The sequence below is a fragment of the Burkholderia sp. MSMB0856 genome, from assembly GCF_001524645.2.
In the GTDB taxonomy this organism is placed as follows: domain Bacteria; phylum Pseudomonadota; class Gammaproteobacteria; order Burkholderiales; family Burkholderiaceae; genus Burkholderia; species Burkholderia diffusa.
Genome location: NZ_CP013428.1, coordinates 1,376,125 through 1,491,467, shown reverse-complemented (window position 1 = coordinate 1,491,467; position 115,343 = coordinate 1,376,125). Strand labels below are relative to the sequence as shown.

Genomic DNA, 115,343 nt, shown 5'->3' with positions numbered 1-115,343 from the left:
ATCACCGACTCGTTCTCGGGCCAGGCGCTGATGCACGCGTTTACGTACATGTCGATCGCGTGGGGGCTTGCACCGATCATCGCGCCGGTGATCGGCGCGCACCTGCAGGAATGGTTCGGCTGGCGCGCGTGCCTCGTGTTCCTGCTGGTGTACTCGCTGGTGATGTGGGCGCTGCTCTGGCGCTATCGCGAAACCTTGCCGAAGCCGGTCCATCTCGAGCCGCGCACGCTGATGGCGAACGCGGGCAAGGTGCTCGCGAGCCCGGTGTTTCAGAGCTGCTTCCTCGCGCAGGGGCTGTGCTACAGCATCCTGCTGGTGTTCAACATCGTCGGGCCGTTCATGGTGCAGACCACGCTGCACAAGCCGCCGACCTACTTCGGCTATCTCGCGCTTGGGATCGGGCTGATGTATTTCCTCGGCGGGCTGTCGAACCGGATTCACGGGCGCGGGCTGCCGAGTGCCGAGCAGCGGTTGCGCATCGGCGCACGCGTGATGGCGGGCGCGGCGGTTGCGATGCTGATGCTGGCGCTGACCGTCGGCCTGCGCGTGTGGACGCTCGCGACGCCGGTGCTCGTGATGGGTTTCTGCGCGGGCGCGATGTATCCGACGCTGATGGCCAAGGGCAATTCGCTGTTTCCGCATATCGCGGGGCTGACGAGCGCGATCCTCGGGTGCGCGCTGCTGCTCGTGTCGTCCGCGATGATGGGCCTCGCCGGCTTCGTGTCGGTGCAGGTGCTGACGCCGCTCGCGGTATTCTTCGTCGCGCTGTCGTTCATCGTCGTGTGGATGGTGACGAAGCTGCTGCGCTACCTCACGCAGCAGCAGGCGGCGCGGGTTGCTTGCGGGAGCGGGGAAGCCGCGTAAGCCTTAGAGGTTGCGTAAGCGCGTGCCGCAACGGCACGCCGGCCGCTCACAGCGGGTGCCCCGCGCCCGCCTGCGCCAGCAGCGAAACCGCGGCCGGATCCGGCATTCCGTTCGAATCGATCGCGCCGGCCTTGGCCAGCGCGTCGAGATCGCTGTCGACGCCCGGTTGACCGACCACGAACGGCGTCGTCAGGAAGGCCGGCGTCGACAGCGTGACCGAATAGCGCTGCTGCAGATTCGTCACGACCGCCGATTGCGCGGCCTGCACCGTGTTCGGGCTGCCCATCGCCTGCTGGAAGTGCGCATTCCCCTGAAAATTACCGATCAGCCCGGCCGTGTTCGTACCGAGTTGCGCGGCGAGATAGACGAGCATCAGCTCGGTCTCGGGCGTCGTGTTGAAGGTGCCGCCCGCGTAGGCGAGCGAGTGCAGGCTCGTGCCGCTCGATGCGACGGTGATCACGCACGGCAGCACGGCGTTCACCGTCACGCGGTAGTTGCCGCCGCCGTCGGTCAGCGTCGTCGCCGAGCCTTGCGCGCAACTGACCGTGACCGACGCGCTCGCAAGCGCCGAGCCTGTGGCGGCCGTGCCGGACAGCGCGACGGTCTGCGTGTTGTTGCCGTTGAAGCAGACATCGACGCCGAAGCAGGCGTCGCCGTTACAACCGGCCAGTGCCGCGAGGGCGGCGACGCAGGCGGTGCCCAGCGCGGGGCGGAGAAAGCGCGGATGGCGAAGGTTCATGGTCGCGGGCATATGGGCAAGTGTGGCAACCGGTGGACGCCGGATAGGCGGTGTCGCTCATATTCTAGGTCTCGGATTCCGGCGGTGCATGCTCGCTTTCTCGACAAAGCGCGGGGAGCGCGTGCCGGCAGGTGAGTCTTGTCAAACCTGCTCGCGCGAGCAGCACGTTGCACCAGCGCGATCGGCAACCGCCCGGGTCCGGAACCTTTCGATTCCCTTCGCAATTGGTTATGCTGCGGGACGATCAAAAAACGACGAGAGAACGCGCCATTCCCGACGGAACCGGCGCGCCGTTTCCGACATGAACCTGAAACGACTGACGCGGCGGTCACGCGTCCCGGATTGCGAGGGCGATCCGGCATCGATGGCATGCACGACCCGCAACGCGGCGCGGCCCGCCCGCATCCGCGGCAAGGCGGTGGCGGCCGTGCTGCTGGCCGGGGCGATGTTTCTGTGCAGCGCGGCCTTCGCCGCGCCGGCGGCTGACGCCAGCGCGATTCCGTTGGCGGCCGGTGCGCCGTCGGCCTGCATGAACGTGGCTACCGCAGCCGCCTATCCCGTCGCCAACGACCCCGAAGCAGCGCCGCCGCTGACAGGCCGCGTGACCGACATGACGGGCGTACTCAGTGTCGCATGTGCGTCCGAGCTGACCGACCGTCTCGCCGATCTCGAGCGCCGGCTCGGCGTGCAGATGGCGATCTTGCTGGTCGGGTCGACCGGCCACGCGACCATCGAGCAGTTCGCGACGACGGTGTTCGAGAAATGGCGTCTCGGCGCGAGCAAGATCGACAACGGTCTGCTGCTGGTCGCCGCACTGAACGATCGCACCGTGCGGATCGAGGTCGGATACGGCCTGGAAGACGCGATTCCGGACATCGTCGCGGGGCGAATCATCCGTGAACGCATCGTGCCGGCGTTTCGCGAGAAGCGTATCGAAGCCGGCGTGAGCGATGCGGTCGATGCACTGGTGCGCGAGATGACGCCGCCTGAAATGGCGGCGTCGGATAGCGCACTGCCCGACGAGGACGCGCAGCGTGCGACGTCCGGCGATGCGAAGCGGTTGTCGAACGGCTTGCGGGAGAAACCCTCAGCCGACGTCGGGAGCTTCCTTTTCTGGTTACTGCTCGGGCTGACCGGTGTCGCGCTGGGTGTCGTCACCGAATGGCGCAAGCTGCGTTGGCAGGTGATGTTGCCGGCCAGCTTTCTCGTCGCGACGATCGTGCCGGTTGCGATGTTGCCGGTCGGCGCGATTTTCGAAGGCGATCTGTTCGCGATGCTGGGTGGGCTGGGGATCGTCGCGACGAGCATGGGTTACTGTGCGTGGCTCCTCGGCATCGCTCTCGTTCGCTCCGCACGCGTCCGGAAGAATACGGCGATCATCGGCGTGACGTTGCTGGCGTTGATCTGGATCGGGCATCTGATGGGATATTCGCCCGGTGAGGTTCTGCTGACGGTCTTCTGCGTGGTGATGGGGATCCTGTTGATCGTCGAAAAACTGACGGGCAGCGATTGGTCGTCATCCCGCTCCACGTCCTCGTCTTCGTCGTTCAATTGGCCATCGTCCGGCTCGGATTCGTCCAGCTCCAGTTCGTCCGATTCATTCACCGGCGGTGGCGGCTCGAGCGGCGGCGGCGGGGCATCGGGCCGCTGGTAGCCGCCGTGCGCGGCGCGAGGGCGAACGTTTCTTTTCAACTTACCGCTCCAGCCGGAGCGTTCAACCGGAAGTCACAAACAATGAAATGGTTTCGAATCCTGCTCGTGTGCTGCGTGCTCGCGCCGCTCGCCGGTTGCGGCTACAACGCGATCCAGTCGTCGGATGAAGACGTCAACGCGGCGTGGTCGGAGGTGCTGAACCAGTATCAGCGTCGTGCGGACCTCGTGCCGAACCTTGCTGCGTCGGTAAAGGGCTACGCGTCGCACGAGGAACGCGTGCTGACCGAGGTCGCGTCGGCGCGCGCGCGCGTGGGCAGCGTGCAGATGACGCCGGAGATGGCAAAGGATCCCGCCGCATTGGCGGCGTTCGATCAGCGGCAGGGCGAACTGTCGGGCGCGCTGAGCCGGCTGATGGTGGTGTCGGAGCGTTATCCGGAACTGAAGGCGAACGAGGCGTTTCGTGATCTGCAGACGCAGCTCGAAGGCACCGAAAACCGCATCGCGGTCGCGCGCGGCCGCTACATCAAGACGGTGCAGCAGTACAACGTGCAGATCCGCCAGTTCCCGGGCGTCGTGATCGCGCGGATCTTCGGCTACCAGCCGCGTCCGAACTTCAGCGTCGCGAACGAAGCCGCGATCTCGACCGCACCCGTCATCGACTTCTCCAATCAGCCGCCGAAGGCGAACGCAGCAGGCCAGTAAGCGGCCGGCACGGGCGCTCAGGGCTTGCGCCCAGCCGGCTTCGCGAACGCGCCGCGTACCTCGAAGCCGATCGCATCCGCCACGTTGCCGCGCGCGTCGACGAGTTCGAGACGGTGCCTTCCCGGCCACGGCATCCACGCGACGCGGTCGGCGTGCCCGATCACCTTGTCGTCGAGCCGCCACGCGAACCGCGCGGCATGCCCGGACGACCGCTCGAACCAGATCCGCTGGTTCTTCGGCGGAATGTCCGGATCGATCGCGAAGATCGTGCCGTCGGTCGGCGCGCCGATCGTCAGCGGTGTGCGCGCGCCGTCCTTGCCCGGCGTGACGGGCGCCGCGAGCCGGATCGTGTCGAGCGCCGTGCCCGCGACGAACCACTCGTCGCGCGACGGTTCGACGTCGCGCTCGAACGTGATGCGGCGCGTTTCGACACCGGCCGGCGGACGTGGCGCCCGGCTCGGCAGGTCGCGGTGCAGGTAGCCGACGACGGCCGACCACACCGGCGACGCGCCCGTCACCCCCGACACGTCCCACATTGGCGAGCCGTCCGCATTGCCGACCCACACGCCGACCGTATAGCGCGACGTGAAGCCGACCGTCCAGTTGTCGCGCATGTCCTTGCTCGTGCCGGTCTTCACCGCCGAGAAGAAGCGCGTCGCGAGCGGGTTGTCGAAGCCGAACGTGCGCACGCGCGCGTTGTTGTCGGAGAGGATGTCGGTGACGACGAAGCTGGCCGCTTCGCTGAAAACGCGCGTGCCGTTGTCCGCGCGCCCCGACGTCGATGCGCCGGAAGCGGGCGACGGCGCGGGCAGGTCGACGATCTGGCGTGCGACGCCGCCGTTCGCGAGCGCGCGATATGCGTTGGTCAGCGACAGCAGCGTGACGTCCGCGCTGCCGAGCGCAAGGCTGAAGCCGTAGTAGTCGCCTTCCTGCGCGAGCGGCAGGCCGAGCGCGGTCAGCGTGCGCGCGAAGCGGTGCGGCGTGACGAGCACGAGCGTGCGCACGGCCGGCACGTTCAGCGAGCCGCCGAGCGCGCTGCGCACGCTCACCCAGCCCTTGAAATCCTTGTCGTAGTTCTGCGGAATGTAGAGTCCGCCACCGGCCGCGAGGTTGATCGGTGCGTCGTCGAGCAGCGATGCGGCGGTCAGCCGTTTCTCGTCGATCGCCTGCGCATAGAGGAACGGCTTGAGCGTCGAGCCGGCCTGGCGCGGCGCGAGCACGGCGTCGACGTCGCGCGCGCCCGACAACGCCCCCGACGAACCGACCCACGCGCGAATCTCGCCGGTCGCGTTGTCGATCACGACGACCGCGCCGTCCTGCACGTTGCGCCGGTGCGCGGGCGCGTTGAGCTCGGTCAGCGCGCGCGTCAGCGTGTCGCGCGCGAAGCGCTGCAATGGCGCATCGAGCGTCGTGCGCACCTGCGCGCCGGCCGCCGGTCTGACCTCGGTCGCGATGCGGCGCGCGAAGTGCGGGGCGAGGGCGGCGCCGTCGTCGCGCACGGCGTTGGCCGGGCGGGCGATCACGAGCTGCACGTAGCCGTCGAGCGACGCGCACGCCTGTTCCGCGTGCATGTCGCGCAGGATCCGGCACGCGCGCTCGGCGACCTTCGCGCTTGCCGCGTTGGGCGCGCGCACCAGCGCGGCCGCGATCGCGGCTTCACGCGCGTCGAGACCAGACGGCGCCTTGCCGAACAACACCTGCGACAGCGCGGCGAGCCCGACCGTCTCGCCGCGGAACGGCACGAGATTCAGGTAGGCCTCGAGGATCTGGTCCTTGCGCCAGCCGCGCTCGAGCAGCAGCGCGTTCATCGCCTGCGTGGCCTTCTGCGGCAGCGAGCGCTGGCCCGAGCGGCGCGGCGAATCGCTGAGCAACCCGGCGAGCTGCATCGTCACGGTCGACGCGCCGCGCGTGCGCTCGTTCCACAAATTGCCCCACGCCGCGCCGGCGATCCCGCGCCAGTCGACGCCGCTGTGCGCGTAGAAGCGCTTGTCCTCGGACACGACGATCGCCTCGCGGAACGCGGGCGACACGTCGGCGAGCGAGACCCAGTCGCCGCGCCGTTCGGTGAGGTCGACGCGCGTGCGTTGCAGCGGCGTGCCGTCGCGCGCGAGCAGCACCCAGTCGGAACTGCGCCAGTTGCGGCGCACGTCGTCGTAGCCGGGCAGCGCGTGCGCGACCAGCGGCGCGGCCAGCACGACGGCGACGAATACGCGGCCGGCGAAACGCACCGGCCGCGGCGATACACGATCGATCATCACGTACTCGTTACTTGCCCGCGTCGGCCGGCTTCACGGTCATCGGCGGGTTCGGCCACAGACCATACACGGACGGCGCGTACAGCGCCTCGACGCGCGTCGGCGGCAGCCCGAAGGTGCCGACGTTGTTCAGCCGCACCGTGTATTCGACCGAGAGTTTGCCCTTCGGCAGATAGTCGTAATACTCGCGGTAGCCGTCGAAGTCGCGTTCGATGAACGCCGGCCATGCGCCGTCCGGCGATTTCTCGCCCTGCGTCGCGGCTTCGGAGTCGCGACCGAGGCCGGAGCCGAGGATCGTCGCGCCGGACGGGATCGGATCGTTGACGACGACCCACGTCATGTCGCTCTGCGCATCGATGTCGAGATGCACGCGCACGACGTCGCCGCGCGTCAGCACGCCCTTGACGGCGGGCGACACGGGCGTGACGGTCTTCGTGATCCGGTAGCCGGCCGCGAACGGCGCGCGCAGCGGCACGGCCGCGAGGCTTTCGACGGTCGCCCACGGGCGGCCCGTGCCGTCCTGGGTGACGGACAGCGTGGCCGGTGCCTGCGCCGCACGCGGCCACGGCATCAGCACGCTGCGCGCGGCGGCGGCGCGGGTCGCGGCGGTGGCCGATGCGGGTGCGTCGGCGGGTGCCGGCGCCTGCGACCACGAGATTGCGCGCTCGTTGCCGCCGAGCGCGACCTTCGTCGTGCCCGCCACCGGCGTGCTCTCGTAGGTGCGCGAGAAGCGCTCGATCGCGAGCTGGCCGAGCGCGTTCGACGTCGTCGTCTGCCACGCGCCTTGGCGTTGGAGTGCGAGCAGGCCGGTCGCGATGCGCGGCATCTCGTCCTTCCACGCGGGGTCACCCGCGAATTCCAGCGCGAGACGCGCGGCGTTGGTCTCGGTGCTCGTCATCAGCCACCACAGATCGTCGTCGCGCGCGGTCGAGAACACGAGCTGCGTGCCCTGATACGTGAGGCGCGCACGCAGGATCTGCTCGACCTGCGCGCGTTTCTCGTCACGCTGCGGGATGTCCTTCACGCGCGTGAGGATCGCGTGATAGTCGATCAACGCCGACGTCGGCCACTGGTTCGGCGCGATCTCGATCGAACCGAGCATGCGGCCCTGCGCGGCGCCGTAACGCGACAGCGCCTCGATCGCGGCGAGCTTGCGCAGATCGCGATCCTGGCGCGGCGCCCACGCGTTGCGCTCGATGCGGCCGTCGACGAAGCGCGCGAGCCCGGCCTCGAGCTGCGTGCGCAGGTCTTCCGGCAGCGCGAAGCGCGGGTCGAGGCGGCCGGCCTCGTCGGCGACCACGAGCAGGTACGACGACAGCGTCGGGCTGCCGTAGTGCGCATCGTCGGACGACGGCGGGAAGTAGCTCGCGAGGCCATCGCTGTCGAGGTACACGGGCATGCGCGCCACCAGCGCCTGCCATTGCGCGGCGTCGTGCAGGCCGATCGCACGCGACGTCTGCTGTTCGAGGCAGCGGTACGGATAGCGCTCGAACCAGCGCCGCACGCCGGGCAGGCCGTCGGCGAGCTTCGACTGCAGCGACACGGCGATGCCGCCGCGTGGCGCGCCCTGTGCGTTGTTGACGGCGCCGGCCGGAGCCGATACGGGCACCGTCAGCGTGCCGTCGACCTGCGTGAGCGTGGCTTGCTGCACGGTCACCGGCAGCGCGGGCACGACCTTCTGCGCGACGGCCAGCGCGTCGGACGCGCGCTTGCCGCCTTGCTCGGCCGCCTCGATGCGCCAGTTCAGCGCGCCGGCCGCGTCGAGCGCCTGCTCGGGCACCGTGATCGTCCATGCCACCTCCGTCGCCGCATTGGCCGCGAGCGACACGGTTTGCGGCGCGACGTCGAGGCCCGTCACGCGCGGTGTCACGACGACCTGCATCGCGCGATCGGTCGTGTTGCGCAGCGTGACCTGCGCGCGGAACGCATCGCCTTCGCGCACGAGCGGCGGCAGCCCGGAGATCAGCTGCAGATCCTGCGTGCTGCGAATCGACGTGCTGCCGGTGCCGAAGCGGTCGGGGCCGACCGCCGCGATCGCGACGATCCGGAAGCGCGTGAGCGCGTCGTTCAGCGGCACTTCGACGGTCGCGCTGCCGTTCGCGTCGAGCGTCACGCGTGGATTCCACAGCAGCAGCGTGTCGAACAGCTCGCGTGTCGGCGCGCTGCCGCCGCCGCCGCCGGCCGGCACGGCCTTGCGGCCGAAGTGGCGGCGACCGACGATTTCCATCTGCGCGGTGGCCGTCTCGACGCCGTACGCGCGTCGCTGCAGCATCGCGTCGAGCAGGTCCCAGCTGTCGTTCGGCATCAGCTCGAGCAGCGCCTCGTCGACGGCCGCGACCGCGATCTGCGTGCCGGCCGGTGCTGGCTGGCCGTTCGGCAGCGTGACCTTCACGTGCGCCTGCGCCTTGCCGCGCACCGTGTAACGCGTCGCGTCGGTCGTCACGGACACGCCGAGACGATGCACGCCCGTGCCGACCTTGATCTCGCCGAGGCCATAGCGGAACGCGGGCTTCGACAGATCGACGAACGCGGTCGGCGCTTCATAGTGACGGCCTTCGCGCCAGAACGCGCGAGCCCATTCGACCGGCGCCTTCCAGCCCCAGGTGAAGAACGAGTACCACGGCACTTCGCGAATCCGGCCGCGCAACGCGAGCACCGACACGTACACGTTCGGCCCCCACGACTCGCCGACCTTCAGGTCGACGGTCGGGTTCTTGCCGTTGAGTTCGACGACGTGCGTTTCCATCACACCGCCGCGTTCGACCGCGACGAGCGCGGTTGCGTAGCGGAACGGCATGCGAACCTGGAAGCGGGCCGTTTCGCCCGCCTCGTAAGACGTCTTCTCCGGGATCACGTCGATCCGGTCGGTGTTGTCGCCGCCGAACCAGAGTTCGTCCTCGCGCGTGACCCAGACGGACGTCGACGCGTTCGACGTGCGGCCGTCGCCGTCCTTCGCGACCGCGATCAACTGGATGTTGCCAGCCTGTTCGAGCGTCGCGTCGCAGGCCATGCGGCCCTTGTCGTCGGTCTTGCCCGAGCACAGCACGCCGAGGTCGCGCGTGTCGCTCTTGTTGTCGTATGCGTAAAAGCCGCCGACCATCCGCTTGCGCGACGTCGTCGTGATGTGCGCGACGCCCTTGATCTCGACCGGCACCGATGCGCGCGGCTTGCCCTGCAGGTCGACCGCGAGCGCCTGCACAGGCACGCGCTGGCCGACCGACACCCAGCGGCCGGCCTTGATGCCGGCCACTACCGCGGCCGGCCACAGGATCGTGTCGCCGCGGATCGTCTGCACTTCGCCGTTCGGGTCCGCGAACGTCGCCTCGAGCGCGATGCGCTTCGGCGCGTCGACGTCGGGCAGGCCCTTGAGCGTGACGGTGCCCGCGCCGTTGCGGTCGAGCGTCAGCGGCAGCTTGTCCGCGATCAGTCGGGTCGAGTCGGGATCGTTGTTCGCGGCCGATGCGCTGTCGCCGTCCTGCGCATCGTCGTCGGCATTGCCGTCGCTGCGCTCAGGACGATACGGCGTGAAGCTGAAGTCCTCGAAGCGATCCGCGAACGGCGGCGACGCCCATTTCATCAGCGCGGACACCTGCACGGGCAGGTTCGATGCGCCGCCGCCCGACACGTAGTCGATCTGCACCGCGAGCGGCGCTTCCTTGGCCGCGACGAGCGGGCTCTTCTGCGCGTCGCGCGCGCCGATCGTCCCCTTGAGCACCGGCAGGCGGAACGCCTCGACACGGAAGCTGCCGCTGTAGTAGCTGGCGGTCGGCGCATCGTCAGGGCCACCTTCGAGCGACACGCTGTACTCGCCGAGCTTCGCTGCGGGCGGCAGCGTGAACTGCGTGTCGGCGCTATGGTCGGCCGACCACGTGAGCGGCAGCTTGTAGGTCTGGTCGGAGCCGAGATGGCGGATCGTCACGCGCGTCGGGTATTGCGCCGGGAACGTGAGGCTCTGCAGCGTCTCGGTGCGCAGGAAGTGCTTCATCGACACGGTTTCGCCGGCACGCAGCAGCGTGCGGTCGAATACCGTATGCGCGCGCACGGTCGGCGCGCTGGCGGTGTCGGTCGGCACGTTGAAGCGCCACGATTCGATCCCGCGGTTCCAGTTCGAGCTGACGAACGCCATGTCCGGGCCCGTCTTGGGATCGTCGACGCGCGCCGACACGAAGTAGTCGTCGAAGCGTTCCGACTGGCTGCATTCATGCTTCGGCTCGAATGCGCCGTCGATCTTCAGCAGGCCTTGCGCGTCGGTCTTGCCGGACGCGATTTCGTCGCCGTTGCAATCCGACACGCGGATTCGCGCGTTCGGCACGGGCTTGCCCTTGTCGAGCGTCGTGACCCATACGAGGTTGTTCTCGCGGCCCTGTTTCAGATGCACGCCGAGGTTCGTGACGAGCACGGTGGTACGCACGTACATGCTCGACGGCTTCGCGAGCAGCGAGCGGCCGAGCGCGGGCGACGCGAGTTCGAGCACGTAGAAGCCGGGTTTTTCGATCGGCACGCCGACGACCTCGAACGGACGCAGCGCCTTCGGATCGGCCTTCGGCAGCGTCAGTGCCTGCGCATCCGGTTCGCCGGTGAGCAGCGACAGCGAGCGCACGTCGATGCGGCGGTTCTGCGGCGCGGGCATCTTCTCGCCGGCCTGGAGCGGCACGTAGACGGGGTGCTGGCCTTTGCGCCGGAGCAGGCCCGGGATGCGCTCGTCGATCGTGCCGGCCGTCATCGACCAGTTGTCGAAGCGCTCGACGGTGCGCATCCATTGACGGATCGCGGTGTCGTCGTCGACCTTCAGGTTCGAGAATTGCGCGCCGCTCGTGTTGAGGCCCGCGATATGCAGGTCGGCCTCGACGTTGCGCAGCGTGACCGGCACGAGCGCAGGCGTATCCGGTTCGGCGAATCGCTCGACGATCCCGAAGGTGCCCGACGAGAATTTCGCGAGCGGCGGCATCGGCGCGGTGCGCGTCGCGAGCGGGAACAGGTCGGCGTTCGCGAGCGAGCGGTCCGTCACGTCGCGCAGGCCGGACGGCAGCTCGATCGTCAGGTTCGCCTGCGCGGGCAGCGGCGGGTTGAACGTGACGGTGGTCACTTCGTCGCTGTGATCGTCGGCCGCGAAGGTCGGCGAAAGCGAGCCGTCAGGGCCGCGCAGCTTGATCGCCTCGGCGTTCTTGCGCGAGATCGGCGCATTGAACGACAACGTCAGCGGACGCAGCGGCGTGCAGGGCGCCTTCGCGTTTTCGCGCTCGCACGAGAAACTCGCGGCGAACGGTGCGCGCACGGTGAAGTCGAAGCGGCGCTCGGTGTCGTTCGCGATGCCGCTCGGGCTCGCGACGCCCTTGCCGTAGACGAGCTGCATCTTCGCGCTCGCGGGCAGCGCCTGCGCGCACGACAGCGTCAGCACGCGCGCGGCGTCCTTCTTCAGCCCGAAGTGATCGAGCAGCGCGTTGCGGGTATCGTCGTCGGCGGCCGTGACGGGGATGCGGTTGCCGATGCCGACCGCTTCGCACCAGATGTTCGCGAGCGCGGAGCGCGGCTCGGCCGGGCCGTTCAGCTTCAGCACGAAGACCTGGCGCTCCTCGATCTCGCGCGAGCCGGGGCGCACCGTCACAGGGAACGGGCCGCCGGTTTGAAACGTGAAGCGGCGCGGGCCGCTGACCGCGTTGCCGGCGACCGAACGCAGCGTATCGTTGAGCGCGACGGAGCAGCGCACGCCGGGCGGCAGGTCGTTCTCGAAATCGTAGACCCAGGTTTTGTCGTCGAGCCAGTGCCCCTGGCCGCGCGCGGCGGTGGAGTCGTTGCAGGTCATGCGCGCGGGACTCGGCGCGGACGCCGAACCGAACGCGACCATCGGTTCGTCGAACTTGACGACGCTTTGCCGGACTTCGGTGACGGTGCCCTGCGGCGACACGCTCACCGTGCGGGCGGCGCCCGCATGCAGCGACAGTGCCGCGGCAGCGCCGAGCGCAGTGACCGCGCCGATGCGCCAGAGCAGCCGTGTGGTGTGACGGGTTGAATTCGTGTTGTTGTGTTTGTTGTGCTGCTTCATCGCTCGATGCCCTCGGAGGGAAGCTTTCTGTTTGATTGCACGCGATTCTAACCGACGCGCATGTGAGCGGATGAAGGGAGGGGGTGGCGGCGTGTCGCCGGCTCGCGACACACTGGCATTCGGAAGCAGAATTGTCGCGTCGACGACACAAAAATGCAGCGAAATGTCGATTGTCTCGGATTGCGGAACATTTATTGGACTATAAAAGCATTGTTCAATTCGAATTGTGCGCGTACATTTCAGGGCCGCGCGAAAGTTTGAGAAATATCAAGCGTGGTTTTCCCGAATCCGGTGTTCGAGAGAAGGAAACATGCACAACGACAACACCCCCCACTCGCGTCGCGATCGCGACGCAGCCGCATCCGGCATCACGCGGCGTCAATGGCTGCAGGGCGCACTGGCGCTGACGGCGGCAGGCCTCACCGGCTCGCTGGCGTTGCGGGCCCTGGCCGATAATCCCGGCTCCGCGCCGCTCGATACATTCATGACGCTCTCCGAGGCACTGACAGGCAAGAAAGGGCTGAGCCGCGTGCTCGGCGACCGCTTCCTGCAGGCCTTGCAGAAGGGCTCGTTCAAGACCGCCGACGGCCTCTCGCAACTCGCGGGCGCGCTCGCGTCCGGTTCATTGAATCCCGATCAGCAGGCCTCTGCGCTGTCGATTCTCGAAGCGTGGTATCTCGGCATCGTCGACAACGTCGTGATTACTTACGAAGAAGCGTTAATGTTCAGCGTCGTGTCCGATACGCTCGTGATTCCTTCGTATTGCCCCAACAAACCCGGCTTCTGGGCCGAAAAACCGATCGAGAGGCAAGCCTGATGGCCGATACCGATACGCAAAAAGCCGACGTCGTGGTCGTCGGATCCGGTGTCGCAGGCGCGATCGTCGCGCATCAGCTCGCGATGGCCGGCAAGTCGGTGATCCTGCTCGAGGCAGGCCCGCGCATGCCGCGCTGGGAAATCGTCGAACGCTTCCGCAACCAGCCCGACAAGACGGACTTCATGGCGCCGTACCCGTCGAGCCCGTGGGCGCCGCATCCGGAATACGGCCCGCCGAACGACTACCTGGTCCTGAAGGGCGAGCACAAGTTCAACTCGCAGTACATCCGCGCGGTGGGCGGCACGACATGGCACTGGGCCGCGTCGGCATGGCGCTTCATCCCGAACGACTTCAAGATGAAGACCGTGTACGGCGTCGGCCGCGACTGGCCGATTCAGTACGACGACCTCGAGCATTATTACCAGCGCGCGGAGGAAGAGCTCGGCGTGTGGGGCCCCGGCCCCGAGGAAGACCTGTACTCGCCGCGCAAGCAGCCGTATCCGATGCCGCCGCTGCCGTTGTCGTTCAACGAGCAGACGATCAAGAGCGCGCTCAACGGCCATGACCCGAAGTTCCACGTGGTGACCGAGCCGGTCGCGCGCAACAGCCGTCCGTACGACGGCCGGCCAACCTGTTGCGGAAACAACAACTGCATGCCGATCTGCCCGATCGGCGCGATGTACAACGGCATCGTGCACGTCGAGAAGGCCGAGCAGGCCGGCGCGAAGCTGATCGACAGCGCCGTGGTCTACAAGCTCGAGACGGGGCCGGACAAGCGCATCGTCGCCGCGATCTACAAGGACAAGACGGGCGCCGACCATCGCGTCGAGGGCAAGTACTTCGTGGTCGCCGCGAACGGCATCGAGACGCCGAAGATCCTGCTGATGTCGGCGAACCGCGACTTCCCGAACGGCGTCGCGAACAGCTCCGACATGGTCGGGCGCAACCTGATGGATCACCCCGGCACGGGCGTGTCGTTCTACGCGAGCGAGAAGCTGTGGCCGGGCCGTGGCCCGCAGGAAATGACGTCGCTGATCGGTTTCCGCGACGGTCCGTTCCGCGCGACCGAAGCCGCGAAGAAGATCCACCTGTCGAACATGTCGCGCATCAACCAGGAAACGCAGAAGATCTTCAAGGCCGGCAAGCTGATGAAGTCCGACGAGCTCGACGCGCAGATCCGCGATCGTTCGGCCCGCTACGTGCAGTTCGACTGCTTCCACGAAATCCTGCCGCAGCCCGAGAACCGCATCGTGCCAAGCAAGACGGCCACCGACGCGATCGGCATTCCGCGCCCGGAAATTACCTATGCGATCGACGACTACGTGAAGCGCGGCGCCGTGCACACGCGCGAAGTCTATGCGACCGCGGCGCAGGTGCTGGGCGGCACGGACGTCGTGTTCAACGACGAGTTCGCGCCGAACAACCACATCACGGGCGCGACGATCATGGGCGCGGATGCGCGCGACTCGGTCGTCGACAAGGACTGCCGCACGTTCGACCATCCGAACCTGTTCATCTCGAGCAGCTCGACGATGCCGACCGTCGGTACGGTGAACGTGACGCTGACGATCGCGGCGCTGGCGCTGCGGATGTCGGACACGCTGAAGAAGGAAGTCTGACCGTGCGGAAATCTACTCTCACCTTCCTCCTCGCCGGCTGCCTCGCGCTGCCGGGCCTCGTGCGCGCGGCCGATTCGGCCGATCCCGCGCAGATCAAGCGCGGCGAATATCTGGCGGTCGCGGGCGACTGCATGGCCTGCCACACCGCGAAGGGCGGCAAGCCGTTTGCCGGCGGCCTCGGAATGCCGGTGCCGATGCTCGGCAAGATCTACACGAGCAACATCACGCCCGACCCGGACACCGGCATTGGCAACTGGACGTTCGACGACTTCGAACGCGCGGTGCGTCACGGCGTCTCGAAGAACGGCAGCAACCTGTATCCGGCGATGCCGTACGTGTCGTACGCGAAGATCAACGACGACGACGTGCAGGCGCTGTATACGTACTTCATGCACGGTGTCGAACCGGTTAAGCAGACGCCGCCGAAGAACGAGATCCCCGCATTGCTGAGCATGCGCTGGCCGCTGAAGATCTGGAACTGGCTGTTCCTGAAGGACGGCGCGTACCAGCCGAAGCCGGCGCAGAGCGCAGAGTGGAACCGCGGCGCGTACCTGGTGCAGGGCCTCGCGCACTGCAGCACGTGTCACACGCCGCGCGGCATCGCAATGCAGGAGAAGTCGCTCGACGAGACGGGCGGCAGCTTCCTGTCGGGTTCGGTGCTGGCGGGCTGGGACGGCTACAACATCACGTCCGACCCGAACGCGGGGATCGGCGGCTGGACGCAGCAGCAGCTCGTCCAGTACCTGCGTACCGGCAGCGTGCCGGGTGTCGCGCAGGCGGCCGGTCCGATGGCCGAGGCGGTCGAGCACAGCTTCTCGACGATGACCGACGCCGACATCGGCGCGATCGCGACGTATATCCGCACGGTGCCGGCCGTCGCCAGCGGCGACGCGAAGCAGTCGCGCTCGTCGTGGGGCAAGCCGGCGGAAGACGGCCTGAAGCTGCGCGGCGTGGCGCTCGCAGCGTCGGGCATCGATCCGGCGCGGCTGTATCTCGGCAACTGCGCGACGTGCCACCAGATGCAGGGCAAGGGCACGCCGGACGGCTATTACCCGTCGCTGTTCCACAACTCGACGGTCGGTGCGCCGAATCCGGCGAACCTGGTGCAGGTGATCCTGAACGGCGTGCAGCGCAAAGCCGGCAGCGAGGACGTCGGGATGCCCGCGTTCCGCAACGAGCTGTCGGATGCGCAGATCGCCGCGCTGACGAACTACCTGACCGGCCAGTTCGGCAATCCGGCCGCGAAGGTGACCGAGCAGGACGTCGCGAAGGCGCGTTGACGCCGGGCGCGACGCGGCACGAAGCAGGGCAACACTGACGAGAGGAGGAGCACAGCACATCGGGCGGGCCCCGATGCCGGTTGTTGCAGAGCGGGGCAGGCGGCTGGCGGTCGCCCGTCCCGGTTCACAGGCAATCCGGTGCGCGCGTTTCGCGCACCGCTTTCGTTGATCACACCATGACACCGAATCAACCGTTTCTCGCGTCCCAGCGCGATGTGCTGCTGCTGCTGTCCCGAATCCTGCTCGTGATCCTGTTCGTGATGTTCGGCTGGAAGAAGATCACCGACTTCTCCGGCACGATCGCGTTCATGGGAAGCGAGGGCGCGCCCGCGCCGATCGTTTCGGCGGCCATCTCCGTCGTGATGGAGCTGTTCGCCGGCATCGCGATCCTCGTCGGTTTCCAGACGCGGCCGCTCGCGTTGCTGCTTGCGCTGTATACGATCGGCACCGGCTTCATCGGCCATCACTACTGGACGATGTCGGGCGGCGAGCAGATCGACAACATGATTCATTTCTACAAGAACATCGCGATCTCGGGCGGCCTGCTCGCGCTTTGCGCGGCGGGCCCCGGGCGTTTTTCGATCGATCGCGGGTGAACGGACCGCCGGCGCGTGCATGGGGCGCGTGCCGGACGGTCGAGACTCCGAGGGGGCATCATTTTGCGACTCAAACATTTCGCATGGCTGATCGTGGCCGCCACGCCGGCGGCCGCGTTTGCACAAACGAGCGTGACGCTGTACGGCCGTATCGACGGCGGCGTCGAATACCTGAACCACATCGCGACGCCCAATGGCAGTTCGACGCGCTGGAGCGCGGAAGGCGGCGACTGGGGCACCAGCATGTTCGGCCTGAAGGGCGTCGAGGATCTCGGCGGCGGGATGTCGACGGTCTTCAACCTGGAAACCGCGTTCCAGGTGATGAACGGCACGACGGGCGGCGGACGCATGTGGTCGCGCCGCGCGTATGTGGGCCTGAAGAGCGACACGTGGGGCCAGCTGCAGGCCGGCCGCAACCTGTTCATCGACAGCGACGGCGTGTGGGAATTCGATCCGTTCGTGCAGCAGGCGTTTTCGTCCGCATCGCTCGTGCGCGGCCGCAACTGGCAGCAGAGCAGCAACAACATCGAATATCACAGCCCGGTGATCGGCGGCTTCGACGTGCAGGCGCAATATGCGTTCGGCAACCAGTCGCGCGGCTTCAACTACGGCGCGGCCGACGACTTCGGCCGCTCGGACGGGATCATGATCTCGTATCACTCTCCGGTGCTCGACGTGCGCGGCATCTACGACGAGCTGCGCGACAACAACGGCAAGTTCAGCAACATCTTCACCGCGTCGCGCGAGTATTTTGTCGGCGCGAACGTGAAGGTGTCGAAGTTCAAGATCCAGGGCGCCTATACGCACTACCAGGCGCCGGACAGCCCGGCGGGCGTCGCCGATCGCGCCGATCACTACTGGCTCGGCGCGACCTACACGGCCACGCCGCAGTGGGCCGTGACGGGCGGCGGGTACTACGTGAAGGTCGGTGATGGCGGCGGCGATGCGTCGCACGATCCGTCGGGGCACGCGATCATGTACGTGCTCGGTACGACGTACAACCTGTCGAAGCGCACGTTCCTGTACGGGACGGTCGCGTATGTGCGCAACGGCGGCAACTCGAACTTCTCGCTGCTCGCGTCACCGCGCGACGCGACGTCGGGCACGAGCCCGATGACGGGCGAGTCGCAGACGGGCGCGTATGTGGGGATGATGCATACGTTCTGAGCGGGGCGTAGCGCACGCAAGGCACGGGTGACGATGGCCCGTGCCTTGCTGCGTTTACGGGGCCGGCGTGCGGCGTGCCGTATGCGTTGCCGGTCAGAACCCGCATGCCTCGGTCGTCGTCAACGTCGCGAACGGGCCGTCGAGCGTCGCGTTGTGATGCGCGACGATTCGCTCGGCCGGCAGCGCCGGCGTGTCCATGCAGGTATGCGCATCGGCAACGAGCACCGCGCGAAAGCCGAGATCGGCGGCGGCGCGGCAGGCCGTGTCGATGCAGTACTGCGTCTTCATCCCCGCAATTACGATCTCGCCGATCCCGGCCGCGTGCAGCCATTCGGCGAGGCGCGTGCCCGCGAAACAACTCGGCCGGGTCTTGTCGAACACGATGTCGCGTGCCGTATCGATCGCGAGCGCCGGCAGCAATGCGGCGAGCGGCGCATCGGGCGCGATCGGCGAACCCGCCGGGCCGGTGTGGCGTACGGCGAACACGGGCGCGCCGGCTTCATGTGCGCGGCGAATCAGCCGGTTGACGTTGGCCAGCACGCGTTCGCCGTCATGCGGACGATCGGGGCCATGGAACAACCCGACTTGCATGTCGACGACGAGCAGCGCACGTTTCGGGGATGGGGCTTCGGACATCGCGTTTCTCCTGAAAGGCCGGTGCGGACGGAGAAACGACGAGACCCCGTCCGGAACCGGCGGGGCCTGTGGGAATCGGTGAAGGGCGCTACGACCTTGCGCGCATTCGCCGCACGGGCCCGCCGAAGGCGGTCGTGCGCGTGGTCGTCGAAAGGGTGAGCGTGGCGTCGTGCATAGAGCGATCATGCACGATACGCGTTCGCTGCGTCAATGACGTGTCGCACGTCCCGCGTCGCCACCGCTCAATCGAGCGCCTTCCCGGCCTTCTCGTCCATGCAACGAATGGCGAGCAGCGTCAACACGCCGCAGCCGATCGCATACCACGCAGGCGCATTCGGGTTGCCGGTCGCCGCGATCAGCCAGGTCACGAAGAACTGCGCGAAGCCGCCGAAGATCGCGACGCCCACGCTGTACACGAGCGCGCCGCCGGTCGCCCGCACCGCCCGCGGGAACAGCTCGCCGAGCATCGCACCGGTCGCGCCGATGTTGATCGCGTGCACGACCGACAGCGCGGCGATGATCGACAGCAGCGACGCGGCGCCCGGCCATCGGTTCAGCGCGATGAACGCGGGATAGATCGCGGCCATCAGCACGATGCGCGTCCACCAGACGATCCGGTTGCGCCCGTAGACATCGGACAGGTGGCCGCCGATCGGCGTCACGAGCATCAGGATCGCGCCCGCGACGCAGCCGGCCGTCATGGACAGCCAGGTCGGCAGGTGCAGCACCTGCACGCCGTAGATCGCCATGTAGAACACGATGATGTAGTGGATCGACGTGCCGCCGATCGTCACGCCGAGGCCCGAGAACACGGCCTTGCCGTGGTGGCGCAGCACGTCGGCGAGCGGCAGCGACGCGACGGGCTCGTCATGCGCGGCGGCGGGCGCGGCGGCCGGCACTTCCTCGACGGTGCGGCGCAGCCAGTAACCGAGCGGCACGAACAGCGTGCCGATGATGAACGGCACGCGCCAGCCCCAGCTTTCGAGCTGCGCGGCACTGAGCGTCGACGTGAGCGCGACGCCGGTGAGCGCCCCGGCGAGCGCGGCGAGCCCCTGGCTCGAGAACTGGAACGACGCGTAGAAGCCACGGCGGTGCTGCGGCGCCTGTTCGAGCAGCAGCGTCGTCGACGCGCCGACTTCGCCGCCCGATGCGAACCCTTGCAGCAGGCGTGCGAGCACGAGCAGCAGCGGCGCGGCGATGCCGACCTGCGCGAAGGTGGGCGCGACCGCGATCGTCGCGGTGCCGAGCGCCATCAGCAAGAGCGTCAGGATCATCGCCTTCTTGCGGCCGGCGCGGTCGGCGTACATGCCGATCACGAGCCCGCCGAGCGGACGCGTGACGAAGCCGACGCCGAAGCTCGCGACCGCGAGCATCAGCTGCCCGAACGACGAGTGGACCGGAAAGAACAGCTTGCCGATCAGGATTGCGAAGAAACTGTAGACCGTGAAGTCGTAGAACTCGAGCGCGTTGCCGACCGCGGCGGCCGCGATCAGGCGGCGTTTCTTCGCGGCGGCGCGGGCATCGGCCGGCGAGCCGGCGAACGGAAGGGCGGACGTTTCCATGGGGTTCCCCTGCAGAAGCGCGAAACTGCGTGATGAAGGGCCGTCAGGCCGCGAGCCAGCCTTCGGCGACGCGGACCCAGTAGCTCGCGCCGATCGCGAGGATGTCGTCGTTGAAGTCGTAGCCGGGGTTGTGCACCATGCAGCCGCCCTTGCTGCCGACTCCGTTGCCGATGAACGCATAGCAGCCGGGGCGCGCTTCGAGCATGAACGCGAAGTCCTCGCTGCCCATCAGCGGCGCGGCTTCGGTCTCGACGCGCTCGGCGCCAAGCATCTGGCGCGCGATGTCGGCCGCGAACGCGGTCGGTTCGGGATGGTTGACCAACACCGGGTAGCCGTAGTCGTAATCCACGTCCGCGGCGACGCCGAAGCTTTCCGCCTGGCCCTTCGCCAGCGCTTCGATGCGGCGCGCGAGCAGCGCGCGCACGTCGGCGTTCAGCGCGCGCACCGACAGCTTCATCACGACGGTTTCGGGAATGATGTTGAAGGTCTCGCCGGCCTGCACGCTGCCGACCGTGATCACGGCCGCGTGCTGCGCGTCGACTTCGCGCGCGACGATCGTCTGCAGCGCGACCATGATGCTGCCCGCGGCCGACATCGGATCGCGCGCGAAGTGCGGCATCGCGCCGTGACCGCCGACGCCGCGCAGCGTGATCGTCACGCGGTCGGCCGACGCCATCGCGGCGCCGGTGCGGAATGCCATGTCGCCGGCGGCGCGGCCCGGCATGTTGTGGATCGCGAAGATCGCATCGCACGGGAAGCGATCGAACAGGCCATCGTCCATCATCGCTTTCGCGCCGCCGAAGTTTTCCTCGGCCGGCTGGAAGATCAGGTTCAGCGTGCCGGAGAACTGGCGCGTCGCGGCCAGGTGACGCGCCGCGCACAGCAGCATCGCGGTGTGGCCGTCGTGACCGCACGCATGCATCTTGTTCGCATGGCGGCTCGCGTAGGGCAGGCCGGTGGCCTCCGCGAGCGGCAGCGCGTCCATGTCGGCGCGCAGGCCGACGCTGCGCGTGCCTTGTCCTTCGCGCAGCACGCCGACGACGCCCGTCTTGCCGATGCCGCGATGCACTTCGTAGCCCCATCCGGTGAGCAGTTCGGCGACGAGATCGCTCGTCAGCGTTTCCTCGAACGCGAGTTCCGGGTGCGCATGGATGCGGCGGCGCACTTCGATGAGGTCCGGGGCGATCGCGGCGATGCCGGGGATGACGGGGTTCACGGCTTGCAGCATGGTGTCTCCTGTGGGTCCGGTGGACGTTTGACGCGCATATGACGTGAAAGGATATAAATTTCTTTTGCGCACCAGAAGCTGCTAAATTGCTTTGGTGCACACCACCGGTTGCCGCTCGGGAATACCCTGAGCCTGCATGCGCCGCGCTGCACGGGGTTTCCACGAATCACGCATGCCGCCATGAAATACCATCAGCTGAAAGCGTTCGTCACCGTCGCGGACGAAGGGAGCATCCGCGCGGCCGCGCGGCGCCTGAACGTGTCGCCGGCGGCGTTGACGAAGGCGGTCAAGGAACTGGAGATCGCGCTCGGCGTGTCGCTCGTCGTGCGCACCGCGCGCGGCGTGCAGCTCACGGCGTTCGGCCAGCAACTGCAGGTGCGCGCGCGGCTGATCGTCGCCGAGATGCAGCGTGCGCGCGACGACATCGAGCAGGCGCAGGGCGCGATGACGGGCTCGGTCGCGGCGGCGATCACGCCGGCCGCCGCGGTGACGATCCTGCCCGATGCGTTTCGCGCGTTCCGGCGGCGCTTTCCGGTCGCGCGCGTCAGTCTGATCGAAGGGTTTCCGGGCGTCGCGCTGCCGCGCCTGCACGACGGCTCGCTCGATTTCGCGGTGGCCGTCGTCGTGCCCGAACTGCTGGCGGCCGAGTTCGATCACGCGGAACTCTACGCGAGCCGATCGTTGATCGTCGCGCGCAAGGGGCATCCGCTCGCGTCGGCCACGTCGCTCGCCGATCTCGTCGAGGCCGACTGGCTGATGAATCCGTCGCCGGAAAGCTCGACCCAGGTGCTGTTCAACTCGTTCATCGCATACGGGCTGCCGGTGCCGCAGCGGGTCGTCGAATGCCCGAGCTTCGGCCTGGCGCACAGCCTGATGACGGGCTGCGACCTGATCGCGTCGATGCCCGAACAGCTGCTGCAAGGGGAGTGGGCGCGCGACCAGCTCGCCGTGCTGCCGATCCGCGAGCGGCTGCCCGGCGTGTCCGTGCAGGTCGTCACGCGCCGCGACAGTCCGCTCACGCCGGCCGCGGCAATGCTGCTCGACTGCCTGCGCGATTCCGCACGCCGCAAGGGACTCAGATGAGCCGCTCGATGCGGGCCACGCAATGCATCGGGTAGTGATCCTGATTATCGGTCGCCCGCTTCGTGCCAGTCCTACTTGCAGCCCGCCCGCCGCGAGCCGGTATCATAGCGGCCGGCCTGCCGCCCCGGCCGGCTTCCGACAACACGCCATCCGGCATCCAGCAATCAGAGGCATCACATGACCAGTGCAACCCAATTCGACAACGTATCGGTCGTCAAGCGCGCGAACGTCTATTTCGACGGCAAGTGCGTGTCGCATACCGTGCTCTTCCCGGACGGCACGCGCAAGACGCTCGGCGTGATCCTGCCGTGCGCGCTCAACTTCGGCACGGACGCGCCCGAATTGATGGAAGTGCAGGCCGGCAAGTGCCGCGTGAAGCTCGACGGCAGCAGCGAGTGGCAAACCTACGGCGCCGGCGAATCGTTCTCGGTCCCGGGCAAGAGCCGCTTCGACATCGAGGTGCTGGAGACGCTCGACTACGTCTGCAGCTACCTGTAAGCGCGCAAGCAAGGTCGCGGCGCGTGCGCGCGGCCCATGCGCCTAAACAAAAAGCCCCGCCGAAGCGGGGCTTTTTGCATGCGGGCGGCGCAATGCCGTCCGGCAGCGATGCTTACAGACAGGCGTTGATGTCGCCGGCGGCGGCCGCGTCGCCGCGCACGGCGACCCACGTCTTCGCGCCCGGATTCGGCGACGGACGAACCATCGCGGCCGCGCCGTTCGGCGGTTGCTGGCCCGGTGCGTAGACATCGGTCGCGAGGCCGTTGGCGAGCACGTTCTGCGAGATCACTTGTTGCTGCGACTTGTCGGCCCAGGTCTTGGCGATGCACGCCGAGACTTCCGGGGCGGCCTTCTGGCTTTGTCCCACGTTCTGCGCGGCCGGATCGGCCGCGTGAGCAGAAATTGCCACGGTCAATGCGATGAGCGGTAAGTATTTCACGTTCACGTTTATCTCCCTCGAGTCGTGATTGATTGAGTGGGATGCGCAGCAGAACTGCGTGCTTGTGAGATTGCATCGGACAAATGCGGTTCCGGCGATTCCGAAACAAGTTGTTAACGCGCTTGCCAAACGGCAATCCGGATGCTGTGCGTTCTGTCGCGCGGCCGCATGCGTCGTGCGTGGTCCGTATGGAGACACGGCGGCGACGTCATGCGTCGTGAGGTCGGCTCGCTGCCCTGAGGTGTGGCGGATTGACGGTCGCGGCGTGCTGCATGTGTCTGCATGTCGCGCCGCGACGCTTCTTTATTGGATGACGATGTGGAACGGCTGAATGATGGCCCCGTCGCATGCAGACCATGATGACAAACTTTCGTCCGATCGATTGTCAACGAAGTTTAAACGCCGGACGCGGCGCCGCGCGCGGTACGTGTCAGCCGGCCTTGCGTATTCCTGCGTCGCGCAGGTTGACGGGTACGACGGGACGGAAGCGTTCGCGCTTCTGTTCGTCGTCGAAGTGCTGGAGCGCGGGTTTGATCAAGTCGCTGCGCGACACGATGCCGATGATGCGCAGCGATTGCGGATCGTCGACGACCGGCAGACGTTCAAGACCGAGCAGCGCGAGTCGCGATGCGACCACGCGGCACGTTTCGTGCGCCTGCGCGACGGCCGGCACGCGCTCGGCGAACGCGCTCGCGAGCACGGCGCCGGGGCCGGCTTGCGCGCGCTGCGCGTCGAGCGTCGCGCGATCGACGATGCCGAGGAGTCGCCCGTTCTGCACGACCGGGTATGCACGGTGCGTCTGCTTCACGCCGAAGTACTGCGACTCGACCGCATCGAGCGTCGTGGCGCCGTCGATCGCGACGAGCGCGTCGGCTGGCGTCATCACTTCGGCCACGTCGTGGCGTTCGAGCGGATCGACGCCATATTCGCGGTAGATGTGATACCCGCGGCGCGCGATCTTTTCCGTCATGATCGAACGCTTCATCACGACGGTCGCGAAGCCGTGCGCGACGAGCGTCGCGGCGAGCAGCGGCAGCAGCGCGTTCGCGTCGTGCGTGAGGCCGAACGCGAACACGATCGCGGTCAGCGGCGCGCCGAGCGTGGCGCCGAGCGTCGCGGCCATGCAGACGAGCGGCCACAGTGCCGGATCGCCGCCGGGCAGCACCGGCGACAGCACGGTGCCGAGGCCGGCGCCGAGCATCAGCAGCGGGGCCAGCACACCGCCCGACGTGCCGGAGCCGAGCGCGATCACCCACATCACGGCCTTCACGATCAGCAGCGCGAGCGCGATCTTCAGCGCGATATGCTGGTGCAGCAGGTCGCCGATCACGTCGTAGCCGACGCCGAGCGCGCGCGGCTCGAGCCAGCCGCCGACGCCGATCACGATCGCGCCGAGCGCCGGCCACCACATCCAGTGCACCGGAAGCTTCGCGAAGGTGTCCTCGACGCGGTACAGCGCGGCAGACAGGCCGCACGCGAGCATGCCCGACAGCAGGCCCGCGACGATGCACGACAGCAGCGCGACGGGCGTCGGCGATGCGGTGGCCAACGGAAACAGCGGGTCGACGCCGAAGAACACGGCGCGGGCGAAACCGGCCACCGCGCACGCGAGCGCGACCGGCAGGAAACTGCGCGGACGCCATTCGAACAGCAGCAGTTCGACCGCGAGCAGCACGGCGGCGACCGGCGTGCCGAACACGGCGGTCATGCCGGCGGCCGCGCCCGCGACGAGCAGCGTCTTGCGCTCGGCCGCGGTCACGTGCACGCATTGCGCGATCAGCGAGCCGAGCGCGCCGCCCGTCATGATGATCGGGCCTTCGGCACCGAACGGGCCGCCGCTGCCGATCACGACGCCGGACGACAGCGGCTTGAGGATCGCAACCTTCGGCGACATGCGGCTCTTGCCGAACAGGATCGCCTCGATCGCTTCGGGAATGCCGTGGCCGCGGATCTTCTCCGAACCGAAGCGCGCCATCAATCCGACGATCAGCCCGCCGATCACCGGCACGACGATCACCCACGCGCCGAGCGTGTTGTGGGCGGGCGAACGATCGGCGAACGAGAACTGCTGGAAGAAGAACAGGTTCGTGAACAGGTGGATCAGGCTCAACAGCACGAACGCCGCCAGCGTGCTGAGCACGCCGATCCCGGCAGCCAGCAACGCGATCCTGGGCAGGCGTTCGTTGGTCGAGAAATCGCGTTTGTGTGGTGCGTTCATCGGAGTAGGGGAAGGTCGGTAAAGCCTGGGTCAGAAATCGATCTGCGGAACCTGGAACGTGCCCTTGAGCGATTTCAGTTCCGTGCGGTGCATGGCCGCGAGACGGGCGAGCAGCGTCTCGCCGGCTTCTTCGAGATGGACCTCGACTTGCCGGCGGTCCGCTTCGCTCGTCTTGCGCTTCACGAGCCCGAGCGCCTCGCAGCGCGTCACCAGCGCGACGACGCCGTGATGCTGCGCCTGCAGGCGTTCGGCGAGTTCGCCGATGGTGGCCCATTCGCGATGCGGGTAGCCCTTGATGTGCAGCAGCAGCAGATATTGCAGCGGCGTCACGCCTTCGCTTTGCGCGGCGCGTTCGGAGAAGCGCTCGAAGCGGCGCATCTGGTAGCGGAACTCGGACAGTTGCTGGAAATCGCCTTTGGTCAGCGCGCGTCGGGTATCGGTCATTGCGGTCGGTCGGGCAGCAGTTTCGGTAACGCGAAATATATCACAACATGATATAAATGGACGATTTTCAGCGAAATGGAGCACATTTTTCCGTTCGTCGGCGTTACGCGGCTTCGAGCATCCGCGTCTGCTGGTACAGGCCCGTGACGAGATCCGTCTGCGTAATGATGCCGACGAGCCGTCGCGATGCGTCGACGACCGGGATGTGGTGGTGGCCCGAATGCGTAAACAGCGGCACCAGCGCCGTGATCGGCAGGGTCTGCGGCACGGACGCGACGTCGCGGGTCATCACGGTGGCGACGCTGGGCGGCCGACCGCCGAACGACTGCGGCAGGCGCGCGGCCAGCCGTTGCCACAGCGGGGCCGGGCGGCGCAACTGGCGCGTGAGGTCGGCGCGCGTGACGATGCCGATCAGGCGATCGTCGCCGTCCACGACGGGCAGCGCCTTTACGCGATGGCGGTCGAGCAGTGTCAGCGCGGCCGTGACCGATGTCGACGGCGCGACTTCGATCGCGTTCTTCGTCATCAGGTCGGCGCACGTGAGCTGGCCGAACGTGCGCGCATACGCCTGCATCTCGGTTTCGCGCAGCAGCATTTCGAGGTCGTCCGGATCGACGTCGAGCCATTCGCCGCGGCGCTTCAGCACGGCGTCGAGATCGGCGCGCGTGAAGCCGCCGCGTGCCGGCGCGGCGCTGCCGCCTTGCGGCTTCGCGTCGGGACGCACGCCGCCGTGCGGATAGCGGTGGCCCGTCAGCGCGTGGTACACGAGCGCGGCCGACAGCAGGATCGCCGATTGCAGCGCGATCGGCTCGACCACGAAGCCGAAGCCGAGTGAGTGGATCGCGGGGCCGCCGAGCACGGCCGTCAGCGCGACCGCGCCCGACGGCGGGTGCACGCAGCGCAGTACGAACATGCCGCCGATCGCGAGGGCGACCGCAACCGCCGCGGCCGTGATCGGATCGGCGATCGACTGCGCGCAGGCGACGCCGACGGTCGCCGCCACCAGATTGCCGCCGATGATCGACCACGGCTGCGCGAGCGGACTCGCGGGCACCGCGAACAGCAGCACCGCCGACGCCCCCATCGGCGCGACGAGCAGCGGCACGAGGCCCGGCACGCCGGGCAGCAGCCGCATCGTGACGCCGACCGTCGCGATGCCGACGAGCGCGCCCGCGCACGAGCGCATGCGCTCGCGCCAGCCGAGTGTCATCGGATGGGGAATGAAGCTGTGCAGCCATTGGCGGAATGTGCGACGCGACGGGGAAGTGCCTGACGACATGGACGATAAGCGGTAAAAAGGACGACGCGGATGACGCAGCGCAAGGAAGGCGCAAATTATATCGCGTTGTGATACAAATTGTCGCGCCGCATCAATACGTTGCGAGCATGCGACGTATTCGTCTTGCAAAAACCTTTCATCCGATGAAAGCCTGAAGGCGCGGCGATCGCGCAAATTTGCCTGCGGCGGCGTACAATTCGGGCCACCGAATCCCCCGATATGCCACAGCCACGCACGCGACGCCCGCTCTCCCGCCCGTTCCCCGGCATGGTGATCGCTTGCGTGTGGTTCGCGCGCACGCCCCGATTCCCGTCTGACGCGAGCGCCGCCGACGTTCCTCCACCGATACTCCCCAAGCCAATTCAATGGACATGCTCGAAAACATGCGCCTGTTCGTGCGCGTTGTCGAAGCCGGCAGTTTCACCGCGGTCGCCAAAGAAATCGATGCGACCACCGCGCAGGTGTCGCGCGCGGTGTCGAATCTCGAAGCTCACGTACAGACGCGGCTGCTGCATCGCACGACGCGCCATCTCGGCCTCACCGAAAGCGGCGAGCGCTACTTCGAGCGTGCGAAATCGATCCTCGCCGAATTCGACTACGCCAACGCCGAGGCGCGCAACGCGCTGCTGCGGCCGAGCGGCAAGATGCGCATCCATGCGATGACGGGGCTCGGGCAGAGTCATGTCGTCTCGTCGATCGTGCGCTACCAGGAAGACAACCCGGACGTGTCGATCGAGCTGACGCTCGCGCAGCGGATGCCGAACCTCGTCGAGGAAGGCTACGACGTGTCGATCGTGACCGCGTCACAGCTGCCCGATTCCGGCTACGTCGCGCAGACTTGCGGAACGAGTTGCAGCGTGCTGGTTGCATCGCGCGAATACCTGGCGCGACATGGCACGCCGACCACGCCCGATGATCTGCCGAACCACGTGTGCCTGCGCCTCGATACGCCCGCATCGCCGGCCAGCGAGTGGCGGCTCGAGCGCGGCGACGACGAGGAAACGGTGTACGAGCTGCAGCCGGCGCCGTTCCAGGTCAACGTGCCGGATGCGTTGTGCGTCGCTGTGCGGGCAGGGCGCGGCATCGCGTGCGTCGCGCTGTACACCGTGCTCGACGACATCCGCGAAGGGCGGCTGATTCGCGTGCTGCCCGAGTACCGGCTGCAGACGGTCAGCGTGTATGCCGTCTATGCGACGCGCCGCTATCTCGACGCGAAGATCCGCACCTTCCTCGACCATCTGCGCACGACGCTCACGCCCGCGCTGGAGAACGACCTGCGCGAACTCGACCGGCTCGCGGTCGCGCCGACGCCGGGCACGCGCCAGCGCGCGTGATGCCGCCGCCGGGCGTCATGCGTGCGGCGTGACCCGAATCCGGTCGAAGCGGCCGGCGAGCGATGGTCATGAAGGCCTCGGTCGGCGTGCGCGGCGCGGGCCGCGCATCGGCTGCAACCGAGTATGGGAATCATATCGATATCGGTCTACCATCAAGAGACTATCGATTGATTCAAGATTTGAATGATTGAGCTGAACCAGCTTCGCTGCTTCGTCGCCGTGGCCGAGGAACTGCATTTCGGCCGTGCGGCCAAGCGGCTCTTCATGACGCAGCCACCGCTCAGCCGGCAGATCCAGTTGCTCGAACATGCGCTTGGCATCGCGCTGCTCGAACGCAGCAGCCGTCAGGTCAGACTGACCGCGGCCGGCGAGCGCTTCCTGCGCGATGCGCGGCACATCCTCGAGTTTTCCGCACGCGCCGAGCAGGCCGCGCAGCGCGTCGCGCACGGCGAGGCGGGCCGCATCACGCTCGGCTTCACGGCCGTCAGCGCATACCGGATGATTCCGGAGCTGCTCGCGCATGCGGCGCACGCGCTGCCGGACGTCGATGTCGAGCTGCGCGAAATGGTGTCGACCGTGCAGATCGACGCGCTCGCGTCGCGCATGCTCGACGCGGGCTTCGTGCGCCAGCGCGCGGCGCGCCATCCGCTCGAATACCGGCTCGTGCAGCGCGAGCCGATGCTCGTCGCGGTCGCGCAGGGCGCGCCGCTGGCCGCGTACGAACAGATCGGCCCGGACGAGCTCGACCAGCAGCCGTTCATCGCGTATTCGCCGAACGAGGGCAAGTACTTCCACGACATGATCTCGGGGATGTTCGCCAGCGCGGGGCGCTTGCCGAATTACCTGCATTACGTCGGGCAGACGCATACGATCCTCGGCCTGGTGCGTGCCGGGCTGGGTGCCGCGCTGGTGCCGGCGTCGGCGCGCGAGCTGCATGTCGACGGCGTGGTGTTCCGGCCGCTCGCGGGCGTCGACGTGGCGGCCGAGCTGTATCTCGCGTGGCGCGCGGACAACGACAATCCGGCGCTGCCGGTGTTCAACGCGATGGTCGGGCAGTTTCTGACGGACGGGGCGGACGGCGTCGTCGTTTAGAAAAAGTCAGTTGTCTGACGATATCCGCCGGCACGCCTGACGTGCGCCACGGGCCGGAAAGACTGAAATGCGCCGACCCCGCGTGGCACTTCGGCCCGAAATTTCCACCCGCCCGTCACGGGAAAACCCTCATTTCTCACTCATCGGTCGTCGTATTACTGTATCGATACACTAAATCGATACAGTCGTGTTGAAAGACGCGATTGGAAAGGAGACGGCCATGACTACCTTCACCCGGCGGCGCTTTCTGCAAACGGCATCCGCCGCCACGCTCGCGGTCGCGGGCGGCTTGCCGGAAATCGGCCGCGCGGCGCAGACCGTGACGCTGCGCTGCTCGTCGTCGATGCCGGCCGATCAGAACGCCGCGCACTACGTGTGGTACGAGCGTCTCGCGGCGAACCTGAAGGCGAGCGTCGGCGACGCGATCCGGGTCGACTACTTTCCGAACAGCCAGCTCGGCAAGGAAAGCGACGTCGCGCAGCAGGTGAAGATCGGCGCGATCGACATGATGATCGCGGGCTCGTCGATCTGGGCCACGGTCGCGCCGGAACTCGGCATGCTCGATCTCGGCTACCTGTTCGACAGCTATGCGCACGTCGCGAAGGTGCTCGACGGCCAGGTCGGCACCAGCCTGAACGCGCTGCTGCAAAAGCGCGCGGGCTGTTCCGTGCTGACGTGGGGTTCGCACTTCGGCGGGCGCTGCGTGTTCACGAAGCAGCCGGTGACGGCGCTGCAGGGCGTGAAGGGCACGAAGCTGCGCGTGCTGCCGACGCCGGCCTTCATGGACACCTTCAAGGTGATGGGTGCGGTGCCGACGCCGATTCCGTTCGGCGAGCTCTACATGGCCGTGCAGACGGGCGTCGTCGACGGGCTCGAGCACGATCCGGCCACCGTGCTCGCGAGCCGCTTCGACGAGATCGTCAAGTCGTGCTGGCAATCGCACCACGTGTTCGCGGCGATGACCGTCGTGATGGGGCGGCGCGCGCTCGAGCGGATTCCGGCGAACCTGCGCCCGGCGTTCGACCGCGCGGTGGCCGACGCGACCGCGCAGCAGCGCGCGATCGCGGCGCAGAAGGCCGAGCAGGCGGAGGCGGCGCTGAAGCAGCACGGGATGACGTTTCATCCGATGGCGGATGCCGAGCGCGCGGCGCTGCGGCAGGCGATGCACGACCGCCTCTACATGGCATTCGCGAAGCAGTATCCGGCCACCGCGCCGCTGTTTCCGGCGATCGCCGCCGCGCGGGGTTGAGCGATGGATACCGGTTCCGTTTCGAGCGTCGTGCCGGCCGTCGCCCCAGGCCGTCCCGTGCGCGCCGCCGCCCGTGCGCTGGATGCCGCGATGCGCTGGATCGAATACGTGTCGGCCGCCGTGCTGGCCGTCGACGTGCTGGTCGTATTCGTGTCGGTCGTCTTCCGATATTTCCTGCACGATCCGGTCGACTGGGCCGAGGAGGTCGCGAGCGCGCTGATGATCGTGCTGGTGTTCTTCGGCGCGGCGACGGTGCTCGGCCGCAGCCAGCACGTCGGCATCGACCTGTTCCGCGGCTGGCTGCCGGCACGCTGGCAGGGCGCGCTCGTGCAGATCGGGCACTGGATCGTCGCGGCGGTGTCGCTGAACCTGCTGGCGTCGTCGTGGCAGTTGCTCGGCGACTCGTACGATCAGTTGACGACGGGCGGCCTGCCGGGCTGGATCAACGTGTATCCGATGATGTTCGGCGCGCTGTTCATGAGCGTGTTCGCGCTCGCGAACGCGCTGAACGCGCCGCGCCGCCGCGTGCTCGGCACGCTGGCCTGCTGCGCGGTGCTCGCGGGCGCCGTGTACGGCTGGAACGCGCTGCGCCCCGAACATGCGATCGCGCCGGGGGCGCTGCTGGTCGCCGGCTTCTTCGGCGGGCTCGTGCTGGGCGTGCCGATCGGCTTCGTGCTCGCGTTTTCGGCGTTGCTGTACTTCCTCGCCGATCCGACGCTGCCGTTGCTCGTCTACTCGCAGCAGGTGATGGCCGGCGCCGATCACTTCGTGCTGCTCGCCGTGCCGTTCTTCGTGCTGGCCGGCTTGCTGATGGAGTCGAACGGGATGTCCGCGCGGCTCGTCGAATTGTTGCTGCGGATCTTCGGGCGCGTGCGCGGCGGGCTCGGGCTGATCGTGATCTTCGCGACGGCGTGCTTTTCCGGCGTGTCGGGTTCGAAGCTGGCCGACATCGCGGCGGTGGGCGGCGTCGTGATGCCGGCCGTGCGCCGCGCGCGGCAGGATCCCGACGAAACCGCGGCGCTGCTCGCGTGCAGCGCGGTGATGGCCGAGACGATTCCGCCGTGCGTGAACATGATCATCATGGGCTTCGTCGCGAACATCTCGATCGCGGGGCTGTTCGTCGCGGGGATCGTGCCGGCGGCCGTGCTCGCCGCGTCGCTGGCGGTCGTGACCGTGATCTGCGGACGCCGGATCGACATCGACGCGGTATTCGTCGAACGCCGCGCGTGGCTGCCGCTCGCCGGCGGCGCGCTCGTCGCGCTGATCATGGTCGCGATGATCGGCAAGGGCGTGACGTCGGGCATCGCGACGTCGACGGAAGTGTCGGCGTTCGCGGTGGTCTATGCGCTGGTGGTCGGCTGGGCGGCGTTCCGCGAGCTGACCTGGCGCTCGGTCGGCCGCGTGTTCGTCCGTGCGGCGTCGATGGCGAGCGGTATCCTGTTCATCGTCGCGGCGGCGTCGAGCGTGTCGTTCGCGCTGTCGATCGAGCAGATTCCCGCGCTCGTCTCGGGCACAATGACGGCGTTTGCCCATCAGTACGGCTCGACGGCGTTCCTGTTGCTGGCGGCGCTGCTGATGATCGTGTTCGGCGCCGTGCTCGAAGGCGCGCCCGCGCTGATCATCTTCGGGCCGCTGCTCGCGCCGATCGCGCTGCAGCTCGGCATCAACCCGCTGCATTTCGGCACGGTCGTGGTGGTGGCGATGGGGCTCGGATTGTTCGCGCCGCCCGTCGGGCTCGGGCTGTTCACGACCTGCGCGATCACGGGGACCGAGGTCGCGCGCGTGGCGCGGCCGATGGTGAAATACCTGCTGGTGCTGTCGGTCGCCCTCGTGGCGCTGATCTTCGCACCGGCGTTTTCGTTGTGGCTGCCGGCCCGTTTCGGCCTGTAGCCCGTTCATTGCAAGACGACATGAGTACGATTCAGGACGTGGCCCGTCATGCGGCTGTTTCGGTCAGCACGGTTTCGAACGTGCTCAACGGCCGCACCGATCAGATGAAGCCGGAGACGCTCGAACGCGTGAAGGCGTCGATGGATGCGCTGCAGTACCGGCCGAGCACGCTAGCGCGCCAGCTCAAGACGGGGCAGACGCCGCTCGTCGGGCTGCTGGTGCCGTCGATGGCGAATCCGATGTACGGCTACATCGCGCGCGAGATCGAGGCTTGCGCGCAGGAGCAGTACGGCCATCGCGTGCTGATCGGCAACACGTACCGCGACGCGGGCAAGGAGGCGTCGTTCTTCGACGACCTGTTCGCGCACGGCGTGCGGCGCGTGATCGTGATCTCGTCGCTCGCCGATGAAAGCCACCTCGAACGCGCGGCCGAACGCGGGATGACGGTCGTCAGCTACGACCGCCGCGCGACGCCCGGCGAGCAATCGAAGGTCGATCACGTGACCGCCGACAACGAGGCGGCCGCGCGGCTCGCGACCGCCTGTCTCGTCGCCGCGGGCCATACGCGGCTCGCGTTCGCGACGGTGGCCGGCGTCACCGTGAGCCGCAGCGACAAGATTCGCGGCTTTCTCGCGGCTGCGCGCGACGCGGGCGCCGATGCGCAAGTGCTCGACGGCGGCCCGGCGAACGAATACGGCGACGCGGTGATCGTCGAGGTCGGGCGCGCGCTCGGCGCCGCGCTCGCGGCCGATCCGGCGCGGCCGACCGGCATCGTCGCGGTCAACGACCTGTTCGCGCTGGGCCTGATGGCCGGGCTGCGCGACGGCGGGTTGTGCGTGCCGGACGACGTATCGGTCGTCGGGATGGATGGTCACTTCCTGTCGGCGATCTCGTGGCCGGCGCTGACCACGGTGCAGTTGCCCGTCACGGACATGGCCGCGGAAATGGTGCGGCGCGTGATGCGGCACGACGGCGACCCGTCGGAGCCCGGGCAGTGCGTGTTCCCGGGCGTCACGCTCGTCGAGCGCGCGTCGGTCGCGCCGCCGCCACGTGCGGTCGAATCGGACGGAGCCCCCGCATGACGCGCGTCTACGTGACCCATCCGTCCGGGATGCTCGATTACTACTTCGGTGCAAAGGCGCTGCGTGCGCTGCAGGCGATCGCGGACGTCACGTGCAATCCGCTCGACCGCGAGCTCGGCACGGACGAGCTGATCGCCGCCGCCCAGGGATGCGACGCGATGATCGCGTACCGGCAGACGCCGGCACCGCGCGCGCTGTTCGCGGGGCTGCCCGCGCTCGCCGCGTTCCTGCGCTGCGCGGTCGACATTCGTACCGTCGACGTCGACGCGGCGAGCGAATTCGGCGTGCTGGTCACGCAGGCGAGCCCCGGTTTCGGGCCGGCCGTCGCGGAGTGGGTGATCGGCGCGATGATCGACCTCGCGCGCGGTATCGGCGCGTACGCCGATGCGTACCACCGCGGCACGCCGCCGCTGCCGCGGATGGGCCGCGAATTGCGCGGCGGCACGCTGGGCGTGGTCGGCTATGGACAGATCGCGCGCCATCTCGCGCCGATCGCGACGGCGTTCGGGATGCGCGTGCTCGTGTGCGATCCGTACGTGCGGGTCGACACGCCGTCGATCGAACAGGTCGACCGTGCGACCTTGCTGCGCGACGCGGATTACGTCGTGTGCCTCGCGCCGGCGACGCCCGCCACCGCGAACCTGTTCGATGCGAGCGCGTTCGCCGCGATGAAGCCGGGCGCGTGCTTCGTCAATGCGTCGCGCGGCGAGCTCGTCGACGAGCGGGCGCTGGCCGACGCGCTCGACAGCGGTCGGCTGGCCGGTTGCGCGCTCGATGTGGGCCGCGCGACGGACCAGATGCCGACGCCCGCACTCGCCGCGTATCCGCGCGTGATCGCCACGCCGCATATCGGCGGACTGACGCGGCCGGCAGTCGAGCATCAGGCACTGGAGACGGTCGAACAACTCGCCGCGCTGCTCGACGCACGCGTGCCGAACGGCGCGGTCAACGCCGCGCACGCGACGCGGCTCGCACGCTGGCGATCGGTCGACACATCCGCCGCGCCGGGCGCACGATGACGCACGACCGCACCGGCGCGCAGCCGTCGCCCGCCTGCGATTGCCATATTCATATTTACGACGATGCGTATCCGCTCGCACCGACGGCGACGTTCCGCCCGCCGCATGCACCGGTGGACGCATATCGCCGCGTGCAGCGGGCGCTCGGCCTCGCGCGCGTGGTCGTCGTGCAGCCGACCGGTTACGGGTTCGACAACCGCTGCACGCTCGATGCGCTGGCCGAGCTCGGCCCGCAGGCGCGTGGCGTCGCGACGTTGCCCGTCGACGTGCCGGACGCCGAACTCGAGCGGCTGCACGCAAGTGGCATCCGCGGTGTGCGGTTCATGACACTGTCGGGCGGCGTCGCGCGATGGGACGAGCTCGAGCGGATGGCCACGCGGATCGCGCCGCTCGGCTGGCACATCGACCTGCAGCTCGATGGCTGGACGCTGCCCGACGTCGAGTCGATGCTGACATCGTTGCCGGCGCATGTCGTCGTCGATCACACGGGCAAGTTCCTGACGCCGGTGACGCCGGATGCGCCGGCGTTCGTCGCATTGCGGCGCCTGCTGGATCGCGGCCACGTTTGGGTGAAGCTGTCCGCGCCTTACGAGACTTCGCGATCCGGTGCGCCCGGTTACGACGACGTCGCACGCCTTGCCACCGTGCTCGCGCGCGAGCATTCGGCGCGCTGCGTGTGGGGTAGCAACTGGCCGCATCCGAACGCGTCGCCGGTGCCCGACGATGCGCACCTGCTCGGCTGGTTGCACGCCTGCGCGGCGGACGAGGCGGTCGGCCGCGCGATGCTCGTCGACAATCCGGCCGTGCTGTACGGATTCGATGCGGACGCCGCGATCGGCGCCGAGACGTAACATCCCGGCGGCCGGCCGCAGGCCGCGCTTCGATCGGCATCAATTTCGACCGAGCGCGACGCGTCGCGGCACCGGCAACATCCTTACTGTTCGGAAAGCTGACGTGCCGCGCACGCTTTCGATCGCGAAAGGGCAACGCACCGCGCCGACCGCTTGACGCTGCATGCCGGTCGGCGCAGGATACGTGCGTGCATTTGGAGCGGGGCGCGCTGGCCGCGCGTTCCCGCATCAGCGACGCGCACAAGAACAACGATGAGCCTTCACGCACTCGTACCGGAATCCCGGCGCCGCAGCCACCGGCCTGCCGGAATCACGATTTTCCCGACGCCCGTCGCGTCACGTATCCGTCATCCCGTTTCGTACCGTGCATCGGTACACTTTCCCGTTCGCGCGCCTGCCGTGACGATGAGCGGTGCCGATCGGCGCCGCCGCGTCGCGCGTCAGCCTGTCGCGCCCGAATACCGTATCGCGCATGACGCTTACACCGGCGTCTCGTGACGCCGCCGCCACGCATTCACGCATCGTGCCGTCGACCGTCCCGCGCGCGCGGCGGCACCGGAGTCCGAAGCATTTCGATTGAGCAGACGCAGCTTACGCACGCAGTTCAGTTCGAGGTTCAAGGAGAAAAACTCATGTCGCAGCTTTCGAACGAAGCAAACGGCAGTTCGGGGAGTGGCAAGGCAAAGCTGATCAAATGGGCGATCATCATCGCCGGCGTCGCGATCGCGGCACCGGCCGCGCTGTTCATCCTGAAGGGGATGATCGCGCTGATCACGGCGGCCGTGATCGGCCTCGGGGCGATCTATTTCGCGCCGGTCGTCGCGATGAAGTTCGCGAACCAGAAGGTGAAGATGATCGTCGAGGAAGCGCAGTCGAATCCGATCGAGACGCTCATCAACCAGCTCGCGGAAAAGCGCCAGGCGGCGCAGAAATTCGCGGACAGCATCACCGCGTTCCGCACCGAAGTGAAGAACTTCGGGGACAAGACCGAGCTGTTCGAGAAGCAGTATCCGGACGACGCGCCACGCTTTCGCGCGCAGCTCGACACGATGAAGCAGCTGCTCGCGTTTCGCGAAAGCCGCTACAAGCAGGTGCAGACGGAACTGAAGAATTTCGCGTCCGCGATCGATCGCGCGAAGGCGATGTGGGACATGTCGCAGGCGGCGCAGCACATGAACAAGCTCGCGGGCCGGCAGTCGGCCGATACGTTCGAGCAGATCAAGACCGACGTGGCCGTCGATTCGGTGATGCGCTCGGTGAACAAGGCGTTCTCCGAAATGGAGACGTCGCTGCTGGACAATCCCGAGGTCAAGCAGGCGCAACAGCAGGCGGCGATGAACGGCACGCCCGTGCCCGGCCCCGATGCGGCACAGGCCGCTGCATTGCCGTCGAAACAACAATAACTTCCCGCAGGCACGCAACCATGAAAAAACTTCTCGGTGCAGTCGTGTTTCTGGTGGTGCTCGTCGGCGTATGGATCGTCCACCAGGGCGGCCTGTCGACACTGATTCCCGCGCACGATGCGGCGCCCGGCGCGACGTCCGCGCAGGCAGGCGGCGCAGGCCAGCCCGCGCAGCCGTCGACGTCGGGCAACGTGCTGCCGGCCGGCTTCACGCCGCAGGCGAGCACGCTGAAATCGATCGCCGAAAACGGTGTCGTGCGAGTCTCGGTGCAGAACCCGAGCGAGCCGTTCTTCGGCGAGGACAAGGGCGCGCCGCACGGCTTCAACGTCGAATTCGCGCGGCTGCTGTTCTCGGATCCGTCGTTCTCGCACGGCGGCAAGCCGGTCGTCGTCGATACGCGTCACGAAGTCGACACGTACCCGGGCGTGCCCAAGCAACTGCTCGACACCGACGCGAAGGGCAACCATGTCGTCGACGTCGCGATGGACGGGCTGACCTTCCCGGACAACACGCCGGCGGGCGTCGTCTACTCGGTGCCGTACGTCGACGATTTCGGCTATTCGCTGATCGTACGGCAAGGCTCCGCGATCCGCTCGACCGACGATCTGGCCGGCAAGACGGTCGGCATCCTGAAGGGCGACCCGGACGTGCGTGCATTCGTCACGCGCCAGTATCCGAACGTCCGGTTCGTCGAGGTCGACGATTCCGACCCGGCGTTCATCGCGAAGAGCCTCGACGGCCATGCGGTCGACGCGTTCATCTACGACTATCCGTTCGCGGTCAGCTCGATCAAGGGCACCGACCTGAAGTTCGCGGTGACCAAGCTCGACGGCTCGAACATCGCGTACAAGATCGGCGTGCGTGCCGACGACCAGGACCTGCTGATCTATCTGAACGCCGCGATCGCGAAGCTCAAGCAGTCGCCGCAGTATCTGGACCTGCTGCGCAAGTACTTCGTCAGCGACCAGACGATGACGACCGCGGCCGCGTCGGGCGAAAAGACGTACGTGGTGAAGGCGGGCGACACGCTGAACATGATCGCGGCGAGCAAGCTCGGCAGCGGCCAGCGCTATCGCGAGATCCAGCGCCGCAACAACCTCGCGAACCCGAACCTGATCCTGGCTGGCCAGCATCTCGTGATTCCGGCCCGATAGGCGCGGCGTGAAGCGAAGAAGGTGAAGCGGGGAAGATGAAGCACGGCGCGCGGCACGGCGAATCGTTTTCGCCATGCCGCGCGCCGTTTTGCATCAGTGCGTGATCGACAGGAACAGGTAAGCCGCGAACAGCGACAAATGCACGACACCGTGCAGCACCGTCGTGCGTCCCTGGCTGAGCGTCAGCGTGCTGACCAGCAGCGTCAGCGACAGCAGCACGGTTTCCATCGCGCCGATGCCGAGCGTGAGCGGTTGGCCGACCCAGATGAACACGGCCGCGACGGTCGGAATCGTGAGCCCGATGCTCGCGAGCGCCGAGCCGAGCGCAAGGTTCATGCTGGTCTGCAAACGATTCGCGCGTGCGGCGGTGACGGCCGCGAGCCCTTCGGGCAGCAGCACGAGCGCGGCGATCACGATGCCGACCGCCGCTTCCGGCGCGCCGAGTTTCATCACCGCATGCTCGACGGCCGGCGACAGCAGCTTCGCGAGCAGCACGACCGCGACGAGGCTCGCGAACAGCAGCACGAGGCTGATCAGCGCGGTACGGCTGCTCGGCGGCGCCGCGTGCACCGATTCGTTCGCGCTGTCATGCTCGGTGAGGAAGTAGTCGCGGTGGCGCACGGTCTGCACGAATACGAATGCGCCATACAGCACGAGCGACGCTACGCCGGCGAACGCAAGCTGCGATTTCGAAAAGAACGGGCCCGGCGCGGCGTTCAGGTAGTTCGGCATCACGAGCGACAGCACCGACAGCGACGCGAGCACCGCGAGCGCCTTGCTGGCGCCGCGTCCCTGGAAATCCTGTTCGCCGTGCTTCCACGCACCGACCAGCAGGCAGAGGCCGACGATGCCGTTGCAGATGATCATTACGGCGGCGAACACGGTGTCGCGCGCGAGGCCCGATTTCTCGGGGCCCGCGCCGAGCATCACCGACACGATCAGCGCGACTTCGATGACGGTCACGGCGACCGCGAGCACGAGCGTGCCGAACGGCTCGCCGACGCGATGCGCGACGACTTCGGCATGGTGGACGGCGGCGAACACGGCGCCGGCGAGCGCGGCGGCGAACACGGCGATGACGAGGCCTTCGGCCGGCACGACGCGCGACAGCGCGAGTACCAGCCATGCGGCAAGCGGGGCCCAGAGGGTCCAGCGCGGGAGCTGGTTGGACGAGAGCGGCATGGACGGTTTCCTATGCGAGTGGCGGCGCGCGACGCGCCGTCACGGGTTGACGAAGCCCGGCCAGATGATCCGCCGAACGAGGACGATGAAGCTGATGCACGGCAGCGCGGAACTGCGCTGCCTCGGGTTCGCCGCCGTGAGGCGACGAGGGGCGCGGGCGGGCCGAGGCCCGTCGCTGGATGAAACGGTTCGATGCGACCGAGTGCCGAAGGCGGGGCGCTTGCACGTGGCGACAGACGTGCCGGCGGGACTGAACCGACCCCGAAAGGGCGCGGACGATGGACGGCAACGGCGTGACACGCGGTTTCCCCCTGAAATCCGGCGAATTGTCGAATTTTATCAGGCGTTCGGGGGCCACTATCTCATATTTGAATGCTTTCATTGACCTTTCGGCTTGCAAAAAGTGCCCCGATCGTTCGATTTTTTTGAGTTTTACAGTTTCCGTAACGGTCTCTTGCACGACAAATTCGGGCTCGCCCTGACATAAATCTACCGACCGGTCGGTTTATAATCGCTCGCACTTCCACTTCATGACGGATCGCAAGCGATGGCTGTTTCTTCTGCACATTCGGTGAATTCGGGCGCGCTGGCGCAATCGTCGGTCGTCGGCGTGATCGGCGCGGGCGCGATGGGCGCGGGCATCGCGCAGGTTGCCGCGGCGGCCGGCCATGCGGTGCTGCTGTACGACCTGAACGAAGCCGCGTGCGACAAGGCGCTGACCGGCATCCGCGCGCAGTTCGCGCGGCTCGCGGAGAAGGGCCGTCTCGAGCCGGCGCAAGCGGAGGCGGCTGGCAACCGGATTCGCGCGGTGCGCGCGCTGGCCGAATTCGCCGGCGCGGCGCTGATCGTCGAGGCGGCGGCCGAGCGGCTCGACGTGAAGCGCGAGATCTTCGCGACGCTCGAGCGTCATGTCGACGATCGCTGCGTGCTGGCGACCAACACGTCGTCGATCTCGATCACGTCGATCGCGGCCGGGCTGCGCGCGCCGCAGCGCGTGGCCGGCCTGCATTTCTTCAATCCGGCGCCGCTGATGGCGCTCGTCGAGGTGGTCAGCGGGCTCGCGACCGCGCCGGAAGTCGCGCGGGCGCTGTACGACACGGCCGTCGCGTGGGGCAAGCGGCCGGTGCTGGCGAAGTCGACGCCGGGCTTCATCGTGAACCGCGTCGCGCGGCCGTATTACGCGGAGGCGCTGCGCGTGCTGAACGAGCAGGGCGGCACGCCGGCCTCGATCGATGCCGTGATGCGCGAAGCCGGCGGCTTCCGGATGGGGCCGTTCGAGCTGATGGACCTGATCGGCCACGACGTGAACTTCGCGGTGACCGAGTCGGTGTTTCGCGCTTACTTCAATGACCCGCGCTACACGCCGTCGCTGATCCAGCAGGAACTCGTGAACGCAGGCTTCCTCGGACGCAAGTCGGGCCGCGGCTTCTATTCCTATGCCGACGGCGCGACGCCGCCCACGCCCGAACTCGAAGCGCAGCGCGATGCGCCGGCCGACGTCGCGCTGTTCGCGCAGGACGGCCCCGCCGCCGCGCTGCATGCACGCTTCGCCGAACGCATCGCGGGCGCGCGGCCGAGCGGCGCGCATGCCGACGAACTGCTGGCCGTGGCCGGCCGCGCGTCGATCGCGCTGACCGACGGCCGCACCGCGACGGTGCGCGCCGCGCAAACGGGCGTGGCCGACCTCGTGCTCGTCGATCTCGCGCGCGATTACGCGCAGGCCGGGCTCGTCGCGCTGACGCGCGCGCTCCAGTGCAGCGACGCCGCCTATGCGGATGCGGTCGGCCTGTTTCAGCAAGCGGGCTTTCGCGTCGTCGGCATCGCGGACGTGCCGGGCATGGTCGCGATGCGCACCGTCGCGATGCTCGCGAACGAGGCGGCCGACACGGTGAACCAGGGCGTGTGCTCGCCAGCCGATCTCGATCTCGCGATGGAGAAGGGCGTGAACTACCCGTGCGGCCCGCTCGCGTGGGCCGATGCCATCGGCATCGGCCGCGTGCATCGCGTGCTGTCGAACCTCGCGGCGAGCTACGGCGAGGACCGCTATCGCGTGTCGCCGCGCATCGCCGCGCTGCACGCGGCCGGCCGCACGTTCCGCTAGCCGCCGGCAGCTGCACCCCGATCACGATAACGACATCACTCCATTGGAGGAGCACCCCGATGACTCACCCGACGCATCCCGCCGCCGCCCTCGAGCCGATCGAGACCGCCAGCCGCGACGAACTGCAGGCGCTGCAGCTCGAGCGTCTCAGGTGGTCGTTGCGCCACGCGTACGACAACGTCCCGCACTATCGCCGCACGTTCGATGCGGCCGGCGTGCATCCGGACGACCTGAAGACGCTCGCCGACCTCGCGAAATTTCCGTTCTCGACCAAGAACGACCTGCGCGACAACTATCCGTTCGGGCTGTTCGCGGTGCCGCGCGAGCAGGTTGTGCGCGTGCATGCGTCGAGCGGCACGACCGGCAAGCCGACGGTGGTCGGCTACACGGCGCGCGACATCGATACCTGGGCGAACGTGACCGCGCGCTCGATCCGCGCGGCTGGCGGCCGCCCGGGCGACACGCTGCACAACGCGTTCGGCTACGGGCTCTTCACGGGCGGCCTCGGGATTCACTACGGCGCGGAGCGGCTCGGCTGCATGGTCGTGCCGATGTCGGGCGGCCAGACCGAGAAGCAGGTGCAGCTGATTCGCGATTTCGAGCCGAAGATCATCCTCGTCACGCCGTCGTACATGCTGAACCTGATCGACGAGATGGTGCGGCAGGGCATGGACCCGGCCGAGTCGTCGCTGAAGATCGGCATCTTCGGCGCGGAGCCGTGGACGCAGGCGCTGCGCGAGGAGGTGGAGACGCGCGTGGGCATCGACGCGCTCGACATCTACGGGCTGTCGGAAGTGATGGGCCCGGGCGTCGCGTGTGAATGCGTGGAGACGAAGGACGGCCCGGTGATCTGGGAAGACCATTTCTATCCGGAGATCATCGATCCCGTGACCGGCGAAGTGCTGCCGGACGGCAGCGAGGGCGAGCTCGTGTTCACGTCGCTGACGAAGGAAGCGATGCCGGTGATCCGCTACCGCACGCGCGACCTCACCGCGCTGCTGCCGCCGACCGCGCGCGCGATGCGCCGGCTCGCGAAGATCACGGGCCGCTCCGACGACATGCTGATCGTGCGCGGGGTGAACGTGTTCCCGAGCCAGATCGAGGAAATCGTTGTCGCGCAGACGAAGCTGTCGGGCCAGTTCCAGATCACGATCTCGCGCGACGGCCACATGGACCGGCTCGATCTCGCGGTCGAGCTGCGCTCCGAGGCCGCCGCGTGCGTGACCGACGGCGACCGCGCGGCGATCGCGCGCGAGCTGCAGCACCGGATCAAGACGATGATCGGCGTGTCGGCGGGCGTGACGGTGCTCGGCGCGGGCGGCATTCCCGCAAGCGCGACCGGCAAGGCCCGGCGCGTGATCGACCGCCGGCAGGCCGCCTGAGTTTCGCCGTTCCCTGTTCTACCCCGAGGAAACCTGTTCGATGGATGGATTGAAGACCCTGGCCGTCGCCGTCGATGCGCGCGGCATCGCGACCGTCGCGCTGCAGCGCGGCGACGTGCTCAACGCGTTCGACGAGACGATGATCGCCGAGCTGACCGACGCGTTCACGACGCTCGGCGGGCGCGACGACGTGCGCGCGATCGTGTTGCGCGCGGACGGCCGCGCGTTCTGCGCGGGCGCCGACCTGCAGTGGATGCAGCGCGCGAGCGCGAACGACGCCGCCGCGAATTTGCGCGACGCCGAGCGGTTCGCCGCAATGATGCGGGCGATCCGGCAGTGCCCGAAGCCAACGGTCGCGCGCGTGCAGGGCCACGCGTTCGGCGGCGGCGTCGGCCTGTGCGCGGCGTGCGACATCGTGATCGCGAGCGATCACGCGCGCTTCTCGGTCAGCGAGGCCCGTTTCGGGATCCTGCCGTCGGTGATCGGCCCGTATCTGGTCGAGGCGGTCGGCCAGCGCCAGGCGCGCCGGCTCGCGCTGACCGCGACGCAGATCGCGGCCGGCGAGGCCGTCGCGATCGGGCTGATCCACCAGGCGGTGCCGCCCGACGCACTCGACGCGGCGCTCGACAAGACGCTCGCCGAACTGAGCCGCAATGGCCCGAACGCGCTGATGGAGATCAAGCGCTTTTTCGACGCGATCGGCGAGTATCCGCCGTCGGACGAACGCGCGGCGTTCACCGCACAGACGATCTCCCGCGTGCGGGCGACGCCGGAAGCGAAGGAGGGCTTCGCCGCGTTCTTCGCGAAGCGGCCGCCGGCGTGGGAGCCGGTCGCCGAATAAGGGCGTGGCGCGGCCCGTCGGGCCCGGGGCGCGATTTGCGTCGCGGGCGCGGGCGCTTGCTCTACAATGCGTGACCCCCGGCGCGCCGCCGGCCCAGCCCCGACCGTTTCCTCGCTTCCGATGATCGTCAATCGCCTTATCTCCGAGATCCTGTTCGGCTTCACCGGCCTGATCGGCATCATCAATCCGATCGGCATCGCGTTCCTGTTTCTCGAACGCACCGAGGCGCTGACCGAGCACGAGCGGAACCTGCTGGCGAAGAAGGTGGCGTTCAACGCGTTCATCGTGTTGCTGGTCGCGTTCTTCGCCGGCACGCCGGTGCTGCATTTCTTCGGGATTTCGATGGAAGCGCTGCGGATCGGGGGCGGCTTCGCGGTCGCCGTCGCGGGCTGGCAGATGCTGAACGAGCCTGACGGCCCGGCGGGCGGCGGCGATACGCCGATCAAGCCGATCAATGCGAACGCGATCATGACCCGCGCGTTCTTCCCGCTGACCGTGCCGCTGACGGTCGGCCCCGGCTCGATCGCCACCGCGATCGCGCTGAACGCGAACCGCACGCACAAGCTGTCGGAATTCATGCTGTCGAGCATCGTGTCGATCGCGGTTTCCGCGCTCGTCGCGGTCGTGATCTGGCTGACTTACAGCCGTGCCGCGCTGCTGTCGCGTTATCTCGGCACCGAAGGCACCAAGGTCGCGAAGCGCGTGTCGGCGTTCCTGCTGCTGTGCATCGGCGTGCAGATCATGCTGACCGGCTTCTCCGAATTCCTGCAGCCGCTCGCCGACCAGATCAAGTAACTCCGTTCGTCATTCGACGCGCAACCCGGACCGAGCGACGCATCCGGGCTGCGGGGCCGCGTTCGTCCGTCCGGCCTTGGCCGGTAGCGCGCGAGTGCACCGATACGCGTTTGCGCGCCGCGGGATACCATGCGACGTCCGGCGGATGCATGCCGCGGCGTTCGTGCCCGGCGCGGCGAACTGCGGCGCGCATCCGGCCGCCACCCACTTCAATGACGAGGCGAGCGATGGAATACGTGAAATTCGGGTCGACCGGGATGGACGTGTCGAAGCTGGTGCTGGGCTGCATGACGTTCGGCGAGCCGTCACGCGGCACGCATCCGTGGACGCTGCCGGAAGCGGAAAGCCGTCCGATTATCCAGCGCGCGATCGAGGCCGGCATCAACTTCTTCGATACCGCGAACATGTATTCCGACGGCACGTCGGAGGAGATCGTCGGCCGCGCGCTGCGCGACTTCGCGAAGCGCGACGACGTCGTGATCGCGACCAAGGTGTTCTACCGGATGCGGCCGGGGCCAAACGGCGCGGGGTTGTCGCGCAAGGCGATCATGACCGACATCGACCAGAGCCTGAAGCGGCTCGGCACCGACTACGTCGACCTGTACCAGATCCACCGCTGGGATGACGGCACGCCGATCGAGGAGACGCTCGAGGCGCTGCACGACGTTGTGAAGGCCGGCAAGGCGCGCTACATCGGCGCGTCGTCGATGTTCGCGTGGCAGTTCGCGAAGGCGCTGTATACGTCGAAGCAGAACGGCTGGACCCGCTTCGTCAGCATGCAGAACCACCTGAACCTGCTGTATCGCGAGGAGGAGCGGGAAATGCTGCCGCTGTGCGAGGCCGAAGGTGTCGCGGTGATCCCGTGGAGCCCGCTCGCGCGCGGCCGGCTGACGCGCAACTGGGACGAGTCGTCCGGCCGGCAGCAGAGCGACGACGTCGGCCAGCGGCTCTACGACGCGACGGCCGATGCCGATCGCGCGGTCGTCGAGGCCGTCGCGGCGATCGCCGCCGCGCGCAACGTGCCGCGTGCGCAGGTCGCGCTCGCGTGGGTCGCGCACAAGCGCGGCGTCACCGCGCCGATCGTCGGCATCTCGAAGCCGCATCATCTGGACGATGCGCTCGGCGCACTTCAACTGAAGCTGACGGACGACGAAATCGCGGCGCTCGAAGGCCCGTACGTGCCACACGCGGTGGCCGGCTTCAACTGATCAACCGCGCGAAACCGGCGGGCTACCGCCGCCGCACCGCCGTGCACGGCGTTCAGCGCGCGGCGGCGAGCATCGGGTAGGTGAACAGACCGAAGTGGATCGCGTTCAGCCCCGCGTGCGCGAGCGCGGACGCGAGCAGCCCGCCGCGCCGCCAGGCGAGGCCATAGCCGATGCCGGCCACCGTACCGAGCACGATCCAGGGCCAGCCGCCGGCCGCGTGCGCGGCGCCGAACAGCACCGCGCCGATCGCAAGCGCGGCCCATGGCCCCCAGCCGAACCGGCCGAGCACGCGCGTGAGCCCACCCTGCACGTAACCGCGGAACAGCGCTTCCTCCGCGAGCGTGACGAGCAGCACGTTGTTGACGAGCCACATCCAGCCCGACGCCGGCCATTTCGGCGCCCAGCCGACCATCCCGAAGGCGAGTGCGCCAGCCAGGCAGGCCGCCGCCGTCGCGACGGCCGCCACGGCGCCGGTGCGCAGCGCGCGTGCCGGCGGGACGTCCGGCGCGATCCACGGCAGCGCCCACAGCAGCCACAGACCGACGAGCGGCTTGTCGAAATTCAGGTACATCGTGAACGGCACGGCATCCGGCGTGAAACGCGTCGGTTCGATCACGCGCGGATTGTGGAAGCCGGGGATCAGGTGCAGGCTCAGCGCGATCGCGAGCGCGGCAAACACGACGTGCGCGCCGATCCGCACCGCGACCGGACGGCCCGGCGCGACGCCCCAGGCGGCGGCCACGAGCAGCGCGAGCGGCGCGAGCACGATCGGCTCCAGCTTGCCGAACGCCAGCGCAGCGGCATAGCCGAGCGCGGCAAGGGCGATGCTCAGGCCCTGCAGCGGGCGCTGCCACGCGAATGCGGCGGCCGCGAACAACGCGAGCCAGATCGTGGCACACGGGAGAAGCGAAAGAGACATGGGGCGATGCAGGGTCGGACGAAACGCCGCGCATCATACCCTAGCGGCCGTGACATGCCGCGGGGCGGGCGGTCAGCGGCCGGCGATTTCGGTGATGCCGTCGCGGCCAGGGATGTCGACGCGGTTGCGCTCGCGCATTCGCCGCCGGTACCAGAAGGTCCACAGCAGCAGCGTGCCGAACACCGTGTAGCCCATGATCGGCGACACGACGAGCACGCGCTCGACGGGCCAGGTGACGACCATCCACAGGCGCAGCAGCATCTCGAGCGTCATGCACGCGCCCCACACGAAGGTCATCAGCCGCAGCATCTGGCGCAGCCCCGGCTGCTCGGCCCAGACCGTCTCGAAACGCGCGGCGCCGCCGGCCATCTCGCGGGCCACCGTCGCGCGCGCGAGATAGAAAATCAGCGGACGATCGCGGAACAACGACAGCAGGAACACGACGCCGATCGTGCCGGACGCGAGCGATTCACGCATCAGCAGCGTGCGCGCGCTGCCGCCGAGCGCCATGCCGGCGATCGACAGCGCGATGCCGAGCAGCACGATCGCGGCCACCGCATCGATGCGGCGGGAGCGGATGAATTCGACGATGGACCAGACGATGGGCGGAATCGCCGACGCATACAGCGCGCCGGTTTCGCTGAAATACGGATGCGCCGCCCGGTATGCGACCCAGGGCAGCAGCAGATTGACGACGAGTTCGAGGATCAGGCCGGCTCGTGGTTTCACGGAAGCGGGCGCGCGGGCGGCGCGCGGGGCGGTGATGTCGCTTCGAGTATATCGAAGTCCGACCCCGCGCGCCCGCGCCCGGTGCCGTTGTGCGCGCACCGAAAACGGGCGGGAACATGTGCCGGTTGGCCGGTCCCCGGTTCGTCAGGCGGTCGCGGGCTGGACGATGATCTTCACGTTCCGGTCCTTGTGGTTGACCAGCTCCTCGAAGCCGTGCGTGACGATGTCGCCGAGGTTGATGCGTCCGGTGATCAGTGGCTGCACGTCGATGCGGCCGTCCGCGATGAAGCGGATCACGTCCGCGAATTCGCCGTTGTACGCGAGCGAGCCGATCACTTCCTTCTCGGTCGACACGATGTCGAAGAAGTTGAACGACGTCGGCTCCTCGAAGATGCCGACCATCACCGACTTGCCGGCCTTGCGGATCACGTCGATCGCGAGCTGCGCGGTGGCCGTGTGGCCGATGCATTCGAACGACACGTCGGCACCGTAGCCGCCCGTCAGCGCCTTGACTTCCGCGATCGCGTCGGACGCCTTCGGGTCGATCACGACCGTCGCGCCGACTTCCAGCGCCTTCTGCTTGCGCGCGGCCGACATTTCCAGCGCGATCACGCGTCCGGCGCCCGCGGCCTTCGCGCACATGATCGTGCACAGGCCGATCGTGCCGGCGCCGACCACGACGACGGTCTGGCCGACGATGTTGCCGGCCTTCTTCACCGCATGCAGCCCGACGGCGAGCGGCTCGATCAGCGCGCCGGCCTCGGTCGGGAAGTCGTCGGGCAGCTTGTACAGCAGTTCGGCCGGCACGTTGACGAATTCGGCGAACGCGCCGTTGTTCATCAGCCCGGTGAACGCGAGGTTCTCGCAGATGTTGTACAGCCCGTGCCGGCAATACCAGCAGGTGCCGCAATGCTGGCACGCGTCGGCCGTCACGCGCTCGCCGACCGCGAAGCCCGTCACGCCAGCGCCGAGCGCCGCGATTTCGCCGCTGAATTCGTGGCCGAGGATGCACTGGCCCTTTAGGCCGGTCAGCGGGTGCGGCGCGTCGACGGGGATGAACACGGGTCCGGCGACATACTCGTGCAGGTCGGAGCCGCAGATCCCGCACCAGTGCACGCGGATCTGGACCCAGCCGGCCGGCGGATGCGCCGGAACGGGAACCTCCTCGACGCGGATGTCGTTGCGGCCGTGCCAGACGGCGGCCTTCATGCTGGGAGCGGTGTTCGGTGCCGGTGTACTCACGTTGCTGTCTCCGTCAGGTTGTCGTCGGACGCGCGGCAAGGGGGCCGGCGCGTCCGTCGCGCGATTGCGCGAGCGACCGACATGCAGGAACGGGGCCAGCCCGACTCGGCGGTCGCGTGGCGACGGAGCGGGAGGGGTGGTGTGCGGTGCAGCATCCGGTCTTGCGTCGACATCAGGGCGTGCAGCGCGAATCGCGCGTGAAACTTGCTGCGCTTGCGACGGGCTGGGACGGGTGAGACGCCGGGACATTCGTCTCAGCCGGTTGAGACGAAACGCGAGACGCTGCCGCCATCGTCGGGCAACCCATTGCGCCGATCGGCGAAACGCACCGTTGCGTGCGCCACCTCTTTACTTGAAGTTAACTTCAATTTGTATCATCTGCGGCAATGTCCGATCGCGTGCGTGCGCGGCGCGGCTCGTTTCAATCTTCACGGAATGTCGTCCAGCATGCCAAACCTCATCGAAAGCCTGATCTGCGAGTACGTGTCGTACCACATGCTGGTAGCCGACGAGCGGGACGCGATGCCGTTGTCGCCAGAAGCCGGGATGGTCCGGCCGTCGGAGCGCGTCGATCGCGCGCTGATTCCGGAGCCTGTCGCGCCTGGCGTTTCACCGTTGCGGCCGCAACTGTTCGTGTCGATTCTGGAGGCTGGTGACGACGGCTTGCTGGTGCGCTGGAGCGAAAGCGGGCGCTGCCATTATGGCGAGCAACGCTGGCGCTTGCGCGTCGCGTTGCAGCCGGGCCGCTGCGCGATCTCGGGGCAGGCGATCGAGCCGGGCGAACCGGTGTACCGGCCGGTGCGGCGGCCGGTACCCGTCAACGGCGACGAGATGATCCACCCCGCGTCGGTGCCGCCTGCGGCCGGCGCCGCGTGTCACGTAGCACCAGCCTGCGGCGAGGCGACGGATCCGGTCGACGCCCTGGGCTGAGCGCGACCGGTCGCATCCGCGCGTTACTTGAGATCCTTCCGGTACTGAATGAACCCCGCGTTGGTCGCGAGCTGGTCGTACAGCGCGCGCGCGGTCGTGTTGGTTTCGTGCGTGAGCCAGTACACGCGGCTTGCGCCGGCTTCGCGGGCCCGTTCGTACACGGCTTCGATCAGCGCACCGCCCGCACCTTGTCCGCGGGCGTCGGCCGCCGTGAACAGGTCCTGCAGATAGCAGTACGGCCCTTCGGTCCAGCATGAGCGGTGATAGATCGCGTGCACGATGCCGACCAACGTGCCTGACGCGTCGAAGGCGCCGAGCACGAACATCGGCTCGGCGGGGTCCATCAGGCGCGCCCACGTCGTCGCGAACACGGCGTCGCTCAGCGCGGTCTCGTAGAACCTCTGGTAACCCTGCCACAGCGGGCGCCATGCGGCTTCGTCGGCGGCGACGAGCGGGCGGACCGTGACGCGCGTCGCGTCGTTCGCGCGGCCGGCTGCGTCGCGCGCACGAGCCCGCGCGTGGCGGATCGCAACGAGCGACTCGCGCTGCGCACCGTTGGCGTCGAAGTTCTCCGGCGCGAGCCAGGCTTCGAACGCGGCGCGCACGTCCGGCCATTCGCCGTCGACGATCGAGAACCACGCCGTGTCGCGATTGCGGCCCCTGTAGATGATCGCCTGCCGGAACGTGCCCTCGTAACGGAAGCCGAGCCGCGCGGCCGCCTTGCGCGATGGCTCGTTGAGATCGTCGCACTTCCATTCGTAGCGCCGGTAGCCGAGCGTGTCGAACGCGTATTTCATCAGCAGGTACTGCGCTTCCGTCGAAATCGGCGTGCGCTTGAGCAGCGGCGAGAACGTGACGGAGCCGACCTCGATCACGCCGTTGGCCGGGTCGATGCGCATCAGCGCGAGCGTGCCGACCGCTCGGTTCGTCGCGCGGTCGATCACCGTGTAGTGCAGCGGATCGGCGCTTGCCGCCGCGCCGCGCGCGTAGTCACGGTAGCTCGACTCGTCGGTGTACGGCCCGTGCGCGAGATAGGTCCAGTCGCCGCCGTCGGGCGCCTGCGCATACGCGGCGTACAGGTCGGCGGCATGGCGGTCGGCGTCGAGCGGTTCGAGGCGGCAGTAACGGCCCTCGAGCACGATGCGCTCCGGGCGCGGGCGCGCGGACCAGTCGGGAACGGGGTGGCCGATGGGCTGCTGGAAGTCGTTGGTGAGCGTGGACAAGGTCGATCTCGCTTCGGTTGGCGGCCGGCGACATGCCGGCATGCAGACGATCGTAGTCCCGGCGAGGTACCATGAGAAGCGCCAGACAATGGCAAATTTATGGTGCCACGAACGCGCGACGATGGCGCCATGCACCGAGACTTCCACGCCGCAATATTCCGATGACGACTGCCATTCCTTCCGGCGCCGCGCCGCTGCTGCCACTCGACGCGCCGCTCGCGCGCGCGGCCGGCGCGCCTTCCTTGCAGAAGCAGTTGCTGCGCCGTGTGCGCGACGCGATTCTCGGCGGCGCGATGCCGGCCGGCACGCGGCTGCCCGGCACGCGCGCGCTGGCCGAGACGCTCGGCGTGTCGCGCAACACGACCGCGGCCGTCTACGAGCAACTCGTCGCCGAAGGCTTCCTGCAATCCGATCGCCGTGGCACGCGCGTGGTCGGCCTGTCGCGGCCGGCCGCACCGCGTCGGCGGGCCGCGCCGCCGGCCGTCGCGCAGCGGCTCGGCCGGATCCGTCCGAGCCTGATCGGCACCGGCGAATCGGAGGGCTTCCGGCCGGGCGTGCCCGCGCTGTCGCATTTTCCGGTCGATGCGTGGCGGCACGCGATCGACCGCGCGTTGCGCCGCGCCGGCCGCGACCTGCTCGCGTACGGCGACCCGCTCGGCGAGCGCGCGCTGCGCGAGTCGATCGCGCGCCATCTGGCCGTGACGCGCGGCGTGCGCTGCGATCCCGAGCAGATCGTGATCACCGAGGGCGCGCAGGGGGCGATCGCGTTGTGCGCGCAACTGCTGACGAACCCGGGCGACACGGTCTGGGTCGAGGAGCCCGGCTATCGCGGCGCGCGCACCGCGATGCAGGCGGCCGATCTCGACGTCGTGCCGATGCCGGTGGACGCGGAGGGGCTGCGCGCGGAAGACGCGGACTGGCGCGAGCGGCCGCCGCGGCTCGTCTACACCACGCCGTCGAACCAGTTCCCGACCGGCGCGGTGCTGTCGATCTCGCGCCGGCTCGCGCTGATCGACGCCGCACGCCGGCATCGCGCGTGGATCATCGAGGACGATTACGACAGCGAGTTTCGTCACACCGGCGAGCCGATCGGCGCGTTGCACGGGCTCGCGGCCGATTCACCGGTCGTCTATCTCGGCTCGTTCAGCAAGACGATGTTTCCGGCGTTGCGGATCGGCTTTCTCGTGCTGCCCGACGCGCTGCTGGCCGCGGTGCGGCCGGCGTTGCCGGAGATGCTGCGCGGCGGGACGCGACACGTGCAGCTCGCGCTCGCCGATTTCATCGAGACGGGGGAGTACGGACGGCATCTCGGGCGGATGCGCCGGCTGTATCGCGACCGGCGGCGCTTGCTGCTCGCCGCGCTGGACGACGCGTTCGCCGTGCCGCACCAGGTCGAGGGCGGGCCGTGCGGGCTGCATCTGGCGCTGCGGCTGCCGGCACGCTATCGCGACCGCGCGATCGTCGAGGCGGCGCGCGCGCATGGGATCGGGCCGTTTCCGCTGTCGGGGTTTTCGATCCACGCGACGTCGGCGGCCAACGGGCTCGTGCTCGGGTTCGGCAATACGTCGGCCGATGCGTTCGCGCCGATGCTGCGGACGTTGTCGACGATCGCGCGTCGGGTCGCGGGAGAGTGAACCGCAGTCGCGTCGCTGCGAATCGGAACTTACCGCACGCGTTCCTCGCGCATGATCCGGCGGGCAGCCGCCAGGCCGAGCACGAGCAGCACCGCGACATACGCGGCGACCGCGCCCCACGCACCGTGCTGCCAGAACGTGCCGCCGACCGAGCCCAGCACGCTCGACCCGAGGTAATAGGCCAGCAGGTAGAGCGACGCAGCGTGCCCCTTTGCGGAACCGGCGAGATGCCCGACCCAGCCGCTCGCGACCGCATGCGCGACGAAGAAGCCGATCGTGATCAGCACGATCCCGACGATGATCGCGACGAGCGAATGCGATAACGTGAGCGCGAGGCCGGCCGCGAACACGAGAATGCCGCTGACGAGGACGGGCGCGCGCCCGAGGCGATCGGCGAGTGCACCGGCGCTCGACGACGACACCATCCCGAACAGATAGGCGCCGAAGATCAGCCCGCATGCGGTCGCGCTCAGGTTGAACGGCGCGGCCGTCAGCCGGAACCCGGCGTAGTTGTACACGGTCACGAACGCGCCCATCACGAGGAAACCGATCGCGAACACGAACGGCAGGCGCGCGTGATGCAACTGCGCGTTCCACAGCCGCAGGTGGTGACGCAGCGTCAGGTCGGTTCGCTTCACGAAGCGTCGCGACTGCGGCAGCAGCATCACGAACGCGATCGCCGCGACCAGGTCGACGACGCCGATCGTCAGCATCGCGGTGCGCCAGGAGAAATACTCCTCGAGCGCGCTCATCCCGATTCGCCCGATCATGCCGCCGAACGCGGTGCCGCCGACATAGAGCCCCATCGACAGGCCCAGCCCGTCGGCGGCGATTTCCTCGGCGAGATAGGCCATCGCCACTGCCGGGACGCCGCCGAGCGCGAAACCTTCGAGCGCGCGCCAGATCAGCAGCAGGTTCCAGTTCGGCGCGACCGCCGAGAGCACGTTGAACAGCGCCGCGAGCGTCATCGACGCGAACATCAGCCCGCGTCGGCCGAAGCGTTCGGACAGCGCGCCGGCGCACAGGATGGAGACCGCCAGCATCCCCGTCGACAGCGACAGGGATAGCGAGCTCGACGCCGCGCCCAGGTTGAACTCGCGCGCGAACGCGGGCAGCAACGGCTGCACGCAGTACAACAGCGAGAAGGTGGAAAAGCCGGCCAGGAAGAGCGCCAGCGCAATGCGCTTGTAGGCCGCCGAGCGTGGCGACACGCCGGCGGGCAGCGCATCAGGCGCGGCGCTCGGGGCGCGAGTCGCGGTGGACGAAATCGCGGGATTCGACATGCTATGTACCCGATGGGCTGGGGAATGCCCGAATTCTTGCGCACGATCATATATATGTCCAATATATGAAAGAAACCGTAGCGATATGTTTTGAGAATGGCTTGATCGCCATTTCCATCTACCCGAGATCACATGGAACTTCGACATCTCCGATACTTCCTGGCCGTGGCGGCCACGTCGAACTTCACGAAGGCCGCGGAAGCGCTCGGCATGGGGCAGCCGCCGCTGAGCCAGCAGATCAAGGCGCTCGAAAACGAACTCGGCGTGGAGCTGTTCAGGCGGACCGCACGCGGTGCCGAGCTGACCGTCGCGGGAGAGGTGTTCGCGGAGGAGGCACGGCGCGTGCTCGACGATGCGGAGCGCGCGGCGCGGGCGGCAAAGCGGGCCGCGCGTGGGGAAATCGGGCAGCTGCGGGTCGGTTTCACCGGGACGGCGGCCTTCAATTCGAAAGTGGCCGACCTGATTCGCCGCTTTCGCGAAGCGTTTCCGGATACGGACCTGACGTTGCAGGAGGCGACCTCCGGCGTGTTGCTCGAGGCGCTGGACGCCGGGCGGCTCGATGTCGCGATCGTGCGACCGGAGCGTCGCATCGCGGACACGTTGCTGGCCGCGGATTGGGACGAGGAGCCGATGTTCGTCGCGATGCCGGTCGCGCATCGGCTCGCGCAGCGGCGTCGGATCGACCTGGCGGAACTGGCCGACGAGGCGTTCGTGCAGGTGCCGCGCGAAGCGGGCAGTGCACTGTTCGACGACATCGTCGCGGCGTGCAATGCCGCCGGCTTCCAGCCGCGCATGGCGCAGCCCGCGCCGCAAATCGCGTCGGCGGTGACGCTCGTCGCGGCCGGGCTCGGCGTGTCGATCGTGCCGAAGGCGATCACGCAGGTGCAAGTCGCGGGTGTCGTGTATCGGCAGGTCGCGGGCAACGGGCTGCGCGCGCGGCTCGCGATTGCGTCGCGACGCGACGATCCGTCGGCGGTGGTGCGCAACTTTCTGCTGCTGGCCTGGTAGCGCGGGACGTGCTTCGTCGCACGCATCGCCGTGATGGCGGGTGAATGTTCCGATTGACGAACCGTGAACTTTGCCCGGAACGAACGCTGTCGCGGCTCCCACGCCGCGCGACGACCCGACATGCGGGTTTCGATTCGTATGTTCCGCATGCTGCGTGGACTATAAATGGAGGGGTGTACCGGTGCTTGTCGGCGCCCGCGCGGGGCGGAGCCGCGACTGCCGGGGGAGGTGCACCGTGGTTCGCCAGACGCTTGCTCGCGCCGTGCTTCGCACCGCGTTGATCGGGGGCGTATTCGCCTCGTTGCTGTCGCCGTCGGCAGCCGTTGCCGGAACCGTCGCACCGCCCGCCACACCGCCTGTCATGAAGAACCGGCTCGCCACATCGCCTCACGCGATGCCGGTCGACTTCCCGACGATCGTCGACCGATACGGCCCGGCGGTCGTGACCATCATGACCGCCGCGCCCGACCAGCAGGCCGGTGGGCCGTCCTTCGCGATTCTCGATTCCGACGATCCGCTCGCCGCGTTCTTCCGCCGCGGCGGGCCGCCGATGTCCGCACAGGTTCCACCGGCGCCGGCGCCCGATACCGCGCCGCGCACGCTGTCGGGCAGTGGCTCGGGTTTCATCGTCAGCGCCGACGGGCTGATCCTCACGTCCGCGCATGTCGTCGACGATGCGACCGACGTCACGGTGCGACTCGCCGATCACCGCGACCTGAAGGCGACGGTGCTGGTCGTCGATCCGCAAAGCGACGTCGCCGTGCTGCACGTCGACGCGACGAAGCTGCCGGTCGTGCGCATCGGCGATTCGTCGCGGGTGCGCGCCGGCGAACCGGTGATGACGATGGGCGCGCCGGACGGCTCGGGCAACACGGTCACGGCCGGCATCGTCAGCGCGACGTCGCATGCGCTGCCCGACGGCAGCGCGTTTCCGTTCTTCCAGACCGACATCGCGGTGAATCCCGACAACTCGGGCGGCCCCGTGTTCAACCGCGCGGGCGACGTGATCGGCATTGCGGTGCAGGTCTATACGGGCGCCGACCGCTACGCGAGCACGACGTTTGCGATTCCGATCGCGCTCGCCGTGAAGGTGCGTGCGCAAGTGCAGGCGCAGATGCGGGCCAGTGCGCAGACGCAGCGCGCGTCGTCCGGCAACGCGTTGGGCGTCGACGTGCAGGACGTCGGCGCCGGGCTGGCTGCGGCGTTCGGCCTGCCGCGTCCGGCGGGCGCGCTCGTCAACGGCGTCGATCCCGGCTCGCCCGCTGCCGCGGCCGGCGTGAGGCCCGGCGACGTGATCGTGAAGTTTGGCGGCAAGCCGATTGGCCGGTCGGCCGAACTGAACGACTTGGCCGCCGAATTGCCGTCAGGCGCGAAGGCGCCGCTACGGGTGATCCGCAACCGCGTGCCGATGATGCTGACGGTCACCGGCGTGGGGGCCGGCGATGCGATCGACAGCGCGGGAGTGACGGGGAGCGGGGGCAACGCGGGCGGCGCGGGCACGGTCGGCGCGGGCGGTGCCGCCGGCGTGGCGATGGCGGCCGCGCGGCCGGCTGACAGCGGCGATCGGCTCGGGCTGACGATGCATCCGCTGAGCGACGCCGAACGGCGTTCGACCGGGCTCGCGGTCGGGATGATGGTGGATGCGGTGCACGGGCCGGCCGCGAACGCGGGAATCCGGCCCGGGGACGTCGTGCTCGAACTCAACGACACGCTGCTCGAAACACCGGACGACGTGCAGTCGCTCGAAGCGAAAGGTGGTGTGATCGCGGTGCTGATCCAGCGGGAGAATGCGCGGAAGTTTGTGTCGGTGCGGGCGCGGTAGGGGGATGGGTGTGCGTGGGAAGCGGGCGGCGTGCTGGCAGGAAGAGACCCACGTCGAATCCCTCCAATAAGCATTCAGATGGCAGTTCCGCCCAACAGGTAGTCATTCCGTCGACGAAAGTTCGAGTCACATGCGCGCGGCTTAGAAGAGGTATGGAGGTAGGGGTGACGGTCCGTGGTCAGGTTCGGTTTTCTGTGTCGTCTGTCGGCGTTTCACCTGATGTACGCTCGGCCTCCGATTGAACGATAAAGCTGCACCTTTCGAACAGCTCATCAAAGGTCAGTATGTCGATGGAAGAAATGCTATTTCGGTAAAGTTCGAAGGACCGGAGTTTATCCCTGTTCACGCCGCGCTCCGTGACGAATTCATTGAGAGAACCGACAACGACGAAGGCTCGTGGTTTGAAGTTGAAAACCTCTTCGCCCGTGGGGACGCCGAGTGCGTCGGTCGGTTGGATGTATTCGCTCAGACTCCTCATCGCGGATGCGACGGTGGTTTGAACTTGCGCGACCGCACCTGAGAGCTCCTTCGACGGAGCCCAGCACCCCGAACGATACTGTGTGGAATCGAGTAGCTTTGTCGTGTGTGTCTTGATCTCTACGAAACAGAGCGAACTGACGATGCCTTTCGTTTTCATCAGGCCGTCGGCTCGCTTTCCACGGTTGATCAAATCGTGCCCTTCTACGACTTGCTCCAATTTTTTATTATCAAATCCGGTGACGAAGAAATAGCTAAGACCATAGCCGAATATCCATCGATTCCGTTCAAAAAAGGCCTGCCATAGTGCTTCATCCCCCTTCACGCCTTTAGCCGCCTTCACTTGGTCGAAGTAGGTCGGCTCGTTCAGTAACCTTGCAAAGGTGGCAACTTGCCTCTTGCGATAGCCAAGAGCAACCACATCTTCTTTTGTAATCGCCTGCCGAACGACCTCTGAGAAGATGGCTTGGTTATCCTGAACTAAGCTGGCAGCTTGCTCCCTCGATAAGACAAGGCGGCTCAGTTCAGTATCAGTGAGATTTATCTTGTCTTGCGACTCAAATTCGACGGATGCAATGTTCTCAAAGAAAGCAAGCAGTTTCGGAATCTCATCGCCAACAAATGAGAAATGAGTTTTATGTGGCGTACCTGTCTGGCCATTGAAAGCTTGAATTGTCAGAACGCGCAAGTCTCTTGTGGATTCCAGGAACTTCGCGACGATCTCGGTGCGACCTTTCTCGGTGCGTCGCAGCACGATTTCCTTTTTCACTGTTGCGTAGTGCAGCCCGTCCGAGTCAATCACCTTTGAGGCAATCCGCACTGCCTCATGTGCATCGATATAAATCCGCGGACTTATGTAGGTTTTTCCGGGCAACTTGTTATGATGAATCTTCTCTTCGTCGTCCATCGTGCCCCCAGGGTTTCTTTGTAGCAAATCGAACCTGCGTCGCCAACTCCGAAGATACGGCCAAAGACGGCTACAGTTTCGGCTCGGCTGCCGACATATTGTATTTATAGGTGAACTCTTCCGGAAAATGCGAGCGGGTAGCGGGTGGAGGCCTCTGCGGCTGGAAGGGCTGCAACACTCCAGAACCTGTCGAATGGCCGTTTGTAGAATGCCGCCGCCCGCCGCATGGGGGCCACGGAGTAGACTTCCACCACTTCCCTATTTGGCGCGTCGGACATAGAGGCGAAACATGAGGATCACACAGTGGGTTCACCTCAGCGAGATGCACTACGATCCGTGGGTGCTGCCTATCTATACCGCATGGCACCGAGCTGTGCAGGAGACGCGCACGACAGACAAGGTGACTTTGATCACCGATAAAGGAATGCCAATTACTGAGGTAGGCCTGCATATCAGCACTCGACTAACGCTGCTTCCCTATATTGGCCACCGCCTCGGCCAAGATCTAGCCGCGCTGTGGAGTGCCGTGGCAGCAAACTTGACCGTAGACCACATAAACACACCGGACAAGGAAGCCTTCGCGTTAGCGATCGACAACGATCGGAAGTATCTTGTAATCGCAGACCTACACGCAATGCTATTCGAGCTCAACGCATGCATTGACGCAATGAAAGACTTCATGCACGCGGTGCACAAGCATGTTGGCCAGCCCATCACGGACAAGCAGCGCATCAGGATAATTAATTCGTGGATGCAAGTAAAAGGAATCGACGACGGTTGGTTCAGTCGACTCGACAGCGCACGGAATTTCGTAGCACATCAGGGTGCGTTCTATCTGGCATTTGATACATCCGCACCACAGTGGGACCTGTTGATGGTCAAGCGGGACACGAAGGTGTTTAACGACCCCAAGACCTATGTTCGGTTCTCCGATGTAGAGAAGATCATGGCGGGGTTCTCCGCGTGCCGGATGGCAATGCAGGCCCATCTCGTCTCACTCCTGGATCACGCGACTTGACGGGTCGCTTTGCCTACCCAGCTTGCAGACCTTTTGCCGATCGATGACGACGGTTTCGCCGCGCCTTCTCTATCCCGCGGCACTTCGATTGTTACAACGGGCGACCAGTTGATGGGAACCAGTCTTCCCAATGGCGCTTACTCGTCACGGACTGGTGGTCACCATATGGAGCAGTGGATGTCGCATGAAGGCCGACAAGCAACACCCACGAAAATCCACGAAGAACGTTCATTTTCCATTGCACACGGCCTGCGGCGGCGTGTGCGGAGGGCATCTGCTTGCAACCGAACCTGCCGATAGCTTCCAAACGGACCCCGCCACGACACGCGACGCTAATCCTGCTATGCGCGTTCTCCGTGCTGCCGTTGAGCCTGTTCCTGCCATCCCTACCGGCAATCGCGCGCGACCTCCGCGCCGACTATGCGCTAGTCACACTCTCGCTCGGCGGCTACGCAGCAGTCGCCGCCTCGCTCGAGTTCGTAATGGGACCGCTATCCGACCGCTTCGGGCGGCGCCCGATCATGCTGACGAGCCTTGGCGTCTTCACGCTCGGATCGCTGGGCTGCGCGATGGCGATCGATATCCACGTGTTCCTCGCGTGTCGGCTAATGCAAGCGATGATCACGTCGGTCTATCCGGTGTCCATGGCGACGTTGCGCGACACAGCCAGCGGTTCACGCGCGGCGAGCCGCATCGGCTATGCGGCGATGGCGGCCGCATTCGCGCCGATGATCGGACCGACGCTCGGCGGCGTGCTCGATCAGACGCTCGGTTGGCGCGCCAGCTTCTGGTTGCTTGGTGCGACAGGCATCGCGCTGTTCGGCTGGTGCATGTTCGATCTAGCGGAAACCCATGCGGCCCGCGCCACGACGCTCGCCCAGCAGCTTCGCGCGTATCCCGCGCTGCTCCGAGCGCGCCGCTTCTGGGCCTATGCGCTTTGCATGGCGTTTTCGACCGGCGCGTTCTACGCGTTCCTGGCCGGCGCGCCGCTCGCCGCGCAGGCCGTGTTCCGCATCCCGCCGGCGGAAATCGGCTTCTACATGGGGGCGATCACGGCCGGCTTCGTGTGTGGCAGTTTTCTGGCAGCGCGTCACGCGCATCGCTATCCGCTCGCCACGACGATTCTGTGTGGGCGCATGGTCGCGTGCATGGGGCCGGCGATCGGGATCGCGCTGTTTTTCGGAGGGGCGACGCACGCGATCGCATGGTTCGGGCCGTGCGTGCTGATCGGCATCGGCAACGGGCTATCGAATCCGGGCGCGCATGCGGGTGCGATGTCGGTGCGGCCGGAACTGGCCGGTAGCGCATCGGGGCTGGCCGGGGCGATGACGATCGCGGGCGGGGCGGCGCTATCGTCGCTGACGGGCGCTGTGCTGACCGTCGGGAACGCCGGTCATGCGCCGCTGGTCATGATGCTACTGTCCGCGGCGATCGCGCTGGCGGCCGCGGTGTGCATACGAATTTTCGACGCACGCGAACGGGGTGCGTAATCGATGTGACCCGCACGGGGCATGCCGATTCGCCGCGATGCGATCGCCACCCGGATCGGCAGGGAGCGACACGACGCGACGGCCGTCGGACGAACGCCACGTCACATGCCCCCGTACGCTGCGTTACGGCTTCGCCCCCATCACGAACTCGAACGTCGCGACGCCGTCGACGCCACCCGTCACGCGGTCGCCCGGCTGCAGCGCGCCGACGCCGGCCGGCGTGCCGGTGAAGATCAGGTCGCCGGCCTTCAGTTCGACCGAGCGCGACACGTACGCGATCACGTCCGGCACGGCCCAGATCATGTCGGCGAGATCGCCTTGCTGGCGCGTTTCGCCGTTGACCGCGAGCCAGATCCGGCCGCTGGCCGGATGGCCGGTCGCGGTCGCCGCGCGCAGCGCAGCCACGGGGCCGGACGCATCGAAGCCCTTCGCCCAGTCCCACGGCCGGCTCAGCTTTTTCGCCTCGGCCTGCAGGTCGCGGCGCGTGAGGTCGACGCCGACGCCGTAACCCCACACATGCGACAGCGCCTCGGCCGGGGCGATCGACCGGCCGTCCTTGCCGATCGCGACGACCAGCTCAATTTCGTGATGGAGGTCGCCGGTCAGCGGCGGATACGGGACGGTGCCGGCGGCCGGGACGATCGCGTCGGCCGGTTTCGTGAAGAAGAACGGCGGTTCGCGGTCGGGATCGGCGCCCATTTCGCGCGCGTGGTCGGCGTAGTTGCGGCCGACGCAGAACACGCGGCGCACCGGAAAGCGCGCGGACGACTGTTCGACTTCGACGGAAGGACGCTCGGAAGCGTCGATGACGTATGCGGACATCGGATGGCCTCGTTCGATGGAAAGACGGATGCCGTCGCCCGCGCAATCCACCACGGGCCGGCATGCATGGAACGATACCCGACGCATGCGCGCCCGGATGCGACGCAACTGCGCTTTAACCGGACAAATCTACGCGTCGCCGGCCAACGTCCCTTCGTCGGCGGCCGGCAGCGCGGCGTTCGCGTCGCGGTACGCCTTCGGCGACACGCCGACCCGCGCGCGGAAGCGCCGCGCGAAATACCCTTCGTCCCGGAAACCGACGGAACGCGCGATGTCGGCGATGCGCCGGCTCGTATGCGCGAGCAGCGATTGCGCGAGCGCGATCCGGCGCTCGGTCACGAGATCGGTGAAGGTGCTGCCGGTTTCCTTGCGCACCAGGTGCGCGAGGTAGTTCGGCGACAGGAAGGCGGCCTCGGCGGTGGCCGTGAGCGTCAGGTCCTCGCGGGTCAGGTTCGCGCGCACGTGGCGCAGCACGCGCGCGAGCGCGTCGCGCCGGCCCGCGCGCTGGGCGCCGCGCTGCGCGAGCTTGTCGAGCGCGCCCGCGTACTGCGTGCAGACGAGACCGATCAGCTGCAGCAAGTAGCCGCGCAGCAACGTGGTCGAGCCGAAGGTGCGCACGCGGTCGGCATCGAGCATGCACAGCGCGAGGCGGCGCGCCTCGTCGAAGGCGTCGCCGGTCAGGATGAAGTCGAGATGTTCCTGGAAGCGGAACGGCGTCAGCTCAGGAAAGCGGTGCGCGGGCACGTCCTCGAGATCGAGCGGATCGACGTCGAGATCGGCGCGCAGGAACGCCTGGCTGAAGTTGATCACGATGAAGTGAGCGCCTTCCGGATGCGGAATCAGGTGCTCGCGGTGCGGCAGCACGAACGCGAGCGCGCCGCGCGGAAACGGCCGCGTGACGCCGCCGATCCGCTGTTCGGTGTCGCCGCCGAGGTTGAACTGGATCTGGAAATACGCGTGCCGATGCGGCTCGGTGATCGCCTGGCGCGACGCCTGGTCGCGGATGTAGAAATCGAGCCGGTCGCTGCGTTCGGGCATCCCGTACAGGCGCGGCGGGGCGGTGGAGGGCATGAAGGATTCTGCTGTTCGTGACGCGGTTGAGCCGCGATGGTACAGCGAACCGGGCGCGGCCGGAATCCGCGGGCGCGATCCGCACCGGCCGGCCGGGCGGCGCGCACCCGCCCGGCGACGAGCCAATCAGGCGGCCGGATGAAAGCCCAGGTAGCGGCAGCGCGTGCCGGCCTCGTCAGATGCGGCAAGCCGGCTGGATGCGCCGACCGAACGGAGCGTGTCGGCCGTCGCGCTGCGATTCGTGAGCAGCGTCCATGTCGTCGGGGTGGCCTCGGCGGCGGCGGTCGCGCGCGCATCGTCGAGCATGCTCAGCGCGGCCAGCAGCAGGTCGGCGGGCGGCGCATGAATTGCGAAGCCTTCGTTCGCGACGGCTGCCGCGTCGATGCCGAGCGCCGCGCACAGGCGCGCGCGCAGCGGCGTCTCGGCCGTGCTTGCTTCCCGCGCGCGCACGATGTTCTCGCGCGTGAGCGCGTCGACGATCGTGCCGCCGCGGGTGAGCGGCGCGTGCTGCCACGCGTCGGACGGGCACTGCTTGCCGTCCGGCACCAGCGGCACGAACGGATTGACCTCGGCCGGGTAGATCCGGCACACCAGCGGCCGTTCTTCGTAGATGCCGCAGCGCAAATCGTCGAGCAGGTTCGGGCATGGCCCGGCATGGGACGCGGTGAGCAGGGTCGTGACGCGTACCGGCAGCGTGCCGCTGAGCGCGGGCGACGAACGTGCGCGCTTGTACGCGGCGAACGCGTCGTCGGCGGCCGGTTCGACGAGCCATGGCATGGCGTCGCACAACAGTTCCACGTGGCCGCCGCGCCGCAGCCAGGCGGTGGCCTCGGCGACGGTCAGCGGAATGCGCAGGTCGTGGCAGCAACGGCCGCAGCCGGTGCATGAAAAGTCGATGTCGTTCTGATTCATTTCGGTAGGGAGCGGGGCACGGCCGGCATGCGTCAGCCGGCGATCAGCGGCGCGACGCGCCGGCGCAGCTCGGGCACGATCTCGGCGTCGAACCACGGATGATGTTTGAACCACGCCTGGTTGCGCGGCGACGGATGCGGCAGCGGCAGCACGCCGGGGCCGTAGTCGTGCCACGCGTGCACGGTATCGGTCAGCGTCGCCTTGCGTGTGTCGCGCAGGAAATGCCGCTGCGCGTACTGGCCGATCAGCAGCGTCAGCCGGATCGACGGCAATCCGGCGAGCAGCCGGTCGAGCCACAGTCGCGCGCATTCGGGGCGCGGCGGGTTGTCGCCGCTCGCACCGCGGCCCGGGTAGCAGAAGCCCATCGGCACGATCGCGAAGCGTGTCTCGTCGTAGAACGTGTCGGGTTCGACGCCGAGCCAGTCACGCAGCCGCTTGCCGCTCGCATCGTCCCACGGGATGCCGCTCGCGTGGACGCGGGCGCCGGGCGCCTGCCCGACGATCAGGATGCGGGCGTCGCGATGGGCGCGCACGACGGGGCGCGGGCCGAGCGGGAGGTCGGCTTCGCAGGCGCGGCACGCGCGGATTTCTGTGAGCAGCACGTCGAGCGGCGTGCGCGTTCGTTTCGGCATCGATTCTGAACGGGGACGGAGTGGCGGCACGAATGCGGGTGTCCATGCGGCGCGGCGGACCGGCGCATCGCGTCAGGCGTTCCGCAGGGCACGGCATGGCGCTGCGCTGCGCGGCGGCTCGGCAGCCCGTGTCGGGATCACCTGTCCGCCGCATCGCCCTCGGCGACCGCAGCATCATACAACGCCGTTTGCGCGATTGCCGCGGCGATCGCCGCGTCGTCGTGCGTGCCGTCGAGCATGCCCCAGCGCCGGTATTGCAGCAAGAACCAGCGGCCTTCCTGCGGATCCGGCCGGTTCACGGCGCCGCCGTCGTGGAAGCGGATCGGCAGCGGCGGCTGCGCGAACGGCCCCGCGCCGTAGTCGCCGAGCAGGCGCGGCGCGATCAGCCGGGCCGGCACGCCGAGCGCGTCGGGCGACGCGAGCCAGTCGGCCGCGTCGCGACGGTGCGCAGGGTTGTCGAGCCATGCGCACGCATCGACGAGCGTGCGGATCAGCGCACGCGCGGTGGCCGGATACAGCGCGACGAAATCGCGCCGGGCCGCGAGCACTTTCTCCGGATGATCGGGCCAGATCTCGCTGGTGACGGCGACGGTCCGGCCCGCGCCGCAGGCTTCGGCCACGGCGTGCCATGGCTCGCCTGCGCAGAAGCCGTCGAGTTCGCCGCTCGCGAGCGCCGCGACCATCTCGGGCGGCGGGATCACGACGCTGCGCACGTCGCGCAGCGGATCGACACCGTGCGACGCGAGCCAGTGGTTCAGCCACATCGCATGCGTGCCGGTCGGGAAGGTCTGCGCGAGCAGCGGCTTGCGGCCGAGCGTCGCGAGCGCCGCGCGGACGTCGCCGCTTGCGCGGTACGCGTCGGCGAGGCCGCGGGCGAACGTGATCGCCTGGCCGTTGCGGTTCAGCACCATCAATGCGGCCATGTCGGCCTGCGGGCCGCCGATGCCGACCTGCAGCCCGCACACGAGCCCGTACAGCGCGTGGGCGGCGTCGAGTTCGCCGGTCAGCAGCTTGTCGCGCACGGCGGCCCAGGAGGGCTGGCGGCACAGCTCCAGCGTCAGGCCGTGGCGCGCGCCGAGATTCAGGTGCTGCGCGACGATCAGCGGGGCGGCGTCGCTGAGCGCGACGAACCCGAGACGAAGATGCGCGCGTTCCGGCGCGGCGGGAGGCGAAGGTTTCATGGCATTCATGACGGGTGGGTCGCATCGAGCAGTTGGCGCGCGACGTCGACGATGCGCTGGCCCTGATCCATCGCGCGCTTGCGCAGCAACGCATACGCGTCGTGCTCGGACAGCCTGCGCTGATCCATCAGCAGGCGCTTCGCGCGATCGATCAGCTTGCGTTCGGCGAGTTCGCGCTCGACGTCGGCGAGCCGGCGGCGCAATGCATCGTCGTGCGAGAAGCGCGCGAGCGCGACTTCGAGGATCGGCGCGAGGCGCTCGGCCGACAAGCCTTCGACGAGATACGCGCTGACGCCGGCGCCGACCGCCGCGTGAATCAGCGCCTGGTCGGCATCGTGGCTGAACATCAGCACGGGGCGCGGCGCGGTCGCGTGCATCACGGCGAGTTGCTCGAGCGTGTCGCGCGACGGCGAATCGGTATCGATGATCACGACGTCGGGGCGCTGCTCCTCGACGGCGGCGGGCAGGCGCGCGGGCGTCGCGACGTCGTTGAGCATCTCGTAGCCGAGGCGCGCGAGCGCGTCGCCGAGTTCGCCGATCGGCTTGTCGGTGTCGGTGACGAGCAGCACGCGCAGGCGTGCGGGCGGGACGGACGAACTCATGACGCGAACGGGGACGGACGAGCTTCGGTGCAACGGTTGAACGGCGGTCGCGGGGCGCGGACGGAAGCCGATGTGCTCGGAACCTCGCGCATGCATCCCCGGCGGCCGCCGCGAACGCGGCCGCGGTGAGCGGAACGGGTATGCGGACGGTGCCGCGTGACGTGACCCATGCTACGCCGCTCGAGACAGGATTGCCTCGCCGGCGGCATCGGTGCACTGCACGGCGGCTTCGCCGATCGCCGCGCCGACGAGCATCACGGCCGGGCTGCCGAGCCCGGCTGCCGCGACGCCGCGCGCGAGGCCGCCGAGCGTGCCGCTCCAGCGGCGCTCGTGCGACGTGCCAGCCCATTGCACGGCGGCGGCCGGCGTCGACGAGGGCAAGGCGGCGAGCAGGCCCGCCGCGATGCTGTCGACGCGGCTCATGCCCATGTAGATCGCGAGCGTGGTGCCGGTCGCCGCGAGCGTCGCCCAGTCGGGTTCGCCGTGGTCCTGGCGGTGTGCGGTGACGAACGTGACGCCCTGGCAGTGCTCGCGGTGCGTGAGCGAGACGCCGAGGCTCGCGGCGGCCGCGAAGCCTGACGAGATGCCGTTGACGATGTCCACCGGAATCCCGGCGGCGCGCAGCGTCGCGAGTTCCTCGCCGGCGCGGCCGAACAGCAGCGCGTCGCCGCCCTTGACGCGCACGACGTGCGCGCCGCGCAGCGCATGGCGGCGCATCAGTTTTTCGATGAATGCCTGCGGCGTGGAGCGGCAGCCGCCGCGCTTGCCGACACGGATCACGCGCGCGTGCGGCGCGAGTTCGACGATGCCGGGCGCGACGAGATCGTCGAGTAGCAGCACGTCGGCGGCCGCCAGCGCTTTCACGGCCTTCAGCGTGAGGAGATCGGGATCGCCGGGGCCGGCGCCCAGCAGCGTGACTTTTCCAGTCGTCATGTCGTGTTCCATTGCCGCGTGCGTGCGAGCGAGCGGCTGTCGATAACGCGTTGTTGCTTGCGGCGGCGGCGGGCGGTCGAAGCGACCATGGCATCCGGCCGTGCCGCGCACGGGGGGACGTCGTTGTCCTGATCTGCTGCGCCCGCCTGCGATGGCGGGCCGACTTGCGGGGACTGCCCACCGGCGCCGTTGCCGGTGTGTGGAGAGAATTCAGCAATATCCGGGCCAACCTGAGCGAGCGCGGCGACATGCGCGACGCGACGCCCCGCGCGACGGAGGCCGGCACGCATGCGGCCGCGGGGACGCGGCGCACGCGATGCCGCATCGACGTGCATCGCCCCCCGTCATCGCGCACCGCGATGTCGCACGGCGACAGTGCTGCAGCGCACCACATCTGTGCCTGGCTGCATCGCGACGCATCGCGCGCCGCGCACCGCCGCCACGCGTCCGGCGGCCCGCACGCCTTGTGCGACGGGGCCGCCGGTGCGATTCGGGCCGACATGGCATGGCGTTTGCGTAAGCTCGTCCGGGCGGATCAACGGCGATTCGTCCGCAGTACCGATTACCGACGCGCCCGGAAACGGGCTTCATGGGCAACGGCGTCCTACACATCGGGTCTCGACGAGACCAGGTGTGCAGGACGCCGTTTTTCGTTTGGCGGATGACATGACCGACAAAGCTACCCGTATCGATCTCTTCAGCTTCCGCACCGCGCCGATGCGCGCGTTCCACATGACGTGGATGGCGTTCTTCGTATGCTTCTTCGCATGGTTCGCGTGTGCGCCGCTGATGCCGCTGATTGCGCGCGAATTTCACCTCACCGCGGCACAGGTCGCGAACATCAACATCGCCGCGGTGGCCGCGACGATCGCCGTGCGGCTGCTGGTCGGCCCGTTGTGCGACCGCTTCGGCCCGCGCCGCGTGTATGTCGGGCTGCTCGTGCTCGGCGCGATTCCCGTGTTCGCGGTGTCGTTCTCGCACGACTACCTGACGTTCCTGATCTGCCGGCTCGGCATCGGCGCGATCGGCGCGGGCTTCGTGATCACGCAGTACCACACGTCGGTGATGTTCGCGCCGAACGTGGTCGGCACCGCGAACGCGACGACGGCCGGCTGGGGCAACGCGGGCGCGGGCGCGACACAGGCGATGATGCCGCTGCTCGTCGCCGCCGGCCTGATGCTCGGCTTCGGCGACGACGCGTCGTGGCGCATCGCGCTCGTCGTGCCGGGCGTCGCGATGCTCGCGATGGCCTGGGCGTACTGGCGCTTCACGCAGGACTGCCCGCAAGGCGATTTCGTCGCGCTGCGCAAGCAGGGCGTGACGGTCGACAGCGGCAAGAAGGGCGGATGGGCGAGCTTCTTCGCCGCATGCGGCAACTATCGCGTGTGGATGCTGTTCGTCACGTACGGCGCGTGCTTCGGCGTCGAGGTGTTCATCCACAACATCGCGGCGCTGTACTACGTCGATCACTTCAAGCTGTCGCTGAAGGACGCCGGCTTCGCGGTCGGGATGTTCGGGCTGCTCGCGCTGTTTGCCCGCGCGCTCGGCGGCTGGCTGTCCGACAAGATCGCCGCACGCCGCAGCCTCGACGTGCGCGCGGCGCTGCTGTGCGCGCTGATCGTCGGCGAAGGGCTCGGGCTGATCTGGTTCTCGCATGCGCAAGGCATCGGCATGGCGCTCGTCGCGATGCTGACCTTCGGCCTCTTCACGCACATGGCCTGCGGCGCGACCTATGCGCTCGTGCCGTTCATCGACCGCAAGGCGCTCGGCGGTGTCGCGGGGATCGTCGGCGCGGGCGGCAACGTCGGCGCGGTGGCCGCGGCGTTCCTGCTGAAGGGCGTCGGCGACGTGCAGCACACGCTGAGCCTGCTCGGGCTCGCCGTCACCGCGACCGCATTGTGCGCGATGGCCGTGCGCTTCAGCGAAGAACACAAGGCACGCGAGGCCGAGCTGCGCGATCGCGCGCTGGCCGCCGCCAGCGTCGCGAACTGATCGACCGAAGGACACGTCATCATGAAACTCATCGTCATCGGCCACGGGATGGTCGGCCACAAGCTCCTCGAATGCGTCGCCGCGCAAGCCGGCGCGGCGGGCACGCTGCAGGTCACGGTGCTCGGCGAGGAGCCGCGCCCGGCGTACGACCGCGTGCACCTGTCGGAATTCTTCGCGGGCAAGTCGGCGGACGATCTGTCGCTCGTCGAACCCGGCTTCTTCGAGCGTCATCCGCAGTTCGACCTGCGCCTGAACGCCCGGGTCGCGTCGATCGACCGTGCCGCGCACACGGTCACGCTCGCGTCCGGCGAAACGCTCGCGTACGACAAGCTGGTGCTCGCGACGGGCTCGCGTCCGTTCGTGCCGCCGGTGCCGGGCCGCGATCGCGCCGGTTGCTTCGTGTACCGAACGATCGAGGATCTCGAAGCGATGCAGGCGTGCGGCACGCACGCGAAGCGCGGCGTGGTGATCGGCGGCGGGCTGCTCGGCCTCGAATGCGCGAAGGCGTTGCGCGACATGGGGCTCGACACGCACGTCGTCGAATTCGCGCCGCGGCTGATGGCGGTGCAGGTCGACGACGGCGGCGGCCGGATGCTGCGCGCGAAGATCGAGGCGCTCGGCGTGACCGTGCATACGGGCAAGAACACGCTCGAGATCGTCGACGGCGACGAAGGCACGCACCGGATGGCGTTCGCCGACGGCTCGCATCTCGACGCAGACATGATCGTGTTCTCGGCCGGCATCCGCGCACGCGACGAACTGGCGCGTGCGTGCGGTCTGGAAATCGGCCCGCGCGGCGGCGTCGCGATCGACGACGCGTGCCGCACGAGCGACGCCGACATCTACGCGATCGGCGAATGCGCGGCCTGGAACGGGATGGTGTACGGCCTCGTCGCACCGGGCTACGACATGGCGCGCGTGGTCGCGAAGCAGCTCGGCGGCGACCGGGAAGAAGCGTCCGAAGCCGCGTTCGCCGGTGCCGACATGAGCACCAAGCTGAAGCTGATGGGCGTCGACGTCGCGAGCATCGGCGACGCGCACGGCGCGACGGCCGGCAGCCGCACCTACCAGTACGCGGACGAACGCCGCCAGGTCTACAAGAAACTGGTGGTGTCGGACTGCGGCAAGTTCCTGCACGGCGCGGTGATGGTCGGCGATGCGGCCGAATACGGCACGCTGCTGCAGATGATGCTGAACCGCATCGAGCTGCCCGAGTCGCCGGAATTCCTGATCCTGCCGTCGTCGGACGGCGCGGCGAAGCCGGCGATCGGCGTCGACGCGCTGCCGGACGGCGCGCAGATCTGCTCGTGCAACAACGTGTCGAAGTCGCAGATCTGCGCGGCGGTGGCGGATGGCGCGACGAGCCTCGGCGCACTGAAGTCGTGCACGGGCGCGGGCACGTCATGCGGCGGCTGCGTGCCGCTCGTCACGCAGATCATGAAGGCCGAGATGAAGAAGCAGGGTCTCGCGGTCAACAATCATCTGTGCGAGCACTTCCCGCATTCGCGCCAGGAGTTGTTCCACCTGATCCGCGTCGAGCGCATCACGACGTTCGACGAATTGCTCGCGAAGCACGGCCACGGGCTCGGCTGCGACGTGTGCAAGCCGGCGGTGGCGGGCATCCTCGCGTCGTGCTTCAACGAGTTCGTGCTGAAGAAGGAGCATGCGGGGCTGCAGGATTCGAACGACTACTACCTCGCCAACATCCAGCGCGACGGCACGTACTCGGTCGTGCCGCGCATGCCGGGCGGCGAGGTGACGCCGGAAGGGCTGATCGCGGTCGGCCAGGTCGCGAAGAAGTACGGGCTCTACACGAAGATCACGGGCGGCCAGCGCGTCGACCTGTTCGGCGCGCGCGTCGAGCAGCTGCCGTCGATCTGGGAAGAGCTGATCGCGGCCGGCTTCGAGTCGGGGCATGCGTACGGCAAGTCGGTGCGCACCGTGAAGTCGTGTGTCGGTTCGACGTGGTGCCGCTACGGCGTCGACGATTCGGTCGGCCTGGCGATCGACATCGAGAACCGCTACAAGGGTTTGCGCGCACCGCACAAGATCAAGTTCGGCGTGTCGGGCTGCACGCGCGAGTGCGCGGAAGCGCAGGGCAAGGACATCGGCATCATTGCGACCGAGAAGGGCTGGAACCTGTACGTGTGCGGCAACGGCGGGATGAAGCCGCGTCATGCGGAACTGCTCGCGTCCGACCTCGACCGCGCCACGCTGATCCGCTACATCGACCGCTTCCTGATGTTCTACGTGCGCACCGCCGACCGGCTGCAGCGCACCAGCGTGTGGCGCGACAACCTCGAAGGCGGGCTCGACTACCTGACCGACGTCGTCGTGCACGACAAGCTCGGGATCGCGGCCGAACTCGAGGCCGACATGCAGCACGTGGTCGACACCTACGAATGCGAGTGGAAGAAGGCCGTCACCGATCCGGAAACGCGCAAGCGCTTCCGCCACTTCGTGAACAGCGACGCGCCGGATGCGACCATCGCGTTCGTCGAAACGCGCGGCCAGATCCGTCCCGCCACGCCGGACGAGCGCGCGGGCGGCAAGCCCGTTGCGATTCCCGTCGTCGCCGAACCCGCAACCGTCTGACGCTGACCGACAGCAGCGTCTTTTTCAAGGAGCCCATCATGAACGATCGTCTTCCCCTGTCCTGGACCCGCGTGTGCCCGCTCGACGACATCGTGCCGAACACCGGCGTGTGTGCGCTCGTCAACGGCGAGCAGGTCGCCGTGTTTCATGTCGCGCATGCCGAGGAAGGCGGCGTGTTCGCGATCGACAACGTCGATCCGGTGTCGCAGGCAGCGGTGATGTCGCGCGGGCTGATCGGCAGCCTCGGCGAGCGCGTGGTGGTCGCGTCGCCGCTGTACAAGCAGCATTTCGACCTGCGGACCGGCGAATGCCTTGAATCCCCCGAGAAATCGGTGAACGCGTATCCGTCGCGGGTCGAGGACGGTTTCGTGTGGATCGCCGCCTGAGCGCCGACGGAGCACGCATGACCGCCACCCCCGTCAAGAGCGTGTGCCCGTACTGCGGCGTCGGCTGCGGGATGGTGCTGCACGTCGAGGATGACGAAGTCGTCAAGGTGTCCGGCGACTCCGATCATCCGACCAACTTCGGGCGGCTGTGCACGAAGGGCTCGTCGGCGCACGTCGCGTTGCGCCGTTCCGGGCGGCTCGACCGCGCGTTCGTGCGGCGCGCGCGCGAGGACGACCTCGTGCCGCTGCCGGCCCGCGATGCGATCGTCGAGACCGCGCGGCGGCTGCGCGCGGTGCTCGACGCGCACGGGCCCGATGCGTTGTCGTTCTACGTGTCGGGGCAGATGTCGATCGAGGCGCAATACCTCGTGAACAAGCTCGCGAAGGGCTTCGTCTGCACCAACAACATCGAGTCGAATTCGCGCCTGTGCATGGCGAGCGCGAGCACGGGCTACAAGCAGTCGCTCGGTGCGGACGGCCCGCCCGGGTCGTACCAGGATTTCGATCGCGCGAACCTGTTCTTCGTGATCGGCGCGAACATGGCCGACTGCCACCCGATCCTGTTCCTGCGCATGATGGATCGCGTGAAGGCCGGCGCGAAGCTGATCGTCGTCGATCCGCGCCGCACCGGCACCGCCGACAAGGCCGACCTGTTCCTGCAGATCCGGCCCGGCACCGATCTGGCGCTGACCAACGGGTTGTTGCATCTGCTGCACGCGAACGGCCGCACCGATGCCGCGTTCATCGATACGTACACCGAAGGCTGGGACGCGATGCCCGCGTTCCTCGCCGACTACACGCCCGAGCACGTCGCGGCAATCACCGGTCTCGCCGAAGCCGACATCCGCACCGCCGCGCAATGGATCGGCGACGCGCAGGAATGGATGAGCTGCTGGACGATGGGGCTCAACCAGAGCACGCACGGCGTATGGAACACCAACGCGATCTGCAACCTGCATCTCGCGACCGGCACGATCTGCCGCCCGGGCAGCGGGCCGTTCTCGCTGACTGGCCAGCCGAACGCAATGGGCGGGCGCGAGATGGGCTACATGGGTCCCGGCCTGCCGGGCCAGCGCTCGGTGCTGTCCGACGACGACCGGCGCTTCGTCGAAACCCTGTGGCGCGTGCCGGCCGGCACGCTGCGCAAGGACGCCGGCCGCGGCACGGTCGACCTGTTCGAACGACTGGCGGCCGGCGACATCAAGGCGTGCTGGATCGTCTGCACGAATCCGGTCGCGACCGTGCCGAACCGGCAGAACGTGATTGCGGGGCTGCAGGCCGCGGAGCTCGTGATCGCGCAGGACGCGTTCCTCGACACCGAGACCAACCGCTACGCGGACATCCTGCTGCCTGGCGCGCTGTGGGCCGAGGGCGACGGCGTGATGGTCAATTCCGAGCGCAACATGACGCTGATGCGTGCCGCGGTCGCGCCGCCCGGCGACGCGCTGCCGGACTGGCGCATCGTCGCGGAAGTGGCGCGCGCGATGGGCTTCGGCGATGCGTTCGACTATGCGTCGGCGGCCGACGTGTTCGACGAGATCGTGCGGTTTTCGAATCCGGCGACCGGTTACGACCTGCGCGGCGCGAGCCATGCGGCGCTGCGCGATGGCCCGGTGCAATGGCCGGTCGCGCCGGGCACTGCGCGCGAGCGGCACCCGATCCGCTACCTGAACGACGGCGTGAGCCAGACGCCGCGCCCGGCGACCGACGGGCATGACGCGCCGCGTATTGCGTTTCCGACGGCGTCGGGCAAGGCGCGCTTCCTCGCGCGGCCGCACGTCGCGCCGGCCGAACTGCCCGACGACACGTTCCCGATCGTGCTGAACACCGGCCGGCTGCAGCATCAGTGGCACACGATGACGAAGACGGGCAAGGTCGCGATGCTGAACAAGCTCAATCCGCGCCCGTTCGTCGAGCTGCATCCGGACGATGCGAGCGCGCTCGGCATTGCGACGAAGGACAGCGTCGAGATTCGCTCGGCGCGCGGCCGCGCGGTGCTGCCGGCCGTCGTGACCGAGCGCGTGCGACGCGGCAACTGCTTCGCGCCGATGCACTGGAACGACGTGTACGGCGACGACCTGTGCATCAATGCGGTGACGAACGACGCGATCGACCCGGAATCTCAGCAACCCGAACTGAAATATTGCGCGGTCGCGCTGACGCGCTTCGACACGGACGCGTTCGCGTCCGCTGCCGACGACGACACGGCGCGACCCGATGCCTCCGCTGCCGACGCGCGGCCCGCGACCGCGTCGGCGCAGATCACGGCTTCACAGGAATCCGACATGGCAGACCTCGACACTTTCGCGGCGGCGCTCGGCGTGGCCGATCTCGCGCCGCCGCCGCTCTCCGATACGGAGCGCCTGTACGTGGCCGGCCTCGTCAGCGGGCTGAAAGCGAGCGTCGGGCGTCGCGAAGGCGGCGTGCCGGTGCTGCCGGCCGGCGCGCCGCTCGCGCCGCCGGTGCGGTTTTGGCTCGAGGGCATGCTCGCGGGGCTGTTCAGCCGCTCGGTGCCTGCCCACGCATCGGACGGTGCCGCGCCTGTGCTGCCGTCGGAGGCCACCGCGCCCGGCGGCGTGCGGATCGTGCGCACGCGGCCGAAGGTCGTGCTGCTGTGGGCGTCGCAGACGGGCAACATCGAGTCGCTGACCGAAGACTACGCGACGCAGCTGATGAATGCCGGGTTCGAGATCCGCACCGCGTGCATGTCCGACTATCCGGTGGCGTCGCTGGCCGGCGCGCAATACGTGCTGCTGATGACGAGCACGTTCGGAGACGGCGACGCGCCCGACAACGGCAGCGAGTTCTGGGATGCGCTGCAGGCCGGCAGCGCCGCGCGTCTCGACGGCGTGCACTTCGCGGTGCTTGCGTTCGGCGATCGCAATTACGACCAGTTCTGCGGGCACGGCCGCCGGCTCGACGCGCGGCTCGCGGAACTCGGCGCGGCGCGCCTGTGTGCGCGCGTCGATTGCGACGTCGAGTTCCAGCGCGATGCGGACCAGTGGCTCGAACGCGTGGTTGCCCGGATCAAGGAAGCGGATGCCGCGCTGCACGCGGTGCCGTCCGCCGGGGTGAGCGCGTCGGGGCTGCTGCCGACCAAGGCGCATCCGGCGCCGTCGAAGCTCGTCGCGAACCTGCGGCTCAACCGGCCGGGCGCCGCGAAGGACACGCGCTACGTGTCGCTGTCGACCGAAGGCGCGAACCTCGAATACGAAGCCGGCGACGCGCTCGGCGTGTGGCCGACCAACTGCCCGGAGCTGGTCGACGAGCTGCTGTCCGTCACCGCGCTGAAGGCCGATGCGCCCGTGTCGGTCGCGGGCATCGGCGACGTGCGGCTCGGCGATGCGCTCGCGCGCCACTTCGACATCACGCGCCCGCATCCCGACACGCTCGCGTTCATCGCGTCGCGCAGCGCGAACGGCGCGCTGAAGGCGCTGCTCGGCGACGATCGCAAGGCCGACCTGAAGCAATGGTTGTGGGGGCAACAACTCGCGGACGTGCTGCACGAGTTCCCGGTCGATCTGTCGGGTACGGAGCTGGTCGGGATGCTGAAGCGACTCCAGCCGCGCCTGTATTCGATCGCGTCGAGCCCGAGCGCGCACCAGGGCGAGATTCACCTGACCGTGTCGGCCGTGCGCTATCACAATGGCCGGCGCGCGCGCAAAGGCGTCGCGTCGACGTTCCTCGCCGATCGCGCGGACGACGGCCGCGTGCCCGTGTTCGTGCAGAAGTCCGCGCATTTCCGGCCGCCGGTGAACGGCGACGTGCCCGTCGTGATGGTGGGGCCCGGCACCGGCGTCGCCCCGTTCCGCGGCTTCCTGCACGAGCGGCAGGCGCGCGGCGCGCGCGGCCGCAACTGGCTGTTCTTCGGCGAGCAGCATGCGCAGACCGACTTCTACTACGGCGACGAACTGAGCGCGATGCGCGACAGCGGTTTCCTCACGCGGCTCGATCTCGCGTTCTCGCGCGACCAGGCCGACAAGATCTACGTGCAGGACCGCATGCGCGAGCAGGGCGCCGAGCTGTACAAGTGGCTGGAGGAGGGCGCGCACTTCTACGTGTGCGGCGACGCCGCACGCATGGCCAAGGACGTCGATACCGCGCTGAAGGCGGTCGTCGCCGAGCATGGCGGGATGTCGGACGAAGCCGCGAACGACTACGTCGCGCGGCTTTCGAAGGCGCGGCGCTACATGCGGGACGTGTATTGAACGCGGGCGGCGCGAGTTGACGCGGCCGGGCTTGCTTGCCGGCCCGACACGGCGGCCGGCAAGCCGAAACCGCCGGCGGTTCGGGCTGGCGGCATGGCCGTCGAGGGCGGAGGGGGCGTGACTCGCGTGCCGCTGCTGGCCTGCGTTACTGCTGCCGGTCCCACGCGCGAGCCTGCTCGGCGCGCACGAACGTTTCCGACGACTGCGGCAGCAGGTTGCGGAACGCGCCGCCGTCGCTTCCGATCACGTCGACCATCTTCGCGATCATTTCCTCCGGGTCGTGCTGCTCGAGCGGGAAGGTCAGCCGCTCGGGCGTCACGGTGTGGACGGCCGGATCGCGCCAGCGCCGCGGCGTCTCCATCATCCGGTCGTTGAAGCCGGTGCTGTACGGGCCCGGGTTCACGACCGCGACGCGGATGCCGTGCGGCGCCAGCTCCGCGTGCATCGCCTCGGCGACCGATTCGACCGCGTGCTTCGATGCGCAGTAGGCGCCCGTGAACGGCCCCGTGATCAGCCCCGCGATCGACGACACGAACACGAGCTTGCCGTGCCCGCGCGCGAGCATGCCGCGCGCGACCTGCTGCGTGAGTTCGAGCGGCCCGAACACGTTGACGTCGAACAGCTCGCGCACGATCTCGACCGGCAGGTCGACCAGCGCGCCGGCTTCGCCGACGCCCGCGTTGTTCACGAGCACGTCGATGTCGAGTTCGGCCGCGCGGGCGCGATCGTAGGCCGACGTGACGTCGAGCTTCACCGCGCGCAACGCGGTGCCGCGCTGCGCGGCGGCGTCGGTCAGTGCGTCGATCTCGGCGGTCGTGCGGACGCCGGCCGTGACCGCGTGACCGTGTTGCGCGAGCCGCAGCGCGACTTCGCGGCCGAAGCCGGTGCCCGCGCCGGTGATGAGGATGCGTTTCTGTGCCATGTGCTTACCTCGAGGTGGGAAAGGTTGCGTGAAAGCGATCGCGGCAGTGCCGGGCGATCGCGTCGTCCTGCTCGACGCTGCCGCCCGATACGCCGATCGCGCCGACGCAGCGCCCGCTGCCGTCGACGAGCGGTTCGCCGCCGCCGAACGTGACGAGCCCGCCGTGGCTGTGCTCGATCCCGCGCAGCGGGCCGTCGCCGGACATCGCGCCGAGCGCGGCGGTCGATGCGCGGAAGCGGATCGCCGTCAGCGCCTTGCGCTGGGCAAGGTCGATCGCGCCGAGAAAGCAGTCGTCGGTGCGCACGAACGCGAGCAGGTTCGCGCCGGCGTCGACGATCGCGATCGACACGCCGGCGACCTGCAGCGACGCGGCCTGCGCGAGCGCGGATTCGATCGTCTGCCGGACGACGGCGAGCGGCAGTGCGGGGCGGTGCGGATCCATTCGATGCTCCTGTGAGGGACGGCCGGGCCAGTGTAGGCAGTTCCGGTATATGGGAGAATCCGTATTCCGCTCGAAGGAGTTTCAAGTTTTTTTAATGATGAGCAGGCGCGATCCAATGGCCGGGCTGCACGTTTTCATGAGTGTCGCGACGGCCGGCAACTTCACGCGCGCGGCCGCCGCGCTGGGCCTGACGCCCGCCGCCGTCAGTCTCGCGGTCGGGCAGCTCGAGGGCGAGCTGAACGTGAAACTGTTCAATCGCAGCACGCGCGGCGTGAGCCTGACGGAGGCTGGCCAGCACTACCTGCAGCAGACGGAGCCCGCATACCGGCAGGTCATGCAGGCGCGCGACGCGCTGAAGGAGGTGCGCAGCGAGCCCGGCGGGCTGTTGCGCGTCACCGCGCTGCCGTTGGCGCGCACACGCGTGATTGCCCCGGTTCTTGCCGCGTTCCGCGCGCGCTATCCGAAGGTCCGGCTCGAAATTCGCTACGAGAACGAACTGGTCGATATCGCGAAGGACGGCTTCGACGCGGGGATTCGTCTTGCCGACCGGCTCCAGCCCGGCATGATCGGCGTGCGCATCGCGCCCGCGCTCACCTGCGCGCTGGTTGCATCGCCCGACTATCTCGCGCGGCACGGCACGCCCGCGTCGATCGCCGATCTGGAACGGCATGCGTGCATCCGTTTCCGGTTTTCGGAGAGCGGGCGCCTGCACAAGTGGCTGCTGCACGACGGCCGCCGCGACGTCGATCTCGATCCGGAAGGCGTGTTCGTGACGAATGATGCGGATGCGGTGATCGATGCCGCGCGCGAGGGCGTCGGCATCGCGTTCGCGTTCATGCGCGAGCGCATCGACGCGGACCTGCGCGACGGCACGCTCGTCGAGGTGCTGCCGGGCGCGTGCCGGACGCTGCCGCCGATGTGGCTCTATTACGTGAATCGCAAGCACGTGCCGGCCAAGCTGCGCGCGTTCATCGACGTGCTGCGCGAACGGGCCGGCACCGACTAGCGCGCACGCTGCAGCGACGCGCGGGACGGCGCATGATGACGGCGTCATCCATGCAGCCACGGAGTCGCGTCATGACGGCACGCCGGAATCACCCGCTTCGAACCCTTGCGATCGTCGCATCGCTGGCCGCGGCCGCACTCTGCGGCGCGCCAGCAGCCGGGCAGACGTCGACGGTACCGGCCGGCACGGCCGCCGCGACGCCCGACAACGCGGTGCTCTTGACGGTCTTCCTGAAGCACGACCAGTCGCGCCCGCTCGCCGAGCTGAACGCCCAGCTCGCGAAACAGGGGTTCTACAAGGCGTTTCCGCCGCCGGGCGCCGAGGTGGTGAGCTGGACGGTGACGATGGGGATCGGGCAGATCGTCGTGCTGCGGTTGCCGGCGTCGCGGGTGCGGGAGGTCAATCGCGTGCTCGAGGACACGGCCTGGGGCGCGTACCGGACGGAGTTCTATCCGACCTACGACTACAAGGCGATCGGCCTCGCGGCGCACGAGCGGGCGAAGTGACGAAGGGCGCGGCGCGACGATCCGTCCCTCTTCGCTGAAACCCGCGCCCGGTCGCGGTTTTGCCCTCGCTCGCCCGGCCGGGCCGGAGAATTTCTCCCAAATGCATCACAAGTCATTCATCTGATGAGAAAACCCCGTCGGTTCCCGGTATCATGCGCACCTTGCGTGTGTCGAACGCACGATTTTGATGCGGTATTGATGCGTCTCGCGTGCCACAAAACCGCACAATCCGAACTTGAAAGATTCTGTAATATAAATTCCGTATACTCGTAAGTTCTGATCCAGGCGCCGCCTGCCTCCGTCTTCGGCCGACCGCCCACGCAGAACAACCAGACATGTCGCCGCCGGGCCAACCCGCGCCGCGACTCGCTATGCACCACCACTGAACAACCTATGTCTTCCCGCCACCCTGGTTCGCCCGGCCGCGCCGCGGCGGTGATCGCCCGTGTCCGGGCGCTGATCCGCAACGAACGCGTGCTGTCGCCGTTGCTCGCGCTCGGCATCGGGCTGCTGCTGATCGTGGTTTTCCAGCACCTGTCGGAATCCGTCGACTACCGGTCGGTGATCCGCGAGTTGCGTCACATGTCCGCCCAAGAGTGGGGCGCGTCGCTGGCCGCGACGGCCCTCAGCTATCTCGCGCTCGTCGCCCGCGACGCGGTCGGCCTGCGCTATGTCGCCGCGAAGGTGCCGCGCGTTGCGTTGTGGATCGGCGCGATCGCCGGCTCCGCGCTCGGTAACGCGACCGGCTTCGGCGCGCTGACGGGCGGCGCCGTGCGCGCGCGCGTGTACGGCGTGTCGGGCGTCACGCCCGCGCAGATCGGCTGCATGACGGTATTCACGAGCGGCACGCTCGCGCTCGCGCTGGTGCTGATGACGGCGGTCGGCATGGTCTGCGTGCCGCAGACGCTCGCCGCGATGCTGCATGTCGCGCCCGGCGTCCTAACGTGGAGCGGCGCCGCGCTGCTCGTCGTGCTGGCCGTGATGACGATGATGTGCGGCAACACCGCGCGCCCGGTCGTCACGCGCTTCAAGTGGCTCTCGTTCGACGTGCCGGCGCGGCGCGACCTCGTCGCGCAGGTCGTCTATGCGGTGCTCGACGTCGTGGCTGCCGGCCTGACGCTGTGGGTGCTGCTGCCGGCCGCGCCGGTCGGCCTCCCGACCTTCATCACCGTATACGCGGCCGCGCTGCTGCTCGGGATGATCGGCCATACGCCGGGCGGGATCGGCGTGTTCGAAGCGGCGATGGTCTTCACGCTGGGCCGCGAAGTGCCCGCGCATGCGATGGTCGCCGCGCTGATCGCCTATCGCGCGATCTACTTCGGCGTGCCGCTCGTGTTGTCGGCCGGCTTGCTGGCCGGTTTCGAGGGCCGCGCGCTGCGCCGCCGGCTCGTGTCGCGGCAGGCCGCGCGCGTGTCGCAGCTGGCGCCGCTGTTCCTGAGCCTGGTGACATTCGCGGTCGGCAGCATGCTGGTGATTTCGAGCGCGACGCCTGCGTTCTGGTACCGGATCGCGATCCTGCGCAACATCGTCCCGCTGTGGGTGCTCGAAGGCTCGCAGGTGATCTGCAGCGTGCTCGGCGTCGCGTTGCTGTTCGTCGCGCGCGGGCTGCTGCGCCGGCTCGACGGCGCATGGTGGATGACCTTCGCGCTGACGCTCGCGAGCCTCGCGCTGTCGCTGGCGAAGGGCCTCGCGTTCGTCGAGGCCGGCGTGCTCGGCACGCTGCTGGTGCTGCTGCTCGTCAGCCGCCGCCGCTTCAACCGGCATTCGTCGCTGCTCGCCGAGCGCTTCACGGTGAGCTGGTTCGTGTCGGTGACGATGGTGCTGATCCTCGCGGTGTGGGTGCTGTGCTTCGCGTTCCGCGACGTGCCTTACACGCGCGATCTGTGGTCGCATTTCTCGTTTGACGCACGCGCGCCGCGCGCGCTGCGCGCGACGCTCGCGGCCGGCGTGTTCGTCGCGATGTTCGCGTTGTGGCAGCTGCTGCGGCCGGCGCCCGGACGTTTCGTGAAGCCCGCCGAGCAGGACCTGGTCGACGCGGAGCAGATCATCCGCGCGCAGGAATGCAGCGATGCGGGCCTCGCGCTGATGGGCGACAAGTCGTTCCTGTTTTCCGAATCGCGCCGCGCGTTCCTGATGTACGCGAAAAACGGCCGCACGTGGGCCGCGCTGCACGACCCGGTCGGGCCGCGCGAGGAATGGCCGGCGCTGATCAGCAAGTTCATCGCGCTGGCGCACGCGCACAGCGGCCGCGCGGCGTTCTACCAGGTGCGCGCGAACGCGCTGCCGCTGTATCTCGACGCCGGGCTCACGTTGATGAAGCTCGGCGAGGAAGCCCACATCGCGCTCGACCGGTTCGACCTGAAGGGTTCGAACCGGTCGCACCTGCGCTATGCGCTGCGCCGCGGCGACAAGGACGCGCTGACGGTCGAGGTGATCGCGCCGTGCGACGTGCCGGCCGCGCTGCCGTCGCTGCGCGACATCTCCGACGGCTGGCTCGACAGCCGCGACGCGCGCGAGAAGAGTTTCTCGGTGGCCGCATTCCACGACGGCTATCTCGCGACGCAATCGGTGATGCTCGTGCGCCAGGCCGACAAGCCGATCGCCTTCGTCACGTTCATGACGACCGACCTCAACACCGAGGCGACGGTCGGCGTGATGCGGCATCTGCCGGACGCGTCGCCGTATGCGATGGAGTATCTGTTTACGCAGCTCGCGCTGCATCTGAAGGAAGCGGGATTCCGCAAGCTGAGCCTGGGCATCGCGCCGTTCTCGGGGATGGGGGCGGCGAAGATGCCATCGCCGTGGCACCGGTTCGGGCTGATGGTCTGGCGCTTCGGCGGCCGCTTCTACAACTTCCGCGGCTTGCGTGCATTCAAGAGCAAGTTCGAGCCGCACTGGGAGCCGCGCTATCTCGCGGCCTCGGGCTCGGTCGGCGTGTTCGTCACGCTCGCGGATCTGTCCCTGCTGGCTGGAGGTCGGCGTTCATGATGTTGAAGAAGGGTATCGCGCAGGCGGCAATCGCCTGCGCGGGAATGATGCTGGCCGGCGCCGCGCTCGCGGCGCAGCCGGCGGCTGCGAAACCGGAAACCGTGTCGGGCGGCCGCTACGGCCCCGTGACCGTGACGAAGCCGGGCGGCCCGCTGCGCGGCTTCGTCGTGCTGTTCTCGCGTGAGCGGGGCTGGGGCGAAGCCGACCAGCAGGCAGCCGATGCGCTCGCGAAAGCGGGCGCGATGACGGTCGGCGTGGATTCGGAGCGCTATGCGGCGAACCTCGCCGCCAAGCAGGAAACCTGTCACCACCTCGACGGCGACGCCGAGGCGGTCAGCCATCAGCTCGAACGCCTCGCGCAATCGGCGCGCTATTACACGCCGATCGTCGCGGGCGTGGGCCAGGGCGGCGCGATCGCGAAGCAGATCCTGTCGATGGCGCCGGAAAACACCATCGCCGGCGTCGTGTCGGTCGCGCCGGCGGCGAAGCTCGATGCGCGCTTCAAGCCGTGCCCGCCCGATCCGACGATCGTGCGCCGCGCGATGCCGGGCTTCGTCGAAACGGCTGCGGCCGGCGACACCGCGAAGCTCGTGTCGCTCGTCACGTCGCACCTGCACGACACCAGCAGCAGCGACGAGCTCGACGTGTCGGACCTGCCGCTCGTCGAGCTGCCGGCCAAGGGTGGTAGCGACCGCCTCGCGATCGTGATTTCGGGCGACGGCGGCTGGCGCGATCTCGACAAGACGATCGCCGAGGCGCTGCAGCGCGACGGCGTGTCGGTCGTCGGCATCGACAGCCTGCGCTATTTCTGGAGCGAGAAGCCGCCCGCGCAGGTGAGCCGCGACCTGGCGCGCGTGATGCGCACGTACATGGCGCGCTGGCATGCGAATCGCGTGGCGCTGGTCGGCTATTCATTCGGCGCGGACGTGATGCCGTTCGCATACAACCGCCTGCCGGCCGACCTGCGCGACAAGGTCGCGGTGATGTCGCTGCTCGGCTTCGCGCCGGCGGCGGACTTCCAGATCCGCGTGACGGGCTGGCTCGGCATGCCGGCGAGCGACAAGGCGATGAAGGTCGCGCCGGAAATCGCGAAGGTGCCGCCGCAGCTCGTGCAGTGCTTCTACGGCGCGGAAGAGAAGGACACGATGTGTCCGGCGCTCGCGAATACCGGCGCCGACGTGATCAAGACGGGCGGCGACCATCACTTCGGCCACGACTACATCGCGCTCGAAAAGAAGATCCTCGGCGCGTTCGGCAAGCCGGTGGCGGCGCGCTGAACGCCGGCGCCCGCTTCGCGGCGGGCGCGGTTGTCGTTCATCGGACGGGCGGCCTGCGGGCCGCCCGTTTTCATTGCGCCGTCTGCGTCGCCGCGTCCTGTCGCGGCGCTACCGTTCTCGCGTCGCGCTGATAGAAGCCGGGAAACCGGTCGAGCTGCCGGCGCGCGGCCGCGAGATCGGCATCGGCGCCGAGCACCGCGCTCGAAAACCCGGTGCGTTCCATCAGCAGCAACTGGTCGATCAGCACGTCGCCCGTCGCGCGCAGGTCGCCGGAGAAGCCGAAGCGCTTGCGCAGCAAATACGCCTGGCTGTATGCGCGACCGTCGGTGAAGGACGGGAAGTGCAGGTCGATGCGCGCGGCCTGCGCGATCCGCTCCGCGAGCGGCGCCAGTTCCTCGTCGTTGCCGATCGTCAGGTTCGTGAGCGTCGCCGTGTCGGGCGAGTGCGTGTCGTCGGCGTGTTCGGCCGGTGTCAGCAGCCGGATGCGTGCGTGGGTGTTTGGGTCGGTCGGGTTCATGCGTGCTCCGCCTGGTGACGTGCGTCGTTCGCCGCGGCCTTGAAGGGCTCGACGCCGATGCGGCGCACAGTGTCGATGAATCGTTCGCCGCGGCCGTCGGCGTCGAGCCGCGCGTCGAGATAGACGTTGACGAGCGCGTCCACGACATCGACGATCTCGTCCGCCGAGAACGATGGGCCGATCACCTTGCCCGGCCGCGCGGGGCCACTCGCGCTCGAACCGTCCGAGCCGCCGAGCGTTACCTGGTACCACTCGGCGCCGTCCTTGTCGACGCCGAGGATGCCGATGTGCCCGCTGTGATGGTGGCCGCACGAGTTGATGCAGCCGCTGATGTGCAGGTCGATGTCGCCGACGTCGTGCAGCATGTCGAGATCCTGGAACCGTTCGGCGATCGCGTCGGCGATCGGAATCGAGCGTGCGTTCGCGAGCGCGCAGAAATCGCCGCCCGGGCACGCGATCATGTCGGTCAGGAGTCCGACGTTCGCGCTGGCGAGACCGATTGCGCGCGCGTGTTCCCACAGCAGGAACAGGTCGTCGACGTGCACCCACGGCAGCACCACGTTCTGCGCATGCGTGACGCGCGCTTCGCCGGCCGAGAAGCGGTCGGCGAGTTCGGCGAGCGCGTCGAGCTGCTCGGGCGACGCATCGCCGGGCGCCTGCAGGCGGCGCTTGAACGACAGCGTGACGATCCTCAGCGCCGGGTCGCGGTGCGCGGCGACGTTGCGCGCCAGCCAGCGCGCGAAGGCCGGGTGGCGACCGGCGTGCGCGGCCATGCGCGCTTCGGCATCCTGCAGGTCGAGCGCACGCGGCGCGATGCTCGGCGGCACGAACGATGCCGCGATGCGGTCGAATTCGGCCTGCGGGATCGTGTGCGGGCCGCCGTCATGCTCGACGATCTGTCGAAACTCTTCCTCGACGTCGTCGATGTAGCGCTGGCCCTCGCTCTTCACGAGGATCTTGATGCGTGCCTTGTACTTGTTGTCGCGCCGTCCGTAGCGGTTGTAGACGCGGACGATCGCCTCGATGTAGTTCATCACGTGCTGCCAAGGCAGGAACGCGCGCAGCAGCGTCGCGATCAGCGGCGTGCGGCCCATGCCGCCGCCGGCGCTCACGCGAAAGCCGAGCTCGCCCGCGTCGTTGCGCACGAGCTTCAGCCCGACGTCGTGCCAGTCGGTTGCCGCACGATCCTCGGCCGCGCCGGTGATCGCGATCTTGAACTTGCGCGGCAGGAACGCGAATTCCGGATGCAGCGTCGTCCACTGGCGCATCACTTCGGCGAACGGACGTGGATCGGCGATCTCGTCCGGCGCGACGCCCGCGCGCTCGTCGCACGAAATGTTGCGGATGCAATTACCGCTCGTCTGGATCCCGTGCATGTCGACGGTCGCCAGCAGGTCCATCACGTCGGCCGCCTTCGCGAGCGGAATCCAGTTGAACTGCACGTTGGTGCGGGTCGTGAAGTGCGCGTTTCGGATCGGCAGTCGCAGCGTGCCGAGCAGCGCCTGCGCGTCGCGGGCGGCGCGATAGGTGGCGTCGTCGGGCACGTCGTAGTCGCGTGCGATTCGGGCGAGCACGCGAAGCTGCGCGCTCGACAGTTCGCCGTACGGTACGGCCACGCGCAGCATCGGCGCGTGGCGCTGCACGTACCAGCCGTTCTGCAGGCGCAACGGCCGGAACGCGTCCTCGCTCAGCGTGCCGTGCTGCCAGCGTTCGAGCTGGTCGCGGAACTGGGCGGCGCGGCTGTGCACGAGCGCCCGGTCGAAATCGGTATATCGGTACATGACGTGATACGCGAGAGGAGCGGCGGTGCAGGGCGCGCGCCGCTCGGAAGGGGACGTTGCGACGGGTGTCGGGCAACCGGAGACAGCGTAGGGAACGCGGGGCGGCGGGACAAGCAGCAGATCGGGACGAAAAGGGCGCAGCAGATCGGCGATGCGCCGGCGGCCGTCGGGCATGCGTTGCGCATGCCCGCGTCGGGTTCAGGCTTGCGCTTGCGCGTCGACGATCAAGGCCGGATCGAGCGCGCGGATGCGCTGGTCGATGAAGTAACCGCCGCCTTCCTGGTAGCGCAGGAACAGCCGGCCGCACGACTCGCAGCGGCTGACGTTGCAGCGGTTGTACGGAAAGTGGCGCGGCGCGATCGGCGCGCGGTCGGACCAGTAGCGCGTGCCGCCCGGATGGAATTCGTCGTAGGTCGGTTCGGGGTCGTCGGGCGGTGCGAGCGTCGCCACTTCGACGAGTTGCGTGTCCTGCAGCGACAGCGGCAGGCTCGTCCAGCCGGCAAGCGGGGTCTTCGTGCAGGTGCACGGCTGCGTGACGCCGGCGGCTTCGGCGGCGAGCGTCAGCAGCGCGGCGTGATCGAGGTACGGCAATGCGCTCATGAGATGGGTCGAGGGGGCGAAGGGAGATGCACTGTAACCCGTGCGTGCGTCGGCTGCGCGGCGGCGTCGGCGGCCTGCGTGCGGGCTTAACCGGCCTTGCGTACCGCAGGCTCGGCGACCAGTTCGCCAAGCACGCGGATCGCGCGTTCGATGTCGCGGCTCCACGGATGGCCGAAGTTCACGCGCACGCAGCGCTCGAAGCCGTGCGCGGCCGAGAACAGCGGCCCCGGCGCGAAGCTGATGCCGCGCGCGATCGCCTGGCGATGCAGTTCCATCGCGTCGATCGCATCGGGAAACGACAGCCACAGGAAATATCCGCCGTCCGGCCGCACCCACTCGACGCCGTCCGGCAGCCAGCGCCGCAGCGCGTCGTCCATGCGGGCGAGCTGCGTCTGCAGCGCGCCGCGCAGCTTGCGCAGATGACGATCGTAGCCGCCGTGCTCCAGATAGTTCGCGATGCCGGCTTGCGCGGGGATGCTCGCCGACAGCGTGGTCATCAGCTTGAGCCGCTGCACTTTTTCCGCGAACCGGCCGGCGGCGGCCCAGCCGATCCGGTAGCCCGGCGCGAGCGTCTTCGAGAACGAACTGCAGTGCATCACGAGACCGTGCCGGTCGAAGGCGCGCGCGGGCAGCGGATAGTCGGGGCCGAAATGCAGCTCGCCGTACACGTCGTCCTCGATCAGCGGCACCTCGCGCGCGGCAAGCATCTCCACGAGCGCGCGCTTCTTGTCGAGCGACAGCGTGACACCTGTCGGATTCTGGAAATTGGTCATGAACCAGCACGCGCGGATGTCGTGCCGGTCGAGCGCGTTCGCGAGCGCATCGAGATCGAGGCCGGTGCGCGGATCGACGGGAATCTCGACCGCGCGCAGGTCGAGCCGCTCGATCGCCTGCAGCGCCGCATAGAAGCCGGGCGATTCGACCGCGACGACGTCGCCGGGCCGCGTGACGGCCATCAGGCACAGGTTCAGCGCCTCCAGCGCGCCGTTCGTGACGACGATCTCGTCGACGGGTTGCGCGACGCCGGTTGCCAGATAGCGCCGCGCGATCTGCTGGCGCAGTGCCTCGTTGCCCGGCGGCAGGTCGACGACCGTGCTCCACGGGCTGACGAGCCGCGTCGCCTGCGCAAGGGATTTCGCGAGGCGCGGCAGCGGAAACAGCTGCGGCGCGGGGAACGCGGAGCCGAGCGGCACGATGCCGGGTTGCGTCGCGGCGTCGAGCACCGAGAACACGAGATCGCTGATGTCGACCTTGCGCGTGGCGCCGGCGCGGCTCGCGCGGCGTTTCGCGGGCGGGTGCGCCGCCGGGCTCGCGCCCGGCGCGACGTAATAGCCGGAGCGTTCGCGTGCGCGGATCAACCCCCACTGTTCGAGCAGGTAGTACGCGCGAAACACCGTCGACTGGCTCACGCCATGCTGCGCGATGATCTGGCGCAGCGACGGCAGGCGCGTGCCGACCGCGAGGTTGCCGTTGCGGATTTCGTCGGCGATCGTATGGGCGAGGGTTTCGTAGCGTTTCATGTGCGCGGGTGGAGCATGCGTGCGCCGCGCGCGGGCCGGTGCGGCGCCGCGCGCGGCGGGGCGGGACATTGTCCGACGAGCGGCCCGAAAAGAAAAGTGCGACGGGCGGGGCCGGTCGCGCCGTCGCGCCGTCGTGGCGATGCCGATGCGTGCGCATCCGTCGCGCGCGATTGCGGCGTTCACTCGTGTGCCGCGTGGCTGCAACCGGAAGCGGCACGCGTCGAGTCATGCCTTTCACCTGAGGATTCTTCGCGCGCGGACGCAGTGTGCGTGCGGCTTGTTCCAATTGCGCGGCGATATTTTTTATGGTCTTGTTGCAAGCTCAAGCATCGACTCAAAAAAAGGATAGTCGAATGCATACGGGGAATGCGGGCGAGGACCGATTGATCAGGGGAATCGGCGCGTGTCGGCGTGCGCGCCGGGCCGTATGCCGATGGTTTGTCATCCTGACGCTGGGCTTGCAGGGCCTGCCTGCGTGTGCGGCTTCTCCCGAGACCGTCAACGACAACGTCCTGCGCGTCCTTGCATGGCCCGGCTACGCGGACAACGATGTCGTCAATGCGTTTGAGACGCAATTCCACGTACGCGTCGAAGTGACGTTCGTCGATTCCGACGAAGCGTTGTGGACGCGAATGCACACCGCGTCGCCGCCGCCGTACGACGTGCTCGCCGCCAACACGGCAGAGATCCAGCGCTACGCGCGCGACGGCCTGCTCATACCGATCGACCTGTCACAGGTCCCCAACCGTAGGCGGCAACGACCGAATTTCCAGCAGCTCGCGACGATAGGCGGACTCGTGCACAACGGCTCGACCTATGCGATTCCGTTCACGTATTCGTCGATGGGACTGATCTACGATCGCAAGCAGGTGCCCGCCGCGCCGCGCTCGATGCTGGAACTGTGGAATCCGCGCTACCGTGGCAAGGTGCTCGACTTCAACAGCGCGCAGCATAATTTTTCGTTCACCGCACTCGCACTCCGCTATCCCGACCCCTTTCACCTGTCGCCCGCGCAAACGCTTGCCGTCGCGCATAAGCTGGTCGACCTGCGACGCAACCTGCTCACGTATTACACGCTTCCGGAAGAGGCGACCGCGCTGTTCGTCCAGCATCACGCGGCGCTGATGTTCGGCAACTACGGCACGCAGCAGGTCGAACAACTGCGCCGCGCCGGTGCGGACGTCGGCTACGTGATTCCGGACGAAGGCGCGCTCGCGTGGCTCGACTGCTGGGGCGTCACGCGCGGCGCGGAGCATCGCGAGCTCGCGTTCGCATGGATCAACTACATGCTCGAACCGGCGATCGGCGCGCTGCTGACCGAACGCCAGGGGCTCGCGAATACCCTCGAGCCGCCGCCCGGTTTCGAGTCCGGCAACCAGCACCTCGTATGGATCCAGCCGGTCGAGGACATCGCGCGGCGCGAGTCGCTGTGGAGCCGCATCGTGTCGGGCGACCGGCCGGAGCGGTTCGACAAATGATCAGGCTCGGGCTCACGTCGAAGCTGTCGGTGCTGTTCGCGTGCATCGGCGTGATCGCGTCCGGCACGACCGGCTACTCCACCTACCGCGCGAACCGGACGATGCTCGTGCAGGAAGCACAGCACAACCTGCTGATGTCGACGCAATTGCTCGGACAGCGCTTCACGACCGCGCTGTCCGACGTGGCCGACGATGCGCTCGTGCTCGCGCAATTGCCGTCGGCGCCGAGCGTCGCGAGCGGCGAGGGCACCGATCCTGCGCCGCGCTCGCGGCTCGAGCAGGTGTATGTCAGCTTCATGAAGAACCATCCCGAGTACCTGCAGATCCGGCTGATCGCGCGCGGCGATTTCGGGCTCGAGCGGATTCGCGTCGATCGCGACGCGCGCGGCATCGTCGTGCTGCCGGAGAGTGCATTCCAGGAGAAAGGACAGTTTTCCTATGTATTCGATACGCTCGCGACGGCACCCGGTCATATCTACCTGTCGCCGATCGTGATCAATCACGAGACCGGCGCGCATGCGGCCGAAGGGCTGCCGATTCTGCGCGTGGGCACCCCGGTCGTCGACCAGGCCGACGTGGTGGTCGGCGCGCTGGTCGTCGACGTCGAGCTGTCGCGCATGTTCGATCGGCTCGAGCGCGACCTGCCGCAGGACTACGCGGTGTTCCTCGCGAACGAGTGGGGCGACTTCCTCGTGCATCCCGATCCGTCGCAGACCTTCGGCTTCGATCGCGGCCGGCGCGTGCTGATGCAGGACCGCTTTCCCGGCACGCGGCTACTGTTCGCCGGGACGCGCACGAACGTGACGCTCAACGGTCTCGCGCAGCCCGACGACGTACCGGGCGAGATGCTCGCGTTCGTGCGCACGCCGTTCGGCAACAACGAGGGCAACCGCTTCGTCGTGCTCGGCATGGCGCGTCCGCTCACGGACGTGCTGGCGCCGGCCGGGATGCTCGGCGAACGGATCATCCGGATGGTGTTCCTGATGAGCCTGGCGGCGGTGATTCTCGCGATCCTGTTCGCGCGTGCGATCACGCGTCCGTTGCAGATGCTCGCGCGCGCGGCGACCCACGTGTTCGACGATCCGGCCGCCGAGCGATTGCCCGTTGCGCGGGCCGACGAAATCGGCGTGCTGGCGCGCTGTTTCGACAGCATGCGCGTCGAGATCCGTACGCAGGTCGCGATGTTGCGCGCGAAGCAACTGGAGCTCACGCACCTCGCCGGTCACGATCCGTTGACCGGGCTGCCGAACCGCCTGTTGTTCATGGAGCATCTCGAGGCCGCGATCCGGCATGCGGCCGCGGTGCGCGAGGGGCTGGCGGTGATGTTCGTCGATCTCGACCGCTTCAAACAGATCAACGACCAGCACGGACATGCGGCCGGCGATCGCACGCTCGTCGCGGTCGCGAAACGGCTGAGCCTCGTGCTGCGTAGCGGCGACATGGCAGCGCGGCTCGGCGGCGACGAATTCATCGTGCTGATTTCGGACGTACGATCGCCCGAGGTGATCGGCGATATCGCGTCGCGTATCCAGATCGTGATGGCCGAGGAGCTGGAGTTCGGCGAACGTCACCTGGCCGTGGGCGCGAGCATCGGCGTCAGCGAATATCCGGCCGATGGCGCGTCGGCCGAGGAGCTGCTGGTCAAGGCCGACGCGGCGATGTATGCGGCGAAGGCGTCCGCGCAATGCGCGTACGTGCGTTACCAGGAATTGCTGGGTGGCGGCATCGGCGCGGATGCGGGCGCCCGCGTGGCGGCGGGCGGCGGCCGCTGACGGCGGGCCGGCACTGCGTGCCGTGGAAATGCGACGAGCCCGTCACGGGACGGGCTCGTCGGAACCGGGCGGACTGCGCGATGCGCGCAGCGGCGGGCTTAGTGGCCGAAGTAGACCGAGTCGCGCGCGTTCTGCACCTTGACTGCCGGTGCGCCGCCCTGGACGACCGGGGCCGGTTGCGCGCCGTAGCCGCTGGCGTCGGCGGCGTGCACGCGCGCTTGCGCGGCCTGGATGTCGGCCGGGTAGTACGGGCTCGACTGGCTCGGCTTGTAGCCGGCGCTTTCGAGCTGGACGAGTTCGTTGCGGACTTGCGCGCGGGTCACGGTGCTTTGGGCGAATGCGCCGAACGAAGCGGACAGGGCAACAGCGGCAACGACTGCGGAAACGAGCGATTTCATGATGACCTCCGATGTTCTATTGAGTTCGCCGGCGACACCATGTCGTAAGCGATTGATTACATCGTAGGCGTCAGTCGATTCAGGGTAAACGTGGATTCCGACGAAAGATCGTTGCGGCCGAGGTAATAATCGCCGCGGAAATTCGATCCGTCCCCGTCAGGCATTGCGGGAATGGCAAACCGACGGCGCACGGGCGAGCGCCCGGCGGCGCGGTGCCGGCCGGCGGGGCGGGATCGGGGATGGTGCGGGATCAGACGCCGTCGGCGTCGTCGATTTCCTTGCGCTCGCGGCGTTCCTCGTTGCCGCGGCGGGCCCGCAGGCGCTGGCGCGACAGGACGGCGATCACCTGCTGGGTCGGCGCCCCGGACGGCAGCTCGTTGCGGATGCGGTCGGGCACCATCGGCAGACCCGCGCGCTGCCGGCGCAGGGCCTTCGCGATTGCCCGGCGGCATTCGTCCCCGTGGCAATCCCATTCATCGCGGATTCTCTGGCAATAACGGCATTGTTCCATCGGGACAGTCTAACGCGTCTTGGGGATCGGGGCCGAAGGGGGAACGGACCGTGACCGGGCCGGCGGGCGGCCGACGTTATTTCGCGTTCGCGTGCGGGCTGTCGACCGGTGCGACGGGCGAGGCCGCGTGCCGGAAGACGCCCGACTTCCAGATCATCTGGGACGCGGCTACGAGCACGAACAGCAGGACGACCATCCGGAATACGCGCGGCGACATCTTGTCCCGCAGCGGGCGAACGAGCCACATGCCGGCGATGGCGGGCAGGCTTGCCGCGGCGGAAATCGCGAGGTCGGCGGCGCTCGCGTGGGCGGCGCCGCTGAACGTCGTGATCAGCGTGACGATCGACACCACGAGGATGATCGCAATCTGCTTCGTGAACGCGCGGCCGGTCGCGCCGGATGAAATCAGGTAGGTGGCGAGCAGGGGCCCCGGCACCGACGCGATGCTTTCCATCAGCGCCGCGCCGAACCCGAGCGCGAACCCGACCGGCTTTTGCCATGCCTCTGGCAGGTTCAGCTTCGGCGCGCTCAGCATCAGCGCCGCGGCGACGATCAGCAGCGCGCCCGACGCGGCCTGTGCGTGGCCCGCGTTCAGCGACAGGAGAATCGCGACGCCGACGACGTTGCCGAGCACGGTGCCGGCGATCGGTGCGGCGATCTTGCGCGCGGTCGCCAGCACCTCGCCGCCTTCCAGCGCCTGCGGGATGTTGCCGAGGATGATCGGCATCGACAGCAGCAGCACCGCGTGCCGGATCGGCAGGAACTGGCTCAGGATCGGCATCGCCACCAGCGGAACGCCGATGCCCGTGATCCCCTTGACCATCCCGCCGAGCAGCAGTGCGACGGCGATGCCGATCAGGTCGAGCAGTGCGAGCCCGTGCAGGCTGGACACCAATACACCTTGAGTCAGATCGAGATGAGTCATCGGGAGCAGGTCGGGACATGAGCGGCGGCGGGGCGGTCGACGGCGCCCGTTGCCGGTGCGTGCGATCGCGCACGCCGTTGTATGGTTTCGGGTCGAACCAGTCGCCCCGGTGCATCGTCCGCCGTCGGCATTCGACACGTTTCGAGGCTGAATCTTACCCGAGCGCGGCGCGGGGCATCGAACGTGGTCGAGGGCGCGCGCTCGTCGAAGGTCATTGAGGCGATTCAATATAATTCATGATGCACGGCCCTATCATGTGAAAAATACATGGACCGAAACAAGGAGGCGAGATGACGCTTGCGCAGTTGCAGGCCCTGGCGGCCGTGGTCGAACTCGGCTCGCTGACGGCCGCGGCCGAGCGGCTCAGTCGCAGTCAATCCGCGATCAGTCATGCGTTGACCGAACTGGAGGACATCACCGAGGTCAAGCTGCTGTTGCGCGACCGGCAGCCGGTCGTCCTGACTGCCGCCGGCGAACGCCTGTGGCCGTACGTGCAGAACGTGGTTCGCGAGGCACAGACGCTGCGCCAGCAGTTCGGCCTGTCGCGCGGCAAGCTCGAAGGGCGGCTGGTGGTCGCGTCGCTGCCGAGTGTTTCGCTCGCATTCGTCGTCCCCGCGCTCGAGGCGTTGAAGGCGGCGCATGAGGGCGTGACGGCGGTACTGCTCGAAGGCACGGACGCGGAGGTCGAAGGATGGCTCGACGACGGCACCGCCGACGTCGGCGTGGTCGCCGGCACGAAGACCTTCGCGAACAATCTGCCGTTGCTCGACGAGGATTTCGTCGCGGTGGCGGCGGACGGCATGTTCGACGGCCGCAAGAGCGTATCCGCGAAACTGTTGTCCACGATGCCATTCATTTTCTCGAAGGCGGGATGCGGGCCGCTCATCGCGGACTACTTCGCGCGCAACGGTGCGTCGCTTCGCGCCGCGTTCAACGTGGTCGAGATGCGGACCATCCTGTCGATGGCGGAGGCGGGAATGGGCGTGTCGATCGTCCCGCGCATCACGCTCACCTACACCCGGTTCGGCGGTCAGGTGCTGGCGCTGTCGCCCAGGCTTCACCGTTCCGTGCGGCTGTCGTGGAACGCGACCGGCAATGCGGTCGCAGACGCCTTCGTGAAGCTGGTCGATGCCCAGCGCGCGAAGGCGGGAAAGGCGATTCAGGCTCGAACGAAAAAGGGAAAGTAGCGCATCGGCGGCGCGATGACGCGATGAAGCGCGCTCATGGGTGACTTGCAGTTTATTCATGCTGGCAGCTGTCGACATGCAATACATTGTGGGTCACTCGCCCTGACTTCATTGCCTCGAAGGAGACCGCCGTGCCGGCCTTGCCCACCCTGATCGCTTTCGGACTCGTGTCGCTCGGCATGGTCCTGACGCCCGGCCCCAACATGATCTACCTGATCTCGCGCTCGATCTGCCAGGGCCGCCGTGCGGGGCTGGTGTCGCTCGGCGGTGTCGCGCTGGGGTTCGTGTTCTACATGTTCTGCGCGGCATTCGGCATCACCGCGCTGGTGCTGACCGTGCCGTATGCGTATGACGCGCTGCGTTTCTCCGGTGCGCTGTACCTGTCATATCTCGCGTGGCAGGCGCTCAAGCCGGGCGGGCGCTCGGCGTTTCAGGTCCGGCAATTGCCGCACGACAGCGGCGCGCGGCTCTTCACGATGGGCTTCGTCACCAACCTCGCGAACCCGAAGATCGCGATGATGTATCTGTCGCTGCTGCCGCAGTTCATTTCGCCGGGGCACGGCAGCGTGCTCGTGCAATCGCTGGCACTGGGCTGCGTGCAGATCGCGGTCAGCGTCAGCGTCAACGCGCTGATCGCGAGCATGGCCGGTGCGATCGCGGCGTTTTTTGCCGGTCGGCCGGTCTGGGCGCGCGTGCAGCGCTGGTTGATGGGGACCGTGCTCGCCGGACTGGCCGTGCGTATCGCGCTGGAATCACGCGGCTAACCGGTTGAACGGCTTGCGGACGCAATCGACGTACCGATGCGCACGCAACCTTCGGATGGCGAACGGATGCAGTCGATCCGCGTGAAGCAGGCCGCCGCGCATTCACCATACCGGTAAGCGGACGGCGCACGTTGCGTGCGATGTCCCGCATGAGCCGACCCCAACTTCGACCGCCCGCCGCGCGATCGCGCGCCGCGGGCGGCCGCCGCATCAGCGCTCGCGGCGTTTCTTGCTCAGCTCGATCGTCTCGAACAGCTCGTACTGCGCGGTCGGGTGCTGATCCGCGCCCGGCGCGTGGTAATAGCGCATCGTGATCGTCGTGTGCCCGCCCGGCTGGCCCGGATCGTGGTCGAACACGGCGATCCCGTAGCCCGTGCCCGTATCGCGGCGTGCGGACCAGATCGCATCCTCGAGCGCATCGGCCGGCTTGCGCACGAACGTGTTCGGCGCGGTGCCCGGCACCGGCCGGTTCGGCTTCGTGAAGACCTTGGCCTGTGCAAAGCCGGTCGCCGGGTTTTCGCCGTATACGTCGAGCGGCGCACTGGTGCCGCCGCCGCCGAGAATCAGATGGATCGTGCCGTGGCTCGTGTCGAACGTCGTGCTGTTCGGATCGGTCGACCCGACCGGACGCGGCTGCAGCGTCTCGACGACTTCGCCGGTCGAGGCATCGACGCCCGCGCGGTGATTGCAGCCGCGCACCGGGTAGCTGCGCTCGTAGTCGTGATCGTGACCGCACAGCACGAGGTCGACGCCATAGCGGTCGAACAGCGGCAGCCATGCCTCGCGAATGCCCTTGTCCGAGCCGTTGCCCGTCTTCGACGAGCTCAGCGCGTCCTGGTGCATCTGCACGACGATCCAGTCGATGTCGTCGTCGTGCGACGCGTGACGCAACGTGTGCTCGAGCCAGCGCGTCTGCTCGCCGTTGCTGTAGCCGCGTACGTAGAACGACGTGCCCGGTTCGATCGGCGCGCGGCCGGTGCTCGCGGCCGGCACGAGCGGATTCGGGCCGCCGACGAATGCGGCCGCATCCTGGTAGACGACGTCGTCGGCGTCGAGCGAGACGAACAGCACCGAGCTCACGCGGAAGCTGTACCAGCGGCCCGGAAAGCGCGTGCCGTTCTCCGGGAGCGTGTAGCGCGCGAGATACGAGTCGAGCCCCTGCGGGCCGTTGTTGAATTCGATCTCGTGATTGCCGGGACATGGCATCCACGGGCGATTCGCGGCCGACGTCTGATTGTTGTTGCCGAAGTCGCGCCACACCTCCGGCTGATGCGCGGGGTTCAGGTTCGCGTAGCAGAGGTCGCCGTTCAGCAGGTGGAACAGCGGCTGGAACTGCTCGACGGCCTGCACCGCGAAGCGGCTTTGCGGCGACGACAGCACCCACGCGCCATTCGGCGTCGCGAGGTCGCCATAGCTCGTGAAGCGGAACGGCGCGCGCCCGCGCGGCGCGGTCGTGAAGGTCGCGGCAAACGGCTGCGCGGCGTTGCTGTCGTTGTCGGCCGTCAGTTCATAGCGGTAGCGCGTGTTCGGCTTCAGGCCGTGCACGCGTGCGTGGTACGTGAACACGGTTTCGCCGTTCAGGCCGTCGGTGTAAAGGCGCTGCACGCCGTGCACGGTGCGTGCCGGTTCGCCTTCGGCGACGATCCGCGCGCGCGGATTGACGGCCGGTGCGAGCGACGCCCACGAGATCGCGACTTCCGATGTCGGGTCGCCGCCCCACGTCAGGTGCACCTGCTCGGGCGTGCCGTCCGGATTCGACGCGGCGCCGCGGGCGGCCGCGAGCCCGCCCGCGGCGGTGGCGAGGCCGGAAACGCCGGCCAGTTTCAGGAAGCCGCGACGCGATACGGAAGCGGCCGGCTCGTTCGACTCGGCGGGGAGGTTTTCCTGGTTCGACATGATCGTATTTTCGTTGAATGACACGCGAGATGCGGAACTGCCCGGCCGTGCGCGAGCGCGTCGGGGGCGTGGGCCGGAAACGAGCGGGATCCCGGTGACACGCATTGTCGAAGGGCAGTTTTGCCGGGTTGTGACAGACGGTAAGCGATGCGTCGGCCCGATACGTCGATGGGGCATGCGGCGTTGCCGGCGCGGCAGAAATTTATTTGCGTGTGTCGCGACGGATTTTTTTCGCATGCGTCGTTTAACGAACGAACGGCCACCTCCGGCCGGGAAACGATGCTTCGGAGTCTTGCATGAAACTTTCCATTTCATTACGGTTTGCCACGGGATGCGTGGCCGCGCTGGCGACGTCCGCCGCATTCGCGCAGGCCGTCATCGTCGCACCGGTCGCACCGCCGCCGCCGCGTGTCGAAGTGATGCCGGCGCCGCGCGCGGGCTACGTCTGGGATCAGGGCCACTGGCACTGGCGGCAGGGCCGCTACGTGTGGATTCCGGGGCACTGGCAAGTGGTACGTGCCGGCTATCACTGGGTGCCCGGACACTGGGCCGCGCGCGGCCCCAACTGGCGCTGGGTGCCGGGCCACTGGGCGTAACGCGCAGGGCGCCGCGCGGCGCGCAGCGCCTGCCCGTGCGGCGGGATTTCCACACAACCTCATCGGCTGAGCCATGCCTTTTCGAACCATACTTATCCTGACAGCCGCGGCCGTCGTGCTGGCCGGCTGCGTCGTGGTGCCGGCGCGTCCGGTGTATTACCGGCCCGCGCCGGTCGTCGTATATTGATCGCGCCGGCCGGCGGGCGATCGACAGGATCGATATGCCGTTCGAACCGGATCTCGATGAAATCGACCGGGCCGATTCCCGGCGTGGCGCATCACGAGTCGCCGATGCGCCGGTCCGATGCCTGCAAGGAGAGCACGACGATGAGCTTCAGCCGGACAACGGGCGCAACCGCCGGCAGCATGCGGCGTTCGCACCGCGCATCGCGGAGCGGCCTGCGTTGAGCGACGCCGATCCCGACGCGGAACTCGTCGCGCGGGTGGGCGCGCGCGACGCGTCGGCCGTGCGTGTGCTCGTCGCACGCAAACTGCCGCGCTTGCTCGCGCTCGCGACGCGCATGCTCGGCGACCGGACCGAAGCCGAAGACGTTGCGCAGGAAACCTTCCTGCGGATCTGGAATCATGCGCCGCGCTGGCGGGATGGCGAAGCGCGCTTCGACACGTGGCTGCATCGCGTCGTGCTGAACCTGTGCTACGACCGCTTGCGCGGGCGGCGCGAGGAGCCGGTCGACGCGGTGCCCGACGTGCCCGACCCGCAACCCGAGCCGGCCGCGCACGCGGAATTGCGCTCGCGCGACGCGCGCGTGCGCGAGGCGCTCGCCGCGTTGCCGCCGAGGCAGCGGGAAGCGCTCGTGCTCCAGTACTATCAGGACATGTCGAACGTTGAAGCGGCCAACCTGATGGGCATCACCGTCGATGCGCTGGAAAGCCTGCTCGCGCGCGCAAGGCGCAACCTGCGCGCGCAACTGGCCTGCGACCCACCTAGCGAGGACAAGCGATGACACCCGAACGATTCCGTACCATCGTCGCCGCGTACGGCTCGGATGCGCGGCGCTGGCCGCAAGACGAACGCGCGGCGGCCGAAGCGTGGGCGCAAGCGCATCCGCGCGACGCACTGGAGGCGCTCGACGATGCCGCCGAGCTCGATGCCTGGCTGATGCAGGACACGGTCGCGCCGCCGGCGCCGGCACTCGTCGAACGCATCGTCGCGTCGGCGCCGGCGCCGCAACGTGCGCGGCGTCGGGGCCGGGTGTGGTGGTCGGGCGCGGCGTTCGCGGGTGTCGGGCTGGCCGGCGCGCTGGCGGGCGCGGTGGCCGTGTCGATGCTGATGCTCGGCAGCGCGCCGATCGCGCAACACGAACCGGGCTACCTGACGACGACGTTCGGCGGCCCGAGCATCGACGGAGGCGACGAATGAGCGAACGCGGCTGGAAATTCGTGCTCGTCGGGTCGGTCGTGCTGAACGTGTTCATGCTCGGCGCGATTGGCGGTGGCGCGTATCAGTGGTTCTCGACGCATTCTGACCTGCATGGAACGGGAATGCCCGGACAGCGCACGGCGTTGCGGTTCGCCGCGGACGGATTGTCCGATGCGCGTCAGCGGGCGTTCGCGGCGGCGCTGAAGGCGGCACGCAAGGACGCTCGGGATTTCGCGCGGGAAGGGCGTGATGGGCGGATCACGGTGCTCGATCTGCTGGCCGCGCCGCAGCTTGATCGGCCGGCGATCGATGCGGCGCTCGAACGGACGCGCGCGGCCGATAGCGCATTGCGAGGGCAAGTCGAGCGCAGTGTCGTCGATTTCGCGGCGACGCTGACGCCGGACGAGCGCGCGAAGTTCGTCGACGGGTTGCGGCGTAGCGGGAACTGGCGCTTGCCGGCGAGATTGCAGAAGCAGCAGGGGGCGGCGGGAAGCGAGTGAGCCGCTCGTCGTCCTGTGACGGCACGGAATGACCGTTCACGCCGATAGCCGTCCCGGGATTATGATGGCCCGATCGACAGCATCTTCCCGATGATTTCACCGCAACGCGAGGCGGCAATCTTGAGCGCCGCGGCAAGGACGAATCATGGATCGAAGCGAAGACTTTATCGTGCGCACCATGTCGGCCGGTGAAGTGGCCATGTCGGTCGAATGGGCGGCCGCGGAAGGGTGGAATCCCGGTCTGCACGACGCGCATTGTTTCAGGGAAGCGGACCCGGCCGGTTTCTTCGTCGGCATCTGGCGCGGCGAGCCGGTCGCTTGCCTTTCGGCGGTTGCTTATGACGAACACTTCGGCTTCATCGGTCTCTACATCGTGAAACCGGCGTTTCGCGGCAAAGGCTTCGGCATGCGCATCTGGCAGCACGGCATGCGTTACCTTGGAGAACGAAACATCGGCCTGGACGGTGTCGTTGCCCAGCAGGCGAATTACAGGAAGTCGGGATTCCGGCTCGCGTATCGCAACATCCGCTATCAGGGGCGCGTGGGCGACATCGGGTGCGCGCATGTGGCGGCAGCGGCCGATGTGCCGTTCGAGCAGTTGCTCGCCTACGATCGTCAGTGTTTCCCGGCGGCGCGCGAGCGTTTCGTCTCCGTCTGGATCGCGCAGCCGGATGCCGTTGCGCTCGCAACGATCAACGCGGGCCGTGTTGTCGGTTACGGGGTCGTGCGTCGCTGCCATGTGGGCTGCAAGATCGGCCCGCTTTTTGCCGATGACGCCGACGTCGCGACGGGGCTGTTTCGTGCGCTGGCGTCGCGCATGCCAGGTGAGGTGATCGTGCTCGACGTGCCGGAAACGAACCCCGCAGCCGTCGCGCTGGCGGAACGGCACGGCATGTCGAGCGTGTTCGAGGCCGCGCGGATGTATACGAAGGAAGCGCCTGCGATTGCGATCGACCGCGTGTTCGGGGTGACGTCTTTCGAGCTGGGGTGACCGTCGCGGGCATGACCGGACCGGAAGCCGGATGCGCTCATGCGTTCGCCGACGTGACGCCAGTTCTGGAAGGTTCTTGAGCCGGCTGCCGTTCGGCCATTCTCGGTCATTCGACATCGCAGATTGGATCGTCGACAATCGGGCCCGGGACTATTCCAATACGCGTGACCGCTCCCGGTCGTTCAGAGTCTTTTGCCGACGAGCCGGTCGGCGCGTGAGTTGACAACTTTATTGCCGAAGTTGTGACGGCTTTTTTCCTCTACGGCACCGGCCTCCGTGATTCCCAGTGCAATGTATGGTCTGCGGGCGCCGACCCACCTCAATCGGCACTGATATCTGACAGTCTTTGACGACGAAACTTGGTCGGTCGCTGTAGCCTTAGAGATGGATTCGCAAAGGTCGTTCGACGCCGTAACCGCGATCGGCGTGGCGCAATACCCGGTCTCGGTTGTTCCAATCCCTTGGGTTATGCGAGCAACGAAAGTTGCAGCCCCACGAGGCCCTTGTGAAGCCGTCTCTTTTACATGCGCTGCGAGTGCAAGCATCCCTGAGCCGTACGCACCGGTGCCGTCCTGTTCATAAAAAGGTGATCCCCGTGAGGACCATTGCATTGATCGTGTTGACCTGTCTGGCACTGACCGCCTGTGGGGGCGACGATAGTTCCTCTTCCCCGGCGCAGGCCGGGAACGGAGCAGAGTCCACCAACAACGGACGCATCGGGGGTAGCGACGGCTCTGGCAACAGTACGCAGACGCTGCGCTACGATGCACTGCCGACTGCGGCGGATCAGGCGAGCTTCCTGACGCTGATCAACAACGAAGGCGCAAAGGGCTATCGCTACCTCGGCGACTACTTCTACGACGCCAGCATTGGCGGTTCGCAATCGATCTTCGTGAACGACGGCGCCGCGCAGATATACACCTACCAGTTGCAGGCGACACCGACCAGCATGACGGGCTTTGTCAGCCAGGCCAACGCGCAAGGCACGAGCGGCTACCGGTTCGAGGGGCCGCTCCAGTACGGCTATCTCTATCGCAAGGACGGCGGCTCGTCGGCCACCTACACATACACGACAACGGACCTGTCGACGAACCCGGACGCGTTCGTCGCGCAGGCGAACGGCGAGGGGCAGTCGGGCTACTGGTTCCTGGGCCCGATGGTCGTGGGATCGGAACAGGCGAACGTGTACATGAAGAACAACGCGTCGAACGCGACCTATACATATGATGTAGTGATGCCGACGTCGACCGTCGGCGACTTCATCACGCAGGCCAATAGCGAGGGTGCGAAGGGCTATCGATCGAAGGGCAAGATGCAGTTCGGCCCGTTGCAACCGACTGGCGCGATCAATCTCTCGTGGATCTACATGAAGGACCAAACTCAGTCGGCGACTTTCACGTACCAGTCGGCCGCGGTCCAGGCGACCGGCGCGAGCTTCGTCCAGCAGTTGAATACGTTCGGCGCGCAGGGCAATGCGTATTTCGGCGATCTCCCTCTCGGCATGCCGTCGCCGACGGCATCTTTCTACTTCGAGGCCAGCAACTGCACGGGTTTCCTGTGCACAACGCTGAATCCGCTCACGCAGAACTAAGCAATCGCGGAGGCTGCGTTGAGCGGCTGCTTGTTTTTTCGCAGCCGGGCGAGTGTTGGCGATTCGGTATCCGCCTCGAGTTGGAGATATCCGAATCTAGTGTGACCGGCTAAAAGCGGGACGCCAGTTCGGCCACAAAGGGACAGTCGCCGGGTCTGCGCGTACAGTCAACGCCGCATGCCCGCAAATCCGTACCGCGCGCCTTCAAGGCCGGAGGCTGCCGGATCAAAACCTGTCGACATCGATCACCGCCTGCGCAAACGCTCGCGGTGCCTCCTGCGGCAGATTGTGGCCAATGCCGCCGGTGAGCGTGCGATGTTCGTATTTGCCAGTGAACTTCGACGCGTACATGCCCGGCGGCACGTGAAAGGCGCCGTTGGCATCGCCCTCCATTGTGATGCTGGGAACGGTGATGGGCGGCGCCGACGCTAGCTGCTGCTCGTATTCGTCGTATTTCGGCTCGCCCGTGGCGAGACCTTGTCGCCAGCGATAGTTGTGGATCGTGATGGCGACATGGTCGGGGTTCTTGAATGCCGGTGCGCTTCGCTCGAAGGTGGCGTCGTCGAAGTTCCATTTCGGAGAGGCTTGTCTCCAGATGAGTTTGACGAAGTCGAGTGTGTATTTCTCGTAGCCCGCGCGCCCGCGATCCGTTGCGAAATAGAACTGATACCACCACTGCAACTCGCCCTCCGGTGGCAGCGGCTTCTTTCCAGCCTCCTGATTGCCGATCAGGTAGCCGCTCACCGATACCAGGCCTTTGCATCGCTGCGGCCATAGCACGGCGATGATGTCGGCGGTACGCGCGCCCCAGTCGAACGCGCCGAAGACGGCCTTCTGGATGTTGAGTGCATCCATCAGCGCGATGATGTCGAGCGCGACGGCCGTTGGCTGACCGTTGCGCATGGTCTGGTCCGACAGGAAGGACGTCGTGCCGTAACCGCGCAGATAAGGGACGATCACCCGGTATCCCTTCGCGCCGAGCGCCGGTGCAACGTCGACGAAGCTGTGTATGTCATACGGCCAGCCATGCAGCAGGATGACGGGTGGTCCGTCGGCCGGACCGACCTCGGCGTAGCCGATGTTTAGGAGCCCCGCATTCACCTGCTTGATCGACGTGAACGACGTACGAGCGCCCGGGTTGATTCGCGGAATCGATGGAGTTTTCGAAGATGGATTCTGGGCCTGCGCGGATCGCAGCACTTCGAATTGCGCCGCAACGAGCGCACCGGCCGCCATGCGCGCGAAGCCACGCCGACGTTGGTCAAACTCTTGTGGCATTTTCTTCTCCCTGGTCGATTCGGCTAACGGACGAACGGCTGGACGAGTGTGCCTTCGCAAAATCTTAGTCGATTGGAAAAAGGTTGCAAGCTCAATCGAAACGAACACAAACCCTTCACGATTGCAGGACGCAAGATGGCAATGCGGGTGTCTCATACAAGCGATGCAAGATGAATTGCGCCATCACCGTCGCTGTGCCTGTTCGGACGCTCTTGAATCATCTCAACAATCCGGTACGAGCCGTTACACGTACGACAAACACTCGATAATAAGCAGCTACGCCAAGGCGGCCCCGCGCGCCAGAGCGCTAAGGGGCGGTGCGACGAACTGAACTCTTTCGACACGGCTTTGCCCCTGATTGAGAGGGTGTCCTAGTGACCGAGTGTAGCCATCATTCCGGACGAATAGCGCTCGCCAGCTGCAGCGCCGAACGGAGCGGCTGCATCCAGGGCGTTCATCTCGTCCTGGGTCAGCGTGATAGCGACTGCGGCGACGTTCTCTTCGAGATACCTGATGCGTCGCGTTCCCGGAATGGGCACCGTTCCGGTACTCGTCACCCATGCGAGGGCGAGCTGAGACGGCATGACGCCCTTTGCTTCAGCGATCTCGGCGATGCGGTCGACCAACAGTAGATTGGACTGGAGGTTATCCCCGAGGAAGCGTGGATCGAACCGGCGGAAGTCGGTCGGATGCAGGTTGTCCAGATGCTTCAACGCACCGGTCAAGAAGCCTCGGCCGAGCGGCGAGTAGGAGACGAAACCGATTCCCAGCTCTCGGGCGGTCGCCAGTACATCGTTGTGCTCGACGCTACGCTCGAACAGGGAATATTCCATTTGGACGGCCGTGAGCGGATGAACCGCGTGGGCTTTCCGGATCGTCTTTGCCGATGCCTCGGAAAGGCCGAGGTAGCGTATCTTGCCTTCGTGCACGAGGTCGGCCAGCGCGCCGATCGTCACTTCGATCGGCGTTGCTGGATCGATGCGATGCAGGTAGACGAGGTCGATGACGTCGGTCCTCAGGCGTCGCAGCGATCCTTCGACCGACTTTCGGATATCCGACGGATCGCCCGTGACCAAGGGCTTTTCACCGTCCATGGCGAGCTTGCCGTGCTCGGTGAAGCGAAATCCTGCCTTGGTCGACAGGATGACCTTGTCGCGCTTGCCCATAAAGGCCTTGCCGAGAAGCTCCTCGTTCATGAATGGGCCGTAGACCTCCGCCGTATCGAAGAACGTCACACCGAGGTCGAGGGCTCGCATGAGGGTTGCAAGGCCTTCCTGCTCGTCGCTGGGCCCGTAGGTCGTGCTCATTCCCATGCACCCAAGGCCTTGCGCGCTGACCGCCATGCCTTGGCTCCCGAGTGATACCGTTCGCATGTTCTTTTCTCCTGGCTATGTTGCCTCAGTGGTTAGTGATAAGGCGCGACTGGTTTTCCCGAGTCGCATCGAATTTGCTCAATCCAGCGTCGCGCCCGTCAGTTGTTCGCTGAGCTGCCACAAACGGCCGGCGGAGATGGGGTCGATGGCACGGGGCCTGACGCCGTGCATTTCAGCGCTCCCGTCGCTGGGAAGCGCGATGGCGATGTCGCAATCGGCGCAGTAGACGCCGCCCATGCCGGCTAGTTGAGGGCTCGTCGCGCACCACACGGAGGTGGCGGCACCCTGCTCGGGCGTCTTCTTGTTGTTTTCCGGATCAATGACCGGCTTGCCCTCGGCATCGAAGATCTGGCTCGCCTCGATCTCGGCGGGCAGCATGTGGCGCGCTAGCGGGGTGGCAATGCCACCGGGATGGACGGCGAATGCGCGCACGTTCCGGTGGCGGCCAATTGAATCCAGCGCGACAGCGAACAAGGCGTTCGCGGTTTTGGCCTGGCCGTAGGCTATCCATCGGTCGTATTCGCGCCGCTCGAAGTGAGGGTCGCGAAAATCGATACCGGCGCGGCGATGTCCGTAGGAGCTGAGCGCTACGACGCGAGCCCCCTCCGCGCGCACGAGTGCGGGCCATAGCCGGCAGGTGAGTTGGAAATGGCCGAGGTGGTTGGCCGCGAACTGCATTTCGTAGCCGCGCGCATCGCGCGTCAGCGGTGCGGCCATGACTCCAGCGTTGTTGACAAGAATGTGCAGCTTGTCCGTCAGCGACAGTACGCGACTGGCGAATCGGTCTATCGCTGCAGGCTCCAGCAGGTCCATCGCTTCCACGATGACGTCAGGCATGGTCGCGAGGGCTGCTTTAGCCTTGGCTGTATCGCGGGCCGGCACGATGACCCTGGCGCCTGCGGAACGGAATGCGCGGACGGTCTCGATTCCGATACCTGAAGCGCCGCCGGTTACCACGACGGTCTTGCCCGTAAGGTTGATGCCACGGATCACCTCGTCGGCGGTCGAGGCGGGGCCGAAGCCTGAACCGATCGGTTTTTGAGGCGTGTGCGTCATACGGTTTCCTCGTTCAATTCTGCGTTTGGGACGCTCCATTGAATCGCAGGGACCGTTCGCGGTGGTAGCGCAATGCCGCCAATTTCTTGCACAATCCTGTCAATTGGTGTTTCCGGAACGGGGGCAATGCCCTGAGGCGTTTGGAGGCAGGCTTGGACCACTTGTACGAACTTCGCGCGCTGGTCGAGCGCCATGGCCAGGAAAGCCCGACTGAAACCGCCGTTGGCGGGCTGACGCTTTATGTCGAGACGGATCCCTCCGTGGTCACCTACGTGGTCCACCGGCCGGTTTTGGCCCTAATCCTGGGCGGCGCAAAACGGACGGTGCTGGGAGGCCGGATATTCGACATCGTGCCGGGCGACTACGTAGCCGTGTCCGTGGACCTGCCAGCGACAGGGCAGGTCACCCAGGCGCCATACTCCGCCGTCACGCTGGACCTGGACTTAGGCATGCTCGCGAGCTTGATCGCCGAGCCCATGGCGCCTCAGGGGGGCGCCGCCGGCGTGGAGGTCAACCACGCTGGGCCCGATTTGCTTGATGCGATGTGGAGATTGGTCAGGTTGCTCGACCGGCCGGAGGACATTGCAGTCCTTGCGCCCATGATCCGGCGCGAAGTGTTCTGGCGGATTCTGCAAAGCCCGTGTGGCCCCATGGTCCGTCAGATTGCCATGGCGGACAGTCGCCTCTCGCAGGTGAGCCGTGCCATCACATGGCTGCGCACCAATTTTTCGGAGTCGGTGCGGGTCGAACGCTTGGCCGCGTTGGCAGGGATGAGCGCAGTTTCTTTCCACCGCCATTTCAAGGCGGCAACCGCCATGAGCCCGCTTCAATATCAAAAGCAAATCCGCCTCCAGACCGCTCGCGCCCGACTTTTGGCGCAACAAGGAGATGTCGCAGGCGTCGGCTTTAGCGTGGGCTATGAAAGCCCGAGTCAATTCAGCCGTGAATACGCACGCCAATTTGGAGTGTCTCCCGCGCGTGACATGGCCCGTTTCCACGGGGCAGGAGCGCGCGCCCAATGCGTTGCAGACTAGCGATGCCGTTTCTCTCGTTCGACGCTCCCCCAGGGGGCGTCTGGCCCGCAACGAACACCCATCGATAATCAAATTTGCAACGCGTGGAATGACGGTGACGAGCTGATATCCGCCATTGGAACGCCAAGCGGTCGACCGGCAGCGAGGGGGTGGAAGCGGGCCTCCACGTGAGTCTGCTACCGGCCATACAGCGCCATTCAACCATCACGTTGATCGAACATTCAGACGTCGCTCCCACTCAGCAAACGGTCGGTCAATTGGGGGCACAGCTCAAAACAGTGCGCCGAGGTGCTATCGTTAGGACGTTAGGAGGTGACTAAAACCGTCGGGGGCTGACATGGCACGAACAGCTAAGAAGGACAACGGTAATGAACCTGTTTCCCTGGTACCCGAAGATCCCAACGTACCACGGCCGAGACTGCACAAGCTAGTCATCAAGAATTTCCGCGCCATTGGCGCTCAGCCGGTTGAGATTGCACTTGATGAGATAGTAGTGCTGGTGGGTCCGAACAATTCCGGAAAGAGCTCCATCTTGCGCGCATATGATGTCGTGATGAAGCAGGGCTCCAACGAAGGAAAGCTGGAGATGGAGGACTTTCCTAACGGAATCGTTGATGCTAACGCTCTGCCGGAAATCGAGCTCCAAACTGTAGTATTTGATAAGGCTCCAGGTGAGAGGTGGATTGGAGCGACGGATGGCGGTGAAATGCTCATTCGTGAAAAGTGGATCTGGAATAGTCCCAATGCTCAGCCGAAGCGACAGGGCTTCGACGTCCAGAAAGATGCCTGGGACGATCAAGTGCCCTGGGGGGCGCCCGCCGTTGCGAACTCACGTCGGCCGCTTCCACACCGGATAGAGGCGTTCGCGTCACCAGAGGTTCAGGCCAATGAGATTTCGAGTCTGTTGATGGGAATCTTGAAGGACCGCATTAAGACGCATAAAAGTGGCGGCGACGTACAGGAGAAATCGGATTACGACGTCTTGATGGAGGCGATTTCCGGCTTGCAGAAGAGCGTTGTTGAGTCTACAAAGGAAGAGATTGATCTGGTGGAAGGTCAGGTCTCTGCATTGTTGGAAAAAGTTTTTCCAAAATATCGTATTAAATTGGATGCAAAGCCCGAGGCTGACCCAGAGAAGACCTATACACCATTTAAAGCAACCGCCGATCTTCTAATGGGACCGCAGGGCGGATATTTTTCAAAGATATCTCAACAGGGCAGCGGTGCTAGACGCACGCTCTTGTGGACGGCCTTAAAGTACGTGTCTGAAACGAAAATGTCAATTGATGGCGGTGCTAGACCCCATGTGCTTTTACTCGACGAGCCGGAAATCTGTTTGCATCCTGGGGCTATTCGCGAAGCGCGCACAGTTCTATATGATCTCCCAAAGACGGGAAGATGGCAAGTAATGGTCACAACCCACTCGCCAGTATTCATTGATCTGTCTAGAGACAATACAACTATTGTCAGGGTCGAGCGGACTGAAGAAAATGCAATTCGCGGAGTTACGCTATATCGTCCAAATCGTTCTGAGCTAGACAAAGACGACAGGAAAAATCTGAAGGCGTTGAACGTGTGCGACCCATACGTGAACGAATTTTTCTTCGGTGGTCGTGTTGTAGTTGTCGAGGGCGATACCGAATACACGGCATTTTCACTCGTGCGCGATCTTTTTTATGAAAAATATCGAGACTTGCACGTTGTTCGCGCACGCGGAAAGGGCATAATTGCGACAATTGCTAAAATTCTCAACCAGTTCTCCTCTTCATATGCCATTTTGCATGATTCCGATCGGCCTCAAACGGATAACGGCAAAAATCCCGCGTGGGGAATGAATTCTGGAATTCTCGATGCAGTCGGCAAAGCATCTGATCCTAAGTCTATTGGACTCATCGCATGTGTTGCAAATTTCGAGGAGGCCATTTTTGGAAAGGAAGCAAAAACTGATAAACCGTACAATGCACTTGTTCGCATTCGAGATGATAGCGAATTGCAAGCCAAGGTTTGCGGCTTACTCGATGCGCTTCTCGACTCGAATCTCCCTGTTCCGAAGGGGTGCACCAGATGGAATGCAATCGATCAACTGGAAGCTGCTTTGGCGGCGTAGCGATTAAGGAAGATGCTAGACTTCGATACACCGGCTGAGCGCTTTCATCAATTCGTTGCAGACGGGTTGAATCCGCAACCATTAGGCGTCGTTCGCAGCAAAAGCCCGCTCGACATTCGCGCGCCAGCTACGGTACCGAAAGCGGTCCTTCGCCTTTGTACTTTCGAAGCCGAGCGTCGTGACAGGGGCTGCAAGTAGCTAGGTTAGCGAACGTTCACTACCTAACGTGATGGTTACTACATTTCGCTCAGTTATTCGTCGAGGTAGTTGCGCAAAATGTTGACCAATACCGGCGCAAAGCCCTCGAGCCGCCCATCGACAGGCTGTGACAAGTCATCTATCAGCATTTCGAGTATTTCCGGATCTTCAATAGAAAGGTCTTCGGGCCCGTTCCCAGCCTTGCGCCAAATAAGCTGTTCCACGAGATTTTTGCGTTTCTCAATCAACGCCTTATTATTTTCCTCATGATCACCCAAATTCAAGACACGAATAGCGTCGGTTGCGCGGGGAGTTTTGCCCTTTACCCTGCCACTCAGCATGAAGCGCAACTCGGTTTCGCATTCCGGCATCAAAGGTGTTAGGTTAAGCGCCTGTCCCTTATGCGCGGAGTCGCACTGTCTCGGCGCTTTGCAGCTTGCTACTATATTAGCGAAATCAACTGTCCGGTTTGGTGCTAGGTTTTGCGCCTCGACGTGCTCGTTCATCGTGTCTCGATTCTCCCCAGAGATCGGCTGACAGCAATAGGCGCACAAAAAATATTGTTCTTGGGTACATACGCTCCGTATGTCGCGTCGTTCCGCATCAGTCAAATCGACATAGCGGCAGTGCTGATTGGCTCTTTTGAACGCCCTTAGGCTATCTGGCTCGTTGCCCTTCTCAATCTTTCGCACGTTGTTCCTTCTTGCGAAGAAGTAGGCTCGCCTTAGTCAATTCCAAATTGTTCGGTGGTAACTCTAGCTTCAACTCATTCAGCAATCCTTTGGCCTCCTCAAGTTTACTCTCTTGAATGAAGTCCATCAGGTCATTCAGACGTTTAGCAATTGTCGAATTTCGGATATGCGTATCCATCACGTCTAACAGAACGGTGTTGGCATCCTGTCCGTATTGCGACGGTACTTGCGTCAACTCGCCATCGTTGAGTGCGTAGAGGAGCACATCCCTACAGTCGCTTATTACCAGCGGGGAATGGGTGGTTAGAACAAACTGGCAATTTGGGAAAGTAGTGCGGAGTCGCTCGACAATTTTGCGCGCCCATTGTGGATGAAGATGCAGATCTACTTCGTCTATCAGCACAATGCCATTCCCATGCAAGGGGTCCTCCAAGCCGGGATTCATCATCGCGAGTCGGCGCGCGATGTCACCCACCAATGCCATGAGGGACTTTTCCCCCTGTGAGAGTTGCAGGATATTTAGTCTTTGCCCCTGCTTGTCGACTGACATGTGCAATCTCGGTTTGCGCCGCACTTTCAGGTTCCGAAACCCCGGCATAAACTCCCCGATCGCCCGTCTGACTGCATCCAGTTGGGGGTCACGCACACCTTCTCGCAATGTCCTCGCTATTTGAAGGGCGTTCGTGGCCTGCTGGAGCACCGTTCTCAGTCCCTTGAAGTCAAATTTCTTCAAATTATCAAGATCAGCTCCACCGTTTTCTATGAAGTCGATGAGTGCTTTCAACTTTTCGGGATCGTTTCTTTCGAGGTTATCAGCTGCCTTGGAGATACCCGATTCGTTCTCCCAATCTTCTCTTTCACGAAACCACTCGAAGAATCGCCGAAAGTCAACGCCTTGCTTTAGCGAGTTGTCATAGCCGTCCAGCTGAGAGAATGTGTGCTTTTCCCTGATTTTGAGAGGGACATCCAGTACCACCCGTTCAACCGAGTAGAAGGCGATCAACGGAAGACTTGTTGACGCATCGATTGAGAAGGCATGTCGGTATCTGTCCGCCAGTTGGTTTGCGTCGTCAAAATTAGACGCATGTTCGCCCTTCCGACCGAGGCGCGCCTTTGCCAGGGTCCAACCGAAACGATCCGACTGCTCCGTTAATGTGATTTCAAGCGCGGCAGATACAGCGTCATTTCTGATGACCTCCTCAGGGATAGGCGTACCATTTCCATTGTCACTGCGAACTCTGGCCACTAACCAACTAAGAACAGTCGCAAGCGATTTGAGGATCGTTGTCTTGCCAGTGCCATTGTTTCCAATAAGTATTGTTACGTTTGATGGCACGGCGGGCAGCGGTGCTAAAGCGACCGTTAGCGACCGGAACTGCCCAACATTTCTCAGTTCGAGCTTTTCAACATTCATGCATTTACCTTGGAGCCTGCCGCTCCGTACTGTGTCCAAGTCGGTGATAAGGAAGTGCAACGGTGGCCGGTGGAACGGGAACCCGGCGACCATCGGCCATTGTAACCGTCTGTGGTCATGCCTTGGCCACTGCCTCCCGGATGTGGCAGTTGGAGTTCGTCGCAAACCTGATCGAATTCTCAATAGTGCCAGAACGCCAGGTGGCCGCTGGTATCCGGAACCAGCCGGTGCTTTTCGACTTCCGGAATGGCAGATCCGGCTCGACAACCGACCACCACGCAAATCCACGAAGAACCAAATATTTCGCACATCCCGCGACGGATTTCCCGCCAGCCACCGTTAAACACGGGTACGCATCGCGAGAGCCCCCGTCATGGACCATCCGAACGATATCTCACCGGCCACCATCGCGCTGAACCGTTTCGGTCTCGGCGCGCGTCCCGACGAAGCGCCGCCTGTCGATCCGAAGGCCGCGCTGATCGCCCAGTTCGACCGCTACGACCCGAGGCCGGCCGCATGGGCCGGTGAACCCGACGCGGTCACGCTCGCCACGCGCTTCGCGACGACCCGCAACGCGATGACGAGCGACGACGCCGCGGCCAAGCGTGCGACCGAGCAGTCGATCCGCCGCGACGGCTACGACGCATATCGCAGCGCGGTCGCCGCACGACTGAACGGCGCGCTCGTCACGCCCGCGCCGTTCGTCGAGCGTCTGGTGCATTTCTGGGCGAACCATTTCGCGGTGTCGGTCGACAAGGGGCAGGTGGCCGCATATGCGGGCGCATTCGAGCGCGATGCGATCCGCCCGCACGTGCTCGGCCGCTTCGAGGACATGCTCGTCGCCGTCGAGCAGCATCCCGCGATGCAGTTGTTCCTCGACCAGGCGCGCTCGGTCGGCCCCGACAGCCCGGCGGCGCTGCGTATGGAAGCCCGCAATCCGGCGGCGCGACGCGGCCTCAACGAGAATCTCGCGCGCGAAATCATGGAACTGCATACGCTCGGCGTACGGACCGGCTACACCCAGGCGGACGTGACGGAATTCGCGCGTGCGCTGACCGGCTGGAGCATCGCGGGCGGACGCGGGCCGCAGCCCGGCGATGTGGCGCCGGGCGCTTTCCTGTTCCGCCCGAAGCTGCACGAACCGGGCGCCCGCACGGTGATGGGACGCACGTATGACCAGCAGGGCGAAGCGCAGGCACGCGCGATCCTGGCCGACCTGGCACGTTCGCCGGCGACGGGCCGGCATATCGCGTTCCAGCTCGCCCGCCATTTCGTCGCCGACAATCCGCCGCCCGCGCTCACCGACCAGCTCGCCCGCGCATTCGAGACGAGCGGCGGCGACTTGCCGACCGTCTATCGTGCGCTGGTCGATGCGCCCGACGCCTGGTCGCCGGTCAATCGCAAGTTCAAGACGCCGTGGGAGTGGGCCGTGTCGTCGCTGCGCGGGCTCGGTTGGCGCGACACGGGCGACCTGAAGGCCGCGCCGCTGCTCGCGCAGCTCGGCCAGCCGGTATGGCGGCCCGGGTCGCCGGCCGGTTACGACGACGTTGCCGCGAGCTGGGCCGCGCCCGACGCGCTGGTGCGCCGCGTCGAGATCGCGCAGCGGCTGGCTGCACGCACGGGCGACCGGCTCGATCCGCGTACGCTCGGCAATACGCTGCTGGCCGGCTCGCTGAGCGCGCCGACGGCGACCGCGCTGTCGCGTGCCGAAAGCGCGACCACGTCGCTCGCACTGCTGCTCGTGTCGCCCGATTTCCAACGGAGATGAACATGGCCCGATCCTTGACCCGTCGACATTTCCTGAGCGTCGCCGCGGCCGGTGCGGGCGCGATCCTGGTCGCGCCGCGCATCGTGTTCGCGAACGTCGAAACCGACCGGCGCTTCGTATTCGTGATCCAGCGCGGCGCCGCCGACGGGCTGAACATCGTCGTCCCGTATGCGGAACCGGCGTATGCGTCGCTGCGCGGCCCACTGGCGATCGACGCCGCAGCGGCGACACGCATCGACGGCACGTTCGCGCTCCATCCGTCGCTCGTGCAGACCGCGCAGATGTTTCGCGACAAGCAGGCGCTGTTCGTCCACGCGATCGCGTCGCCGTATCGCGACCGCTCGCATTTCGACGGCCAGAACGTGCTGGAGACGGGCGGGCGCGCACCGTACCAGGTGAGGGACGGCTGGCTGAACCGGCTCGCCGCGATGTTGCCGGCGACGCGCGACCGCGCGATCGCGTTCGCGCCGACGGTGCCGCTCGCGTTGCGCGGCAGCGTGCAGGCCGCGTCGTATGCGGCGTCCGGTCTGCCGGCCGCGCCGGACGACCTGCTCGCGCGCGTATCGGCGCTTTACGAGGCCGACGCGCAGCTCGGGCCGCTGTGGCAGTCGGCGATGGCCGCGCGGGGCCTCGCCGGCGATGCGCATGCGCGCCAGGATCCGGCGGGCGTCGGCAAGCTTGCGGCGACGTTTCTCGCGCGCGACGACGGCCCGCGGATCGCGATGATCGAGACGGGCGGCTGGGACACGCACAGCGCGCAGAACGCGCGGCTCGCGAATCAGCTGAAGGCACTCGACACGATGCTCGCCGCGTTGCGCGACGGACTCGGGCCCGTGTGGCAGCAGACCACGGTGCTCGTCGCGACCGAGTTCGGTCGCACCGCCGCCGCGAACGGCACGGGCGGCACCGATCACGGGCAGGCGTCGGTCGCGATGCTGGCGGGCGGGGCGGTCGCGGGCGGGCGCGTGATCGCCGACTGGCCCGGCTTGCGGCCGGGCGACCTGTACGAAGGGCGCGACCTGAAGCCGACCGCGTCGCTCGATGCGCTGATCGCGGGCGCGGCCGCCGAAAGCCTGCGGCTCGATCCCGGCCATACCGCGGCCACGCTGTTCGCGCAAAGCGGCGCGACGCACCCGATGACGGGCCTCGTTCGCGGAATCGCGTGACGCGCGGCAGGCGCGCGCCCGCATCCGCCAGCCGATGACATATGACACAACAGGGAGAATCGATGATGAAGATCCGATCCGTATCGCTTGCCGTGGTGGCGACGATGAGTGCCGTGCTGATGTCCGCCTGCGTGGTGGAACCGGCGCGGCCGCCGCAGCCCGCGCCGGTCGTCGAGGTGGCGCCGCCGCAGCCCGCGCCCGGTTATCGCTGGGCGAAGGGCCATTACCGCTGGGCCGGCAACCACTGGGCGTGGGTGCCCGGACATTGGGTGGCCGTGTATTGAAGCGCGCGCACGGCGCGCCGCTCACCAACCGATCCGATGCTTCTCCTCGGTTTCGCTGTGCCGCCAGTCGTCGTCCGCATGCAGATACTGGCTCGTCGTCGTCAGCGACACGTGCCCGAGGTTGTCGCGCACGAGCCGCAGGTCGACGCGGCCATCGGCCATGTGCGAGCCAGCGCTGTGGCGCAGCCAGTGCGCGGATGCCTGTTCGAGCACGCGCGCCTGTTCCTCGCCTCCATTCCCTTGCGCACGCAACCGATCGGCCGCGAACCGGAACACCTGCTTCACGATCCGGTGCAGCGCCGCGCGCGTGAGCGGCTTGCGCGTGCGATTGGCCGGCAGCACGAGCGGCGTGGGTTCGCCGTCGGCCGGCTGCGCGGGCAGGCCATGCGCGCGCCGGTAGCGCGCGAGCTCGGCCATCATCTCGGCGGTGGCCGGCACGAGCCGCTGCCGGCCGCCCTTGCCGGTCACGTCGAGCCACCAGCGGTCGCGCCCGTTCGCATCGCGCCGTGCAAAGAAGTGTCCCATCGTGGTGTCGGCTGCTTCGGTGATGCGCAGCCCGCCGAGATACAGCAGCGTGAACACCCAGCGCGCACGATCCGCATGGAGGGCGGCGCGCGCGTCGTCGCGCGGCATCGCGGCGATCGCGTCCTTGACCGCCTGCCACAGCGGCGGCCCGAGATGGCGCGTGACGCGCGGCGCGGGCCGTCGTTGCCGCTGCCGGGACAGCGCGAGCGGATTGCCGGCGAGATAGCCGGCCTGCACGAGCCACGAGAACATCACGTTCAGGATCACCATCGCCTGCCGCTGGCTGGCCGCCGACAGCGGGCCGTAGAACGGCCGCCAGCGCGGGTCGCCGCGCGGATGCTTGCGGCCGCCGTTCGCGCACCAGAGTTCGGCGGGCGCGGGAGCGAGCAGGAACTGCCGGTAGCCGACGAGATCCTCGTGCGTGAGCGACGACAGCGGCTTGCCGCACGCGATCACGGCCCACAGCAGCAGGCGTTCGGCTTCCTTGCGGTAATTCTGGAACGTGGTGGGCGTATCGACGAAGCGCGCGAGCCACGCGCGCACGGCGTCGAGATCATGCGTCGCGGCGATCTGCGGATGCGCGCTGGTCGAGCGGTTGGTGCCCGCGCGTCCGTCGAGCGCGGCCGGCACGGTCAGCGTATCGATCGGCTGTGGCCGCAGCGCGACGCCGGACGGAACGGGTGAAGTCATGCGAAGAGGAGGCGCGGCTCGCCGATGACCGGGCGGGCGCACGCGGCGCGACGAAGCGTACGAGGAAGCGCCGATGGTAATACACGATCGTCATGCGGTGAAGCCGCGGTCGATCGCGATGGTCTGGCCGGTGACGAAGCGCGTGGCGGACGCGCACGGCCACCTCACCCCAGCGACAACACGCTGTTCAGCAACGTCCGCACCAGCGTCGCCTGCCGCGTGACGCCCGTCTTCGAAAAGATCGCGCGCAGATGCGAGCGCGCGGTGTTCTTGCTGATGTCGAGCTCGTCGGCTGCTTCCTCGAGCGTCGATCCGTTGACGAGCGCGAGCGCCAGGGCGGTCTCTGCCGGCGTGAGGTCGAACAGCTTGCGCACGATGTCGTGCGACGCCTGCGACTTGCGTTCGCCATCGCGGATGAAGATCGCGCACGCGGGCCGGCGCGGATTGTCCTCCGACCATTCGCTGAGCGGGACGGTGCGGATCAGCAC

At 67.2% G+C, this 115,343-nt stretch carries 94 protein-coding genes (2 of these 94 only partly in view); 53 read left to right on the top strand and 41 right to left on the bottom strand.

The features are described 5' to 3' along the window. Nucleotides 1-864, top strand: partial view of a multidrug effflux MFS transporter gene (locus WS87_RS24185; protein ID WP_059819263.1) — the 3' portion only. Its footprint begins 384 nt before the window's first position; 864 of the gene's 1,248 nt are visible here — the last part of the coding sequence; the start codon falls outside the window, past its left edge; the stop codon is at nucleotides 862-864. Between the two features lie 46 nt (nucleotides 865-910). Here the strand turns inward: WS87_RS24185 and WS87_RS24180 are convergent, their stop codons facing one another. After that, complete coding sequence (locus tag WS87_RS24180) at nucleotides 911-1,603, bottom strand: hypothetical protein (protein ID WP_059534011.1); 693 nt, start codon at nucleotides 1,601-1,603, stop codon at nucleotides 911-913. Between the two features lie 88 nt (nucleotides 1,604-1,691). Here WS87_RS24180 and WS87_RS24175 point away from each other — a divergent pair, with 88 nt between their 5' ends. Then, a complete protein-coding gene (locus WS87_RS24175; RefSeq protein WP_159085704.1) occupies nucleotides 1,692-3,257 on the top strand; it encodes a TPM domain-containing protein in 1,566 nt (521 codons plus the stop codon). Between the two features lie 80 nt (nucleotides 3,258-3,337). Continuing rightward, the gene (locus tag WS87_RS24170; protein WP_059691292.1) at nucleotides 3,338-3,958 is read left to right on the top strand and encodes a LemA family protein; all 621 of its coding nucleotides are present in this window, start codon (nucleotides 3,338-3,340) and stop codon (nucleotides 3,956-3,958) included. Nucleotides 3,959-3,975: 17 nt separating this feature from the next. Here WS87_RS24170 and pbpC read toward each other — a convergent pair whose 3' ends face one another. Together pbpC and WS87_RS24160 are read right to left on the bottom strand one after the other, a co-directional pair. Then, on the bottom strand, nucleotides 3,976-6,213 hold the full coding sequence (pbpC, locus tag WS87_RS24165; RefSeq protein WP_059819261.1) for a penicillin-binding protein 1C: 2,238 nt from the start codon (nucleotides 6,211-6,213) through the stop codon (nucleotides 3,976-3,978). A 10-nt stretch (nucleotides 6,214-6,223) separates the two neighbouring features. Next, nucleotides 6,224-12,256: an alpha-2-macroglobulin family protein gene (locus tag WS87_RS24160; protein WP_059819260.1), complete on the bottom strand. Its 6,033-nt coding sequence runs from the start codon at nucleotides 12,254-12,256 to the stop codon at nucleotides 6,224-6,226. Nucleotides 12,257-12,566: 310 nt separating this feature from the next. Between WS87_RS24160 and WS87_RS24150 the strand changes: the two genes are divergently transcribed. The 5 genes from WS87_RS24150 to WS87_RS24130 all read left to right on the top strand — a co-directional run bounded on the left by WS87_RS24150 (nucleotide 12,567) and on the right by WS87_RS24130 (nucleotide 17,735). Beyond that, on the top strand, nucleotides 12,567-13,073 hold the full coding sequence (locus WS87_RS24150; protein ID WP_059691289.1) for a sugar dehydrogenase complex small subunit: 507 nt from the start codon (nucleotides 12,567-12,569) through the stop codon (nucleotides 13,071-13,073). Then, complete coding sequence (locus tag WS87_RS24145) at nucleotides 13,073-14,692, top strand: GMC family oxidoreductase (protein ID WP_059607234.1); 1,620 nt, start codon at nucleotides 13,073-13,075, stop codon at nucleotides 14,690-14,692. Before WS87_RS24150 ends, WS87_RS24145 begins: the two co-directional genes overlap by 1 nt. A gap of 2 nt (nucleotides 14,693-14,694) precedes the next feature. After that, nucleotides 14,695-15,972 carry a c-type cytochrome gene (locus WS87_RS24140; protein ID WP_059819259.1) on the top strand — a complete coding sequence of 426 codons (1,278 nt, stop codon included), beginning with the start codon at nucleotides 14,695-14,697 and terminating at the stop codon, nucleotides 15,970-15,972. Nucleotides 15,973-16,148: 176 nt separating this feature from the next. Continuing rightward, nucleotides 16,149-16,568 carry a DoxX family protein gene (locus WS87_RS24135; RefSeq protein ID WP_059819258.1) on the top strand — a complete coding sequence of 140 codons (420 nt, stop codon included), beginning with the start codon at nucleotides 16,149-16,151 and terminating at the stop codon, nucleotides 16,566-16,568. 63 nt (nucleotides 16,569-16,631) lie between these two features. Beyond that, entirely contained in the window at nucleotides 16,632-17,735 is a 1,104-nt protein-coding gene (locus WS87_RS24130; RefSeq protein WP_059533872.1) for a porin, read from the top strand. 93 nt (nucleotides 17,736-17,828) lie between these two features. Here WS87_RS24130 and WS87_RS24125 read toward each other — a convergent pair whose 3' ends face one another. From WS87_RS24125 to WS87_RS24115, 3 genes are all read right to left on the bottom strand, one after another. Next, complete coding sequence (locus tag WS87_RS24125; RefSeq protein ID WP_059819257.1) at nucleotides 17,829-18,371, bottom strand: cysteine hydrolase family protein; 543 nt, start codon at nucleotides 18,369-18,371, stop codon at nucleotides 17,829-17,831. A 242-nt stretch (nucleotides 18,372-18,613) separates the two neighbouring features. Then, on the bottom strand, nucleotides 18,614-19,933 hold the full coding sequence (locus WS87_RS24120; protein ID WP_059819256.1) for an MFS transporter: 1,320 nt from the start codon (nucleotides 19,931-19,933) through the stop codon (nucleotides 18,614-18,616). Nucleotides 19,934-19,976: 43 nt separating this feature from the next. After that, on the bottom strand, nucleotides 19,977-21,161 hold the full coding sequence (locus tag WS87_RS24115; RefSeq protein ID WP_059819255.1) for a M20 aminoacylase family protein: 1,185 nt from the start codon (nucleotides 21,159-21,161) through the stop codon (nucleotides 19,977-19,979). A gap of 180 nt (nucleotides 21,162-21,341) precedes the next feature. Between WS87_RS24115 and WS87_RS24110 the strand changes: the two genes are divergently transcribed. Together WS87_RS24110 and ppnP are read left to right on the top strand one after the other, a co-directional pair. Beyond that, nucleotides 21,342-22,244, top strand: coding sequence for a LysR substrate-binding domain-containing protein (locus tag WS87_RS24110; RefSeq protein WP_059819254.1), 903 nt, complete (start codon nucleotides 21,342-21,344; stop codon nucleotides 22,242-22,244). A 177-nt stretch (nucleotides 22,245-22,421) separates the two neighbouring features. Then, nucleotides 22,422-22,742 (top strand): pyrimidine/purine nucleoside phosphorylase, encoded by a 321-nt coding sequence (gene ppnP, locus WS87_RS24105; protein ID WP_006478890.1) that lies wholly within the window; start codon nucleotides 22,422-22,424, stop codon nucleotides 22,740-22,742. Between the two features lie 112 nt (nucleotides 22,743-22,854). Here ppnP and WS87_RS24100 read toward each other — a convergent pair whose 3' ends face one another. The 4 genes from WS87_RS24100 to WS87_RS24085 all read right to left on the bottom strand — a co-directional run bounded on the left by WS87_RS24100 (nucleotide 22,855) and on the right by WS87_RS24085 (nucleotide 27,122). Continuing rightward, a complete protein-coding gene (locus tag WS87_RS24100; protein WP_175909541.1) occupies nucleotides 22,855-23,187 on the bottom strand; it encodes a hypothetical protein in 333 nt (110 codons plus the stop codon). Nucleotides 23,188-23,611: 424 nt separating this feature from the next. After that, complete coding sequence (locus WS87_RS24095; RefSeq protein WP_059819253.1) at nucleotides 23,612-25,399, bottom strand: chloride channel protein; 1,788 nt, start codon at nucleotides 25,397-25,399, stop codon at nucleotides 23,612-23,614. A 30-nt stretch (nucleotides 25,400-25,429) separates the two neighbouring features. After that, entirely contained in the window at nucleotides 25,430-25,843 is a 414-nt protein-coding gene (locus WS87_RS24090) for a MarR family winged helix-turn-helix transcriptional regulator (RefSeq protein WP_059533862.1), read from the bottom strand. Nucleotides 25,844-25,946: 103 nt separating this feature from the next. Continuing rightward, nucleotides 25,947-27,122, bottom strand: a complete 1,176-nt coding sequence (locus tag WS87_RS24085; RefSeq protein ID WP_059819252.1) for an HPP family protein — start codon at nucleotides 27,120-27,122, stop codon at nucleotides 25,947-25,949. 365 nt (nucleotides 27,123-27,487) lie between these two features. Between WS87_RS24085 and WS87_RS24080 the strand changes: the two genes are divergently transcribed. The 9 genes from WS87_RS24080 to WS87_RS24040 all read left to right on the top strand — a co-directional run bounded on the left by WS87_RS24080 (nucleotide 27,488) and on the right by WS87_RS24040 (nucleotide 38,196). Next, the gene (locus tag WS87_RS24080; protein WP_059691282.1) at nucleotides 27,488-28,456 is read left to right on the top strand and encodes a LysR family transcriptional regulator; all 969 of its coding nucleotides are present in this window, start codon (nucleotides 27,488-27,490) and stop codon (nucleotides 28,454-28,456) included. A 183-nt stretch (nucleotides 28,457-28,639) separates the two neighbouring features. Next, nucleotides 28,640-29,548 carry a LysR substrate-binding domain-containing protein gene (locus tag WS87_RS24075; protein ID WP_059819251.1) on the top strand — a complete coding sequence of 303 codons (909 nt, stop codon included), beginning with the start codon at nucleotides 28,640-28,642 and terminating at the stop codon, nucleotides 29,546-29,548. A gap of 220 nt (nucleotides 29,549-29,768) precedes the next feature. Further along, nucleotides 29,769-30,797: a TRAP transporter substrate-binding protein gene (locus WS87_RS24070; protein WP_059819250.1), complete on the top strand. Its 1,029-nt coding sequence runs from the start codon at nucleotides 29,769-29,771 to the stop codon at nucleotides 30,795-30,797. Between the two features lie 3 nt (nucleotides 30,798-30,800). Next, nucleotides 30,801-32,687, top strand: a complete 1,887-nt coding sequence (locus WS87_RS24065) for a TRAP transporter large permease (RefSeq protein WP_059819249.1) — start codon at nucleotides 30,801-30,803, stop codon at nucleotides 32,685-32,687. Nucleotides 32,688-32,695: 8 nt separating this feature from the next. Beyond that, the gene (locus WS87_RS24060) at nucleotides 32,696-33,769 is read left to right on the top strand and encodes a LacI family DNA-binding transcriptional regulator (protein ID WP_059819248.1); all 1,074 of its coding nucleotides are present in this window, start codon (nucleotides 32,696-32,698) and stop codon (nucleotides 33,767-33,769) included. Continuing rightward, on the top strand, nucleotides 33,766-34,788 hold the full coding sequence (locus WS87_RS24055) for an NAD(P)-dependent oxidoreductase (protein WP_059819247.1): 1,023 nt from the start codon (nucleotides 33,766-33,768) through the stop codon (nucleotides 34,786-34,788). The genes WS87_RS24060 and WS87_RS24055 overlap by 4 nt, the downstream gene beginning before the upstream one ends. Further along, nucleotides 34,785-35,639, top strand: a complete 855-nt coding sequence (locus WS87_RS24050; protein ID WP_059819246.1) for an amidohydrolase family protein — start codon at nucleotides 34,785-34,787, stop codon at nucleotides 35,637-35,639. Before WS87_RS24055 ends, WS87_RS24050 begins: the two co-directional genes overlap by 4 nt. A gap of 632 nt (nucleotides 35,640-36,271) precedes the next feature. Next, nucleotides 36,272-37,042, top strand: coding sequence for a hypothetical protein (locus tag WS87_RS24045; RefSeq protein WP_059819245.1), 771 nt, complete (start codon nucleotides 36,272-36,274; stop codon nucleotides 37,040-37,042). A 20-nt stretch (nucleotides 37,043-37,062) separates the two neighbouring features. Then, on the top strand, nucleotides 37,063-38,196 hold the full coding sequence (locus WS87_RS24040) for a transporter substrate-binding and LysM peptidoglycan-binding domain-containing protein (protein WP_059819244.1): 1,134 nt from the start codon (nucleotides 37,063-37,065) through the stop codon (nucleotides 38,194-38,196). A 93-nt stretch (nucleotides 38,197-38,289) separates the two neighbouring features. Here the strand turns inward: WS87_RS24040 and WS87_RS24035 are convergent, their stop codons facing one another. Beyond that, a complete protein-coding gene (locus WS87_RS24035) occupies nucleotides 38,290-39,378 on the bottom strand; it encodes a calcium:proton antiporter (protein WP_059533841.1) in 1,089 nt (362 codons plus the stop codon). Between the two features lie 547 nt (nucleotides 39,379-39,925). On the opposite strand from WS87_RS24035, the gene WS87_RS24025 reads away from it, so the two are divergent. From WS87_RS24025 to WS87_RS24005, 5 genes are all read left to right on the top strand, one after another. Then, complete coding sequence (locus WS87_RS24025; RefSeq protein ID WP_059819243.1) at nucleotides 39,926-41,479, top strand: 3-hydroxyacyl-CoA dehydrogenase; 1,554 nt, start codon at nucleotides 39,926-39,928, stop codon at nucleotides 41,477-41,479. Nucleotides 41,480-41,538: 59 nt separating this feature from the next. Continuing rightward, nucleotides 41,539-42,861: a phenylacetate--CoA ligase PaaK gene (gene paaK / locus WS87_RS24020; protein ID WP_059819242.1), complete on the top strand. Its 1,323-nt coding sequence runs from the start codon at nucleotides 41,539-41,541 to the stop codon at nucleotides 42,859-42,861. Between the two features lie 40 nt (nucleotides 42,862-42,901). Next, nucleotides 42,902-43,702, top strand: a complete 801-nt coding sequence (locus tag WS87_RS24015; RefSeq protein ID WP_059819241.1) for an enoyl-CoA hydratase-related protein — start codon at nucleotides 42,902-42,904, stop codon at nucleotides 43,700-43,702. Nucleotides 43,703-43,822: 120 nt separating this feature from the next. Beyond that, nucleotides 43,823-44,497, top strand: a complete 675-nt coding sequence (locus tag WS87_RS24010) for a MarC family protein (RefSeq protein WP_059819240.1) — start codon at nucleotides 43,823-43,825, stop codon at nucleotides 44,495-44,497. 227 nt (nucleotides 44,498-44,724) lie between these two features. Next, the gene (locus WS87_RS24005) at nucleotides 44,725-45,705 is read left to right on the top strand and encodes an aldo/keto reductase (protein ID WP_059819239.1); all 981 of its coding nucleotides are present in this window, start codon (nucleotides 44,725-44,727) and stop codon (nucleotides 45,703-45,705) included. A gap of 52 nt (nucleotides 45,706-45,757) precedes the next feature. Here WS87_RS24005 and WS87_RS24000 read toward each other — a convergent pair whose 3' ends face one another. From WS87_RS24000 to WS87_RS23990, 3 genes are all read right to left on the bottom strand, one after another. After that, entirely contained in the window at nucleotides 45,758-46,624 is an 867-nt protein-coding gene (locus WS87_RS24000; RefSeq protein ID WP_059819238.1) for a CPBP family intramembrane glutamic endopeptidase, read from the bottom strand. A gap of 72 nt (nucleotides 46,625-46,696) precedes the next feature. Then, a complete protein-coding gene (locus WS87_RS23995) occupies nucleotides 46,697-47,353 on the bottom strand; it encodes a VC0807 family protein (protein WP_059819237.1) in 657 nt (218 codons plus the stop codon). Nucleotides 47,354-47,497: 144 nt separating this feature from the next. Beyond that, nucleotides 47,498-48,562 (bottom strand): 2,3-butanediol dehydrogenase, encoded by a 1,065-nt coding sequence (locus WS87_RS23990; protein ID WP_059607288.1) that lies wholly within the window; start codon nucleotides 48,560-48,562, stop codon nucleotides 47,498-47,500. A 480-nt stretch (nucleotides 48,563-49,042) separates the two neighbouring features. Between WS87_RS23990 and WS87_RS23985 the strand changes: the two genes are divergently transcribed. After that, complete coding sequence (locus WS87_RS23985) at nucleotides 49,043-49,525, top strand: DUF3331 domain-containing protein (protein WP_059819236.1); 483 nt, start codon at nucleotides 49,043-49,045, stop codon at nucleotides 49,523-49,525. A 23-nt stretch (nucleotides 49,526-49,548) separates the two neighbouring features. Here WS87_RS23985 and WS87_RS23980 read toward each other — a convergent pair whose 3' ends face one another. Continuing rightward, nucleotides 49,549-50,748, bottom strand: coding sequence for a GNAT family N-acetyltransferase (locus WS87_RS23980; RefSeq protein WP_059819235.1), 1,200 nt, complete (start codon nucleotides 50,746-50,748; stop codon nucleotides 49,549-49,551). A 161-nt stretch (nucleotides 50,749-50,909) separates the two neighbouring features. Between WS87_RS23980 and pdxR the strand changes: the two genes are divergently transcribed. Continuing rightward, the gene (gene pdxR, locus WS87_RS23975; protein ID WP_059819234.1) at nucleotides 50,910-52,382 is read left to right on the top strand and encodes a MocR-like pyridoxine biosynthesis transcription factor PdxR; all 1,473 of its coding nucleotides are present in this window, start codon (nucleotides 50,910-50,912) and stop codon (nucleotides 52,380-52,382) included. A gap of 29 nt (nucleotides 52,383-52,411) precedes the next feature. Here the strand turns inward: pdxR and WS87_RS23970 are convergent, their stop codons facing one another. After that, nucleotides 52,412-53,665 carry an MFS transporter gene (locus WS87_RS23970; protein WP_059819233.1) on the bottom strand — a complete coding sequence of 418 codons (1,254 nt, stop codon included), beginning with the start codon at nucleotides 53,663-53,665 and terminating at the stop codon, nucleotides 52,412-52,414. Between the two features lie 132 nt (nucleotides 53,666-53,797). Here WS87_RS23970 and WS87_RS23965 point away from each other — a divergent pair, with 132 nt between their 5' ends. Continuing rightward, nucleotides 53,798-54,673 (top strand): LysR family transcriptional regulator, encoded by an 876-nt coding sequence (locus WS87_RS23965; RefSeq protein WP_059698445.1) that lies wholly within the window; start codon nucleotides 53,798-53,800, stop codon nucleotides 54,671-54,673. 235 nt (nucleotides 54,674-54,908) lie between these two features. Next, nucleotides 54,909-56,495: a trypsin-like peptidase domain-containing protein gene (locus WS87_RS23960; RefSeq protein ID WP_059819232.1), complete on the top strand. Its 1,587-nt coding sequence runs from the start codon at nucleotides 54,909-54,911 to the stop codon at nucleotides 56,493-56,495. A 178-nt stretch (nucleotides 56,496-56,673) separates the two neighbouring features. Here the strand turns inward: WS87_RS23960 and WS87_RS23955 are convergent, their stop codons facing one another. Continuing rightward, on the bottom strand, nucleotides 56,674-57,879 hold the full coding sequence (locus WS87_RS23955) for a Shedu immune nuclease family protein (RefSeq protein WP_059819231.1): 1,206 nt from the start codon (nucleotides 57,877-57,879) through the stop codon (nucleotides 56,674-56,676). Between the two features lie 289 nt (nucleotides 57,880-58,168). Here WS87_RS23955 and WS87_RS23950 point away from each other — a divergent pair, with 289 nt between their 5' ends. Next, a complete protein-coding gene (locus WS87_RS23950; protein ID WP_059819230.1) occupies nucleotides 58,169-58,897 on the top strand; it encodes a hypothetical protein in 729 nt (242 codons plus the stop codon). A gap of 278 nt (nucleotides 58,898-59,175) precedes the next feature. Beyond that, nucleotides 59,176-60,387 carry an MFS transporter gene (locus WS87_RS23945; RefSeq protein ID WP_059819229.1) on the top strand — a complete coding sequence of 404 codons (1,212 nt, stop codon included), beginning with the start codon at nucleotides 59,176-59,178 and terminating at the stop codon, nucleotides 60,385-60,387. Between the two features lie 123 nt (nucleotides 60,388-60,510). Here the strand turns inward: WS87_RS23945 and WS87_RS23940 are convergent, their stop codons facing one another. The 7 genes from WS87_RS23940 to cobA all read right to left on the bottom strand — a co-directional run bounded on the left by WS87_RS23940 (nucleotide 60,511) and on the right by cobA (nucleotide 66,540). Continuing rightward, nucleotides 60,511-61,209, bottom strand: a complete 699-nt coding sequence (locus tag WS87_RS23940) for a fumarylacetoacetate hydrolase family protein (protein ID WP_059819228.1) — start codon at nucleotides 61,207-61,209, stop codon at nucleotides 60,511-60,513. Nucleotides 61,210-61,338: 129 nt separating this feature from the next. Next, complete coding sequence (locus WS87_RS23935) at nucleotides 61,339-62,280, bottom strand: helix-turn-helix transcriptional regulator (protein ID WP_059819227.1); 942 nt, start codon at nucleotides 62,278-62,280, stop codon at nucleotides 61,339-61,341. Nucleotides 62,281-62,406: 126 nt separating this feature from the next. After that, nucleotides 62,407-63,192: a YkgJ family cysteine cluster protein gene (locus tag WS87_RS23930; protein WP_059819226.1), complete on the bottom strand. Its 786-nt coding sequence runs from the start codon at nucleotides 63,190-63,192 to the stop codon at nucleotides 62,407-62,409. A 32-nt stretch (nucleotides 63,193-63,224) separates the two neighbouring features. After that, a complete protein-coding gene (locus WS87_RS23925; RefSeq protein ID WP_059819225.1) occupies nucleotides 63,225-63,824 on the bottom strand; it encodes a uracil-DNA glycosylase family protein in 600 nt (199 codons plus the stop codon). Between the two features lie 137 nt (nucleotides 63,825-63,961). Continuing rightward, on the bottom strand, nucleotides 63,962-65,005 hold the full coding sequence (locus WS87_RS23920; RefSeq protein WP_059819675.1) for a CmpA/NrtA family ABC transporter substrate-binding protein: 1,044 nt from the start codon (nucleotides 65,003-65,005) through the stop codon (nucleotides 63,962-63,964). Nucleotides 65,006-65,010: 5 nt separating this feature from the next. Further along, on the bottom strand, nucleotides 65,011-65,607 hold the full coding sequence (locus WS87_RS23915; protein WP_059537542.1) for an ANTAR domain-containing response regulator: 597 nt from the start codon (nucleotides 65,605-65,607) through the stop codon (nucleotides 65,011-65,013). A 171-nt stretch (nucleotides 65,608-65,778) separates the two neighbouring features. Continuing rightward, a complete protein-coding gene (cobA, locus tag WS87_RS23910) occupies nucleotides 65,779-66,540 on the bottom strand; it encodes a uroporphyrinogen-III C-methyltransferase (protein WP_059819674.1) in 762 nt (253 codons plus the stop codon). A gap of 666 nt (nucleotides 66,541-67,206) precedes the next feature. Here cobA and WS87_RS23900 point away from each other — a divergent pair. Genes WS87_RS23900 through WS87_RS23885 form a run of 4 tightly spaced genes read left to right on the top strand, consistent with a single transcriptional unit; the run spans nucleotide 67,207 to nucleotide 75,721 of the window. After that, complete coding sequence (locus WS87_RS23900) at nucleotides 67,207-68,532, top strand: MFS transporter (protein WP_059537546.1); 1,326 nt, start codon at nucleotides 67,207-67,209, stop codon at nucleotides 68,530-68,532. Between the two features lie 21 nt (nucleotides 68,533-68,553). Then, nucleotides 68,554-71,127: a nitrite reductase large subunit NirB gene (gene nirB, locus WS87_RS23895; protein WP_059819224.1), complete on the top strand. Its 2,574-nt coding sequence runs from the start codon at nucleotides 68,554-68,556 to the stop codon at nucleotides 71,125-71,127. Between the two features lie 38 nt (nucleotides 71,128-71,165). Further along, nucleotides 71,166-71,513, top strand: a complete 348-nt coding sequence (nirD, locus tag WS87_RS23890) for a nitrite reductase small subunit NirD (RefSeq protein WP_059697731.1) — start codon at nucleotides 71,166-71,168, stop codon at nucleotides 71,511-71,513. 17 nt (nucleotides 71,514-71,530) lie between these two features. Next, the gene (locus WS87_RS23885; protein WP_059819223.1) at nucleotides 71,531-75,721 is read left to right on the top strand and encodes a bifunctional nitrate reductase/sulfite reductase flavoprotein subunit alpha; all 4,191 of its coding nucleotides are present in this window, start codon (nucleotides 71,531-71,533) and stop codon (nucleotides 75,719-75,721) included. A gap of 145 nt (nucleotides 75,722-75,866) precedes the next feature. On the opposite strand, the gene WS87_RS23880 is transcribed toward WS87_RS23885, so the two are convergent. Next, the gene (locus tag WS87_RS23880; RefSeq protein WP_059819222.1) at nucleotides 75,867-76,643 is read right to left on the bottom strand and encodes an SDR family oxidoreductase; all 777 of its coding nucleotides are present in this window, start codon (nucleotides 76,641-76,643) and stop codon (nucleotides 75,867-75,869) included. Between the two features lie 4 nt (nucleotides 76,644-76,647). Then, on the bottom strand, nucleotides 76,648-77,085 hold the full coding sequence (locus WS87_RS23875; RefSeq protein WP_059819221.1) for a GlcG/HbpS family heme-binding protein: 438 nt from the start codon (nucleotides 77,083-77,085) through the stop codon (nucleotides 76,648-76,650). A gap of 97 nt (nucleotides 77,086-77,182) precedes the next feature. On the opposite strand from WS87_RS23875, the gene WS87_RS23870 reads away from it, so the two are divergent. The 4 genes from WS87_RS23870 (at nucleotide 77,183) to WS87_RS23850 (ending at nucleotide 82,862) form a co-directional block, all read left to right on the top strand. Further along, nucleotides 77,183-78,091 carry a LysR family transcriptional regulator gene (locus tag WS87_RS23870; RefSeq protein ID WP_082750683.1) on the top strand — a complete coding sequence of 303 codons (909 nt, stop codon included), beginning with the start codon at nucleotides 77,183-77,185 and terminating at the stop codon, nucleotides 78,089-78,091. A gap of 71 nt (nucleotides 78,092-78,162) precedes the next feature. Next, a complete protein-coding gene (locus tag WS87_RS23865) occupies nucleotides 78,163-78,597 on the top strand; it encodes a hypothetical protein (RefSeq protein WP_059819219.1) in 435 nt (144 codons plus the stop codon). Between the two features lie 393 nt (nucleotides 78,598-78,990). Next, entirely contained in the window at nucleotides 78,991-81,585 is a 2,595-nt protein-coding gene (gene mprF, locus WS87_RS23855) for a bifunctional lysylphosphatidylglycerol flippase/synthetase MprF (protein WP_059819218.1), read from the top strand. Continuing rightward, on the top strand, nucleotides 81,582-82,862 hold the full coding sequence (locus WS87_RS23850) for a virulence factor family protein (protein WP_059819217.1): 1,281 nt from the start codon (nucleotides 81,582-81,584) through the stop codon (nucleotides 82,860-82,862). The genes mprF and WS87_RS23850 overlap by 4 nt, the downstream gene beginning before the upstream one ends. A gap of 70 nt (nucleotides 82,863-82,932) precedes the next feature. Here the strand turns inward: WS87_RS23850 and WS87_RS23845 are convergent, their stop codons facing one another. From WS87_RS23845 to WS87_RS23830, 4 genes are all read right to left on the bottom strand, one after another. Further along, nucleotides 82,933-83,379, bottom strand: coding sequence for a DUF934 domain-containing protein (locus tag WS87_RS23845; protein WP_059819216.1), 447 nt, complete (start codon nucleotides 83,377-83,379; stop codon nucleotides 82,933-82,935). Further along, nucleotides 83,376-85,160 (bottom strand): nitrite/sulfite reductase, encoded by a 1,785-nt coding sequence (locus WS87_RS23840; RefSeq protein WP_059819215.1) that lies wholly within the window; start codon nucleotides 85,158-85,160, stop codon nucleotides 83,376-83,378. The genes WS87_RS23845 and WS87_RS23840 overlap by 4 nt, the downstream gene beginning before the upstream one ends. Before the next feature lie 198 nt (nucleotides 85,161-85,358). Continuing rightward, nucleotides 85,359-85,760 (bottom strand): hypothetical protein, encoded by a 402-nt coding sequence (locus WS87_RS23835; protein ID WP_059819214.1) that lies wholly within the window; start codon nucleotides 85,758-85,760, stop codon nucleotides 85,359-85,361. Between the two features lie 86 nt (nucleotides 85,761-85,846). Further along, nucleotides 85,847-87,280 (bottom strand): aminotransferase-like domain-containing protein, encoded by a 1,434-nt coding sequence (locus tag WS87_RS23830; protein WP_059819673.1) that lies wholly within the window; start codon nucleotides 87,278-87,280, stop codon nucleotides 85,847-85,849. Between the two features lie 353 nt (nucleotides 87,281-87,633). Here WS87_RS23830 and WS87_RS23825 point away from each other — a divergent pair, with 353 nt between their 5' ends. Beyond that, on the top strand, nucleotides 87,634-88,758 hold the full coding sequence (locus WS87_RS23825) for an extracellular solute-binding protein (RefSeq protein ID WP_059819213.1): 1,125 nt from the start codon (nucleotides 87,634-87,636) through the stop codon (nucleotides 88,756-88,758). Next, entirely contained in the window at nucleotides 88,755-90,530 is a 1,776-nt protein-coding gene (locus WS87_RS23820; RefSeq protein WP_059819212.1) for a diguanylate cyclase domain-containing protein, read from the top strand. Before WS87_RS23825 ends, WS87_RS23820 begins: the two co-directional genes overlap by 4 nt. 98 nt (nucleotides 90,531-90,628) lie before the next feature. Here WS87_RS23820 and WS87_RS23815 read toward each other — a convergent pair whose 3' ends face one another. The 3 genes from WS87_RS23815 to WS87_RS23805 form a co-directional block, all read right to left on the bottom strand. Further along, nucleotides 90,629-90,928, bottom strand: a complete 300-nt coding sequence (locus tag WS87_RS23815; protein WP_059537592.1) for a DUF4148 domain-containing protein — start codon at nucleotides 90,926-90,928, stop codon at nucleotides 90,629-90,631. A gap of 250 nt (nucleotides 90,929-91,178) precedes the next feature. After that, a complete protein-coding gene (locus tag WS87_RS23810) occupies nucleotides 91,179-91,439 on the bottom strand; it encodes a hypothetical protein (protein WP_006760082.1) in 261 nt (86 codons plus the stop codon). 76 nt (nucleotides 91,440-91,515) lie between these two features. Beyond that, entirely contained in the window at nucleotides 91,516-92,364 is an 849-nt protein-coding gene (locus tag WS87_RS23805; RefSeq protein WP_059819211.1) for a sulfite exporter TauE/SafE family protein, read from the bottom strand. Nucleotides 92,365-92,654: 290 nt separating this feature from the next. Here WS87_RS23805 and WS87_RS23800 point away from each other — a divergent pair, with 290 nt between their 5' ends. Further along, nucleotides 92,655-93,551: a LysR family transcriptional regulator gene (locus tag WS87_RS23800; RefSeq protein WP_059819210.1), complete on the top strand. Its 897-nt coding sequence runs from the start codon at nucleotides 92,655-92,657 to the stop codon at nucleotides 93,549-93,551. A 131-nt stretch (nucleotides 93,552-93,682) separates the two neighbouring features. Continuing rightward, the gene (locus tag WS87_RS23795) at nucleotides 93,683-94,315 is read left to right on the top strand and encodes a LysE family translocator (RefSeq protein WP_059819209.1); all 633 of its coding nucleotides are present in this window, start codon (nucleotides 93,683-93,685) and stop codon (nucleotides 94,313-94,315) included. Between the two features lie 210 nt (nucleotides 94,316-94,525). On the opposite strand, the gene WS87_RS23790 is transcribed toward WS87_RS23795, so the two are convergent. Next, the gene (locus WS87_RS23790; RefSeq protein ID WP_059819208.1) at nucleotides 94,526-96,211 is read right to left on the bottom strand and encodes a purple acid phosphatase family protein; all 1,686 of its coding nucleotides are present in this window, start codon (nucleotides 96,209-96,211) and stop codon (nucleotides 94,526-94,528) included. 296 nt (nucleotides 96,212-96,507) lie between these two features. Here WS87_RS23790 and WS87_RS23785 point away from each other — a divergent pair, with 296 nt between their 5' ends. From WS87_RS23785 to WS87_RS23760, 6 genes are all read left to right on the top strand, one after another. Further along, nucleotides 96,508-96,807 carry a YXWGXW repeat-containing protein gene (locus tag WS87_RS23785; RefSeq protein ID WP_059819207.1) on the top strand — a complete coding sequence of 100 codons (300 nt, stop codon included), beginning with the start codon at nucleotides 96,508-96,510 and terminating at the stop codon, nucleotides 96,805-96,807. A gap of 221 nt (nucleotides 96,808-97,028) precedes the next feature. Next, nucleotides 97,029-97,772, top strand: a complete 744-nt coding sequence (locus tag WS87_RS23780) for an RNA polymerase sigma factor (RefSeq protein WP_082750656.1) — start codon at nucleotides 97,029-97,031, stop codon at nucleotides 97,770-97,772. Beyond that, entirely contained in the window at nucleotides 97,769-98,188 is a 420-nt protein-coding gene (locus tag WS87_RS23775; RefSeq protein WP_059819206.1) for a hypothetical protein, read from the top strand. The genes WS87_RS23780 and WS87_RS23775 overlap by 4 nt, the downstream gene beginning before the upstream one ends. Further along, nucleotides 98,185-98,688, top strand: a complete 504-nt coding sequence (locus WS87_RS23770; RefSeq protein ID WP_059819205.1) for a periplasmic heavy metal sensor — start codon at nucleotides 98,185-98,187, stop codon at nucleotides 98,686-98,688. The genes WS87_RS23775 and WS87_RS23770 overlap by 4 nt, the downstream gene beginning before the upstream one ends. Nucleotides 98,689-98,833: 145 nt before the next feature. Next, entirely contained in the window at nucleotides 98,834-99,679 is an 846-nt protein-coding gene (locus WS87_RS23765) for a GNAT family N-acetyltransferase (protein WP_059819204.1), read from the top strand. A gap of 595 nt (nucleotides 99,680-100,274) precedes the next feature. Continuing rightward, nucleotides 100,275-101,270 (top strand): hypothetical protein, encoded by a 996-nt coding sequence (locus tag WS87_RS23760; protein ID WP_059819203.1) that lies wholly within the window; start codon nucleotides 100,275-100,277, stop codon nucleotides 101,268-101,270. A 225-nt stretch (nucleotides 101,271-101,495) separates the two neighbouring features. Here the strand turns inward: WS87_RS23760 and WS87_RS23755 are convergent, their stop codons facing one another. The 3 genes from WS87_RS23755 to WS87_RS23745 all read right to left on the bottom strand — a co-directional run bounded on the left by WS87_RS23755 (nucleotide 101,496) and on the right by WS87_RS23745 (nucleotide 104,977). Further along, nucleotides 101,496-102,548 carry an alpha/beta fold hydrolase gene (locus WS87_RS23755; RefSeq protein ID WP_059819202.1) on the bottom strand — a complete coding sequence of 351 codons (1,053 nt, stop codon included), beginning with the start codon at nucleotides 102,546-102,548 and terminating at the stop codon, nucleotides 101,496-101,498. Nucleotides 102,549-102,919: 371 nt separating this feature from the next. Further along, on the bottom strand, nucleotides 102,920-103,891 hold the full coding sequence (locus WS87_RS23750; RefSeq protein ID WP_257792238.1) for an aldo/keto reductase: 972 nt from the start codon (nucleotides 103,889-103,891) through the stop codon (nucleotides 102,920-102,922). Nucleotides 103,892-103,999: 108 nt separating this feature from the next. Next, entirely contained in the window at nucleotides 104,000-104,977 is a 978-nt protein-coding gene (locus WS87_RS23745; protein ID WP_059819200.1) for an oxidoreductase, read from the bottom strand. A gap of 152 nt (nucleotides 104,978-105,129) precedes the next feature. Between WS87_RS23745 and WS87_RS23740 the strand changes: the two genes are divergently transcribed. After that, on the top strand, nucleotides 105,130-106,011 hold the full coding sequence (locus WS87_RS23740) for an AraC family transcriptional regulator (protein ID WP_059819671.1): 882 nt from the start codon (nucleotides 105,130-105,132) through the stop codon (nucleotides 106,009-106,011). Between the two features lie 337 nt (nucleotides 106,012-106,348). Continuing rightward, nucleotides 106,349-108,118: an ATP-dependent nuclease gene (locus tag WS87_RS23735; protein WP_082750655.1), complete on the top strand. Its 1,770-nt coding sequence runs from the start codon at nucleotides 106,349-106,351 to the stop codon at nucleotides 108,116-108,118. A gap of 251 nt (nucleotides 108,119-108,369) precedes the next feature. Here WS87_RS23735 and WS87_RS23730 read toward each other — a convergent pair whose 3' ends face one another. Together WS87_RS23730 and WS87_RS23725 are read right to left on the bottom strand one after the other, a co-directional pair. Next, on the bottom strand, nucleotides 108,370-108,822 hold the full coding sequence (locus WS87_RS23730; RefSeq protein WP_218929483.1) for a hypothetical protein: 453 nt from the start codon (nucleotides 108,820-108,822) through the stop codon (nucleotides 108,370-108,372). A 172-nt stretch (nucleotides 108,823-108,994) separates the two neighbouring features. After that, nucleotides 108,995-110,422: an AAA family ATPase gene (locus WS87_RS23725; protein ID WP_059819670.1), complete on the bottom strand. Its 1,428-nt coding sequence runs from the start codon at nucleotides 110,420-110,422 to the stop codon at nucleotides 108,995-108,997. Nucleotides 110,423-110,795: 373 nt separating this feature from the next. Between WS87_RS23725 and WS87_RS23720 the strand changes: the two genes are divergently transcribed. The 3 genes from WS87_RS23720 (at nucleotide 110,796) to WS87_RS23710 (ending at nucleotide 113,640) form a co-directional block, all read left to right on the top strand. After that, a complete protein-coding gene (locus tag WS87_RS23720; protein ID WP_059819197.1) occupies nucleotides 110,796-112,190 on the top strand; it encodes a DUF1800 domain-containing protein in 1,395 nt (464 codons plus the stop codon). A 2-nt stretch (nucleotides 112,191-112,192) separates the two neighbouring features. Next, on the top strand, nucleotides 112,193-113,356 hold the full coding sequence (locus tag WS87_RS23715; RefSeq protein ID WP_059819196.1) for a DUF1501 domain-containing protein: 1,164 nt from the start codon (nucleotides 112,193-112,195) through the stop codon (nucleotides 113,354-113,356). 65 nt (nucleotides 113,357-113,421) lie between these two features. Next, on the top strand, nucleotides 113,422-113,640 hold the full coding sequence (locus WS87_RS23710; RefSeq protein WP_059819195.1) for a YXWGXW repeat-containing protein: 219 nt from the start codon (nucleotides 113,422-113,424) through the stop codon (nucleotides 113,638-113,640). Between the two features lie 21 nt (nucleotides 113,641-113,661). Here the strand turns inward: WS87_RS23710 and WS87_RS23705 are convergent, their stop codons facing one another. Both WS87_RS23705 and WS87_RS23700 read right to left on the bottom strand, forming a co-directional pair. Continuing rightward, nucleotides 113,662-114,855: a tyrosine-type recombinase/integrase gene (locus WS87_RS23705; RefSeq protein WP_059819194.1), complete on the bottom strand. Its 1,194-nt coding sequence runs from the start codon at nucleotides 114,853-114,855 to the stop codon at nucleotides 113,662-113,664. Between the two features lie 164 nt (nucleotides 114,856-115,019). Next, a protein-coding gene (locus WS87_RS23700) for a helix-turn-helix transcriptional regulator (protein ID WP_059819193.1) crosses the window boundary here: on the bottom strand, nucleotides 115,020-115,343 show its 3' end. It continues 852 nt past the right edge of the window; the window shows 324 of its 1,176 coding nt (coding positions 853-1,176); its start codon lies beyond the right edge, outside the window — the gene reads right to left on this strand; it ends in the stop codon at nucleotides 115,020-115,022.

Coding starts and splice junctions, on each gene's coding strand:
- WS87_RS24180 (WP_059534011.1), bottom strand. CDS start 1,603: ATGAACCTTCGCCATCCGCGCTTTCTCCGCCCCGCGCTGGGCACCGCC.
- WS87_RS24175 (WP_159085704.1), top strand. CDS start 1,692: ATGCTCGCTTTCTCGACAAAGCGCGGGGAGCGCGTGCCGGCAGGTGAG.
- WS87_RS24170 (WP_059691292.1), top strand. CDS start 3,338: ATGAAATGGTTTCGAATCCTGCTCGTGTGCTGCGTGCTCGCGCCGCTC.
- pbpC (WP_059819261.1), bottom strand. CDS start 6,213: ATGATCGATCGTGTATCGCCGCGGCCGGTGCGTTTCGCCGGCCGCGTA.
- WS87_RS24160 (WP_059819260.1), bottom strand. CDS start 12,256: ATGAAGCAGCACAACAAACACAACAACACGAATTCAACCCGTCACACC.
- WS87_RS24150 (WP_059691289.1), top strand. CDS start 12,567: ATGCACAACGACAACACCCCCCACTCGCGTCGCGATCGCGACGCAGCC.
- WS87_RS24145 (WP_059607234.1), top strand. CDS start 13,073: ATGGCCGATACCGATACGCAAAAAGCCGACGTCGTGGTCGTCGGATCC.
- WS87_RS24135 (WP_059819258.1), top strand. CDS start 16,149: ATGACACCGAATCAACCGTTTCTCGCGTCCCAGCGCGATGTGCTGCTG.
- WS87_RS24125 (WP_059819257.1), bottom strand. CDS start 18,371: ATGTCCGAAGCCCCATCCCCGAAACGTGCGCTGCTCGTCGTCGACATG.
- WS87_RS24120 (WP_059819256.1), bottom strand. CDS start 19,933: ATGGAAACGTCCGCCCTTCCGTTCGCCGGCTCGCCGGCCGATGCCCGC.
- WS87_RS24115 (WP_059819255.1), bottom strand. CDS start 21,161: ATGCTGCAAGCCGTGAACCCCGTCATCCCCGGCATCGCCGCGATCGCC.
- WS87_RS24110 (WP_059819254.1), top strand. CDS start 21,342: ATGAAATACCATCAGCTGAAAGCGTTCGTCACCGTCGCGGACGAAGGG.
- ppnP (WP_006478890.1), top strand. CDS start 22,422: ATGACCAGTGCAACCCAATTCGACAACGTATCGGTCGTCAAGCGCGCG.
- WS87_RS24095 (WP_059819253.1), bottom strand. CDS start 25,399: ATGAACGCACCACACAAACGCGATTTCTCGACCAACGAACGCCTGCCC.
- WS87_RS24090 (WP_059533862.1), bottom strand. CDS start 25,843: ATGACCGATACCCGACGCGCGCTGACCAAAGGCGATTTCCAGCAACTG.
- WS87_RS24085 (WP_059819252.1), bottom strand. CDS start 27,122: ATGTCGTCAGGCACTTCCCCGTCGCGTCGCACATTCCGCCAATGGCTG.
- WS87_RS24080 (WP_059691282.1), top strand. CDS start 27,488: ATGGACATGCTCGAAAACATGCGCCTGTTCGTGCGCGTTGTCGAAGCC.
- WS87_RS24075 (WP_059819251.1), top strand. CDS start 28,640: ATGATTGAGCTGAACCAGCTTCGCTGCTTCGTCGCCGTGGCCGAGGAA.
- WS87_RS24070 (WP_059819250.1), top strand. CDS start 29,769: ATGACTACCTTCACCCGGCGGCGCTTTCTGCAAACGGCATCCGCCGCC.
- WS87_RS24065 (WP_059819249.1), top strand. CDS start 30,801: ATGGATACCGGTTCCGTTTCGAGCGTCGTGCCGGCCGTCGCCCCAGGC.
- WS87_RS24055 (WP_059819247.1), top strand. CDS start 33,766: ATGACGCGCGTCTACGTGACCCATCCGTCCGGGATGCTCGATTACTAC.
- WS87_RS24050 (WP_059819246.1), top strand. CDS start 34,785: ATGACGCACGACCGCACCGGCGCGCAGCCGTCGCCCGCCTGCGATTGC.
- WS87_RS24045 (WP_059819245.1), top strand. CDS start 36,272: ATGTCGCAGCTTTCGAACGAAGCAAACGGCAGTTCGGGGAGTGGCAAG.
- WS87_RS24040 (WP_059819244.1), top strand. CDS start 37,063: ATGAAAAAACTTCTCGGTGCAGTCGTGTTTCTGGTGGTGCTCGTCGGC.
- WS87_RS24035 (WP_059533841.1), bottom strand. CDS start 39,378: ATGCCGCTCTCGTCCAACCAGCTCCCGCGCTGGACCCTCTGGGCCCCG.
- WS87_RS24025 (WP_059819243.1), top strand. CDS start 39,926: ATGGCTGTTTCTTCTGCACATTCGGTGAATTCGGGCGCGCTGGCGCAA.
- paaK (WP_059819242.1), top strand. CDS start 41,539: ATGACTCACCCGACGCATCCCGCCGCCGCCCTCGAGCCGATCGAGACC.
- WS87_RS24015 (WP_059819241.1), top strand. CDS start 42,902: ATGGATGGATTGAAGACCCTGGCCGTCGCCGTCGATGCGCGCGGCATC.
- WS87_RS24010 (WP_059819240.1), top strand. CDS start 43,823: ATGATCGTCAATCGCCTTATCTCCGAGATCCTGTTCGGCTTCACCGGC.
- WS87_RS24005 (WP_059819239.1), top strand. CDS start 44,725: ATGGAATACGTGAAATTCGGGTCGACCGGGATGGACGTGTCGAAGCTG.
- WS87_RS24000 (WP_059819238.1), bottom strand. CDS start 46,624: ATGTCTCTTTCGCTTCTCCCGTGTGCCACGATCTGGCTCGCGTTGTTC.
- WS87_RS23990 (WP_059607288.1), bottom strand. CDS start 48,562: ATGAAGGCCGCCGTCTGGCACGGCCGCAACGACATCCGCGTCGAGGAG.
- WS87_RS23985 (WP_059819236.1), top strand. CDS start 49,043: ATGCCAAACCTCATCGAAAGCCTGATCTGCGAGTACGTGTCGTACCAC.
- pdxR (WP_059819234.1), top strand. CDS start 50,910: ATGACGACTGCCATTCCTTCCGGCGCCGCGCCGCTGCTGCCACTCGAC.
- WS87_RS23970 (WP_059819233.1), bottom strand. CDS start 53,665: ATGTCGAATCCCGCGATTTCGTCCACCGCGACTCGCGCCCCGAGCGCC.
- WS87_RS23965 (WP_059698445.1), top strand. CDS start 53,798: ATGGAACTTCGACATCTCCGATACTTCCTGGCCGTGGCGGCCACGTCG.
- WS87_RS23955 (WP_059819231.1), bottom strand. CDS start 57,879: ATGGACGACGAAGAGAAGATTCATCATAACAAGTTGCCCGGAAAAACC.
- WS87_RS23950 (WP_059819230.1), top strand. CDS start 58,169: ATGAGGATCACACAGTGGGTTCACCTCAGCGAGATGCACTACGATCCG.
- WS87_RS23940 (WP_059819228.1), bottom strand. CDS start 61,209: ATGTCCGCATACGTCATCGACGCTTCCGAGCGTCCTTCCGTCGAAGTC.
- WS87_RS23935 (WP_059819227.1), bottom strand. CDS start 62,280: ATGCCCTCCACCGCCCCGCCGCGCCTGTACGGGATGCCCGAACGCAGC.
- WS87_RS23930 (WP_059819226.1), bottom strand. CDS start 63,192: ATGAATCAGAACGACATCGACTTTTCATGCACCGGCTGCGGCCGTTGC.
- WS87_RS23925 (WP_059819225.1), bottom strand. CDS start 63,824: ATGCCGAAACGAACGCGCACGCCGCTCGACGTGCTGCTCACAGAAATC.
- WS87_RS23920 (WP_059819675.1), bottom strand. CDS start 65,005: ATGAAACCTTCGCCTCCCGCCGCGCCGGAACGCGCGCATCTTCGTCTC.
- WS87_RS23915 (WP_059537542.1), bottom strand. CDS start 65,607: ATGAGTTCGTCCGTCCCGCCCGCACGCCTGCGCGTGCTGCTCGTCACC.
- cobA (WP_059819674.1), bottom strand. CDS start 66,540: ATGACGACTGGAAAAGTCACGCTGCTGGGCGCCGGCCCCGGCGATCCC.
- WS87_RS23900 (WP_059537546.1), top strand. CDS start 67,207: ATGACCGACAAAGCTACCCGTATCGATCTCTTCAGCTTCCGCACCGCG.
- nirB (WP_059819224.1), top strand. CDS start 68,554: ATGAAACTCATCGTCATCGGCCACGGGATGGTCGGCCACAAGCTCCTC.
- nirD (WP_059697731.1), top strand. CDS start 71,166: ATGAACGATCGTCTTCCCCTGTCCTGGACCCGCGTGTGCCCGCTCGAC.
- WS87_RS23885 (WP_059819223.1), top strand. CDS start 71,531: ATGACCGCCACCCCCGTCAAGAGCGTGTGCCCGTACTGCGGCGTCGGC.
- WS87_RS23880 (WP_059819222.1), bottom strand. CDS start 76,643: ATGGCACAGAAACGCATCCTCATCACCGGCGCGGGCACCGGCTTCGGC.
- WS87_RS23875 (WP_059819221.1), bottom strand. CDS start 77,085: ATGGATCCGCACCGCCCCGCACTGCCGCTCGCCGTCGTCCGGCAGACG.
- WS87_RS23870 (WP_082750683.1), top strand. CDS start 77,183: ATGAGCAGGCGCGATCCAATGGCCGGGCTGCACGTTTTCATGAGTGTC.
- WS87_RS23865 (WP_059819219.1), top strand. CDS start 78,163: ATGACGGCACGCCGGAATCACCCGCTTCGAACCCTTGCGATCGTCGCA.
- mprF (WP_059819218.1), top strand. CDS start 78,991: ATGTCTTCCCGCCACCCTGGTTCGCCCGGCCGCGCCGCGGCGGTGATC.
- WS87_RS23850 (WP_059819217.1), top strand. CDS start 81,582: ATGATGTTGAAGAAGGGTATCGCGCAGGCGGCAATCGCCTGCGCGGGA.
- WS87_RS23845 (WP_059819216.1), bottom strand. CDS start 83,379: ATGAACCCGACCGACCCAAACACCCACGCACGCATCCGGCTGCTGACA.
- WS87_RS23840 (WP_059819215.1), bottom strand. CDS start 85,160: ATGTACCGATATACCGATTTCGACCGGGCGCTCGTGCACAGCCGCGCC.
- WS87_RS23835 (WP_059819214.1), bottom strand. CDS start 85,760: ATGAGCGCATTGCCGTACCTCGATCACGCCGCGCTGCTGACGCTCGCC.
- WS87_RS23830 (WP_059819673.1), bottom strand. CDS start 87,280: ATGAAACGCTACGAAACCCTCGCCCATACGATCGCCGACGAAATCCGC.
- WS87_RS23825 (WP_059819213.1), top strand. CDS start 87,634: ATGCATACGGGGAATGCGGGCGAGGACCGATTGATCAGGGGAATCGGC.
- WS87_RS23820 (WP_059819212.1), top strand. CDS start 88,755: ATGATCAGGCTCGGGCTCACGTCGAAGCTGTCGGTGCTGTTCGCGTGC.
- WS87_RS23815 (WP_059537592.1), bottom strand. CDS start 90,928: ATGAAATCGCTCGTTTCCGCAGTCGTTGCCGCTGTTGCCCTGTCCGCT.
- WS87_RS23810 (WP_006760082.1), bottom strand. CDS start 91,439: ATGGAACAATGCCGTTATTGCCAGAGAATCCGCGATGAATGGGATTGC.
- WS87_RS23805 (WP_059819211.1), bottom strand. CDS start 92,364: ATGACTCATCTCGATCTGACTCAAGGTGTATTGGTGTCCAGCCTGCAC.
- WS87_RS23800 (WP_059819210.1), top strand. CDS start 92,655: ATGACGCTTGCGCAGTTGCAGGCCCTGGCGGCCGTGGTCGAACTCGGC.
- WS87_RS23790 (WP_059819208.1), bottom strand. CDS start 96,211: ATGTCGAACCAGGAAAACCTCCCCGCCGAGTCGAACGAGCCGGCCGCT.
- WS87_RS23785 (WP_059819207.1), top strand. CDS start 96,508: ATGAAACTTTCCATTTCATTACGGTTTGCCACGGGATGCGTGGCCGCG.
- WS87_RS23780 (WP_082750656.1), top strand. CDS start 97,029: ATGCCGTTCGAACCGGATCTCGATGAAATCGACCGGGCCGATTCCCGG.
- WS87_RS23775 (WP_059819206.1), top strand. CDS start 97,769: ATGACACCCGAACGATTCCGTACCATCGTCGCCGCGTACGGCTCGGAT.
- WS87_RS23770 (WP_059819205.1), top strand. CDS start 98,185: ATGAGCGAACGCGGCTGGAAATTCGTGCTCGTCGGGTCGGTCGTGCTG.
- WS87_RS23765 (WP_059819204.1), top strand. CDS start 98,834: ATGGATCGAAGCGAAGACTTTATCGTGCGCACCATGTCGGCCGGTGAA.
- WS87_RS23755 (WP_059819202.1), bottom strand. CDS start 102,548: ATGCCACAAGAGTTTGACCAACGTCGGCGTGGCTTCGCGCGCATGGCG.
- WS87_RS23750 (WP_257792238.1), bottom strand. CDS start 103,891: ATGGCGGTCAGCGCGCAAGGCCTTGGGTGCATGGGAATGAGCACGACC.
- WS87_RS23745 (WP_059819200.1), bottom strand. CDS start 104,977: ATGACGCACACGCCTCAAAAACCGATCGGTTCAGGCTTCGGCCCCGCC.
- WS87_RS23735 (WP_082750655.1), top strand. CDS start 106,349: ATGGCACGAACAGCTAAGAAGGACAACGGTAATGAACCTGTTTCCCTG.
- WS87_RS23730 (WP_218929483.1), bottom strand. CDS start 108,822: ATGAACGAGCACGTCGAGGCGCAAAACCTAGCACCAAACCGGACAGTT.
- WS87_RS23725 (WP_059819670.1), bottom strand. CDS start 110,422: ATGAATGTTGAAAAGCTCGAACTGAGAAATGTTGGGCAGTTCCGGTCG.
- WS87_RS23720 (WP_059819197.1), top strand. CDS start 110,796: ATGGACCATCCGAACGATATCTCACCGGCCACCATCGCGCTGAACCGT.
- WS87_RS23715 (WP_059819196.1), top strand. CDS start 112,193: ATGGCCCGATCCTTGACCCGTCGACATTTCCTGAGCGTCGCCGCGGCC.
- WS87_RS23710 (WP_059819195.1), top strand. CDS start 113,422: ATGAAGATCCGATCCGTATCGCTTGCCGTGGTGGCGACGATGAGTGCC.
- WS87_RS23705 (WP_059819194.1), bottom strand. CDS start 114,855: ATGACTTCACCCGTTCCGTCCGGCGTCGCGCTGCGGCCACAGCCGATC.